The organism is Pantoea agglomerans (genome assembly GCF_021397715.1).
Lineage (GTDB): Bacteria > Pseudomonadota > Gammaproteobacteria > Enterobacterales > Enterobacteriaceae > Pantoea > Pantoea astica.
Map to the genome: position 1 here is coordinate 400,051 of NZ_CP090207.1, position 115,343 is coordinate 515,393.

A 115,343-nucleotide genomic window follows, 5' to 3' on the forward strand; every position below is an offset into this window, starting at 1 on the left:
GTCGCCGGGTGACATCGCGTACGGCCAGCCGATGAACCTTGCCGTGAATACCTGAAATCTCCAGTTGCAATGCGCCCAGCAGGCGGTCGTTGAAACGCGCCGCATAAAGGCGATGACTTTCATTCAGCGTCTGTTCCAGTTTATCAATCTCCAGATCCGGCCAGACTTTACCCAGATCGATCCGGTCCTGCGGCGTCAGCGTGGTTAAACGCTGGATGGTGAGCTTCATGACAAACACCTGTACTTGTAAAAGGGGAAAGTGTAGCGAAAGTATACAACCAGAGCGCTGACACATTTTCATCAATAAAACAGGTCAAAAGATGGCCTGGCTGCCAGGATGATAGTTGTAAACAGGCCCTGGATGCGATCAATCCAGCATAACCCGCTGGCAAAGTGGTGAAAATCCGGCCGTTGCATCCAGTGTATTATGCTGTTGCACTCAGGCAATTCTGAATATGTCAGTTGATTTACAGAAGAAACTTCCTGTTTAATAACCTGAAAAATAAAGCCTTATTACTAATAAATGCCAGAAAAGTACGCTAACTCATTATTGCTTAATCAGTTTTTCGACTTTATCTGGCAGTTTGCACTCACAACAACCACGACATAACAGATGGGGTAGTCCGGATGAAAATGAAAGGTCGCGCATTACTGGCGGGATGTGTAGCACTGGCGATGAGCCATGCCGCACTGGCTGAAGATATTAAAGTGGCGATTGTCGGGGCGATGTCTGGCCCGGTTGCGCAGTATGGCGACATGCAGTTTGCCGGAGCGACCCAGGCGATTGAAGATATCAATGCCAAAGGCGGCGTCAACGGCAACAAACTGGTTGCGGTGAAATATGATGACGCCTGTGACCCGAAACAGGCGGTCGCGGTCGCCAACAAAGTGATCAACGACGGCATCCGCTACGTCATCGGCCATCTCTGCTCCTCATCGACCCAGCCTGCGTCTGACATCTACGAAGATGAAGGCGTGCTGATGATTACCCCCGCCGCCACCGCGCCGGATCTCACCGCCCGTGGCTACAAACTGATTATGCGCACCACCGGTCTCGACTCCGATCAGGGCCCGACCGCGGCCAAATATGCCATGACCGAGCTGAAGCCGCAGCGTATCGCTGTGGTTCACGACAAGCAGCAGTATGGCGAAGGCCTGGCGCGTTCGGTGCAGGAGAGCCTGAAAAAGCAGGGCGCCAACATCGTGATGTTTGAAGGTATCACCGCCGGCGACAAAGATTTCTCTACCCTGGTGGCTCGCTTCAAGAAAGAGAACGTCGATTTCGTCTACTTCGGCGGTTACTACCCGGAGATGGGCCAGATTGTTCGCCAGGCGCGTGCTGCCGGTCTGAAAACCCAGTTCATGGGTCCGGAAGGCGTAGGCAACGCTTCGCTGTCTAACATCGCGGGTGCCGCTTCTGAAGGGATGCTGGTGACCTTACCGAAACGCTACGATCAGGTTGAGACCAACAAACCGATTGTGGATGCGCTGAAAGCGAAGAAACTTGATCCAACCGGTCCGTTCGTCTGGACCACCTATGCCGCGCTGCAATCGCTGGCGGCCGGGATGGAGCGCAGCAAGAGCGCCGAGCCGGAAGAGATTGTGAAGAACCTGAAAGAGGGCGCTGCGGTGCCAACCGTGATGGGCAACCTGAGCTGGGATCAGAAGGGCGATCTGAAAGGCTTTGAGTTCGGCGTCTTCAAATGGCATGCCGACGGTACCTCGACCGCTGTGAAGTAAGTCAGGCGGTTTACTGGCGGGTCAGGTGTCGGGTAACCGCTGCCTGCTCCCCTGCAACACTAACGCCTGGTCTGTGCTGCCAGGCGTTTTTGTACTCCGTTCGGCGACGATCGGATAAGTAAGGGTTAAGGTATGTCCGAGCAGTTCCTCTATTTTATTCAGCAGATGTTCAACGGTGTTACCCTCGGCAGCACCTATGCGCTGATCGCCATCGGTTACACCATGGTTTACGGCATTATCGGCATGATCAACTTCGCTCACGGCGAGGTTTACATGATCGGTAGCTATGTCTCCTTTATCGTGATTGCCGCCCTGATGATGATGGGCATCGACACCACCTGGCTGATGATTGCGGCCGGCTTTGTGATGGCGGTAATTATCTCCAGCGCCTACGGCTGGAGCATCGAGCGCGTCGCCTACCGGCCGGTGCGCTCGTCCAAGCGCCTGATTGCGCTGATCTCCGCCATCGGGATGTCGATATTCCTGCAAAACTACGTCAGCCTGACCCAGGGTTCACGCGACCTGGCGCTGCCGAGTCTGATTACCGGACAGTGGACGGTAGGCGAGAGCAACGGCTTTGCCGCGACCATCTCCACCATGCAAATCGTGATCTGGGTGGTGACGTTCCTGGCGATGCTGGCGCTGACCACCTTTATTCGCTATTCGCGTATGGGCCGCGCCTGCCGCGCCTGTGCTGAAGATCTGAAAATGGCCAGCCTGCTGGGGATTAACACCGATCGCGTTATCTCACTGACCTTTGTCATCGGTGCCGCGATGGCCGCAGTCGCGGGCGTGTTGCTGGGCCAGTTTTACGGATCAATTAACCCGTTTATCGGCTTTATGGCCGGCATGAAGGCGTTCACCGCCGCGGTGCTGGGCGGGATTGGCAGTATTCCGGGCGCGATGATTGGTGGCCTGGTGCTGGGGATTGCGGAAGCGCTGACCTCCGCCTATCTGAGCACCGAGTATAAAGATGTCGTCTCCTTTGCCTTACTGATTGTGGTGCTGCTGGTGATGCCGACCGGGATTCTGGGCCGTCCGGAGGTGGAAAAAGTATGAAGTCTTCCTTTCTCAACGCCCTGATTTCGTCGCTGATGTTGCTGCTGCTCGCCAGCTTCTTTATGGGGCTGCGCCTTAATCTGGATGGCACAAATCTGGTGGTGCAAAACGCCGGCAGCGTGCGCTGGAACTGGATTGCTGTTGCCTGTGTGGTGGTGTTTCTGTTTCAGCTGCTGCGTCCGGTCTGGCAGAGCGGCCTGAAGAAAATCTCCGGTCCGGCGCTGGTGCTGCCGGGCATCGATGGCTCGACGCCAAAGCAGAAGCTGGTGATGGCGGTGATGATCGTGGCGGCGCTCGCCTGGCCGTTCCTGGTGTCGCGCGGCACCGTCGATATCGCCACCATGACGCTGATCTACGTGATGCTCGGTCTTGGACTGAATGTGGTGGTCGGCCTGTCGGGCCTGCTGGTTTTAGGCTACGGCGGTTTCTACGCCATCGGTGCCTATACCTTCGCCCTGCTGAACCACTATTACGGGCTCGGCTTCTGGCAGTGCCTGCCGCTCTCCGGCATGGTGGCCGCGCTGTTTGGCCTGCTGCTGGGCTTCCCGGTGTTGCGGTTACGCGGCGACTATCTGGCGATTGTGACGCTGGGCTTCGGTGAGATCGTGCGTATTCTGCTGCTCAACAATACCGCCCTGACCGGCGGCCCGAACGGCATCAGCCAGATCCCGAAACCGACCTTCTTTGGTCTGGAATTTGGCCGTACGCCGCGTGAAGGCGGCTGGGATACTTTCCACCACTTCTTTGGCCTGAAGTACGATCCCAGCGACCGGATTATCTTCCTGTATCTGGTGGCGTTGCTGCTGGTGGTGCTGACGCTGTTCGTGATCAACCGGCTGCTGCGGATGCCGCTGGGCCGTGCCTGGGAAGCGCTGCGCGAGGATGAGATCGCCTGTCGTTCACTGGGCCTCAGCCCGACCCGAATCAAACTGACGGCCTTTACCATCAGCGCCGCCTTCGCCGGCTTTGCCGGTAGCCTGTTCGCCGCGCGTCAGGGCTTTGTCAGCCCGGAATCCTTTACCTTTGTCGAATCAGCGTTTGTGCTGGCGATTGTGGTGCTGGGCGGCATGGGCTCGCAGTTTGCGGTGATTCTGGCTGCCATTCTGCTGGTGGTTTCCCGTGAACTGATGCGTGATCTCAACGAGTACAGCATGCTGGTGCTGGGAGGATTAATGGTGCTGATGATGATCTGGCGTCCGCAGGGACTGTTGCCGATGAAGCGTCCGCATCTGAAATTAAGACAGGGTAAACAGGGAGAACAGGCATGAGTCAGCCTTTATTAGCCGTTGAAGGCCTGATGATGCGCTTCGGCGGCCTGTTAGCCGTAAACAACGTTTCGATGGCGCTGCATCCTCAGGAGATCGTTTCGCTGATCGGGCCAAACGGTGCCGGGAAAACCACGGTATTCAACTGCCTGACCGGCTTCTACAAGCCAACCGGTGGCAGCATTAAACTGCGTGAGCAGCATCTGGAAGGATTGCCTGGCCAGAAGATTGCGCGGATGGGGATTGTGCGTACTTTCCAGCACGTACGTCTGTTCCGCGAAATGACGGTGATTGAAAACCTGCTGGTGGCACAACATCAGCATCTGAAAAGCGGGTTGTTTGCTGGCCTGCTCAAGACGCCGGCGTTTCGTCGCAGTGAAGGCGAGGCGCTGGATCGTGCGGCCAACTGGCTGGAGCGGGTCGGTCTGCTGGATCTGGCTAACCGCCAGGCCGGAAACCTGGCCTATGGTCAGCAGCGCCGTCTGGAGATTGCGCGCTGCATGGTGACGCGCCCGGAAATTCTGATGCTGGATGAACCGGCGGCGGGTCTTAACCCCAAAGAGACGCACGAACTGGATGAGCTGATCGCCGAACTGCGCGGTGAGCACAAGGTGTCAGTGCTGTTGATTGAACACGATATGAAGCTGGTGATGGGCATTTCTGATCGCATTTACGTGGTTAATCAGGGAACGCCATTGGCTAACGGTACGCCGGAAGAGATTCGTAATAACCCGGACGTGATCCGTGCCTATTTAGGAGAGGCGTAAGATGGCAAATGCGATGTTAACCATTGAGAACGTGAGCGCCCATTACGGCAAAATTCAGGCGCTGCATAATGTCAGCCTCTACATCAATCAGGGCGAAATCGTCACGCTGATTGGGGCCAACGGCGCCGGGAAAACCACGCTGCTCGGCACGCTGTGTGGCGAACCGCGAGCTACCCACGGCAACATCACCTTTGACGGGAAAACCATTACCGACTGGCAGACGGCGCGCATCATGCGTGAAGCGATCGCCATCGTACCGGAAGGTCGTCGGGTGTTTGCGCGCATGACGGTGGAAGAGAATCTGGCGATGGGCGGCTTTTTTGCCAGCCGCCCGCAATATCTGGAACGGATCAAGCGCGTTTATCAGCTATTCCCGCGGCTGGAGGAGCGCAAAATCCAGCGGGCCGGCACCATGTCCGGCGGTGAGCAGCAGATGCTGGCGATTGGTCGGGCGCTGATGAGCCAGCCGCGCCTGCTGCTGCTGGATGAGCCGTCGCTGGGTCTGGCACCGATAATCATTCAGCAGATTTTCGACACCATCGAACAGTTACGCAGCGAAGGGATGACCATCTTCCTGGTGGAGCAGAACGCGAATCAGGCGCTGAAGCTGGCGGATCGGGGTTACGTGCTGGAGAACGGCCATGTGGTGCTGGAAGACACAGGCGCAGCACTCCTTTCCAACGAAGCCGTCCGCAGCGCGTATTTGGGTGCCTGATGGGGCACGGCCTGGCTTACTGGTCAGGTTGTGGTTGGGCAGTGCTCGCCATCCTCACGTACTACGTGTACGCTCCGGTGGCTGCGCGCTGTCCGCCCGCAACCTGCCTGCGCCGCCGACGGCCTTGAGCATGGGTGTGGGATGTGGCGCAGACGGCCTTGAGTGTCGGTGTTAGAGGGGCCGCCATCGCCTTTTGCGTTTGGTGAGGTAGAATCCGCTGCGGGCTTTTTTACTGCCCAATCGCTCTGCAAATTATGTAACCAAAACCTGGCAGCGGTGACGCGTTACCGCTGCGCTGCCAGCCTCCTCTTTTCCGCTATTCAGTCTGTCACCCGGCTGTCATCTTTCTGTTATTAATCCTTCATTTCCCCGTGTCATGTTACTTCGCGAAACAGAAATCCGTGATTTCACGCGTATTTACCTGCACAGGAAAATTCTATGTCCGTCGTTACCTATCGTCGTAGCCTGATCAGCGCGCTGCTTGGCCTGACGCTCAGCGGCCAGGCGCTGGCCGCCACTGAGATCCCGTTCTGGCACTCTATGGAAGGCGAGTTAGGCAAAGAAGTGGATTCGCTGGCACAACGGTTTAACCAGGCCCATCCCGATTACAAAATTGTTCCGACCTACAAAGGTAACTACGAGCAGAGCCTGGCGGCAGGTATCGCGGCAGTGCGCACCGGTAAAGCGCCCGCGGTGTTGCAGGTGTATGAAGTCGGCACCGCTACCATGATGGCCTCACAGGCGATTGTGCCGGTGCATCAGGTGTTTAAAGATGCCGGTATTCCGTTTGATGAAAAGCAGTTTGTACCGACGGTGGCGGGCTACTACAGCGACAGCAAAGGTCAGCTGATCTCTCAACCGTTTAACAGCTCGACCCCGGTGCTTTACTACAACAAAGACGCCTTCAAAAAAGCAGGACTTAACCCGGATCAGCCACCGAAAACCTGGCAGGAGCTGGCGAAGGATGCCGCGGCGCTGCGTAAAGCGGGCATGAGCTGTGGTTACGCCAGCGGCTGGCAGGGCTGGATTCAGATCGAAAACTTCAGCGCCTGGCATGCGCTGCCGGTGGCGACCGAAAACAACGGGTTTGATGGTCGCGATGCGGTGCTGGAGTTCAATAAGCCGGTGCAGGTTCGTCACATCCAGATGCTGGAAGAGATGAATAAAAAGGGCGACTTCACCTACTTTGGTCGTAAAGATGAGTCCACCGCCAAGTTCTACAACGGCGATTGCGGTATCACCACCGCCTCATCCGGTTCGCTGGCGGATATCCGTCATTACGCCAAATTTAACTTCGGCGTGGGCATGATACCGTATGACGACACCGTTCCTGAAGCACCACAAAACGCCATCATCGGCGGGGCCAGCCTGTGGGTGATGAAGGGCAAAGATGCAGCCACCTATAAAGGCGTCGCTGAGTTTATGCAGTTCCTCGCCCAGCCAGAAATCGCTGCGGAATGGCATCAGAAAACCGGCTATCTGCCGATTACCACCGCCGCCTATGAGCTGAGCAAACAGCAGGGCTTCTACGATAAAAATCCGGGAGCCGATATCGCCACCCGTCAGATGCTGAACAAGCCGCCGTTGCCGTTTACCAAAGGGATGCGTCTCGGCAATATGCCGCAGATTCGTACCGTGGTGGATGAAGAGCTGGAGAGCGTCTGGACCGGTAAACAGTCGCCGCAAAGCGCACTGGATAATGCGGTTAAACGCGGCAACGATCTGCTGCGTCGTTTCCAGCAGCAGGTGAAGTAACCCGCTCCACCGGGCCAGCCCAGGCTGGCCCTTCCTCTTTCTGAATCAGAGTGCGCCATGTCCTCATCTCGTCCGGTCTTTCGCACCAGCCTGTTGCCCTATCTTTTGGTGCTGCCGCAACTGTTGATCACCGCCATCTTCTTTCTCTGGCCTGCGGGTGAAGCCTTATGGTATTCGCTGCAAAGCCTCGATCCTTTTGGCATCTCCAGCACCTTCGTCGGGCTGGATAATTTTAAACGGCTGTTTGCCGATCCTTACTATCTGGATTCCTTCTGGACCACCATCAAATTCAGCGGTCTGGTCACGGTGTGCGGCATGGTGCTGTCGCTGCTGCTGGCGGCGCTGGTGGATTACGTGGTGCGGCTGCGCAAACTTTACCAGACGCTGCTGCTGTTGCCTTACGCCGTTGCGCCGGTCGTGGCGGCGGTGCTGTGGATGTTTCTGTTTAATCCCGGTCTGGGCCTGTTCAGCTACCTGCTGAACCACATCGGCTACAACTGGAACTATGCGCAAAACAGCGGTCAGGCGATGTTCCTGATTGTGCTGGCGTCAATCTGGCAGCAGATGAGCTACAACTTCCTGTTCTTCTTCGCCGCGCTGCAGTCGATTCCCAAATCGCTGGTGGAAGCCGCCGCGATTGACGGTGCCGGGCCGGTGCGTCGCTTCTTCAACCTTTCTCTGCCGCTGATTACCCCGGTCAGCTTCTTCCTGCTGGTGGTGAACCTGATTTACGCCTTCTTCGATACCTTCCCGGTGATCGACGCGGCGACCGGCGGCGGGCCGGTGCAGGCCACCACCACGCTGATCTACAAAATCTATCGCGAAGGCTTCACCGGTCTGGATCTCTCCTCATCCGCCGCCCAGTCGGTGGTGCTGATGGTGCTGGTGATCGGCCTGACGGTGATTCAGTTCCGCTTCGTTGAACGTAAGGTGCAATACCAATGATTGAGAACCGACGCGGGCTGGATATCTTCAGCCACATCGTGCTGATACTGGGCGTGCTGACGATCCTGTTCCCGCTCTATGTCGCCTTTGTGGCGGCCACGCTGGATAACGACGCGGTCTATCAGGTGCCGATGACGCTGGTGCCCGGCACCCACCTGTGGGAGAACGTCTCGCGCATCTGGACCCACGGCGTGAACGGTAACGGCCCGGCATTCGGCCTGATGCTGCTGAACAGCACGATCATGGCGCTTGGGATCACCGTCGGCAAAATCACCGTCTCGATGCTGTCAGCCTTTGCGCTGGTCTGGTTTCGCTTTCCGCTACGGACGCTGTTCTTCTGGCTGATTTTCATCACCCTGATGCTGCCGGTCGAAGTGCGTATTTTCCCGACGGTGCAGGTGATCGCCGATCTGAACCTGCTCGACAGTTACAGCGGCCTGACCCTGCCGCTGATGGCGTCAGCGACCGCCACCTTTTTGTTCCGCCAGTTTTTTATGTCGCTACCGGATGAGCTGGTGGAAGCGGCGCGCATCGATGGTGCCAGCGCGATGCGTTTCTTCCGCGATATCGTGCTGCCGCTGTCGAAAACCAACCTGGCGGCGCTGTTCGTGATCACCTTTATCTACGGCTGGAATCAGTATCTCTGGCCGCTGCTGATCATTAATGACGCCAGCCTCGGCACGGCGGTCGCGGGGATCAAAAGTATGATCTCCACCAGCGGTTCACCGACCCAGTGGAACGAAGTGATGGCGGCGATGTTATTAACCCTGATCCCACCGGTTGTGGTGGTGTTAGTCATGCAGCGTGCCTTTGTGCGCGGCCTGGTTGAGAGTGAGAAATAAGATGGCAGGCGTAACCCTTCAGGCAGTGACCAAGTCTTACGATGGTAAAAATCAGATCATTCAGCCGCTGAACGTTACGGTTAATAATGGCGAATTTATGGTGATGGTCGGCCCTTCCGGCTGCGGGAAATCGACCCTGCTGCGGATGGTGGCGGGCCTGGAGCGCGTCAGCTCCGGCGACATCTACATCGACAACAAACGCGTCACCCAGGAAGAGCCAAAAGATCGCGGCATTGCGATGGTGTTCCAGAACTATGCGCTCTATCCCCATATGTCCGTCGAAGAGAACATGGCCTATGGCCTGAAGATCCGCGGCATGGGCAAAGAGCAGATTCGGCTGCGGGTGCTTGACGCGGCGCGCAGCCTTGAGCTGGATCATCTGCTGACCCGCCGGCCGCGTGAGCTCTCCGGCGGCCAGCGTCAGCGCGTTGCTATGGGGCGCGCCATCGTGCGTGAACCGGCGGTGTTTCTGTTCGATGAGCCGCTCTCCAATCTGGATGCACGGCTGCGGGTGCAGATGCGTCTTGAACTGCAACAGTTGCATCGGCGTTTGCAGACCACCAGCCTCTATGTCACGCACGATCAGGTCGAAGCGATGACGCTGGCGCAGCGGGTGATGGTGATGAACAAAGGCGTGGTCGAGCAACTGGGGACGCCGGTTGAGGTTTATGAGCGTCCCGCCAGTCAGTTCGTCGCTTCGTTTATCGGCGCACCGGCGATGAACCTGCTGAAAGGGCAGTTCAACAGTGACGGTACGCGCTTTAATCTGGATGCGTCGCACGCTTTGCCGCTCAGCGAAAGCAAAGCGAAGTGGGCCAACCGTCCGGTGGTGCTGGGTATCCGGCCGGAACATATCCAGCTCAGCAGCCGTGAGCAGGGCGGCGTGCCGCTGCGGGTCGATACGCTGGAGATGCTGGGTGCCGATAATCTTGCACATGGCCGCATCGGTGATACGCCGCTGGTGGTACGCTTAGCCCACAGCGAGCGGCCACAGCCTGGCAGCACGCTGTGGCTGCATCTGCCCGCAGATGCGTTACACTTCTTCGATTCAACCCATGGAAAGCGTCTGGAATGAGCACACAACACTGGCCCTATCCGCACATCGTCGCGCATCGCGGCGGCGGTAAACTGGCACCGGAAAACACCCTGGCGGCAATTGACGTCGGGGCGAGATATGGTCATCAGATGATTGAATTTGATGCCAAACTGTCGGGCGATGCACAGATCTTTCTGCTGCACGACGACACGCTGGATCGCACCAGCAACGGCTGGGGCGTTGCCGGGCAGCTGCCGTGGGAGAAACTGTCACAGCTTGATGCCGGCAGCTGGTTCAGCAAGGCGTTTAATGGCGAAAAGCTGGCGCGGCTGGATCAGGTGGCGGATCGCTGCCGTCAGCATCAGATGATGGCGAATATCGAAATCAAACCGACCACCGGCAGCGAAGCAGAAACCGGGCGCGCCGTGGCGCAGGCGGCAGCCAGCCTGTGGCACGGACAAACCGCACCGTTGCTCTCTTCTTTCTCGTATGAGGCGCTGGAAGCGGCGATGCAGGCGGAACCGCAGCTGCCGCGTGGTTTGCTGTCCCACAGCTGGGATAATGAGTGGCGCGAGAAAACGGCGGCGCTGGCGTGCGTTTCGATCCATCTCAATCACAAAGTGCTGACCGAAGCGCGGGTGGCGGAACTGAAGGCGGCTGGCCTGAAGATTCTGGCCTATACCGTAAACAGCCCGGAGCGGGCGCGGGAACTGCTGAAATGGGGCGTTGATGCCATCTGTACCGACTGCATCGACATCATCGGCCCCGATTTTAGTTAGTTCTGATTCTGATTTTGCTGACCCGGCTGCGTGGTGATCACCCGTTGCTGGGCGCTGTTACGCTGCTCCTGCATTTTACGCTGCATATCCTGAGTCTGACGTTGCTGATCCTGACGCAACTTCAACTGCTGTTGCTGCTGTTGCGTCTGCATCTGGTTCTGCATCCGTTGCTGGCTCGGGTTATAGCCTGGCCGGTTAGGATCGTTGGTACTGTTCAGCGTGTTCGCCAGCGTGGCGAAAGGCAGCAGGGCCGCCAAAGCAATTATCCACTTCTTCATTATTCCTCCTTCCTCAAAGCGACAGGTGCTGGATATTGAATGCCATCGTCTGGCGTTCAGGGTCGCACGCATAAGTTTACGCGATATCACAGACCTTACCTTCAGATGTATTCCTGATTTGACTTAACCCTGATTATTTTGCTGTATTTGTAGCCACTTGCGTAAATGATAAAAAAATGTAAATAACAACACGGGATGGTGGCAGGATGAAAATGCAGCAAACAGTGCGGCAGCTTAGCTGGTCGCTGGTGATGAGTTTTACCGTGGTGGCCGGCGCTAACGCCGCACCAACCCAGGCACCGCCGGTCTCTTACGGCGTCGACAGCGACACTTTCCATCCGGTGAAAGCACAGCACGGCATGGTGGCGTCAGTCGATGCGATGGCAACCCAGGTCGGGGTTGAGATCCTGCGTCAGGGCGGCAACGCCGTCGATGCGGCGGTGGCGGTGGGCTTTGCGCTGGCCGTCACCCATCCGCAGGCCGGTAACCTCGGCGGCGGCGGGTTTATGCTGCTGCGCACCGCTTCTGGCCGCGCCACCGCTATCGATTTCCGTGAAATGGCACCGGGCCACGCCTCGCGCGATATGTTCCTGGATAAGCAGGGCAACGCCGACAGCAAGCTGTCGCTGACCTCACATCTCGCCTCCGGTACGCCGGGCACCGTGGCCGGGCTGGCGCTGGCTGCGCAAAAATATGGCACGCTGCCGCTGAGCACGCTGCTGGCACCCGCGATTAAACTGGCGCGTGACGGTATTCCGGTCAACGACGCGCTGGCGGATGACCTGAAAACCTACGGCAAAGAGGTGCTGATTAACCATCCCAACAGCAAAGCGATCTTCTATAAAGCGGACGGCACGCCGTGGCAAAAGGGCGATCGGCTGGTGCAGAAGAACCTCGCCCACAGTCTGCAACTGATTGCCCGTCAGGGACCGGATGCTTTTTATAAAGGTGAAATCGCGGATGAGATCGCCGGGGAGATGGCGCAGCATGGCGGCCTGATCAACAAAGCTGACCTGGCGGCCTATCGCGCGGTTGAGCGTAAGCCAATCAGCGGCACCTATCGTGGCTATGAAGTCTTCTCGATGCCGCCGCCGTCATCCGGTGGCATCCACATCGTGCAGATCCTCAATATCCTGGAAAACTTCGATCTGGCGAAGATGGGCTTTGGCAGCGCGGATGCGATGCAGGTTATGGCCGAAGCGGAGAAATATGCCTACGCGGACCGCTCTGAATATCTCGGCGACCCCGATTTTGTAAAGGTGCCGTGGCAGGCATTAACCAGCAAAGCCTACGCCAAAACCCTGGCGCAGCAGATTGACGTCGCCAAAGCGCGTCCGTCCAGTGAGATCAAACCCGGCAAGCTCGAACCTTATGAAAGTAACCAGACCACCCATTTCTCGGTGGTGGATAAACAGGGCAATGCGGTCGCGGTGACCTACACACTTAACACCTATTTCGGCAGCGGGATTGTGGCGGGTAACAGCGGCATCCTGATGAATAACGAGATGGATGATTTCTCAGCCAAGCCGGGTACGCCAAACGTCTACGGGCTGGTTGGCGGTGAAGCCAATGCGGTGCAACCGGCGAAACGTCCGCTCTCTTCGATGTCTCCGACCATTGTGGCGAAAGGCGGCAAAACCTGGCTGGTCACCGGCAGTCCGGGCGGCAGCCGTATCATCACCACGGTATTGCAGATGGTGGTTAACAGCATCGATTTCGGGATGAACGTCGCCGAAGCGACCAATGCACCGCGTTTCCATCATCAGTGGCTGCCCGATCAGCTGCGAGTTGAGAAAGGCTTCAGCCCGGATACGCTGCGTCTGCTGGAAAGCAAAGGCCAGCATGTGAAAGTGCTGCCAGCGATGGGCAGTACCCAGAGCATTATGATTGGTCCCGATGGGATGTTGTATGGCGCCTCCGACCCGCGCAGCATCGACGATCTCAGCGCCGGTTATTAAGGCACAAGGGCACCTGAGGGTGTGTAATGCTCGTCAGCGAAGGTTAGATTTGCAAAGGCTGTCACGGTCAGACGTGGCAGCTTTTTTCCTGGCAGGCGTGCCGGAGTGCGGGCCTGAGCACCTCTGGTGCTGCCGGGCCGTCCTCGCGCCGCTTCGCGGTACCTTCGGCTTTGACGTCGTGCCGACGAACCGTTCGGGGATCGGCCCTCCCTGGCCGCCCCGAACTCTCCACGCTTCCCGGCGTGGCGTTCTGGCCCAACATCACGCCTCAGCGCTGCGGATAGCACTTTCAGCAGCAGAGGCGCCCAGGCCTCCACTATCGTGCCCTTTTTAACAACACGCACTGAAGCTTCAGAGCAGGCTGGAGTCGATCAGGGGCAGGCAATCCGCAGCGCTGAACATTAGCCAGGAGAGCCCGCAGGACGCGGGCGAAAGGCGGGGCGGCACAGGATGTGCCATCCCCGGCGGTGCGTCAGGCCGAGGAATGAAGTGAAGGCACCGCGCAGCGGCGCGAGGACCGCCAGCCCCTGTTCGGCACCAGACTGCGTTATCACCTGTCGCTTAACTGACGAGCATCACCCCTCAGGGTGCCCTTTTTTATTCTGAGGCGTCAGGATTTCAGCCGCGCCATGAAATGAACATCGATCAGCTCGCCATAGCGCATCGCATATCGTCTGGCCGTTCCCTCGATCTCAAAACCGAAGCGACGATAAAGGGCGATAGCCGGGGCATTATCAACAAACACCGTCAGTTCCATCCGCGAGACCTGCAGCCAGTTGTCACACAGGCTGACCATCTCCTGCATCAGCGCACGGCCAACACCGCGCTGGCGATAATTTTCATCGACTCCCATGCCCAGCGTGGCGGAGTGACGCCGCCGGGCGCGCTCGGGCACTTCCAGAGCGCATTGCCCGACCACTTCATCATCCATACAGGCCAACAGCAGATGCACTCCTGGCCGGGGCGTGCTGAGCCGGGTTTGCCACATCTGCAACGACGAGTGAGGGAGTTGTAGCGTGTTCGCCTGGGTATCGGGCTGGCTATAAATGCGCTGCAGAGCGACCGCATCTTCCGGCGTAACGTGGCGAACGGTGATCTCACTCATGGTGCCTCCCGATGGATTAGATGGATAAATCCCTTTTAACATCAAGGGAAAGCGCGGATAAATCAACAAAATTTCGCCAAAATCGCTTTACAGATACGAATGATAATGATTATTATTGCGATGCGTTCCCGGGGTGTCGCCCGACAGCCTGAGAAAGCACGACATTGCTCACATTGCTTCCAGTATTATTTAGCCAGCACAGATGCTGGCTTTTTTTTGCTCTCACCGCCGCACCTGCACAAGGTCTCTGTCAGGCCAGTGGCAGCTGATCCTTAACCCGTCCTCAAATGGGCTGGCGGGCGCGATCACGAATAAACCCTCAAACCGCATCGTAATATTCAGTGACTGACAGGATTAACAGATCGGGTTGACGGACGGTCATGGTGTTAAACGGCCTTCAGCCAGCGGAAAAAAGAGATCGGATTTGGTTAAATTTAACCGGATAAAATAAGCGCGATGGGCAAATTATCTGATGCTGACCTTATCTGCGCTATTTATTTTCAGATAATCATTAACATGTATTGATGCTGAAGGGATTATCCTGAAATTATTTTCTTTATTTGCACTCAGGTTTGTTAAATAATTTATCCGATGAATCACGCAATAAGGTATTGATATGAGTTTTAATACCATGTCCGACAGTGAAATTATTTCTGAATTATGTTGCAGAATTAAAGAAACACGTATGCAGCTTGGGCTCTCTCAGATTGAGCTTGCTGAACGCGCCCGCGTGGGTACGGCAACCATTAAGCGGGCAGAATTAGGGGAGTCTGTCACCCTGAGCACCCTTATCGGTATTTTGCGTGGTCTGGAACGTCTGCATCAGCTGGAGTCCGTTCTTTCGGATTCACACCGGCGCACCTTTAATGCACAGTTAACCGCCTCATCACCTGCCCGCATCCGTATCAGAAAAAAGCAGACCGGCCCGGCTCAGGCAGCCGCTACCGGCCAGCCTGCCCAGCAGACGCCGCCCAGCGCCACCATTAATGAATGGTACAGCTCTTCAGAAGTGCGAAGCATGGTCTGGTCAGATCTGACAACGGAGAGCGAAACGAAATAACGCCGTTAAAACCGGCAGAGTGAAAGGAGTAAACCGCCAGCCTGACAGGCTGGCGGTGTTTAACCGTCAGGATTCACAAATCGCCACTTTGATCGCCAGACCGCCGCGCGCCGTTTCACGGTATTTGGCATTCATGTCTTTGCCGGTTTCAAACATGGTTTCAATGATCTTATCCAGCGACACTTTCGGATCGCTGGTGCGATACATCGCCATACTGGTTGAGTTAATGGCTTTCACCGCCGCAATCGCATTTCGCTCAATACAGGGCACCTGAACCTGACCCGCCACAGGATCGCAGGTCAGACCCAGATTATGCTCCATCCCTATTTCAGCCGCGACGCAGACTTTTTCCGCCTCTGCGCCCAGCAACTCAGCCAGGCCAGCCGCTGCCATTGAACAGGCCACGCCGACTTCTCCCTGGCAGCCCACTTCAGCGCCGGAAATGGAGGCATTCATCTTATAAAGAATGCCAATTGCGCCTGCCGTCAGGAAATAACGCATATAAAGCTCAGGCGTGACCGGTTTGATGAAACGATCATAATAGGCCAGCACCGCCGGAATAATTCCGCACGCGCCGTTGGTTGGCGCGGTAACCACACGTCCTCCTGCGGCATTTTCCTCGCTCACCGCCATAGCAAACATGTTCACCCAGTCCATAGCACTTAACGGATTCACCGACTGACTCTGCGGCGCCAGAATGCGATGCAGAGACGATGCCCGACGCGGCACTTTTAACGGGCCGGGTAAAATGCCTTCCGTACTGAGGCCGCGGGTAATCGCATTGCGCATGGTTTGCCATATCTGCGCCATGTTTTCTTCCACCTCTTTGCGGCCATAGCGGGCAATCTCATTCTTCATCATCACCGCTGAAATCGACAGGTTATTATCATGGCAATGCGCCAGCAGGTTGCGGGCGGAGTAGAACGGAAAGGGGAGATCGATTTCGTTATCCAGGTTTTTACCGAAATCATCTTCGGTCACGATAAAACCGCCGCCGATGGAATAGTAGGTCTGGGAATGAACGGTTTTGCCGTCACAAAAGGCGGTAATGCTCATACCATTTTCATGTAATGGCAGAAACTCGCTGTGAAAACGCATGCACTCTGCCACCGGGAAGGCAATTTCCCGCTGACCTTCTTTGATACGCAACTGTTGCAGGCTATTCACGTCACGAATGATGGCTGGGATCTTATCAATATCCACGGTGTCAGGCAGATAGCCACTCAGGCCGAGAATAATCGCAATGTCGGTGTGGTGGCCTTTACCGGTCAGAGAAAGCGAGCCATAAATATCCACCACCAGACGAGTCACCTTATCCAGCAGGCCTTTTTCACTCAGCGTATCCACAAAATGTTTGCCTGCCTTCATCGGCCCGACCGTGTGTGAACTGGATGGCCCGATGCTGATTTTAAAAATATCGAAAACGCTAATCATGATTCACCCATGCGGATTGCAATAGGAAAGTGGCGCTCGCCGGAAGGGCGAGCGACGGTCATCAGCTGTGTAAGGAATAAGCGATGGCGGAAATAGCAATCAGGCCAATGACGATGACAAAAATATTACTCAGATGACCGCTGTACTTGCGCATCGCCGGGACTTTATTGATGGCGTACATCGGCATCAGGAACAGAATCATGGCGATAACCGGCCCGCCCAGTTTTTCAATCATGCCTAAAATGCTGGGATTCAGGGTGGCGACAATCCAGGTGGTGGCCAGCATAAAGCAGGCGGTGATCCGGTTCAGCTTATTAAGCTCAATGGTTTTGCCTTTGCTGCGCAGCGACTTAATCACCATGCCGTTGAAACCTTCACGCGCGCCCAGATAGTGACCGAGAAAGGATTTGGTAATGGCGATGATGGCGATAATCGGCGCCATCCAGGCAATTAACGGAGAGTTAAAATGGTTAGCCAGATAAGAGAGAATAGAAATATTCTGCGCTTTCGCCTCGGCCAGGTTTTCCGGTGAGAGACTCAGTACGCAGCTGAAGACGAAAAACATCACGGTGAGAACCATCATGATATGGGCGCAGGCTAAAATACGTGAGCATTTTGATGCCGCCTGATCACCGTACTCCTGACGCTTGGCCACCGCAAAGGAGGAGATAATCGGGGAGTGATTGAAAGAGAAAACCATGACCGGAATGGCCAGCCACAGCGTGAACCACAGTCCACCTCCGGTGGTCTCTGAATCACTAAATGAGAGCGTATTCAGAATAGCGCCGTTCCATTGGGGGATCAGATAAAGCGCCAGCAGCATCAGCGCGGCAACAAACGGGAAGACCAGCACGCTCATCGCTTTCACGATCGCTTTTTCACCGAAGCGTACAATAGCCATCATGCCGACAATCAAAATCAGTGCCAGTAACGCACGCGGCGGCGATACCAGATGAAGCTGGTGGGTGAGAAAACTTTCGACGGTATTGGTAATCGCCACGCTATAAACCAGCAGAATGGGATAAATAGCAAAAAAGTAGAGCAGGGTAATCAGCTTGCCTGCACCGGTACCAAAATGTTCCTCCACCACTTCAGTAATGTTTTCACCCGGATTCCTGCCGGAAAGTACAAAGCGGGTAAGCCCACGATGGGCAAAAAAGGTCATCGGGAAGGCTAACAGCGCCATCACGATTAACGGCAGCAAACCGCCCGTGCCGGCATTGATCGGCAAAAACAGCACGCCGGCACCAATTGCCGTGCCGTAGAGTCCCAGCATCCAGACGGTATCGCTTTTTCTCCAGCGTAGGGTGTCACCTGATATCAGCGTATTTTGAACGGCATCCATAATAGGGTTCCTAATAATAAGAAGAGATAAAATGAGTCGGACGATATTTAAAAACAGGCTTTTTATTTGCTGGCTATTTTAGTAGGGTTTGTCATGGCGGGTTATTTACGGCGATCACATTATTCGGTTTATAATTTATTTTTTAAGGTATCAAAAGTCATCCCTTGTTAATGATGGTTTTTAAGGTATCACTTTTAATCCCGCTGTTATCTTTGGCGCCTTTAAATTGCGTGGAAATATCACCAGTGTGATATTCAGAAAATAAATTAACAGAGTTTCTGCGTGGCTGTTATCTACCGGCTTTATCAATTTACCTTTATGTCCCTTTTTTCCCCCTCATCCCGCCTTCTAACCGGTTCGTTCTGTCCCGTTCAGTAATCCGCCCGCTTTTGTTCAATGATTTTGAACAGAGGCGTGAACTTTTTCAGCTATCAATCACACCGCCGCAGGGAGAGACTATAAAAAACATTGAGGAGATTTGAACATGATTTATGTACGCAAAGCAGAAGAACGCGGTCACGCTAACCACGGCTGGCTGGACAGCTGGCACACCTTTTCTTTCGCCAGCTATCACGACGCTAACTTTATGGGTTTCTCCGCGTTGCGGGTGATCAATGAAGATGTGGTGGAAGGCGGCCAGGGTTTCGGTACCCATCCGCATAAAGATATGGAGATTCTGACCTACGTGCTCTCCGGAACGGTTGAGCATCAGGACAGCATGGGCAACAAAGAGCAGATCCCGGCCGGGGAGTTTCAGATCATGAGCGCCGGCACCGGTGTACGTCACTCCGAGTACAACGCCAGCGCCACCGAGCCGCTGCATCTGTATCAGATCTGGATCATTCCTGAGCGTACCGGCATTGAGCCACGCTACGATCAGCGCCGTTTCCCGGATGTGCAGGGACGTCAGCTGGTGCTGAGTCCGGATGCGCGTGAAGGCTCGCTGAAGGTCTATCAGGATATGACCTTATCGCGCTGGGTGCTGGCGGCGGGTGAGCAGGATAACGTGGCGATCGATGCCGGTCGTCGCATCTGGATTCAGGTGGTGAAAGGGGAGGTTACCGTCAACGGTCAGGCGGTGACTACCAGCGATGCGCTGGCAATCTGGGATGAAAGCGCACTCACCATCGAGGCCAGCAGCGCCGCCGAAGTCCTGCTGTTTGATCTGCCACCGGTCTGATTCGGTTACGGGCGCGCCTCGTCGCGCCCGGTTGGCAATCTGTTGTCAGAAAAGTGATAGACTCATCGTACTGAAGCTATAAGGGCGATCCCAGGCGCTACGATGAAGAAGAAAAGACCGGTATTACAGGACGTTGCCGATCGCGTCGGCATTACAAAAATGACCGTTAGCCGTTACCTGCGTAACCCTGAGCAGGTCTCCATTGCCCTGCGCGATAAGATTGCGGTGGCGCTGGATGAGCTGGGTTATATCCCCAACCGCGCGCCCGATATGCTCTCAAACGCGACCAGCCGCGCCATTGGCGTGCTGCTGCCGTCGCTCACCAACCAGGTCTTCGCCGACGTGTTGCGCGGCATTGAAGCCGTCACCGATGAGGCGGGCTATCAGACGCTGGTGGCTCACTTTGGCTACAACCCACAAAAAGAAGAGTTACAGCTGCGCTCGCTGCTCGGCTGGAACATTGATGGGGTGATCCTGACCGAACGCACTCACACGCCCGGCACGCTGCGGATGCTGGAAGTAGCCGGCATTCCGGTGATTGAGGTGATGGACAGCGTGACGCCCTGCCTGGATATGGCGGTAGGCTTCGACAACGTGGAAGCGGCGCGACAGATGACCCAGGCGATCCTCAGCAAAGGTCATCGTCACACCGTTTACCTCGGGGCACGTCTCGATGAACGTACGCTGCAAAAGCAGCGCGGCTATGAAGCGGCGATGCGCGAAGCGGGGCTGACTCCGCGCAGCGTCATGATGGAAGATGCTTCATCCTTCAGCGCCGGCTGTGATCTGCTGCGTGAGGCACAGCGGCTCTATCCTGAAACCGACAGCCTGTTTTGCACCAACGATGACCTGGCCGTCGGCGCGATGTTTGAATGCCAGCGACAGGGTTTGCAGGTGCCGAGCCAGATGGCGATTGCCGGTTTCCACGGGCATGACATCAGTCAGGTGGTGACGCCGCAACTGGCAACGGTCCTGACGCCGCGCGACCGGATGGGGCGTGAAGCGGCAGCACTGCTGCTGGCGCGTATCGGCGGAGAGAGCAGCGCAAATCAGTCGCTCGATGTCGGTTTCGAAATCAGTGAAGGTGGCAGCATCTGATTCTGGCGATTTTATGAGTCAGCTCACACTTTCGTGCTTTTCCCGGTAAAAAGGTTGCCAGGCTGTTAAGTGGTCAAGACAATGAGAAACGACATTGTTATCGGTAACATTGGCAAATCCACACCTGCCGGAGCAGAAAAATGACAACGCAATCCCCGTCGCATCACGTTTTTATCCTGATGGGCGTTTCAGGCAGCGGTAAGTCTGCCGTCGCCAACCAGGTTTCGCATCAACTGAATACCGCCTTTCTCGACGGTGATTTTCTCCATCCGCGCGCCAACATCCTGAAAATGGCTGATGGTCATCCGCTGGATGATAACGACCGCCAGCCGTGGTTACAGGCGCTGAACGATGCTGCGTTTGCGATGCAGCGTACCCAGGCGATTTCAGTGATTGTCTGCTCGGCGCTGAAAAAAAGTTATCGCGATATTCTGCGCCAGGGTAATGACAACCTGCGTTTCGTCTATCTGAAAGGCGACTTCGATACCATCGAAGCCCGTCTTAAAGCGCGCAAAGGTCACTTCTTCAAGCCGCAAATGCTGGTCACCCAGTTTGCGACGCTGGAAGAACCGGGCAGTGATGAGCCGGATGTACTGGTGGTGGATATCGATCATTCACTCGACGAGGTTGTGGCGGCTACGGTTGCGACTATCAGGGACGCAATCAGCCAGGGTTAGAGATGAATACCGCAACACTTGTACTGACCGCAGCAGGCTCCGTCCTGCTGCTGCTTTTTCTGGTGATGAAAGCGCGTATGCACGCCTTTGTCGCCCTGATGTTAGTGTCGATTGGTGCCGGGCTGTTCTCCGGTATGCCGCTGAATCAGATCGCCGAAACCATGCAGAAGGGGATGGGCGGCACGCTCGGCTTCCTCGCCATTGTGGTGGCGCTGGGCGCGATGTTCGGCAAAATCCTGCATGAAACCGGGGCGGTCGATCAGATTGCTATCCGGATGCTGAAAACTTTTGGTCAGAGTCGCGCCCATTACGCTATGGGCATTGCTGGCCTGATCTGCGCGCTACCGCTGTTTTTTGAAGTGGCGGTGGTGCTGTTAATCAGCATCGCTTTTGCCGTGGCGCGGCGTACCGGCGGCAATCTGGTTAAGCTGGTGATCCCGCTGTTTGCCGGTGTCGCCGCAGCCGCCGCTTTCCTGCTGCCGGGTCCGGCACCGATGCTGCTGGCCTCGCAGATGCACGCTGACTTTGGCTGGATGATCCTGCTGGGTCTGTGCGCCGCGATCCCCGGCATGCTGATTGCGGGTCCGCTGTTCGGCAACTTCATCGGGAATCATGTCTCGTTCAGCGCACCGCCGGAAGATCATCAGCCGGATGTGGATGAGAGCAAGCTGCCTTCGTTTGGCTTCAGCCTGTCACTGATTCTGTTCCCGCTGGTGCTGGTTGGCCTGAAAACCATCGGCGCGCGCTTCACCACCGAAGGCACTCCGTTGTATGAGTGGCTGGAGTTTATCGGTCATCCGTTTACCGCGATCCTGCTGGCGTTGCTGGTGGCGATTTATGGTCTGGCCTACCGTCAGGGCATGGACAAAGAGCGGGTGATGCAGGTGTGCGGCAGTGCGCTGCAGCCGGCGGGGATAATCCTGCTGGTGATCGGCGCGGGCGGCGTATTCAAACAGGTGCTGGTCGATTCTGGCGTCGGGCCGGTGCTGGGGAATGCGCTGACCGGTGCGGGACTGCCGATTGCGCTGGCCTGCTTTATTCTGTCGGGCGCAGTGCGGGTGATTCAGGGCTCGGCAACGGTCGCCTGTCTCACCACGGTCGGATTGATCATGCCGGTGATTGAACCGCTGCACTACAGCGGCGCTCAGCTGGCGGCGCTGTCGATCTGTATCGGCGGCGGTTCGATTATCATCAGCCACGTCAACGATGCCGGTTTCTGGCTGTTTGGTCGCTTCACCGGGGCCAGCGAAGCGGAAACCCTGAAAACCTGGACCCTGATGGAAACCATTCTCGGCACCGTCGGTGCAGTGGTGGGGATGATCGCCTTTACGCTGTTATCGTAACGGCGCTTTACTCTTTTCGTTCTTCCCTGGGGTGACAGGGAAGAACGGATCAGGCTACAGCTTGAGGTAGGCCCGAATCCCATCGAGGAACATCTGGGTTGCCAGCATAATCAGAATCAATCCCATCAGCCGCTCCAGCGCATTGACTCCTTTATCACCCAGCAGCCGCAGGAAAAGGCCTGACAGCAGCAAAATACCTACCGTCACGCCCCAGGCGATCAACAGCGCGCCAACCAGGTGCGTCATCTGTTGCGGATACTGATGTGACAACAGCATCAGGGTCGCCAGCAGCGAGGGTCCGGCAACCAGCGGGATCGCCAGCGGCACCAGAAACGGCTCTTCACCCGCCGGTAAACCGGTACTGCTGCTCTCTTCCGACGGGAAAATCATTTTGATGGCAATCAGGAACAGAATCACTCCGCCAGAAATCGATACCGTCTCGGTACGCAGGTTGAGAAACGCCAGGATGCGCTCGCCAGTAAACAGAAACAGCAGCATGATGATTAACGCGATCAACATTTCGCGAATCAGCACCACTCGCCGCCGTTTCGGTTCCAGATGCTTTAAAACCGACATAAAAATCGGCAAATTGCCCAATGGGTCCATAATTAACAACAATAATATGGTCGCTGAAATCATTTCAGTCATTCGTTTTACGCCGTCTTGTGTGCCGGAAATGGCTGTTATTAGTTACGCTGCTGAAAAAGTTAGCGTAATCGAATTAATTCACTTGCCAGAAAGCCTGCATTTTGTAGAGTTGGTGGTCACAGGTAAATCTTATTATTACGCAGAGCGACGTGCAAAGAACACGTCGTTCTCTCCTCTGACATAAAAGCAGGTGTAAAACCGCCTGAGACGGACACGACATGAAGAATGTAGGTTTTGTTGGTTGGCGCGGTATGGTCGGCTCAGTGCTGATGTCCCGCATGAGCGAAGAGCGCGATTTTGATCTCATCAATCCGGTCTTCTTCTCGACGTCGCAGCACGGTCAGGCGGCTCCCGCCTTTGCCGGTAAGCAGCAGGGCGTACTGCAGGATGCGTTTGATATTGAGGCACTGCGTGCGCTGGATATCATCATTACCTGTCAGGGCGGCGACTACACCAGTGATGTCTATCCGAAGCTGCGCAGCAGCGGCTGGCAGGGTTACTGGATCGATGCGGCCTCTACGCTGCGGATGAAAGACGATGCGATCATCATCCTCGATCCGGTTAACCATCAGGTGATTCGTGAGGGTATCGATCGCGGCATTAAAACTTTTGTCGGCGGAAACTGCACCGTCAGCCTGATGCTGATGTCGCTTGGCGGACTGTTTGCCCAGGATCTGGTGGAGTGGGCTTCGGTTGCCACCTATCAGGCGGCCTCAGGCGGCGGTGCGCGTCATATGCGTGAACTGCTGACCCAGATGGGGATGCTGCACGATCACGTTGCCCCTGCACTGCAGAACCCGGCTTCGGCAATTCTCGACATCGAGCGTAGCGTGACCGACTTCACCCGTTCCGGCACCCTGCCGACAGATAACTTCGGCGTGCCGCTGGCGGGCAGCCTGATTCCGTGGATCGACAAGCAGCTGGAAAACGGTCAGAGCCGTGAAGAGTGGAAAGGTCAGGCGGAAACCAACAAGATTCTGGCGACCCGTCATGTGATTCCGGTCGATGGGCTGTGCGTGCGCGTCGGTGCGCTGCGCTGCCACAGTCAGGCGTTTACCCTGAAGCTGAAGCGTGACCTGCCGCTGGCTGAAATCGAGCAACTGCTGGCATCCCACAATGAGTGGGTCAAAGTGGTGCCAAACGATCGCGAACTGACGATGCGCGAACTGACGCCTGCCGCGGTGACCGGCACGCTGACTACGCCGGTTGGCCGGTTGCGTAAACTGAATATGGGACCGGAGTATCTCTCCGCCTTCACCGTCGGTGACCAGCTGTTATGGGGCGCGGCTGAACCGCTGCGTCGTATGTTGCGGTTGTTAACCAACTAAACAGCAAACATCGCCAAAGGCCGGATTTATGATCAATGCCGATCAGGTGAGACAAAGATGATCGGTTCACCGCCTGGTTGCTATGTAAAAGCCCGTAATCATTACTGATGGTTACGGGCTTTTTTTAGTTAAAATTAAATGCAATGTGATGAGCTGGTATAAAAAAAAGCCCCAGGGGGCTTTTTTAAGACTCTATTACCATCATTACGCAGAGCGCCAGTGATCAGGGTTGCCTTTGCTGGTATTTCTTACTCGGGCGACAAGCGGGTTATGACCTGCTTTTTGGGCTGCCTTAATTGCGCTGGCTTGAGTTGTATGATCCAACCCGTCAATACTCTGACCTCCAGCATATTCGACGGTATAATGTGTGATCGCTGATCCTTCCGGGCGTCCGGTGGGTTGTGGTTCTACATAAACGTTAGACATGAAATAAACCTCACTTCCTGAACATTATTAAACACTTTCAATATGGTTGTTTGTTTTGGCAATTTCAATCAGGATTGATTATCTGTTAGCCGCTTCATTTACAAAGTGTGATGATGTTCAAAAAGGAACGGCTTGCTGATTTTTAGTATGTTAGCTCTCTGTATTCACTGAGTGAATGAAGTTAAGAAATGGTTGCGCTATTACTGGATTAAATATTTTTCCATGAATGCAATCGCTACGGTATTTTTCCTGAATATGAATGGCTACCTAATTTTACTGGCGCATCAGTTTACGGCTGCACCAGTTAGTAAAAAGTCAGGGCACATATTCAGCTAATCCTTTTCCGCATTAATCTCTTTCAGCTACGCGTTTCTTTCCGATGCTCTATGCCCGTACATTCCAGTCATCGGTATACTGCACATTTCCATCAACATAACGCCATGTGATTTTGTCATACATCATGGATATCGATTCCATATGATTAATTTGCGCGTTACCTGACATTTTAGCGTTTGGCATACCGGGATTCACACCAGTAATCTTTACCCCCTCGATAGTCATGACAAAGTAACACTCTTCCTGTCCTGCATAGTTGATTCTATACCAACGGATTTCCGCACTTTTCAGCGTCTGCCCCGTAGCTACCGCCTTGTAAAGATAAGGACTTGAGCTATCAAACTCCTTTTCGATCATCATCGGTGAGTGTGAACGCTTACCGGTAATCTTGCCGTTGGCGCTGTCTACAGGAATATTCAGCCCATGACTGAAACCAACAATCTCAATGCTGCCCTCGCGATCCCTGACATCAACAGAGCCTTCAATATGAGCACCGCCATCATCTTTGAGCCACATATAAGCAGGAATTGGCATGTCATCATCTCCTTATTTTTCTGATTAACTTCATTGTTATGGAAAAAAGTGCTGTAGTGATAACTATGTTAGTGAGGAAACTAATATAGAAATACGTATCATCTATTGCCTCTGCTCCAATTTCCCCAGGGCCATAAAGCATACTTCCCAGCTTTAAAACGAAATCATAGTGAATCCAGTTATAGGGTTCACCCATAGCCCGGCCCACGAAAATTAAAAGCAGAAGGAAGAAGGCTACCTTCCCTGATTTATGGGCAAGTGTCGCCATAAGTGATGACCTCAATAGTGCCATAGGCTTTTAAGTCTGTGCCCGGAACCGGGATTTTGGACGTTCTTAACAGAGCATTCCTCAACATCTTGAAGTCTGATTGCCAGGCCAGCGTAATGCAGCCCTCTGAGACCTGACCAGGATGAAGTCTGAAACTCCCCCGGACTACACCCCTAAAGAAAGTGCTATCGTCGATCATGCTATCAGCACGAAAAAGGGCAAACCATTCTGAATGATCAACATGATACTTAAATGCACTTTTTATTTCGTCAATAGCCCATGCTCTGACGCTATTGACCCAATTTCCAGAAGGTCTGTCAACTATGTAGTAATATCCGGCAGGTAATGGCCCCTTATTGATTATCATCCCGCAGCCACCTTTATTACGGTAGATACCATTACCAGAAAAAGCTAAAAATGTGCCTAAACCTGGAAAAATGAGTGGGGAATAATCAGCGTTATTGATTACAAACTTTCCTTGTAAAGCCATAGCAATCCTTTGGCCTCTGACAATGTGTATTTGCATGCTAATGCACAGTAAAAAACAGATGTACGGCTATTTCGGGCAAAGTTTAAGATCGTGAAGCAGATTCACTTCTTACCCTTTTTATGGCGTGATTCTATTCATGTCAGAAACATGCTGTTAACCATCGATTTACAGCTCATTATCAGGTAGCTTTTCTTAACCGTCGTCTGCACTCATTGATCCTGGCGTCTGACAGGGGTCGGCATCAGCGACACATTTCCGATCCGATGAAAAATGTTGCTTCATCAGTCGGGATATTGCAGGCAGCATAAATGAAAATAATCATTGTTTTTACCCGGTTTTTTTGTCCCTGTCGTACACGAAACAACCTGCCGTTTCGCTTACAAAGTGATCAGCTTCCCTTTTTTGCCGGTCGATGAATAATTTTTTGGTTTCGACCATGGCAACTGCCGCTACCAAGCTATGATTTAACCATGATGTGCCGCGAGTTGACTGTTTTGCTTTCCGGACTAAATGGTTGTTGTACACGGCAAAGACCTTTTCCCATGGAATGGCCAGATGCCTTTTGTCGTCGTACGTATGGCTCAATAAAGAGCAGCGCATGTGAAGCGTGACAGGCTGCGTCGCGTTCATTTCGCCTGCCAACTATCACAGGAAGAAAGTCATGTCAGAGCTTCCCGATCGCGATGCGATCAACGCCCTGTTTGCAGGTAATTATGCCGATCCGTTTGCGTTACTGGGGATGCACCAGACTCAGCAAGGCCTGGAAGTCCGGGCGTTGTTACCCGAAGCGCTGGAAGTGTGGGTTATTGAAACCTCCACCGGGCGTAAACTTGCCCAGCTGGCGTGCGAAGATGCACGCGGCTTTTTCAGCGGTGTGATCCCACGCCGCAAAAACCGTTTCCGCTATCAGCTGGCGGTGAACTGGCACGGCCAGCAGAACCTGATCGATGATGCTTACCGCTTTGGCCCGTTGCTGCAGGAGATGGATCTGTGGCTGCTGGCTGAAGGGACCCATCTGCGTCCCTACGAAACGCTGGGCGCGCACGGTGACGTGATCGATGGCGTTACCGGTACCCGTTTCTGCGTCTGGGCGCCGAACGCCCGTCGCGTATCGGTAGTGGGTGATTTCAATTTCTGGGATGGCCGCCGTCATCCGATGCGTCTGCGCAAAGAGATGGGCATCTGGGAGCTGTTTGTGCCAGGTGCGGTAAATGGTCAGCTGTACAAGTTTGAGATCATTGATGCCAACGGCGAGCTGCGTATCAAAGCGGACCCGTTCGCTTTTGAAGCGCAGATGCGCCCGCAAACGGCCTCAATGATTTGTGGCCTGCCGGATGCGATCGAGATGAAAGAGGAGCGCAAAGCGGCCAACGCCTTCGATGCGCCAATCTCTATTTATGAAGTACATCTCGGTTCATGGCGACGCCACACCGATAATAACTTCTGGCTGAGCTACAAAGAGCTGGCTGAGCAGCTGGTGCCCTACGTTAAAGAGATGGGCTTTACCCATATTGAACTGCTGCCGATCAACGAACATCCGTTTGATGGCAGCTGGGGTTATCAGCCGCTGGGCATGTATGCGCCAACCCGCCGCTTTGGTACCCGTGATGAGTTCCGCGCCTTTATCGACAGCGCTCACGCCGCCGGCCTGAACGTACTGCTGGACTGGGTGCCGGGCCACTTCCCGAGCGATGACTTCGGTCTGGCGAAATTCGACGGCACTGAGCTGTATGAACACAGCGATCCGCGTGAAGGTTTTCATCAGGACTGGAACACCCTGATCTATAACTTTGGCCGGCGTGAAGTCAGCAACTACCTGTCGGGCAATGCGCTCTACTGGGTCGAACGCTTTGGCATCGATGGTCTGCGCGTCGATGCGGTGGCGTCGATGATCTACCGCGACTACAGCCGCGCTGAAGGCGAATGGGTGCCGAACCAGTATGGCGGACGTGAAAACCTCGAAGCGATTGAGTTCCTGCGCTACACCAACCGCACGCTGGGCACGGTCGCTTCCGGCTCGGTGACGATGGCGGAAGAGTCAACCGACTATCCTGGCGTGACGCGCCCGACCGAGGGCGGCGGGCTGGGCTTCTGGTTCAAATGGAACCTCGGCTGGATGCACGACACGCTCGACTACATGAAGCTCGATCCGATCCATCGCCGTTATCATCACAACCTGATGAGCTTCGGCATGATGTACAACTACACCGAGAATTTTGTCCTGCCGCTGTCACATGACGAAGTGGTGCACGGCAAGCGCTCCATTCTCGACCGTATGCCGGGTGACGCCTGGCAGAAGTTCGCCAACCTGCGCGCCTATTACGGCTGGATGTGGGGCTTCCCCGGCAAGAAACTGCTGTTCATGGGCAACGAGTTTGCTCAGGGCCGCGAGTGGAATCACGACGTCAGCCTTGACTGGCATCTGCTGGAGGGCGGCGACAACTGGCACCACGGCGTGCAGCGTCTGGTACGCGACCTCAACCATACCTATCAGCACTATACGCCGCTGCACCAGCTCGACTTCGATCCGCAGGGCTTTGAGTGGCTGGTGGTCGACGATGCGGAACATTCGGTGTTTGCCTTTGTCCGTCGCGACCGTGAAGGCAATGAAGTGATCGTGGTCAGTAACTTTACGCCGGTGCCGCGTCCGGGTTACCGCTTTGGCGTCAATCAGCCGGGCCGGTGGCGCGAAGTGCTGAACACTGACCAGCATGAGTATCACGGCAGTGACGTGCGCAACCACGGCGTGCATACCGATCAGCAGCCGAGTCATGGGCGACCGCAGTCGCTGAGTCTCAACCTGCCGCCGCTGGCGACCCTGTGGCTGGTGCGGGAGGGCGAATGACCATAACGGCCGGCGATCCGCAGCCGCCTGGCGCCAGTTACGATGGCAAAGGCGTCAATTTCACCCTGTTTTCGCAACATGCCGGGCGCGTCGAGCTCTGCCTGTTTGATGAAAACGGGGTGGAGCAGCGTATGGATCTGCCTGGCCGCAGCGGGGATATCTGGCATGGCTATGTACCCCGACTCAAGCCGGGACAGCGCTACGGCTATCGGGTACACGGTCCCTGGGCTCCGCAGCAGGGCCATCGCTTTAATCCGGCTAAGCTGCTGGTCGATCCCTGCGCCCGCGCCGTTGACGGTGATGTCCCGGACGATCCCCGCTTTCATGGCGGCATTGACGCACCCGATCCCCATGACAGCGCGGCCATCGCGCCAAAGTCGCGGGTGGTCGCCGACGATTTTGACTGGCAGGACGATGTCGCGCCGCGCACGCCGTGGGGCAACACCGTAATTTACGAGGCGCACGTGCGCGGCCTGACCCGCCAGCATCCGGAAATTCCGGAAACGCTGCGCGGCACTTACGCGGCGCTCGGCCATCCTGTTATGGTGGATTACCTGCGTCGGCTCGGCATCACGGCGATTGAGCTGCTGCCGATTGCCCATTTTGCCAGTGAACCGCGGCTGCTTCAGCTGGGGCTGAGCAACTACTGGGGCTACAACCCGTTTGCCTTGTGGGCCGTCGATCCGCGCTATGCCTCGGGTCAGGATGGGCTGACGCCGCTGCAGGAGTTTCAGCAGGCAGTTAAAAACCTGCACGCGGCGGGCATCGAAGTGCTGCTGGATGTGGTGTTTAACCACACCGCTGAGCTGGACGCCATCGGCCCGACAATTTCACTGCGCGGCATCGATAACGCCAGCTACTACTGGCTGGATGAGCAGGGCGATTACCAGAACTGGACCGGCTGCGGCAACACGCTCAATCTGCATCATCCACAGGTGATGGCGTGGGCGCTGGATGCGCTGCGTTACTGGGTGCAGGTCTGTCACGTCGATGGTTTCCGTTTTGACCTGGCTCCGGTGCTGGGCCGTACGCCCGACTACCAGCGCGATGCGCCATTGTTTGAAGCGATACGCGCCTGTCCGGTGCTGTCACAGGTCAAGCTGATTGCCGAACCCTGGGATATCGGCCCCAACGGCTATCAGGTTGGGCATTTTCCTGCGCCGTTTGCCGAGTGGAACGATCGGTTCCGCGATACCGCACGACGCTACTGGCTGCACGGCGCGTTAAGCAACGGCGAGTTTGCCCGCCGCTTTGCCGCCTCCAGCGATCTTTTTCAGCATGAGAACCGGCTGCCACACGCCACTGTCAACCTGATCACTGCGCACGACGGCTTCACGCTGTGGGACGTGGTGAGCTTCGAGCGCAAGCACAACGAAGCCAACGGGGAAGATAACCGTGATGGGCACGGCGACAACTACAGTCACAACCACGGCAAAGAAGGGCTGAGTGTCAGCTTCGATGTGATTGAGCGCCGCCGCCGCAGCGTACGCGGTTTGCTCACCACACTGTTGCTGTCGCAGGGCACGCCGATGTTGCTGGCGGGCGATGAGCGCGGCAATACGCAGCACGGCAACAACAACGCCTACTGTCAGGACAACGCCCTGAGCTGGCTTGACTGGCAGGCGGACGAGAAAGGACTGGTTGGATTCACCGCCGCCCTGATTCAGCTTCGTCAGCGCATTCCGGCGCTGACGGCGGATCGCTGGTGGCAGGACGGTGATGGCAATGTGCAGTGGCTCAATGCCGGTGGTCAGCCACTGCAACACGATGAATGGGCACAGGGAACGCACAGATTGCAGATCCTGCTGTCCGGCCGCTGGTTAATAACAATAAACGCCACGGATTCGGTGAATGACATCGTCTTACCAGACGGAGAATGGCGTGCCCTTCCTCCTTTCGCCGGGGACGACAACCCCATCCTGTTAACTGTCTGGCATGGTCCCGCACACGGTGTGTGCGTGTTCCAAAAGCAATCATAAGGAGTCAGACATGGTTAAATTAGATAGAACAGAACACCTGATGCTGGCGCGCCAGCTCCCTACACAAACGGTTGCTCTGATCCTCGCCGGTGGACGCGGTACACGCCTGGTCGACCTGACGGCAAAACGCGCCAAACCGGCGGTGCACTTCGGCGGCAAGTTCCGCATTATCGACTTTGCCTTATCCAACTGCGTTAACTCCGGTATCCGCCGCATTGGCGTGATTACCCAGTATCAGTCTCATACCCTGACCCAGCACATTCAGCGTGGCTGGTCGATCTTCAATGAAGAGATGAATGAGTTTGTGGATTTGCTGCCAGCGCAGCAGCGCTTTTCCACCGAACAGTGGTATCGCGGCACCGCCGATGCGGTGACGCAGAACCTTGATGTGATTCGCCGTTATCAGGCGCAGTACATCGTGATCCTTGCCGGGGACCACATTTATAAGATGGATTATTCGCGCATGCTGCTGGACCATGTGGTCAACGAGGCGAAATGTACCATCGCCTGTTTGCCGGTGCCGGTGCATGAAGCCACCGCGTTCGGCGTAATGGCGGTGAACGAAGAGAACATGGTGATCGACTTCGTCGAAAAGCCGCCAAAACCGCCGACCATGCCGGGCGATGACACCAAAGCGCTGGCCAGCATGGGGATCTACGTTTTCAACGCCGATTATCTCTATGCGTTGCTGGAAGAGGATCTGCAGACGCCAGGCTCTAATCACGACTTCGGCAAAGATATCCTGCCGAAAATCGTGGCGAGCGGTGAGGGCTATGCGCACTCTTTTGCGCTCTCCTGCGTACAGAACGACGACAACGCGCCGCCGTACTGGCGCGATGTCGGCACGCTGGAAGCCTACTGGCGCGCCAACCTTGATCTGGCTTCGGTGATGCCTGAACTGGATATGTATGACGTCACCTGGCCGATCCGCACCCATATGGAGCCGCTGCCGCCCGCCAAGTTTGTTCAGGATCGTTCCGGCAGTCACGGCATGACCATGAACTCGCTGGTATCGGGCGGTTGCATCATCTCCGGCTCAGTGGTGGTGAACTCGGTGCTGTTTCCCCGGGTGCGCGTTAACTCGTTTTGTAACATTGATTCAACCGTGCTGCTGCCCGATGTGGTGGTTGGCCGATCCTGCCGTCTGCGCCGCTGTGTGATTGATCGCGCCTGCGAGCTGCCAGAAGGAATGGTTATCGGCGAAAACCCTGATGAAGACAGTCGCCGGTTTCACCGTTCGGATGAAGGCATCGTACTGGTTACCCGCGCCATGCTGGCTAAACTGGCCAGGGCCGGGCAGTAAGCGATAGCGGAACACACGCAATCGGCACGCGGATCGTGCCTGATAACTTAATGAGGTCGAGGATGCAGGTTTTACATGTCTGTTCAGAACTTTTCCCGCTGCTTAAAACGGGCGGACTGGCTGATGTAGTCGGGGCATTACCTCAAGCACAAATTGCGGGTGGCACGGATACGCGGGTGTTATTGCCCGCTTTTCCAGCATTGCGCAAGGGCATACCTGATCTTCAGGTGGTTACAGAACTGGATACCTTTGCCGGACATGTGCGATTACTGTTTGGTGAGTTTAACGGGGTAGGCATCTACCTGATTGACGCGCCGGGGCTCTATGACCGTCCGGGCAGTCCGTATCATGATGAGTCGCAGTTTGCCTACGTCGATAACTATCTGCGCTTCGCGCTGCTCGGCTGGATGGGCTGTGAGCTGGCGTGCGGGCTGGATGCGATGTGGCGACCGGATATTGTTCATGCCCATGACTGGCATGCTGGCCTGACCTGCGCCTATCTGGAGGCGCGCGGTCGCCCGGCGAAATCGGTGTTCACCGTGCATAACCTGGCCTATCAGGGGCTGTTCGCGGCGCATCACATGGAAGAGATTGGTCTGCCGTGGTCGTTTTTCAGCATGTATGGCCTGGAGTTTTTCGGCCAGATCTCGTTCCTCAAAGCGGGCCTCTACTACGCCGATCACGTCACGGCGGTCAGCCCGACCTATGCGCATGAAATCACCTCGGCCGAGTTTGGTTATGGTATGGAAACCTTACTGGCACAGCGGATGCTCGAAGGCCGCCTGAGCGGCATTCTCAACGGCGTGGACCCGTCAATCTGGGACCCGGCGCATGACCTGCTGCTCAGCGCGCGCTATAACCGCGACACGCTGGAAGCCAAGGCGGAAAACAAACGTCAGCTGCAGGTGGCGATGGGGCTGAAGGTGGATGATAAGGCGCCGGTGTTCTGCGTCATCAGCCGTCTCACCAAACAGAAAGGGCTGGATCTGGTGCTGGAAGCGCTGCCGGGCCTGCTGGCGCAGGGCGGACAGCTGGTGCTGCTGGGGCAGGGCGACGCCGAGCTGCAACAGGGCTTCCTCGCCGCGGCGGCCGAGCATCCGGGCAGCGTCGGCGTTCAGATTGGCTATCACGAGGCGTTTTCGCACCGCATTGTCGGCGGCGCGGATGTGATTGTGGTGCCGAGCCGATTCGAGCCGTGTGGTCTGACCCAGCTCTATGGCCTGAAGTATGGTACGTTGCCATTGGTGCGTCGCACCGGCGGCCTGGCCGATACGGTCAATGACAGTTCATTAGAGAACCTGGCGGACGGTATCGCCAGCGGTTTCAGTTTTGAAGATGCTAACGCCTGGTCGCTATTGCGGGCTATCCGGCGTGCCTTTGTGTTGTGGTCTCGTCCTTCGCTGTGGCGTTACGTTCAGCGCCAGGCTATGGGGATGGATTTTAGCTGGCAGGTGGCGGCACAAGCCTACCGTGATCTCTACCAACGTTTGATGTAACGGATTGGGAAAACTGGATATGAATGCACCTTTCACTTACGCCTCACCAACGTTGACGGTTGATGCCTTAAAGCATTCGATTGCCTACAAGCTGATGTTTACCATCGGTAAAGATCCTTCTATCGCCAATAAGCATGAGTGGCTTAACGCCTCGCTGCTGGCGGTGCGCGACCGGATGGTTGAGCGCTGGCTGCGTTCCAGCCGTGCTCAGCTGTCGCAGGATGTGCGGCAGGTCTATTACCTGTCGATGGAGTTCCTGATGGGCCGCACGCTGGGCAATGCGCTGCTGGCGATGGGGATTTATGACGATCTGAACCAGGCGCTGGATGAGATGGGGCTGGATCTGGCCGAGCTGATGGAAGAGGAGAACGATCCTGGCCTCGGCAATGGCGGTCTGGGTCGCCTGGCGGCCTGCTTCCTCGACTCGCTGGCGACGCTGGGGATGCCCGGTCGCGGCTACGGCATTCGTTATGATTACGGCATGTTCAAACAGAACATTGTGGAAGGTGAGCAGAAAGAGTCACCGGATTACTGGCTTGAATATGGTAATCCGTGGGAATTTCAGCGCTTCAATACCCGTTACAAAGTGCGGTTCGGTGGCCGGGTGCAGCATGAAGGCGCGAAGGTGCGCTGGCTGGAGACAGAAGAAATTCTGGCAATGGCCTATGACCAGATCATTCCTGGCTTTGACACCGATGCTACCAATACGCTGCGGTTATGGGGCGCGCAGGCGAGTAACGAAATCAACCTCGGTAAATTCAACCAGGGCGACTATTTCGCGGCGGTGGAAGATAAAAACCACTCCGAGAACGTGTCCCGCGTGCTCTATCCCGATGACTCAACCTATTCTGGTCGTGAACTGCGTCTGCGTCAGGAGTATTTCCTGGTCTCGGCCACCGTACAGGACATTCTCAATCGTCACTGGCGGATGCACCAGACCTGGGATAACCTGGCCGATAAAATCGCCATCCACCTGAATGACACGCACCCGGTGCTGGCGATCCCTGAACTGATGCGCCTGCTGATCGACGAACATAAGTTCAGCTGGGACAACGCGTTTGACGTCTGCTGTCAGGTCTTCTCTTACACCAACCATACGCTGATGACTGAAGCGCTGGAGACCTGGCCGGTCGATATGATTGGCAAAATTCTGCCGCGCCATCTCAGCATCATTTTCGAGATTAACGACTTCTTCCTGAAAACCATTCAGGACTACTACCCGGATGACTGGGATCTGCTGTCGCGCATTTCGATTATCGACGAGAACGACGGACGCCGGATTCGCATGGCGTGGCTGGCGGTGGTGGTCAGCCACAAGGTTAATGGCGTCTCTGAATTGCACTCCAACCTGATGGTGCAGTCGCTGTTTGCCGATTTCTCGCGTCTGTTCCCGGGCCGTTTCTGCAACAAGACCAACGGCGTTACACCGCGTCGCTGGCTGGCGCTGGCCAATCCGGCACTCTCTGAGGTGCTGGATGAGGAGATCGGCCGCAACTGGCGTACCGATCTCAGCCAGCTCGGTGAGCTCAAGGCGCAGATCGATTATCCGGCCTTTATTGAAAAAGTGGCGGTCGCCAAGCACCAGAACAAGCGGCGTCTGGCTGACTGGGTGGCGAAAAACCTCGATGTGGTGCTGGACCCGAACGCGCTGTTCGATGTGCAGATTAAGCGTATCCATGAGTACAAGCGGCAGCTGCTCAACGTGCTGCATGTGATCACCCGCTATAACCGCATCAAAGCCGATCCCGATGCAGAGTGGGTACCGCGCGTCAATATCTTCGCCGGTAAAGCCGCCTCGGCCTACTACGTTGCCAAACACATCATTCATCTGATCAATGATGTCGCTAAAGTGATCAACAACGATCCGCAGGTGAAGAACAAGCTGAAGGTGGTTTTCATCCCGAACTACAGCGTCAGTCTGGCGCAGATCATTATCCCGGCCGCCGATCTCTCCGAGCAGATCTCCACTGCCGGTACTGAAGCCTCCGGTACCAGTAATATGAAGTTTGCTCTGAACGGCGCACTGACTATCGGCACGCTGGATGGGGCCAACGTCGAGATGCTGGATCACGTCGGTAAAGAGAATATCTTCATTTTCGGTAATACCACGCCGCAGGTGGAAGCGCTGCGCAAAGGGGGATATAACCCGCGCCAGTATTACGAAGAGGATCAGGAACTGCATCAGGTGCTGACGCAGCTTGCCTCCGGCGTATTTAGTCCGCAGGAGCCAGGCCGTTACCGTAACCTGTTCGATTCACTGGTCAACTTCGGCGACCACTACCAGCTGCTGGCGGATTACCGCAGCTATGTCGATACCCAGGATAAGGTGGATGCGCTTTACCGTCAGCCGGACGAATGGCAGCGGCGTGCCGCGATGAATATTGCCGGCATGGGCTACTTCTCCTCGGACCGTACCATTCAGGAGTACGCCGATGAGATCTGGAATATCTCCCCGATAAGGTTGTAACGCGATTTCACTCTGCGGCTGAAGCCCTGGCCGCAGAGTGAGCGCCGGTCATCTCCGCCACCGCATTCGCTGTGACCTTCCGCTCTCCCGCCTGACCGCGGCGCCTCGCGCACTCTCCTTCCCGGACTGCCCTGATGGCGCAGGATCGCCGGGATCTTTTCGATCGACTCCCCGGCAGAAGTGCCGCGGCTGCCTTGCCAGATCATATCGGCCTGGCTGACGCATACGTTATTATGCAGCCCGGTTTTTTATGCGTTTCACCTTTTGACCAGACAGGCAGAGCAGACAATGAGTGACAATATTAATCACGAGATTACTTTCCGTAAACTCAGTGTCTTCATGATGTTTATGAACAAAGGCAATATTGCCCGCACCGCAGAAGCGCTGGAGCTGAGCAGCGTCAGCGTTCACCGCGCCCTGCATACGCTGGAAGAAGGCATCGATTGCCCGCTGTTTATTCACAAGGGACGCAACCTGGTGCCGCTACCCGCCGCCTGGACGCTGCTGGAATATTGCCGCGATGTGACGGCGCTGATGGGTAAAGGCATTGAGGAGGCGCGGCTGGTGGCGGGTGTCGGGTGTGGCCGTCTGCGCATCGGCACGCTTTACTCGCTGACGCTGGAGACCATTCCGCGGCTGATTATGGGAATGAAGCTGCGTCGGCCGACGCTGGAGCTTGATCTCACTATGGGCTCCACTCAGATGCTGCTTAACATGCTTGAGGATGAGGCTCTTGACGCGGTACTGATCGCCACCCACAACGGCGAGTTCAGCGACTCGAACTTCGATGTGGTCCCGCTGTTTTATGATGACATTTTCCTCGCCGCACCAGCCGGTGAACCGCTGGATATGACGCGCCAGGCGGATCTGCGTGACTATGCCGATCGCGATTTTGTTTCGCTGGCCGAAGGCTTTGCCACCTATGCCGGTTTTCAGGAGGCGTTTCAGGTAGCGGGTTTTGAACCGAGAGTGGTCACCAGGGTCAATGACATCTTTTCGATGGTCAGCCTGGTGCAGGCCGGTGTCGGGCTGGCGCTGATTCCGGGCCGGATGAAAAAAGTCTACGAAAACAATATCCAGCTGGTCAGCCTGGCCGAGCCTTATCAGATGCGCCAGCAGATTTCGATCGTCTATTCACATCGCCGTGAACGCGATCATGACCTGCTGGCACTGGCGGCAGAAGGGCGGATGTATGCCCGTAGCCTTACTGACTCAGCCGTTTAGCCAGATGCCGCGCCACCTCAACGCTGTTGCGCTCCATGCAGATGGCTTCGCCCTGCCAGCCCGCCTGCAGCGTCAGGCCAGTCAGCACATTGCCTGGCGGCATTTCTATCGCCAGCCGGGCATCGCGCTGGTTGGCTGAAATCACCGCATCATTCCACCGCACCGTCCGCGCCATATTAAAGGCGAGATCGTCGGCAATCTTCTCTGGCTCCCAGATAACCCGTCCGGTCGAACCGCTCAGGTAAGCACAGGTGGGACGCGAAAGTTGGACAGACTCAAACGCGGTCGCCAGTTCAGCGGCAGGTTTATCCAGCAGCGCGCAGTGGGAAGGCACACTCACCGCCAGCCTGACGGCTTTACTCGCCCCGGCGTCCAGCGCGGCTTGCGCCACCCGCGCCATATCCTCATCTCGTCCGGCAATCACTATCTGCGTTTCCGCATTAAGGTTGGCGATATAGGTATTGCTGTCGACCAGCAGCTTCTCCAGCCGGCTGAGCGTCAGCCCGGTGATGGCGGTCAGGCCATAACCCTGCGGATAGGCCTGCTCCATCAGATCGCCGCGCAGCGCCACCAGACGCAGCGCATCGCTGAAATCGAGCGCGCCTGAGATGACCGCGGCGGGATAGGCACCAATCGACAGGCCGCTGACGATATCGGGTTTCAGTCCATGTCTGATCAGCTCGCGCGCCCAGCCAACACCGGCAATCAGCAGGCTGAGCTGGACCGCACGGGTATGGCGCAGCGCATCAGCACTGTCCAGCCGATCGGTCTCATCACCCAGTACGGCGCGTACGCTGTTTAACAGCGCCTCGCCGTCAGGAAGATGCTGCAACATGCCGACCCGCTGCGTGCCCTGGCCGGGAAAAGTAAAAAGAATTTTCATGCGGAATCTCTGCTCCAGGGAGAGGGGGTCAGAACCGGTCCGGTGGCGGTTTTCAACAGCACGCGGCCTTCACGCAGCCACTCGTTAAGGGCAAACGCGCCGAGCGGCGTTTCCACCTGGGTATCCACACGGCACGGCAGCGTTTCGGTTTGGGCCTGCCACTGCTGCAGGTCGTCGCGTGCCAGCGGCTGCGGCGCGCGAATCAGCAAGTCGAGATCGCTGGCAGCGTGCAGCGTCGGTATCCGCGTGGCCAGCGCGTAACCGGTACTGCCGGTGACGCCCCAGCTCCAGGGCCAGACGCTGTCGCTGAGCGCCATCGCCGCCTTTACCGGTGGGTAATCCGCAAACGGCGAACCGAACAGATGTTGCCGTTCGGCCAGCATCTCCGGCGTGACGATGCGCGTAATCCCGGCCGGGTCTGCCCAGCCGGCAGCGCGCTGTTCGCGTGTTACACCGCGCACACCCACCGGAATCAGCCCGGAACGATTCACATCGCGCCTGACCACCACCGGCAGCGCGTGATGCCAGTGCTGACTGACCCACGCTTCGCTGATGGCTGACAGGGCGCGATCTGAACTGAGCCAGAGCAGATCGTGGGGACGCGGTGAACAGCTCATATTACATTCCGGATGTCAGGGTAATGAACAGCGGTAACGATAAAATACACAGAATCGAACTTAATAGCAGCACGGCTTCGGCATCGGGCGACTGCACACCAAAACGGTTGCCGAATACCACGCCAAAGAAGCCCGCTGACAGGGCAATCATCAGAATCGCAGTAATCGCCACCGGACCACTCAGACCCAGTGCCAGTACCAGACCCCAGGCGATAAACGGTTGAATTAACAGTTTAGTTATCGTACCGAAGCCAACTACCGCATTCAGTTTCAGTTTACGTGCCGAGAGGATCACACCGGTCAGGAACAGGGCGGCGGCGGTTGCTGCCAGGCCGAGCGGTTTAATCGCCGCCAGCACCAGATCCGGCATTTTAATACCCAGCGCCGACAATACCACGCCGATCAACGGACCCATCACGATCGGTTTTTTCAGCGAGCGCCACATTAACACCGGCAACATCGTCATGGTTGAACCGTGCGCGGTACCGGCAGCAAACGCCTTTTCACGTTCCAGAATCAGCAGGCACAGCGGTGTCAGCAGCACTGAACCACAGGCGATCGATACCGCAACAGAGAGTGAGGTCGCACCATTTTCACCCAGCACGCTGGAAAGAATCGGCAGGCCCAGCGCGGCGTAGTTCGGCAGCGCAACGGTCAGCGTCAGGACAGCAGCATCCTGAGGCGATTTTTTGAAAACTTTGGTCGCGGTAAAATAGACCGCCGCATAGGTGATCCACATAGCACCGGTAATCACCACGATTAATGGCCATTGCGCCACGATGCCCGGCCAGGGCGTCTGAACCGTCGCACTGAACAGGGCGGCGGGCAGCGCAAAATCCATCACAAAAATATTAAGCAGTGAAACGTCTTTATTATTAACCATTCCAGCCTTACCGGCCCAGAAACCCAGCAGCATGATCACAAAGATTGGAGCAAGAGCATGAACAATTGTATAGATCATAAATCACCTGTATTTAAGAAGAATTCTTGACTAACACGATGTTTATAATTCTAAAAAGCGGCCCTGATTGCGGGGCGGTCATCCGCCCCGTCCAGGCCGTTTCCGGCAGGCTTATTTTTTGTTTTGTAGTCGGTTTACCAGCTGGCGCGCATACGTTCGCGGACCAGAGAGGAGCTGTGGCGATTTTCAGCGCCCAGCCGGTTTTTCAGGCTTGGGTCCTGACGTGCATCAGCGATAGCTTTCTGCAGAGAGATCTCAACCATCGCCAGATCGGCATCTGACGGCGCATCAGGATCGGTCACGGTCAGCATGTCAGAGAGCAGGCCCAGCGTGGCGAAGTTGCTGACGTCATACGCCATCGGCGGAATGGTCGCCGCCAGTTTCTCCAGCGCGTCGACGGTACGCAGCGTGATACGCGCAGCGGACTCTTTACCCATCGCATGGACCAGCACGCCCTGATCGTTGAGCGCGATCAGACGGTTCGCCTGGTAGCCGTGCGCCAGGAATGCGCCGGACATCGCCTTACCGACGATCAGACCAATCACCGGGTGACCGGCCAGACGCGCTTTAGCATAGGCTCCGGCGGCACCGGCCAGCGCCTGATGAATGCCAAACGCCTCTTCACGACGACCATATGCCTGACTTGGCACATCGATGACTGCCACAATCGGCCGTTTCACCGCGCTGTTGCTATCGGCTTCCAGGGTTTCGTTCACCACTTTCGCCAGCGTCCAGCCTTCCAGCAGACCGACTTCGCCTCTGGCGGCACGCGGATAGTGGTTTTCAGCATCCGGGACCACGGCGATAAAACGTACGCTTTCGCCATTGAGTTCGCCGTCAGCCACCTGAACAGAAGGGCACAGCCCGCTCAGGCGCTGCGCATTGGGTGCGAGTTTTTCCAGCCATGTTGCACCGCGGCTGCTTGTCTGGCTCATTATTTTTCCTCCCGGGCGAAAAGCTGTTTGATGATGGCGGTATCAGCCTGCTGACGCGTATCAAAGTTGCTCAGACGCGGCAGGAAATCCGCATACTTATCACTGCGGTGCTGCGCCGGTACGCCTTTGGCAATGAAGTCGTTCATCGCGGTTTTCACCGCATTGACGCCATCGCTGACCAGCGCGTCCACCAGGCCACTGGCATAGCGGATTTCGCCGCCGGTCATGCTCCAGATAAACGGGCGATCGCGGGAGTCATACTCTTCAATACCCGCTTCCTGCTCAATAACCTGCGGGCCGTTAAGGCCGAGGCGTGCTTCGCGAGTGACGATCAGGTAGCTGCAGAGCGCAGCCGCGATAGACATCCCGCCGAAGCAGCCGACGGTACCGGCAATGATGCCGATCACCGGGGTGTAGCGACGCAGGTCAACAATTGCGGCATGAATATCGGCAATCGCCGCCAGCCCCAGATTCGCCTCCTGCAAGCGGACGCCACCGGTTTCGAGGCACAGCACCGCCTGAGTCGGGGTGCCGTTGCGGTTATCTTCGGCGGCCAGCTCCAGCGCTGCGGCCATTTTCGCGCCGGAAACTTCGCCCATGCTGCCGCCCTGGAAGGTCCCTTCGATGGCAATCACCACCGCAGGCTGACCGTTCAGCGTACCGCGTGCCACCACCATGCCGTCATCTGACTGCGGAATCACACCCTGCGGTGCCAGCCACGGTGACATGATGCCTTCAAAAGGGTCGAGCAGTTCGCGGTAGCTGCCGTCGTCCAGCAGCGCGCGCGCGCGTTCGCGGGCACGTAATTCAATAAAACTGGCATCGTTACGCATGACTCACCTCCTCAAATACCTGTTCAATACGGATGCGCGCGACGCCAGGCGTGGCGCCAAAGTCGTGAATAACCAGCTGTCCGGCAGGCAGGCCGTTGATCAGATTCAGGCGGTCAAACAGCGCCTTCCAGCGGGCGTCGCTGTTATCCAGTGAGGTGGTGATATCAATATTCAGCGTTTGCCCTTCGGTTGCGGTGTACAGCACTTCCATATCACCGGAACCAACGACCCCTGCCAGGGCTTTACCGCTGAGTGCGCGGTTAGCAGGGAAAGATAATGTGATGTGTTCCATAACGACCTCTAATTAAAAGAGTGGTGGGCGGCCGGAGAGATCCGGTCGACAAACAGCGTCGCGGCCAGCAAATCGGCGGCACCGCCTGGCGAGGCGTTCAGCGCCAGCATGCGGTGATCCAGACGGGCGAGGGCGGCCTGACCTTCAGCGGTGCGGCAACCACCGGCCAGCAGCACCGCGCGGGCGCCGCGCTGCATGGTTTCCAGTCCGGTCATGCCGGCGCGTGACAGCACGCAGGTATCGCTGAGCGAGGTCATAATCGCCATCAGTGCGTCCAGGCGGGCTTCGCTTTCGCGGGCACCGGCGGCCCGGCTGCGCAACAGCTGCGGCAACGCCCGTTTCATCACGTGTGGAAACGCCTGTTGTGCCTCCTCACGCGCGCCGGGCACCTGATAGCGGTGGCTCGCTTTCAGCCCCTTGCTGAACAGTTTCGGTGCCGCCCGGTCGGGCAGACTCGCCAGCGTCGCTGCGGTACGGGTCAGCTGATCGGCACTGGCTTCACCGCCGTGCATCGCCGCCGCGCTGACCAGCAGGCCCAGCGCCCAGATCGCGCCACGGTGAGTATTCACGCCGCCGGTGGCCGCCATCATCTGCTGCTCGCCTTCCCGTCCCAGACGTCCCACCGTTTCGCGCAGGGCGATATCGGCCGGGCGCATCCAGCTCTGCCGGGCCAGCGCCAGGAAGGTCGGTACCAGGCTCTCGGCGGAACGCTCCATCAGGGCAAGCGTTAAATCGAGATGCGCGCCGTTTCCCCGGCTGTCGACCAGACCCGGCTTTGGACTCAGCCGCGCTTCGTCGGTCAGACAATCGCGCGCTGTCATCGCCAGCCGGCTGGCCTGCGCCTCGGGTTGAGTCTGCGACAGGAGTTTCATTACCAGCTCCGGAATTTAGCGGGTGGGTTATAAAGACCGCCCGACCATTCCACCAGGTCAGAGACGCTGCTGGCGGCCAGCAGTGAGCGCGTCGCATCGGAGCGACGGATGCCCATATCTTCCGGATAGACCACTTTGCCGCTTTTACGCAGCGCAGCGACGCGCGCCGCATCGACGCCAAGACCGATATCGGTGATGCCGGCTACCGCAGCGACCATCGCGCGGCGCTCTTCAAGGCTTTCAGCACGATAGAGATAGGCAATCCCCTCTTCGGTCAACACATGGGTAACGTCATCGCCATAAATCATCACCGGGGCCAGCGGCATACCGGTCGATTTCGCCACTTCAACGGCATCCAGGGTTTCAACGAAGGTTGGTTTTGCCCCGGCCTGGAAGGTTTCCACCATCTGCACCACCAGTTTTTTCCCGCGCTGCATTGGGTCCGGCTCGGTGATCATATTGAGCCAGGCAGGCGAGGCATGACGTCGGCCGTGGGGATCGTGTCCCATGTTAGGCGCACCGCCGAAGCCTGACAGGCGACCACGGGTAACGGTCGAAGAGTTTGCCAGCCCATCAACCTGCAGAGTGGCGCCGATAAACATATCGACCGCGTACTGACCGGCCAGCTGACAGAAGGCGCGGTTAGAACGCATCGAGCCGTCGCTGCCGGTGAAGAAGATGTCGGGACGGGCGCGAATGTACTCTTCCATACCCAGCTCGCCGCCGAAGCAGTGCACGCTCTCAACCCAGCCGCTCTCGATGGCCGGGATCAGCGTTGGATGCGGATTCAGCGTCCAGTGTTTACAGATTTTGCCTTTCAGGCCGAGCTGTTCACCGTAGGTCGGCAGCAGTAGCTCAATCGCGGCGGTATTAAAACCGATGCCGTGGTTAAGCGACTGCACCTGATGCTCGGCGTAGATGCCTTTGATCGCCATCATCGCCATCAGGATATGTTCCTGCTTGATCAGGCGCGGATCGCGGGTAAACAGCGGTTCGATAAAGAACGGTTTGTCTGCCACCACGATGTAGTCGATCCAGGAGCCAGGGATATCGACGCGTGGCAGGTCGGTTTCGTCATCGACCAGTTCATTGACCTGGGCAATCACGATACCGTCACGAAACGCGGCGGCTTCCACCAGCGCAGGGGTATCTTCCGTACTTGGACCGGTATAAAGATTACCTTTGCGGTCCGCTTTATAACCGGCAATCAGCGCGACGTTCGGGCTGAGATCGACGTAGAGACGGGAATAGAGTTCGATATAGGTATGGATGGCGCCGATTTCCAGCTGGCCATCTTCTAACAGCTGAGAAATACGCAGGCTTTGCGGACCGGAAAAAGAGAAGTCGATTTTCGGGCAATGCCTTTCTCGAAAATATCCAGATGCTCGCTGCGACCGACGCTTGGCATAATCATGTGCAGGTCGTGGATTTTGGCCGGATTCACCTCAGCCAGCGTGCGTGATAAGAAATCAGCCTGTTTCTGGTTGTTCCCTTCCAGCACCACGCGATCACCCGGTGCAATCAGTTTTTCGAATGCTTCAACGGCTCTTTCAGTAGGAATGACTTTGCCATCAACAGGAAAAGAAGCCAGACGCCGCGCTTTTTCACTGCGGCGTGTGTTCCATTCCCGGGCAGGCGTTTGGCCTGTGTTCATTTCAACCTCCTGATTAAAATAACGGATATGTCGTTTTGCTAAGAGAAGTCTCTACTTTCTTGATCGGTGGTTCAATTAAGCAAAAAGCCTGAACGTTAGATTTACAGTAACAATAAGAGATGACCGTTTTGATAAGCGAAACAGAAAGATTTGAGTTTAGGCGCTCAGGAAATATCTGAATGGAGAACGGGTATTCCGTGTAAAGAATGGTGTGGGAGTCGCATAATAAATAAATAAGTGGCGGTAAAAATAAAAAGTCTGCTAGCGAAGCGTGGGGGCGACGCAGACGCAGTAAAACCATCCTGGCCTGTGCTGCGCGGATAAAAAAAGCAGGCCGGAGCCTGCTTTCTGATGCGGTATCGTCAGATTATGACGCCAGCGACAGGGCGGGTTTCGCTTTCTGCGCCAGCCATTCTGCCACGCGGGCCTGCTGCTCTTTGCTCAGCCACATGCCCTGCTTGGTACGACGCCAGATCGCATCCTCTACTTCACGCACCCATTCATGCTGCACCAGGTAACGTAACTCGGCTTCATAAAACTCATGACCGAAGTTCTCGCCCAGATCGTCCAGGCTCTTCGCACCGGCCAGCAGCGTTTCGGTATTGCTGCCGTAAGTGCGGGCAAAGTGGCGCGCCATGTTTTCGCTGATGAACGGATAGCGGCGGCGCAGGCTGGCGGCGTAATCTTCGCGGGTGCCGGAAATATTGCCGCCCGGCAGCACGCAGTTCTTCGTCCAGGCCGGACCGGCATTCGGGTAGTACTTCGCCAGCTTCTCCAGCGCATGTTCCGCCAGCTTACGGTAAGTGGTCAGCTTGCCGCCGAACACCGACAGCAGCGGTGCCTGACCGTTATCGTCACGCACATCCAGCGTGTAATCACGGGTAATCGCCTGCGGTGAATCTGATTCATCGTCACACAGCGGACGAACACCGGAATAGGACCAGACAATGTCATCAGCGGTCAGCTGCTTTTTAAAGTGACCGTTGAACACTTTCAGCAGATAGTCGGTCTCGCTGTCGTCGATATGCACGTTTTTCGGATCGCCTTTGTACTCCACGTCGGTGGTACCGATGATAGAAAATTCATCCATCCACGGGATAACAAACACGATACGGTTATCTTCGTTCTGCAGAATGTACGCCTGCTTCTCGGTATGCACGCGCGGCACCACGATGTGGCTGCCTTTGATCAGGCGAATACCATACGGCGATTTTAACTTCAGACCGTCGTCAAACAGCTGTTTGACCCACGGACCCGCCGCGTTGACCAGGCCTTTGGCACGCCAGGTATAGGTCTTGCCGCTGTCGACATCTTCCGCTTCAACCATCCACATGCCACCTTCACGCCAGGCGCGGTTAACGCGGGTGCGGGTACGCACTTCACCGCCACGCTTCACCACTTCCTGCGCATTCAGTACCACCATGCGAGCATCGTCGACCCAGCAGTCTGAGTATTCGAATCCGCGCGTGATTTCTGGCTTCAGGGCCGAATCCGCGCCAAAACGCAAACTCTTACTGCCCGGCAGGCTGGTACGCTTACCCAGATGGTCATACATAAACAGGCCGGTGCGGATCATCCACGCCGGACGCAGATGCGGACGATGGGGCAGACGGAAGCGCATCGGGAACGCGATATGCGGTGCCATTCTCAGCAGCACTTCACGTTCGGCCAGCGCTTCGCTCACCAGACGAAATTCGTAATGTTCCAGGTAGCGCAGGCCACCGTGAATCAGTTTTGAACTGGCGGAAGAGGTCGCGCAAGCCAGGTCCCGCGCCTCCAGCATCAGCACCGACAGTCCGCGTCCTGCAGCATCTGCTGCAATGCCGGCACCGTTGATGCCGCCGCCGATCACGATCAGGTCTTTGGTTTCCACGTCATCTCCTCCGATGTTCGGAATAGTTCATTAATGTTCGTTTTCGAGCATAATCATAATCGCAAACCAACATTGATGCCAGCTTTTAACCCGGTAAAAACATTTTTGCGTGATATAGCTAACATTCTGCCCGTGAAAAAAATACAAAGCCGCAATGATTGTCAGGTTATCGGCGCTGATTCTCGGGTTACACTAGGCGCCATTGTGACGATGTATGAGAGAGACCATGGAAACGTTTGAATGTATTAATGTGCAGCAGGCGCAGGACCATCTGACGCAGGGTGCGCTGCTGGTCGATATCCGTGACCCGCAAAGTTTTGCCCTTGGTCACGCCACCGGTGCACTGCATCTGACCAACAGCAACCTCAGCGCGGTGGTTGCCGGTGCAGACCACAGCCTGCCGGTGCTGGTAATGTGTTATCACGGCAACAGCAGTAAAGGTGCTGCCCAGTATCTGCTGGAACAGGGTTTCAGCGCGGCGTACAGCATTGATGGCGGCTTCGACGCCTGGCGTGCCGCGTTTCCTCAGCAGGTTGCTCACGGCAGCGAATAAATTGCCGCTCGTCACATGGAGAGTTACTGATGCGCATTACCCAATTTAGCCAGCCGCGAATGGCGCAGGCGTTTGTTGACTACATGGCAACGCGCGGCGTCACGCTGCGTATTGAACGTGAAAACCATTACGTCATCATGCTGGATGAGGAAAGCCAGCTTTCGATGGTCGAAAACGAACTTCAGCAGTTCGTCAGCGATCCGAACCATCCGCGCTACCAGGCCGCGAGCTGGCACAGCGGCAAGACCGACAGCGGCTTGCGCTATGAGCGCAGCAACATCTGGGCCAATATCCGCGAGCGCGCCGGCCCGCTGACCATGACGGTGATGCTGCTCTGTATCGCGGTGTTTATTCTGATGCAGATTCTGGGCGATCGTACCGTGATGTACTGGCTGGCGTGGCCGGATGCCGATCAGCATCTTGAGGTATGGCGCTGGTTCAGCCATGCGCTGCTGCACTTTTCACTGCTGCACATCCTGTTCAACCTGATGTGGTGGTGGTATCTGGGCGGGGCGGTAGAGAAGCGGCTCGGCAGCGGGAAACTGTTTGTGATTATGCTGATCTCCGCGCTGCTCAGCGGCTGGATGCAGGCAAAGTTCAGCGGTATCTGGTTTGGCGGTCTGTCGGGCGTGGTCTATGCCCTGATGGGCTATTGCTGGCTGCGCGGCGAACGCGATCCCGACAGCGGCATCTATCTGGAACGCGGCCTGATCGGTTTTGCCCTGGTCTGGTTGGTGATTGGCTGGTTTGGCGTGTTTGGCCTGGCGATCGCCAACGCGGCGCACGTCGCCGGTCTGGTGGTCGGCTTAGCCATGGCGCTGGTCGATACGCGAAAAATCACGCGCCGTTAGTTGTGGCATAGCAGGAATAAGCGAGTAAACAGGAGAGGAACGTGAAGCAGACGCAACGTCATGACGCGATTATCGATTTAGTCCGACGTCAGGGATATGTCAGTACTGAGGAGCTGGTGGATCATTTCGAGGTCAGTCCGCAGACCATTCGTCGCGATCTGAACGATCTGGCTGACCAGAATAAAATTCAGCGCCATCACGGCGGCGCGGCGCTTCCCTCCAGTTCTGAAAACACCGCCTGGCACGATCGTAAAATGATGTTGTCAGCGGAAAAGGCGCGCATTGCGCAGCGGGTGGCCAGCCAGATCCCGGATGGCGCCACGCTGTTTATCGATATCGGCACCACGCCGGAAGCGGTGGCCCACGCGCTGCTGAATCATAACGATCTGCGGGTGGTCACCAACAACCTGAACGTGGCGATGCTGCTGATGGGTAAACCCGATTTTCGGGTGATCATTGCCGGTGGCGAAGTGCGGACTCGTGACGGGGCGGTGATGGGCGAAGCCACGCTCGACTTTATCTCTCAGTTCCGCCTGGATTACGGCATTCTCGGCATCAGCGGTATCGATATGGATGGCTCCCTGCTGGAGTTCGACTATCACGAAGTGCGGACCAAGCGCGCCATCATCGAAAACTCACGCTGTGTGATGCTGGTGGCAGACCACTCTAAATTTGGCCGTAACGCGATGGTTAACCTCGGCAATATGAGCCTGCTGGATCATCTCTACACCGATAAAACGCCGCCAGCCAGCGTGATGAAAGTGATTGAGCAGCATGAGGTCCATCTCGAACTCTGCTGATTCTCCCCGCCGCCAGCCATTCCGCTGGCGTTTTTCTTTGATCGCTGTCGCTTTTTTCTTCACTCCCGTCTTTACTTAACACGTCGCTGGCAGCCTGTTGCCAGCCCGTGCGCTTGCTATTTTGTGCTTCACCTCATTGCGTAACAGAAGGGAGTGATATGCCGCAGCAGAAATTCAATAAAGCCCGTTTTAACGCCGCATTAACCCGTCAATGGCAACACTCAGGTCTCACCTCCGCACAACAGATGACAACGCACCAGTGGTGGCAGGCGATTAGCGCGGCGCTGGCAGAATTGCTGGCGGCGCAACCGTCGCCGCGCGTCTCGGAGCGCCAGCGCCACGTCAATTACCTGTCGATGGAGTTTCTGATCGGCCGTCTGACCGGCAACAATCTGATCAATCTGGGCTGGTATGACGAGGTGAAGGCGCTGCTGGCTGAGCAGCAGATCGATTTAACCGAGCTGCTGGAGCAGGAGGTCGATCCGGCGCTTGGCAACGGCGGGCTGGGGCGGCTGGCGGCCTGCTACATGGACTCGATGGCAACGGTGGGTCAGTCTGCCACCGGACACGGACTCAACTATCAGTACGGCCTGTTCCGCCAGTCCTTTCATCAGGGACATCAGATTGAAGCGCCCGACGACTGGCAGCGTGACCGCTATCCGTGGTTCCGCCACAATGCGGCACTGGATGTTGAGGTGGCGATGGGCGGCAGCGTGGTGAAGCTGGAGCAGGGCGGCGTCCGCTGGCAACCCGATTTCTTTCTGCGCGGCGAGGCGTGGGATCTGCCGGTGACCGGTTACCGCAATGGCACTACGCTGCCGCTGCGTTTGTGGCAGGCGACCAGTGCTCATCCTTTCGATCTGACCCGCTTTAACAACGGGGAGTTTTTGCAGGCGGAGCAGCCCGGCATTGACGCGGCCAAACTGACTAAGGTGCTCTATCCCAACGATAATCACCTGGCGGGCAAACGGCTGCGGCTGATGCAGCAATATTTCCAGTGCGCCTGTGCGGTCGCTGACATCCTGCGCCGCCATCATCAGGCGGGGCGCAGCATCCACAGCCTGCCCGATTACGAAGTGATTCAGCTCAACGATACCCATCCCACCATCGCCATTCCGGAGATGCTGCGACGGTTGCTGGACGAGCATCAACTGAGCTGGGATGAGGCCTGGCATATCACCAGCCGGTTGTTCGCTTACACCAACCACACGCTGATGCCCGAAGCGCTGGAGCGCTGGGATGAAAAACTGCTGCGCAGCCTGCTGCCGCGTCACATGCTGATTATTAAAGAGATCAATCAGCGGCTGAAGAAGCAGGTGAAGCAGCGCTGGCCGGATGACAAAGCGCTCTGGCACAAGCTGGCGGTGGTGGCTGACGGCGAAGTGCGTATGGCGAATCTCTGCGTGGTCAGCGGTTTCGCGGTTAACGGCGTAGCAGCGCTGCACTCCCGGCTGGTGATTACCGATCTGTTCCCGGAGTATTACCAGCTATGGCCGCATAAATTTCACAACGTCACCAACGGGATTACTCCGCGCCGCTGGCTGAAGCAGTGTAATCCGGCGCTGGCGTCGCTGATTGATGAGACGCTTGAGGGAGAATGGGCCAGCAACCTCGATGCGCTTAAAGGGCTGGAGGCCTATGCCGACGATCCGGCGTTTTGCCAGCGTTATCACAGCATCAAGCAGCAGAACAAAGCGCGGCTGACCGACTACATTGCGCAGCGCACCGGTATTATTGTCAATCCGACGGCGATGTTCGACGTGCAGATCAAGCGTTTACATGAGTACAAACGCCAGCATCTCAGCCTGCTGCATATCCTGCACTGCTATCAGACCCTGCTGAATAACCCGGAAGATGCGCACTTTATTCCGCGGGTCTTTCTGTTTGGTGCCAAAGCGGCGCCGGGCTATTACCTCGCGAAAAATATTATTTACGCTATCAATAAAGTGGCGGAAGTGGTCAACAACGATCCGCGGGTCGGCGACAGACTCAAAGTGGTGTTTATTCCCGATTACCGTATCACCGTGGCGGAGTTGATCATCCCGGCGGCGGACTTGTCTGAGCAGATTTCCACTGCCGGCTATGAAGCCTCCGGCACCGGCAATATGAAGCTGGCGCTGAACGGCGCGCTGACCATCGGCACGCTGGACGGGGCCAATGTCGAAATCGCCGAACAGGTCGGCGAGGAGAATATTTTCATCTTCGGGCATCACGCTGATGAGGTGAAAGCCCTGAAAGCGGCCGGTTATAACCCGAAAAAAGTGCGCAAGCAGAATAAGGCGCTCGACGCGATACTCAAATCGCTGGAGAAGGGTAAGTTCAGCGACGGGGACAAACAGGCGTTTGACCTGATGCTGGCGAGCCTGACCAAAAACGGCGATCCCTGGCTGGTGCTGGCAGATTATCAGGCCTACATCGAGGCGCAACAACGGGTGGAAGCGCTATGGCGCGACCCGCAGCGCTGGACGCGCGCCGCCATCCTTAACACCGCGCGAACCGGCATGTTCAGCTCGGATCGCGCCATTCGTGATTATCAGCAACGTATCTGGCAGGCAGCACGCTAAGGAGCAGCATGAAACAGAACTCACTTGATCAGGCCGCCCGGGCGGCCGGTATTTCGCTGGATTACATCAACGTTAACGGCGAAAAAGAGGCGATCAGCGACGACACCAAACGCGCGTTGCTGGCGGTGATGGGCGATCCGCATGACGCAATGAAGGCGCCACTGCCGCCGGTCGCGGTGTTCAGCGGCAGCGGTAAACGTCAGCTTACCCCGCAGGGCAGCGGGGTTTATCACTGGCAGTTGCAAACCGAAAACGGCAAACAGCTCAGCGGGGAACTGACCGCTGGCGAACCTTTTACGCTGCCGGGTCCGCTGGCGCAGGGCTATCACCAGCTGACGCTCAGCAAAGGAAAAAAGCAGTGGCAGACCCGCATTATTGTCACTCCGCGCCGCTGCTATCTGCCGCCGGCGCTGGAAGCGGGCGAGAGGCGCTGGGGCGCGCTGGTACAGCTCTACACGGTGCGTTCGGCGCAGAACTGGGGCATCGGTGATTTTGGCGATCTGCAAATCCTGCTGGAGCAGCTGGCGGCGCGCGGCGGCGATTTCGTCGGGCTCAATCCCCTGCATGCGCTCTATCCGGCCAGTGCCGATTTCGCCAGTCCTTACAGTCCGTCATCACGTCGCTGGCTGAACGTTATCTACATCGACGTCGCTCAGGTGGTCGATTTCCAGCAAAGCCCGGCGGCGCAGAAGTGGTGGAAAAGCGCTAAAACGCAGCGGGCGCTGAGTAAAGTGCGTGAGGCGGAGCTGGTTGATTATGAGGCGGTGATGGCGCTCAAACTGGCCGCGTTACGCCTCGCCTGGGAACACTTCCAGGCGCGGGATGCGGAGAGCGACGATAAACAGTCGTGGTCCGCTTTTGTGCGCGAAGGCGGCGACAGCCTGCGTTATCAGGCAGCCTATGACGGCATACAACTTGAGCGGCGAGCAGGCAATGCACAGCACTGGGGCTGGCCCGCCTGGCCGGAAGGCTGGCGCAACAGCCAGTTGCCGGAGGTGCAGCGCTGGTGTGAGCGGCATGAAGAGGAGATCGCCTTCTGGCAGTGGCTGCAATGGCTGGCGCAGCAGCAGTTTTCTCACTGCTGGGCGCGCAGTCAGGCGCTGGGGATGAGCGTCGGGCTTTACCGCGATCTGGCCGTCGGCGTGGCGGAAGGCAGCGCCGAAACCTGGCACGATCCGGAGCTCTATCGTCTGCAGGCGTCGATTGGCGCACCGCCCGATCGCCTGGGTCCGTTAGGCCAGAACTGGGGCTTACCGCCGATGGACCCGCATGTGATGCAGGCGCGCGGCTATCAGCCATTCATCGACATGCTGCGCGCCAACATGCGTGATTGCGGCGCGTTGCGTATCGACCATGTGATGTCACTGCTGCGTCTGTGGTGGGTGCCCGCCGGTGAAACGGCGGATAAAGGGGCCTACGTGGCTTATCCGGTCGATGATCTGCTCGGCATTCTGGCGCTGGAGAGCCATCGGCTGCGCTGCATGGTGATCGGAGAAGATCTCGGCACCGTACCAAAAGAGATCGTCAGCCTGCTGCGCAAAAGCGGGGTGTTTTCGTGGAAGGTGCTGTGGTTCGAGCAGGAAAAAAACGGCAGTTATCGTGCGCCAGCGGACTATCCGCGGCAGTCAATTGCCAGCGCCAGTACCCATGATCTGCCGACGCTGACCGGTTTCTGGCAGCAGGGCGATCTGTCGCTGGGGGAGAAGATTGGCCTCTATCCGGGCGATGCGGTCAACGCGCTGCATCAGCAGCGGGCAGAGCAGAAGCAGGCGCTGCTGGATGCGCTGCATCAGGCAGGCGCGCTACCGGCCCGCAGCCCGAAAAAAGCGGATAAGCTGGCAATGACGCCGACGCTGAATCGGGCGATTCATCGCTTCCTGGCCGATACCGACAGTGCGTTACTCGGCCTGCAGCCAGAGGACTGGCTCGGGATGACCACGCCGGTCAATGTACCGGGCACGGTTGAGCAATACCCCAACTGGCGGCGCAAACTGAGTAAAACGCTGGAAGAGATATTTGCTGACGAGGAAGTGAATAAGCTGCTCAAAGCGGTCAGCCAGCAGCGTAAGCCTGGCTGAGAAGGTTAGCGCGACAGCTGAGCTGTCGCGCTGACGTCATCAGTAGAACGAGTGTTCGCCGCGCTGGTGCTCGGTGATGTCGCGCACGCCTTTCAGTTCCGGGAAGGCGGCCAGCAGCTCTTTCTCGATGCCATCTTTCAGGGTGACGTCAATCATGGAACAGCCGTTACAGCCGCCGCCGAACTGCAGGATGGCGTAACCGTCATCGGTGATCTCCATCAGCGACACGCGGCCACCGTGGCCCGCCAGCTGTGGGTTGATCTGCGCCTGCAGCAGATACTCAACGCGTTCCACCATCGGCGCATCATCAGAGACCTTGCGCATTTTGGCGTTAGGCGCTTTCAGCGTCAGCTGCGAACCGAGGTTATCGGTGACGAAATCGATTTCAGCGTCTTCCAGATAAGGTGCGCTCAGTTCATCCACGTAGGCTGACAGTTTTTCGAACTTCAGCTCGGTATCGGTCGCTTCGACCGCGTCAGGTGGGCAATAAGAGACACCACACTCGGCTGTTGGCGTACCCGGGTTAATCACGAATACGCGAATCTGGGTGCCATCTTCTTGTTTGGATAGCAGTCTGGAAAAATGCTCTTGGGCAGAATCAGTAATTCGGATCATGTCGATTGCTCAATAGTTGACTAATTTAGTTGGTTATAATACGCCCATCAATGACGCTCTACAAGGTACGGCACAGGCACCAGACCTGCACGCTGGCCGCGCCCTGCGCCAGTAACAGGCGACTGATTTCTTCTGTGGTACTGCCGGTGGTGACCACATCGTCCAGCAGGGCGATATGCCGTCCGCGCACCGCCATTTCAAGGCGGAAAGCACCGCGTAAGTTGCTGCGGCGCTGACGGGCGTTCAGCTGATGCTGTAGCGCCCCTTGTCGCAGACGGTGTAATCCGGCTCCCCACTCACAACCCAGCCAGTGCGCCAGCGGCGCGGCGAGCAGATCGGTCTGATTGTAGCCGCGCTGCCAGCGTCGTCGCCGATGCAGCGGGACCGACAGTAGCAGGTCAGGGCGCGGCAGGTTGCCACGCCGGTAGACATCCAGCCAGCTTAGCAAAAGCAGCCGCGCCAGCATCACCCTGAGTGCGGTTACGCGAGAAAATTTGAGCTGGTTCACCCACAGGCTGAACGGCGGGCGATAGCTGTTAACGCAGATCAGTGCCTGCCACGCGGGTGGCTTCTGCAGGCAGCGTCCGCAGGGCTGCCGCACGTTAGCGGCGGGTAGGCCACAGCGTGGGCAGAGCAGCGGCAAAGCGGGCAACTGGCGCATACAGGGAGTACACAGGCCGTGTTGCGCCATCTGCAACGGTAACCGGCATAGCCAACACAGGGCAGGCATTGATAGCATAGCGACCTCCTTATCACTTTCGGGATAGTAACTGATGACGTCGCTTTACTGGCACACCTGTGGAACAGGGAATGTTGATCTTGTGCTGCTGCACGGATGGGGACTGAATGCCGAAGTCTGGCAGAGCATTATTCCGCGACTCAGCCCGCACTATCGTCTGCATCTGGTCGATCTGCCCGGTTATGGTCGCAGCCAGGCCTTTGGCGCGCTGTCGCTGGCAGAGATGGCGCAGCAGTTGCTGCCTGCGCTGCCTCCGCAGGCGGTGGTTGTCGGCTGGTCACTGGGCGGACTGGTCGCAACCGAGCTGGCGCTGACCGCGCCGCAACGGCTGCGGGCGCTGATTACCGTTGCCTCTTCACCCTGTTTTACCGCGACAGAGAACTGGCCAGGCATCAAACCCGATACGCTGCAAAATTTCCAGCAGCTGCTCAGTAACGATTTTCAGCGCACGGTCGAGCGCTTTCTGGCGTTGCAGACGCTGGGAACAGAGACCGCCCGGGCCGATGCGCGCCGCCTGAAAGAGGTGGTGCTGTCGCAGCCGATGCCGTCGGTGGCGGTGCTGGATGGCGGGCTGGAAATTTTACGCCAGGTTGATCTGCGCGACGCGTTACCGCAGCTATCGCTGCCGTTTCTGCGACTGTATGGCGCGCTGGATGGCCTGGTGCCGCGCAGCATCGCTGCCCGCCTTGACCAGACGCTGCCCGCTTCGCCGTCGTGGGTGATCGACAAGGCGGCCCACGCGCCGTTTATCTCTCATCCTGAGGCGTTTTGTCAGCATATTATGAACTTCATCAACGATTTGCCGACTTAATTGCGCCGGTGACTGGCAAATCTGGCCGCAGCGGCAATACTTCTCTTCGTGAGCAAGGCCGCTGCAATTTTATGTGATTAGTCCCGGACGACTATGCTGTTCCATGCTGCCTTACGCGTTTCGCGGTTGCTTACATCTCACAATGGACCATGAATGAGGGTAAACATAATGAAGGTTTTTAAATGGGTTGTGGCTTCAATGATGATGGGCGCGATTTCATTTTCTGCGATGGCAGCGAAAGAAGTCACCAAAGAAGAAGTTAAAACAATGAACCTGCAGAAGATTGGCACCGTTAACACCACGGCGGAAACCACCTCGCCGATGGATGCGAAAAAAGCGCTGTCTCAGCTGGCTGACGAAAAGGGCGGCAAATATTTCCTGGTCATCGCCGGTCGTGAACACGGTAAATTCAGCGCCACGGCTGACGTCTATAAATAATTAGCGTAGCCACATAAACTGCCAGGCATCCAGCCTCACCGGCTGGGTGCCATCAATCTTCCTGCCGCTCACCACATCCTGCAGCCTATGCGCCACCGGCAACCGGGTTTCAACCGGGCGTCCGCTGAGATTAAATACGCACAGTAATCCCTCGCCACTTTCTGGCTGATGCCGGCGCATCACCAGCAGTGCGTTTTCGCTATCATAAAGCGTCATCGGATTGTCAGGATGAAACGCCGGCTGGCGACGCCGCAGCTGTATCAGCTGACCCAGTTGGGTATAGACCTGATGGCGCAGCCAGTCTTCTCCTGCCAGCGCCGCCTCAATCTGTGCAAGATCGTATTTCTGACGGTTAATCGCCCGGTTATGACCCGCTGCCCGCACGCCATCGTAATGGTTGCGTGAGCCAAGAATGCTTTGAATATAGATAGCCGGCACGCCAGGAAAGGCCAGCAGGATGGCGTGTGCCAGCAGAAAGCGCTGCAGGCGGGTCGCGTCATCGTCGGCTTCACGGTTTAACGCATCCAGATAGGTGACGTTGATTTCATACGGGCTGGTCGTGCCGTCCGGGTTATTTTTGTAGGAAACCAGCGCGCCCTCCAGCGCCAGATCGCGCACCAGCGCCACAATCTCTACCTCGCTCAGAATGCCGCGTGCCGGGTTCAGCCCGATACCATCGTGCGACGCCAGAAAGTTGAAGAAGGTGGTGTCGTTACTGCTGAGATCGAGGCTGCTGGCCCATTGACGCAAGGCGCGCGCCGAGCCGGTATGAATGCCGTGCAGCACCAGCGGCGGCAGGGAGAACTGATAGACCATCTGCGCCTCATCGTGGCCGTTGCCCAGATAGCTGATGTTGTCCTGATGCGGCACGTTGGTCTCGGTGACGATCACCGTACCGGGCGCGACAATATCGGCGATTGCGCGGAACAGTTTCACCAGCTGATGTGTCTTTTCCAGATGAATACAGCGGGTACCGGGCGTTTTCCACATGTAACCGACCGCATCCAGCCGCACATAATCAGCACCGCGTTTCAGGTAGTCGAGCAGCACATTGACCATGCGCAGCAGCACCGCCGGATTGGCAAAGTTGAGATCAATCTGATCGGCGCTGAAGGTGGTCCAGATAAAGCGGGTCTCGCCATCGGCCATCTGAAACGGCGTCAGCAGTGGGGAAGTCCGCGGGCGCGTCACCGCGCTGAGATCGGTGGCGGGCGGCATACTGATGAAGAAGTCATCCCAGCCGGGGTCCTGCGCCAGAAAATGCCGGAACCAGGCGCTGTGCGACGACATGTGGTTACAGACGAAATCAAACATCAGGCGGGTTTCCTGATGCAGCCGCGCAACGTCCTGCCAGTCGCCACAGATCGGATCGACCTGATGATAATCAATCACCGAGAAGCCATCGTCAGACGACCAGGGGAAGAACGGCAGCAGGTGCACCAGCGGGAAAATCGATTGCAGGTGCTGCTGATAGAAACGGGAAAAAGTGCTGAGCGTTGGCTTATCGGCTTCGCGAAACTGATCGGCGTAGCTGATCAGCACCACGTCCTGCTCATCCCAGTGTGCTTTGCGCGGCAGCTTGATGGCATCGCGCGCGTCTGCAATATCCGCCAGCAGCTGCGTACGCGTTGCCTCAGGAAAAGTGCCGGCATAAATCTTATCGATTAGATCGGTGATCGTTTCCATCGTGAGTTGGGTGCCACTGCAGGTGTTGTTTTTATGACAGGCGTCTTTCTAGCGTAGCGCTATGGCGGGGATTTTCCACTGAGGGAGCGAGATTGAAAGGGGGACGACAGGCGTCCCCCTGAAAAACTTAGCGTTTCTTACCGAAGGCGGCCGCCAGCGCATCACCCATCGCGCTGTTACCCGCAGGCTGACTGGCCGGACGGGCGCGTCCTTTACTGGCTGCCGGGCGCTTCTCGTCACGCGGCGCAGCGTTCTTCCCGCCACCGCGGGCATTGCCTTCACCGGGCTGCTCATCCAGACGCATCGTCAGGGCAATTCGCTTACGGGGCAGATCGACCTCCATCACCTTCACTTTAACGATATCGCCTGCCTTCACCACCTGATGCGGATCCTCGACGAAGCGGTCGGAGAGCGACGAGATATGCACCAGACCATCCTGATGCACGCCGATGTCGACGAACGCGCCGAAGTTAGTGACGTTGGTCACCGCGCCTTCCAGAATCATGCCAGGCGTCAGATCGTTCAGCGTCTCGACGCCTTCGGCAAACTGCGCGGTTTTAAACTCAGGACGCGGATCGCGGCCCGGCTTCTCCAGCTCTTTCATAATGTCGGTGACGGTCGGTAAACCGAAACGCTCATCGGTGAAATCGTGGGCGCGCAGGTTACGCAAACTGCCGGCGTTCCCCATCAGATCACTCAGCGCCTGTTCGGTGGCAGCCAGAATCCGTTCCACTACCGGATAGGCTTCCGGGTGAACGGTCGAGGCGTCCAGCGGGTTATCGCCGTGGTTGATGCGCAGGAAGCCCGCGCACTGTTCAAAGGCTTTCGGGCCGAGACGGCTGACTTTCAGCAGCTGCTGACGATTCTGGAAACGACCATTTTCATCACGCCAGCCGACAATATTTTGCGCCATCATGCGCGTCAGGCCAGCCACGCGAGTCAGCAATGGCACCGAGGCGGTATTCAGATCGACACCGACGGCGTTCACACAGTCTTCCACCACCGCATCCAGTTTCTTCGCCAACTGGCTCTGACTGACGTCATGCTGATACTGGCCAACTCCGATCGATTTCGGATCGATCTTCACCAGCTCCGCCAGCGGGTCCTGCAGACGACGGGCAATGGAAACTGCGCCACGCAGCGAGACATCGAGATCCGGAAACTCCAGCGCCGCCAGCTCAGACGCTGAGTAGACCGAGGCACCGGCTTCGCTGACAATCACTTTCTGCGCCGTGACCTTCGGGAACTGCTGTTGCAGATCGAGGAAGAAACGCTCGGTTTCGCGTGAGGCCGTGCCGTTACCGATCGCCACCAGCTCAACCTGATGCTTGATACAGAGTGCGGCGACGGCAGCGGCGGCTTTCGCCGTCTGGCCGGTGTGCGGATAGACGGTATCGGTCGCCACCAGTTTGCCGGTGGCATCCACTACCGCCACTTTGACGCCGGTGCGCAGGCCCGGATCGAGACCCATGGTGGCGCGCATCCCAGCCGGTGCCGCCATCAGCAGATCGTGCAGGTTACGGGCGAAGACGTTGATCGCTTCATCTTCAGCACGCTCACGAACCGTGCCCATCAGCTCGGTTTCCAGATGCAGCATCACCTTAATGCGCCAGGTCCAGCTCACCACCGCTTTACGCCAGCTATCGGCCGGGGCATTATTCAGGCGCAGGTTGAGGTGCTCCGCAATCAGCGTTTCGCCATAGCTTTCACGCGGCGCTTCATCAAACTGCGGATCGGCGTTGAGCGACAGTTGCAGTACACCTTCATTGCGGCCACGCAGCATCGCCAGCGCACGGTGTGACGGCACGCTGCTCAGCGCTTCATGGTGATCAAAATAGTCGCGGAACTTGGCCCCGGCTTCCTCTTTGCCTTCCACCACGCGGGAGACCAGATGGGCATTCTTCCACAGGTAGTTACGCACTTTCGCCAGCAGCGTCGCATCTTCGGCGAAACGCTCCATCAGAATGTAGCGGGCACCGTCCAGCGCGGCGCGCACGTCGGCAACGCCTTTATCCGCATCCACGTAGCGTTCAGCCAGCTGCTCCGGCTGGTGGGATGGGTCCTGCCACAGCGTTTCCGCCAGCGGTTCCAGACCGGCTTCAATCGCGATCTGGCCGCGGGTGCGGCGTTTCGGTTTATAGGGCAGGTAGAGATCTTCAAGCTCGGTTTTGCTGAGGGTAGTGTTGATGGCGCGCGCGAGGTCGTCGGTGAGTTTTCCCTGCTCATCAATCGACTTCAGAATCGACTGACGGCGCTCTTCAAGTTCACGCAGATAGCTGAGGCGGGTTTCCAGCTGGCGCAGTTGGGTATCATCCAGCCCACCGGTGACCTCTTTACGATAACGTGCGATAAACGGCACGGTATTCCCTTCATCCAACAGGCGAACGGCGGCGTCAACTTGCTCTGCCCGCGCCTGTAGCTCGCTGGCAATTATCTGGCTCAGAACTTTCATCATCAGGACTGTCTTGCTTTCCGGGTTGAGAAATAGCGGACAGTTATACGGATTGATGGTTGAAATTGCCAGAGATGCGGGCGGCTTTCAGCGATATTCTGAATCGCTATTGCTGATAGCGGATTTCGTTGACGTACCACAGCGCCGGACCGGCTGGCGTCTCAACGGTAGCGGCATCGCCGACCTCTTTTTTCAGCAGGGCGCGCGCCATTGGCGAGTCGATGGAGATGTAATCTTTGCGGCCAAAAATCTCATCATAGCCGACGATGCGGAAGCGCTTGATGTCACCGTCATCGTTTTCAATTTCGACCCAGGCACCAAAGAAGACTTTGCCATCCTGCTGCGGTGAGTAATCCACAATCCGCAACTGCTCCAGGCTTTTGGTCAGATAGCGAACGCGGCGGTCAATTTCACGCAGGCGCTTTTTATTGTACTGATAATCGGCATTTTCACTGCGGTCGCCGAGGCTGGCGGCCCAGGTGACTTTTTTGGTCACTTCCGGTCGCTCTTCACGCCACAGGTAATCGAGTTCTGCTTTCAGCTTATCGAAGCCTTCGCGGGTAATCAGTCGGGTTTTCATGCTGCACTGGCCAGAAAAAATCAAAGAGCGTCAGTGTAAGGCAAAGGAGGCGTGGCAAAAAAGAGTCGGGGAAAGGGTTTTTAAAGTCTAAAAACCCACGTTGACTTCCCCGGCGGCGAAAAGGGTTGCTGCAAAAGTGTGTTCTGAAGCCAATAGCGGCTGAGGCCAATCGAGCAGAGGGTAAAAATTATTTTCCGGCGTGCGTCGCCGTGGTGGTTGAGGTGCTGCCGTGTCCGTCTCCTCCACCGCCCGCAGTAGCCAGCGCTACGCCGAGCAGTGCCGCAACCGCGCCCACGCCGATGGCATTTGAGTTGCCCTGTGCGGTGGTCGTCGCCTGAGCGCCCGCCGCTTCACCGGTAGCGGTAGCGGCATAAACCGGGCTGACGCTCGCTAATGCCAGCGCGCTGAGCAGTAAAATTGTTTTTTTCATTGTGTTATCCCCGTTGAGACGTCAATTGATGCCAGAGCAGTCTGGTTGAAATTATTCGGGGCGAAAAGTTGGCTTTACTGATTGATTTAACGCACTTTAATTTTCACTGGCCTTGCGAATGAGGCGAATCCAATTAATCCGAGAGGAGTCAGGCGGCAATAAGCCGTTTGCTGGAATTTTATGCTGTGAATCTTGCAATGCTGTAGATTATCTGGAGCTAATCAATAATGATGGCTGATGTTTAAGTCAAATTATCTGATAACCTGCTGAAATTGCTGACTGAATAAACGCTGGCGCGCTTCTGACGCCAGCAATGAAGAGAAATTTCGCCAAAATTTCGGAATTGCCGTAACGCTTTGCTAACAGGGTGAAAAGGGTTATATCCCGGTCCTGATGCGCGTAAATTAAATATAAGCTGCTGTTTAATATGCTTTGTAACAATTTTGGCTAGAATATAAACCATTAATGACTGTCACTATAAGGCATCTTTTTTTAACAATGTTGGCTCAGGCAATAGCGCCTTTGGGAGTTGAAAATGCAAGAGAACTACAAAATTCTGGTCGTCGATGATGATATGCGTCTGCGTGCACTGCTTGAACGCTATCTCACCGAGCAGGGCTTTCAGGTGCGCAGTGTTGCTAACGCCGAGCAGATGGACCGTTTGTTAACCCGTGAATCTTTTCATCTGATGGTGCTCGATCTGATGTTGCCAGGCGAAGATGGTCTCTCGATCTGTCGTCGTCTGCGCAGCCAGAGCAACCCGATGCCGATCATTATGGTGACCGCCAAGGGCGAAGAAGTGGATCGTATTGTCGGGCTGGAAATCGGCGCGGATGACTACATTCCAAAACCCTTTAACCCGCGTGAGCTGCTGGCCCGTATCCGGGCGGTGCTGCGTCGTCAGGCTAATGAGCTGCCGGGCGCGCCTTCGCAGGAAGAGGCGGTTATCGCCTTTGGTAAGTTCAAACTTAACCTCGGTACCCGTGAAATGTTCCGCGAAGATGAGCCAATGCCGCTCACCAGCGGTGAGTTCGCGGTGCTGAAAGCGCTGGTCAGCCATCCGCGCGAGCCACTGTCGCGTGACAAGCTGATGAACCTGGCGCGAGGCCGTGAATACAGCGCCATGGAACGTTCGATCGATGTCCAGATCTCCCGCCTGCGCCGCATGGTGGAAGAGGACCCGGCGCATCCACGTTATATCCAGACCGTCTGGGGCCTGGGCTACGTCTTTGTGCCGGACGGCAGTAAAGCATGAGGCGACTGCGCTTCTCGCCACGCAGTTCGTTTGCCCGCACCTTGCTGTTGATCGTGACCCTGCTGTTCGTCAGCCTGGTCACGACCTACCTGGTGGTGCTGAACTTCGCCATTCTTCCCAGTCTGCAACAGTTCAATAAGGTGCTGGCCTACGAAGTGCGTATGCTGATGACCGACCGGCTGCAGCTGGAGGATGGCACGCAGCTGGAAGTGCCACCGGCGTTTCGCCGGGAAATCTACCGCGAACTGGGGATCTCGCTCTATACCAATGCAGCAGCAGAGGAGAGCGGATTGCGATGGGCGCAGCACTATGAATTTCTGAGCGAGCAGATGGGCCAGCAGCTTGGTGGTCCAACCGACGTGCGGGTTGAAGTAAACAAGAATTCGCCGGTGGTGTGGCTGAAAACCTGGCTGTCACCGGACATCTGGGTGCGGGTGCCGCTGACCGAAATTCATCAGGGCGACTTCTCACCGCTGTTCCGCTATACCCTAGCAATTATGCTGCTGGCGATCGGCGGAGCCTGGCTGTTTATCCGTATTCAGAACCGACCGCTGGTGGATCTGGAGCACGCCGCTCTGCAGGTCGGACGCGGGATTATTCCGCCGCCGCTGCGCGAATATGGCGCCTCGGAGGTGCGGTCGGTGACGCGCGCCTTTAACCAGATGGCCGCTGGCGTGAAGCAACTGGCAGACGATCGCACGCTGTTAATGGCGGGCGTCAGCCACGATCTGCGTACGCCACTGACCCGCATTCGTCTCGCCACCGAGATGATGAGCGAGCAGGATGGCTATCTGGCCGAGTCGATCAATAAAGATATCGAAGAGTGCAACGCCATTATCGAGCAGTTCATCGACTACCTGCGTACCGGTCAGGAGATGCAGACCGAGCGGGCCGATCTCAACAGCGTACTGGGTGAGGTGGTCGCCGCCGAGAGCGGCTATGAACGTGAGATAGAAAACGCGGTGATGCCGGAAGAGTTAATGCTGGATATCAACCCGCTGTCGATCAAGCGGGCGCTGGCCAATCTGGTGGTGAATGCGGCACGTTACGGTAATGGCTGGATCAAGGTCAGCAGCGGACGGGAACTGCATCGCGCCTGGTTTCAGGTGGAAGATGACGGGCCGGGCATCAAGCCGGATCAGCTGGCGCATCTGTTCCAGCCGTTTGTACGCGGTGACAGCGCCCGTAGCACCAGCGGTACCGGGCTGGGACTGGCGATTGTTCAACGGATTATCGATGCGCATCAGGGATCGCTGGAGATTGGCGAGAGCGAACGCGGCGGGTTACGGATTCGTGCCTGGCTGCCGTTAGCGGAAACCCTGGCGCTTAGCCACAACACCAGCAGTAACAGCGTCTCAGGCTGATAAAAAAACGGCGCGGCATGAACACCGCGCCGATTTTTTAGCGTTGCGGACCGGCTTTCACCAGTGCGGCACCGGCTTCGTTATCGGTATATTTGGCGAAATTATCAATAAACCGCTGCGCCAGACCTTCGGCGGCCGCGGTCCACTTCTCCTCGCTTTCCCAGCCGCGACGCGGATCGAGCGTCCCGGCATCCAGTTCGCCCAGGCTGACCGGCATCTGCAGATTAAAAATCGGCAGCGTTTCGGTCGGCGCATCATCCAGTTCACCCGCCAGAATCGCGTTGATGATGGCGCGGGTATTCTTCAGGGAGATGCGTTTGCCGCTGCCGTTCCAGCCGGTATTAACCAGATAAGCCTGCGCACCGGCGGCTTCCATTCGCTTCACCAGCACTTCAGCGTATTGCGTCGGATGCAGCGTCAGGAACGCCGCGCCAAAGCAGGCGGAGAAGGTCGGGGTTGGTTCGGTAACGCCGCGCTCGGTGCCTGCCAGTTTTGCGGTAAAGCCCGACAGGAAATGGTACTGGGTCTGTTCAGGCGTCAGGCGTGAAACCGGCGGCAGCACGCCAAAGGCATCGGCGGTCAGGAAGATCACTTTCTTCGCGTGGCCCGCTTTAGAGACCGGCCGCACAATATTGTCGATGTGGTTAATCGGATAGGAGACGCGGGTATTTTCCGTTTTGCTGCCGTCGGCGTAATCGACGCTGCCATCTTCGCGCACCACCACGTTTTCCAGCAGCGCATTGCGGCGAATCGCCCGGTAGATCTCCGGCTCGGCCTGCTCAGAAAGATTGATGGTTTTGGCGTAGCAGCCGCCTTCAAAGTTAAATACGCCGTCGTCGTCCCAGCCGTGCTCATCATCGCCAATCAGCTGACGATCAGGATCGGTAGAGAGCGTGGTTTTGCCGGTGCCGGAGAGGCCAAAGAATACCGCGACATCGCCCGCTTTGCCGACGTTGGCGGAACAGTGCATTGAAGCAATACCTTTCAGCGGCAGCAGGTAGTTCATGACGGCAAACAGCCCTTTCTTCATTTCGCCGCCGTACCAGGTGCCGCCGATCAGTTGCATACGCTCGGTCAGGTTGAAGGCAACGAAGTTCTCTGAATGCAGCCCCTGTGCCTGCCAGTCCGGGTTGGTGCATTTCGCGCCGTTCATCACCACGAAGTCGGGCGTGAAACCAGCCAGCTCCGCCTCATCCGGCTGGATAAACATGTTTTTCACGAAGTGCGCCTGCCAGGCAACCTCAGTGACGAAGCGCACGCTCAGACGGGAATCGGCATTGGCACCGCAGAAGGCATCCACCACAAACAGACGTTTGCCGGAAAGCTGCCGGGTGACGCAGCCTTTCAGCGCGTTCCAGGTCTCCTGCGACAGCGGCTGATTGTCATTTTTGCCGGTGCCCTGATCGTTCCACCACAGGGTATCGCGCGTGGTGTCGTCACGCACAATGTACTTATCCTTTGGCGATCGCCCGGTGAAAATGCCGGTATCCACCGCAATCGCGCCGCTCTGCGTCAGGGTGCCGCGTGCAAAACCGTCGAGGTCCGGGCGTGTCTCTTCCTGAAACAGCGTATCGTAATCAGGGTTGTAGACCACTTCCGTGGTATCCACGATGCCCAAAGCGGCAAGGTCTTGCGAGGTCAGGCCGTTAACGCGCATTTTACTGCTCCTTAAATCGGTGTCTGTTCTGCAAAGCAGAGATAGGTTGGGATCGTGCCGCCAGGCACCCTCGCTGAAGATTCACAGCGCGTCGCCAGCTTGCCGCGTCCGGATAGCTCGCCGGTTCAGGCATCTGCCTCGGGATGATGGGCGGATGCACGATCGCGCGCAGTTTACTCCTCTGCGTTTCGGGAAAAAGTCTGGCGATCTAAAAATGCGACTCAGGGCGCGTTAAGACTATGTTTCGAACGTTTTGAAGATGTTATGAAAGTAAAAAAAGATAATTTTTCAAGAAAATTATGGGGATAGGCGGAGCGGGGAGGGAAAGGGCGGCGAATGCCGCCCGATAAATCAGTGCAGACGGTCGCTGTTTTCCAGCGAATGGCTACGGATGCCCGCAATATCCACCGCGTCAAACACATAGTTCGAGCCGCAGTAATCGCAGTGCATATCGATTTTGCCATCTTCCGCGATGATCTCATCGACCTCTTCCTGCGGCAGCGTTTTCAGCACTTCGCCACAGCGCTCACGCGAACAGGTACATTTGTAGATCACCGGTTGCGGATCGTAGAGCGTCGCTTCTTCCTGATGATAAAGACGCCACAGCACTTCATTGGCTGGCAGATCGATCAGCTCATCGGTTTTGATGGTTTCGGTCAGCGTCGCCAGATGGTCGAACGCCTCTTTCTCAGTCTCCTGCGCTGGCATCACCTGCAACAGAATACCGGCTGCGCCTTTCTCGCTGGTACGGATAAACAGCCGCGTCGGCAGCTGCTCGGAACGCATAAAGTAATCTTCCAGGCATTCGGCCAGCGTTTCGCCTTCCAGCCCGACCACGCCCTGATAGCGTTCGCCTTTCTCCGGAGAGATAGTGATCACCAGATAGCCGTTACCGACCATGCTTTTCAGCGTGCTGTCGGCCGGAATATCGCCTTTGATCCGCGCCACGCCGCGCAGCTCCTGGTTGTTGTTGCCGTTAATCACCGCCAGGGATAACGGGCCGTCACCCTGCAACTGCACGGTGATTTCGCCGTCAAACTTCAGCGTGGCGGTCAGCAGGCTGGTCGCCACCAGCATCTCACCCAGCAGGGTATTCACCGCCGCCGGATAGTCGTGGTTCTTCACGGTTTCGCGCCAGGTGTTGGAGACATTCACCAGCTCGCCACGTACCGCGGCATTTTCAAACAGATAACGGTGCAGTTGATCCTGGACTGACATATTTTTTTCTCTCGTTGGGGCGGGGCGGTGACGCGTCAGCAAAGACGGCGCTACTCATCGCCCGATAATTTAAACTTCATCAAATCGCGACGCTCTTTCTTATCAGGTCGCCGATCGGGATGTGGCATTGTCAGGGCATTCATCTTGCGCGCCTGCGCCACTTTCTCGCGTTTTTCGATGCTGGCATCCGTTTCCCGGTAGAGCTGCTGGGCTTCGCTGGCCGGACGGCGTTGACTACTGATTTCTGCCACCACCACCGTACGTTCATCGTTGCCCTGCCGCAGGGTCAGCTCCGCATTCAGCTCCACCAGCTTGCCGGGTTTGCTGCGCTGACCGTTGTAATGCACTTTGCCGCCTTCAATCATCTCGCGCGCCAGCGCACGGGTTTTATAAAAGCGGGCTGCCCACAGCCACTTATCGAGGCGCACGCCTTCGCTGCTTTTCTCTTTCATTGCTGCTCCTGCTTCAGATCAGCGTCTGGTAATCGCTCACCGCGACGTGACGCTCGAAGATTTGCTCAGGACGGCCCGAATCGGGATTACTCACGCCTAAGCACCAGCCGATGCCCGCTAACTTCGCCGCATCCAGAATCACTTCGTTGTCATCGATAAACAGCGTACGCCGCGCACAATAGCCGGTGTGCTGTTGTACCGCCTGCCATAAACGTTGGTCTTCTTTCGGATACCCAAAGGTATGGGTAGAAAGTAATAAATCAAGGTGTGGCGCTAAACCGGTCTGCGCCAGTTTGACGTCCAGATTGTAAGGATGCGCGTTGGTAAGCAGGATGGTGCGCTTGCCTGCGCCTCGCAACGCCTGCAGAAACGGCAGCGTATCGGGGCGAAGCGCCACGCGGCTGCGCAGTTCCCAGGTCATGGTGCGGATATCCAGCGCCAGCGCTTGCGCCCAGTAATCCAGACAATACCAGTTTAGCGTATGGGCTACGGCCTGATACTTTTCCGCGATGATCTGATCCGCTTCCGCCAGCGTGATGCCGCGCTGCTGGCTGAGTAGTGCAGGCACATGCTCCAGCCAGAAATGACGATCAAACGCCAGATCCAGCAGCGTGCCATCCATATCCAGCAGTACGGTATCAATCTCAGACCAGTCGAACGTCATGGTGTCTCACCCTGTAAAAAACCGGGCGACAGGGTAGCACAGAAGGGCAGGGCTCAGAATAACGAGCGCACGCCCTGCAAAGTGCCGAGGTTATGGTTGAAGCACTTGTCGTAATAGTGCTGGATGTCGGTCATCCGCTGGCGATTACGGTGCATACGACGCAGGGCCAGCAGTCCGTTGATCAGCGCACAGGTCACCAGCACCAGCAGCAGCAGCGCGGTACCGAGATAGCGCCACTGCGCCATCGCATCCGGCTCATTGTGCAGCGCAATGTGCCGCGTGCCGTTGGCATCGGTCGACAGGCTGGTGATGATGCCACTGGCGCTGAACGGCGTATGCAGCAGCATAGCGGACATCCGCTGCAGCTCGCGCCATTGCGACGGCGGATCGAGGTCAAACAGCGAGACCGTTGGCTGAGGCTGATTCACCAGCTGGCGTCCCTCATCGCTGATAATCAGGAAGCCGCCCGGTGGCGGGCTGTTGAGGTTTTCCGCTGCCCGTCGGGTTTCACGAAAGAAGAAGGTCGAGGTGGCGGTATTCACCAGATTTTCCAGCGCTTCGGCACTCACCGGGCGCAGCAACACATTCATCCCGTTCAGCTGGCCGGAGTCGGCACGGCGCACCAGCGCTTCCCAGTCTTTGGCGTTGCCTAAATTCACCAGCGCGTTCTTCAGCCGGACGCAATCCTGCGGCTGATTACACAAGTCCTGGGTTTTCATCACCAGATCGGAGAAGTCATCCAGCAGGATCATGCCGGATTTCTGAATCGCTGAGGCCAGTTGCGGATTCAGCTTAGGATCGGTGTTGGTTTCCGGGTGTAGCTGCCGGGTGGTGGTCTCCAGCAGGGCTGCCGCCTTATCAATGATGTCCGATTGCGGCTGCGGCAGCGGTGTGGCGTTATTCCAGTAGACCGCGGAGCAGTCGAACGGCATAAAGGCGTAGCTGCGGTTACTCTGGTAGTTATCCGGAACCGAACACATGCCATTGCCGGTCACTTTCAGGTTGTCACCGATATTCAGAGCGACGCCGCTGAGCTTGTCTACGCTGCTCACTTCCAGGCTGTCGGTGCCTCTGGCCCAGGCCAGGCTGAGCTTAATCGGCATACTGAGCGGGATCCAGGTTACCAGCAGCGCCAGCACGGTTAACGATCCGCAGGCCAGCACCACGTTTTTACGCCAGCGCTGAATAGGAAAATTTTTCACCTCATCCTGCAGCGACAGGAACCGGCCCTGACGCACCACCTGACGGTTCAGGTAGATCTCCACGTCGGTCACCTGACCGAGATCGTGGGCCACGTAGGGTTGCCAGTGCGGTGGATAAGCGAGATCGATAATCCCCAGCGTGATGTTGCTCTGCTCCTGATTAGACTCACTGAACAGGCCCCAGCGCTTAGGTGCGCCGCGCAGACAGTGAATGTCACGCAGGCCGCGTTCACCAGGAATGCGGTAGAGCAGCCACAGGCTGGCGGCGATCATCGCCGCGCCAGCCAGCACCAGCCAGATCATGAACGTCGCCGGCACCAGCAGGCTGAAGAAGAATAACAACAGGGCGAGCGAGATAATGACCGCTTCACGCGTGCCATCCGGACGCGACAGGCGATACTCTTCTGGCGTCTCTTTACGCACCTTCAGCAGCTCAACGCTTTCGGTTTCTGCTTTACGGATGGAGGCATTGGTCGAGACCGGGCGCATCAGCGTCGGCAGGCTTTGCTGATCAACGGCGTAATCGACCAGCGAATGACCGTTTAATGAGATCACCAGCGGAATCGATTGAGTGCGAATCAGTTCAACGTAGTTTTCATCGGTGATGTACTGCTCCCACAGCGGCGGCAGATGCACTTCGACTTCGTCGAGGTAGTAGCGCCATTTATGGGGATCGTCGGTCGACAGGCCGTAGCGGGTAATCGCACGGGTGACCGGATAGACATTATTACTTTGTGCAGTCAGGGTCAGACGGTCAGGCGCAGCGCGTTTATCCGTCGAGACGGCAGTACGCGGCTGTTTTTCCAGCGCAGCAACATACTTATCTACCGCTTTGCGCTCCTGATCGGAGAGTTTGCGGCAGGGCGGACTGATAAATGGCAGCGGTTTCGCCAACGGCGGACGATGCCGCATAGCGTACCAAAACCCAATGCCTGCCAGGATTGAACAGGTTAGCACTATGGCCAATATCGTAAAGATTGTGCTCATGCTCTGCTCAATTCAGCCAAAATGCTGCCTTCACTTTAAACTCATGCTCCCGGATACGCCCACTATACAAGACAAATTGTGGGGGATTAAACAACTCTGACGAGTCATACAGACAAAAAAATAGCGCTGTAAATCATTTAATTAGCAATTGTTAAACCCTGCCTTGCCCGAATGGTAACCGTCTGAGACTGAATTAAATATCGGTATTATCTGAAACTGATCCCGCGATATTGACTAATGCAAAATTTGTCTTATTGATAAACCCGGCCATTATCCCGTGAGCACGGTGATGAAACGATAACCTTATGGTCTGACTGTCGCACAATTGCCTGCGGTTAGGTATGCTAATTCGTTCCTGAGAGCCGGCGCAGTAAAGTTTGAGGCTGATATGAAAACTCCAAAAAAACCTGACATCCTCAATGTAGCCGCCGTGGCGCGTTCACGGCTGTTTACCATTGAATCGGTCGATCTGGCCTTCAGCAATGGTGCGCGGCGCGTCTATGAGCGGATGAAACCCTCTGAGCGTGAGGCCGTCATGATTGTACCGATCATTGACGATCATCTGATCCTGATTCAGGAGTATGCGGTGGGGCTGGAAACCTACGAGCTTGGGTTTCCCAAAGGTCTGATCGATGCCGGTGAAACGGTGAATCAGGCCGCTGACCGTGAACTTAAAGAAGAAGTGGGCTTTGGCGCAGGTGAGCTGACTCCGCTGGGCAAGCTCACCATGGCCCCATCCTACTTTTCCAGCAAAATGAATATTGTGATCGCGGAAGGGCTGTATGCCGAAAAGCTGGAAGGCGATGAGCCAGAACCGCTGATTGTGCATCGCTGGCCGCTGAGCGATATGTTATCCCTGTTACAGGAGCCCGATTTCCGCGAGGCGCGTAACGTCAGTGCGCTGTTTATGGCGCGCGAATGGCTGGTGAAGCAGGGGCGTCTTCGCTACTGATAAACAACGAACTTCCCGGCGTCCGAAACGCGCCTGCCAGCAGGCGCGTTCGGGCTTATTCGGTCACGGCACTCTTCTGTCGGGCCGACGTCCACTTTAACGCCGGAGCAGTTACCAGATAAACCAGGCAGGCGACGATCAGCGAATTGAGTACCGGTACGCCGCGCTCGATAAGCAGCCCGGTTGCGCCTCCTGCTATGCTGGCGATGAGTGCCGGCCAGCCGATAAGCTGCGAGGTTGCTGGCAGGGTATGGCTGCGACGGCTCAGCGCCAGCGTCTGACGATCGGTTTTCAGCACGTAGTAATCAATAATCATCACGCCCAACACCGGCGGGAAGATGACGCCCAGCAGCTCCAGAAAATCGACAAAACGATCGAGAATCCCAAGAATCGAGCAGAGTGTGCCAATCAGGCCGAGCACCAGCGTAATAATACGGTAATGCGGCTTATAGCCGGTCACGCCTTCAATGGCATTGGTGATCCCCAGCGTGGACGAATAGAGATTCAGGTCGTTAATGCGCAGGGTAGAAAAGACCACCGCGAACAAACCCAGCGTGCTGGTGGTTTGCGTAATGATTGCGATGATGTCCGACGTCTGCAACTCTCTGGCGATCAGAATCGCCAGACCATTGATCCCATACTCTCCCGCCAGAATGGTCAGTAGCGTAATAACGAACACATCTTTGCCGTTGCGGGAGAAACGCGTCAGATCGGGAGTCATCAGGCTGGCAAGGATTGCGCCACCCATCACCATGGTCATCGCCGCGCTGACGGTAATGGTTTCTGTTGCCATCACCGGCGGCGTGATTTGACCTGGCTGCGCATGGAAAGCGTGCCAGAAAATCCAGCCGACCAGCGCAATAAAGAGCGGAACGGCGATGCGTGCGGTAAAGCGCAGCGCCTTAAAGCCAAAAGTAACCAGTAAAGTCAGCACCGTGCCTGATAATGCGGCTGACTCTGTGAAGCTGAGTTTACCGTGCAGGGCATAGCTCAGCGAACGGGCGAAAACCGCATTCTGAATACCGAACCAGCCCAGCAGGCTGACTGCGACCAGCAGACCAACCAATACCGAGCCGTGACGACCAAAGCCACACCAGCGTGCCAGCAGACTGCCCGGCAGGCCTTCACGCATGCCGGCATAGCCGAGTGCGAAAGTCAGCACGCCAAACAGCAGGCTGGCCAGCGTAATGGCGATAAACGCTTCACCGAGCGTCATGCTGTTTCCCAGCACCGCGCCAAGCATAAACTGATCCAGCGCAGTCAACATGCCCATATGCACAATGGCAACGCTGAGCAGCGAAAGCCTTTTGTTTTCAGGCACCGGTTGTAACGGGTAATCATCAAATTTACTCACAACAGGGTATCCTTACCGGTTTATATAAAAATAACGCCTGTGCTGAGAAACTTCTCTGGCAGATAATTATCCAGTGATTCCGCACGGCAATAGTTTTCAAACTGTTGTAGCGAATGCACGCCCGCTTTTTGATAAAGGGTCGTGATACGGTTACTGATAGTTTTAACGCTGAGGTTATAGATACGCGCGATCTCTTTGGCATTAAATCGTCGCAGCAATAGAAAGATTACATCCAGCTCGGCGGGGGTAAAAAGCGGATGCTCCAGCTGCGTTGTCAGTACCGAGGCTTTTTTGGCATCGATAAAGCTGGTTGCCGTCAGGTTGTCTATCGGTCGTGCATTCCAGATGTAGCCAAGCAACTGCTTTTTATTATCGAAAACGGGATATTTTTCGCTGATGAAGGGGGTGAGATAGTTATTGCCATACCAGTAATGGGTTTCAATGACGGTGACGCAGCTTTTCAGGGCTTTTACTTTTTGATCGTGCAGGCAGAATTCCTCCGCACAGTCACTCCAGGGCGTCGGGAATTCACTGTCTTTTTTGCCCTGCAATGAAAAGGTTTTTGGTGTGGCAGTGTATGATATTGCTGCTTCATTCATATAAAGGTGCAGCGATGCTGCATCCTTAAAACCCCACGGCACGGGTAATAAATCCATTGTTGTGGCAAATGCAGCAATAAATTCATCAATATTGCGATATGAGCTGTCCATGGCGCCTCGCTGAAAATATCGGTTAGAGTTTTTTGGCCAGATAATAGCGTGCGAAACGCTGTGCATATCCATGCTGTTCACCATAAACGCGATAACCCAGCTTTTCGTAAAAACCGCGAGCCTGGAAACTCATGGTGTCAACGACCGACATATGACAGTCTCTGTTTCGCGCCTCCTCTTCTGCTGCCTGCATCAGTTGACGTCCGGTCCCCTGCTGACGGCAGGCATCCTCTATCCATAAGAAATGGATATCCAGAGTGCCACACCAGGTATGGGCCAACAGTCCGCCTTGAATATGGTGAAAGTCGTCATAAAGAATGACATTCAACGTTTTCAGATTGATATCGGCAAAGGATTCGTTGTGTTGCCAGAGGCGCTGAGTAATATATCTTTCAGCGTCAGTCTCTTCAGTGTGACCGATTTTAATTTCCATATTAAGGTATCCATTAATGATTCAATTAAAAATATTCATTACCTTGTTCTGCTGGTCCATTTCATTCTTAACACGATGGTAAACGATGCGCAAGAGTTAATATTCCCCCTGTTATCGTGTGCTGTTAATATTATGCTGGCTGCAGTTTTGTTTCATATGACATTCGATTTTTTTGCTGGCATCAGGGAAACACTAACTATAACGTCATAATAATCGCATTATATTTTAGTTCATATGACATGAACGCTTTGTTCACCTATCCTTACTTCTGACGGGAAACGCATGCCGATTACCACAGGTGATCGGCATTCTTCTTAAAAACTCAATGCGTTATTCGGCCCTGATTTTATTTCTGCCATTGTTCGATTGTTATCCCTGTCTGGCTGGATGCTGAAAGCGAGTATGATTCCACTTTAATTAATCCTGTAAAACAGTATTCGGAACAGGTGGGAAAAGGCGAGGGTTAATAGAGATCCGCTGCCAGTTGAAAGGGCATGGGCTGATATGCTCCGCGGCTAATTGTGCCCGCAGTCAACGTTTACGCGAAACGGGTCTGATCATTCAACGCGTGCAGGCCAGCCAGGATGGCAAATTAAAAAGCACCGGATAAAAAAATGGGTGGTCACATCAGGTGACCACCCATAGATATTTCACACTACGCTGAAAGCATCAGAACAGTTCGTGGCTCTCACCATTGTCCATAATGGTGGTGCCGACATCATGCACCGAGTACTCGGTCGGCTGCGTACCTTCAATGAAGTACTCCTGACGGGTATTGCCGCCACCATTCGCCAGCTTACCGGTGCTGCGATCGATGGTCACCGTCACCACGCCTTCCGGTGGGGTTAACGGCTGAACCGGCACGCCCTCCAGCGCACTCTTCATGAAATCATCCCATGCCGGTTGTGCGCTCTTCGCGCCGCCTTCATAGCCGGAGATCTGATCGGGAATCGCCCCTGACAGCGTGCTGCGGCCTAAATTGCGGCGGGCATCGTCAAAGCCGATCCACACTGAGGTCACCACGCCCGGACCGTAACCCGAGAACCAGGCATCTTTCGAGCTGTTGGTGGTACCGGTTTTACCGCCGATATCATTACGCTTGAGGTCACGACCGGCACGCCAGCCGGTGCCCATCCAGCCTGGCTCGCCGAAGATATTCGAGTTCAGCGCGCTCTTGATCAGGAAGGTCAGCGGCGTGTTGATGACGTGCGGCGCGTAGTTGCCCTGCTCAGGCGGGACAGGCACCTGCTCCAGTTCCGGCTGTGGCACCGCCTGATTCTGGTTTTTGTCCGACGCCGCCACGTTTTCCACGCTCTCTTCATTGAGCGCCAGCGCTTTTTTGGTATCACCGTAGATCACCGGCAGATTGCACTGCGGACAGGCAATTTTCGGTTTCTCTTCAAACACCAGGCCGCCCTGTTCATTCTCAATCCGGGTGATGAAATAAGGATCAACCAGGAAGCCGCCGTTGGCCATCACCGAGTAGCCGCGAACCACCTGTAACGGGGTAAATGAGGCTGCACCCAGCGCCAGCGATTCGGTATGTACGATATTTTGCGCCGGGAAGCCGAAACGCTGCAGATACTCGGCGGCATAATCGACGCCCATCGCACGCATCGCACGAACCATCACTACGTTCTTCGACTGACCTAACCCCTGACGCAGCCGAATCGGGCCATCATAGGTTGGCGGGGAGTTTTTCGGACGCCAGTCGGCACCGGCACCCGCATCCCAGCGTGAAATCGGCACGTCGTTAAGGATCGAGGCCAGCGTCAGACCACGGTCCATCGCAGCGGTATAGAGGAAGGGTTTGATGTTCGACCCGACCTGACGCAGCGCCTGCGTAGCGCGGTTAAACATGCTCTGGTTGAAATCAAAGCCGCCGACCAGCGCCCGGACGGCACCGTCATTCGGATCGAGGGAAACCAGCGCCGAGTTAACATCCGGTACCTGGCCCAGCCACCACGCATCATCAACTTTGCGGACCCAAATCTGCTGGCCGGGTTGTAAAACCTGGCTCACGCTTTTCGGTGTCGGGCCCTGAACGGTGTCAGACTTATAAGGACGAGCCCAGCGAACCCCGGCTAAGGTCAGCGAGACATTGCTGCCATCCTTCATCATCACGGTCGCTTCATCGCTCCGTGCTTCAGTCACGACGGCTGGCTGGAGCGGGCCGTAGACCGGCAGCGTCTTCAGCGCTTTCTCGATCTTCGCCTGATCCCACGCCGGTTCGCCAACTTTCCACAACACGCTGGTCGGGCCGCGATAGCCGTGACGCATATCATAGGCCATCACGTTGTTACGTACCGATGTCTGCGCGGCTTGCTGCAGGCGACGGGTCACCGTGGTGTAAACCTTATAACCGTCGGTATAGGCATTTTCACCGTAACGTTTCACCATCTCCTGACGCACCATCTCGCTGAGATAAGGGGCAGAGAAGGCGATTTCCGGACCGTGATACTTCGCCACCAGCGGGGTATTACGCGCCTCGTCATACTGCTGCTGGGTGATGTAATGCTGATCTAACATGCGCGCCAGCACCACGTTGCGACGTGATAACGCGCGGCTGTGCGAGTAGAGCGGGTTGAACGTCGACGGTGCCTTCGGCAGACCGGCAATCATCGCCATTTCACTCAGCGACAGCTGATCGACCGGCTTACCAAAATAGACCTGCGAGGCGGCACCGACGCCATAAGCGCGGTAGCCGAGGTAGATTTTATTCAGGTAAAGCTCAAGAATTTCATCTTTATTCAGCAGTTGCTCAATGCGGATCGCCAGAAACGCTTCCTTTATTTTACGCATCAGCGTGCGTTCCGGACTCAGGAAGAAGTTACGCGCTAGCTGTTGAGTAATGGTACTGGCACCCTGCGAAGCATGGCCCGAAACCAGCGCAATGCTGGCGGCACGGAAGATGCCGACCGGATCGACGCCATGATGCTCATAAAAACGGCTATCTTCAGTCGCAATAAAGGCTTTCACCATCTCAGGTGGGATTTGCTGCAGCTTTAAAGGGATACGGCGCATTTCACCGTATTGCGCCATCAGCTCGCCCTCAGCGCTGTAAACCTGCATCGGCGTTTGCAGACGCACATCTTTCAGCGTGTTCACATCGGGCAACTGGGGCTCTATGTATTTGTACAAACCATAAATCGAGCCTGCTCCCAACAACATGCAACACACTGCAAGGATCAATAAATACTTTACGAACTTCACCTGGAATTTCCCATCTGTTGTCGTTTGAGCAGTTTATAAACAACCGCGCGGTAGTATAAAGGCAAGCCAGACGCTTTGATATGTCCATTTTCCCCGGACGATAAGGAGATCGCGCACATGGCTTTTCATACCTGGCAAATTGGGCTGGATATTCAGAATAGGCAGATTTGTGCCCTGGCCCTCCAGCCTCAACGTGATGGCTGGCAGCTACGCCACTGGTGGCAGCAGCGGCTGCCGCAAGATACGTTAAGAAACGGCGTGCTGCAATCTTCGCCTGAATTACTGGCGGCCTTAACCGCCTGGCGACAGCGCCTGCCACGACGCTACTCCCTGCGTGTCGGGCTGCCAGCCCAACTGGTGTTACAGCGATCGCTGTCGCTTCCGGCGCAGCCACTTAGCGAGCCGGCGCTGGGGCACTATGTGCAGGCGGCGGCCCGACGGCTTTTCCCGCTGGAACCCGATGCGCTGGCGCTGGATTACCGGCCGGATGCGCAGAGTGGTCAGCTCTGTGTCACAGCCGCACGGCTGGAGATGATTGACCAGTGGGCAGCACCGCTGTTGCAGGCTGGATTAACGCCACAGGTATTTGAACTGACCACCGAGGCGCTGAAACGCCTGGCACAGCAGGCCCGGCTGGCTGCCGGAGCGGTGCTGGTTCTGCAGCAGGAAAAGCGCTGGCTGTGGAGCGACGGTCAGACCGCTGCGGATGCAGGCGACGCGATCTCCCTTGAGGCATTACAGCAACAGGCTTTCCCGCAGGCTTCGGCGCTGTTTGTCTGCGCCTCGCAGCCCGTGGCGTGGCCGGCCACTGCGAAGCCTTTCTCACCTTTCGATCTGATCCCGTTTCAGCAGCCACCGTTACCCGCCAATCCCGGAGCGTTCGCGCTGGCGGCGGGCCTGGCGTTGCGGGATAAGGATTGCTGATGGTGGCGGTCAATCTGCTGCCGTGGCGCCAGCGGCAGGCCGCAAAGCAACGGCGACAAAGTCTGATGGTGCTGGCAGGCGTTGCGGTCAGTCTGCTGTTGCTGGTGATGCTTCAGGTCTGGCGGCTGCATCGCGTGCAGCAGCAGGTTAGCGCAGAGACCGCGACGGCGCAGGTGGCGCTGGACGACCTGATATCACGTCTGGCCCGGCAAAAAACGCTGATGGCACAGCTCGCGGCGCAGCAAAAGCAGCGTAAGAAGGCGCAGCATCAGGCAATACAGCGGGCTGCCTGGCAGCAATTCTGGCTGGATTTACCGGGGCTGCTGCCCGACACCGTCTGGCTGAACCAGCTTGAGAAGCGTGAGGGCCAGTTCTCGCTGGAGGGCCAGGCGCAGGATATGCAGGCAATCCGGCAATTTCGTCAGCAGCTGGCGGCCCTGACACTGTTCAGCCAGGTGGAGCAGGGCAGCGTTCAGCGTCAGCCTGGCGGGGGATATCACTTTACCCTGCGTGCGCAGCTTCAGGCGGTGAAGGATGAGTGAGTGGTGGAGAGGCTGGTGGCAGATGAAGACGATCCCACGCTACGGCACGCTGGCGGCAGTCGCATCTGCCTTACTGATGTTGGGCTGGCTGGTGTGGCTGCGGCCGGAGCGGCAGGCGCTGGCAACCCAACAGCAGAAGCTGCAACAGCTGACGAGCCAGCTGCAACTGCGCCAGCGGCAATGGCACCAGAATCCGCCAGACGCGCTGTTGCAGGCACAGCTCTTAACTCAGGCTGCGCCTGTAACAGCGGCGACGTCTGTGCAGGCGGTGGAAACGGTCCTTGCGTCACGGCGCGGCCAGCTTGAACAGTGGCAACCCGATGCCCGGCCACGCTCCCTGACGCTGCATCTGCCATGGCAGGCGTTTCAGCCGCTGTTTACCGAACTTGCTCAGGCTGCTGCACCGTTTCCGGCGCGTTTTCGGGTGCTTGCGCAGCCGCAGCATCTGGTCGTGCAACTCTGGCTGGAGCCTGACGATGCGCCATAGGCTGCTGGTGTTACTGCTGTGCTGCAGCAGCGCGCTGGCGCGCGATCCATTTCATCCGGTTGCGGGTGCAGTCTGTCAGCCGCCGGTGGAGCCGCTAACCGGCTGGCACCTGCAAGGGATCATTGGACGGCCATCCCGCTTCTATGCCGTGCTGGTGACGCCGCAGAAAAAGGCGATGGTGGTGCGGGCCGGGCAACCGCTGGCACTGTCGCCGTGGCAGCTTAGCGATATTGACCGGCGTAGCCTGACTCTGGCGGTCAGGAATAGCTGCAGTGCGCAACGAACCGCATTTTATTTAAAAGGAGCTCCGCATGAAAAGGATTCTGACGTTATGGCTGGTACTCAGCTGCCTGCTGCCGGTCCACGCCGCTGACGATCAGCGTCTCAGCCTGGCATTTGATAACACGCCGGTTGAGCGCATTTTACAGGCCCTGGCCGACTACCAGCAGATCAACCTGATTATCGCGCCGGAGGTGACGGGATCATTGTCGCTGCGGCTGGATGATCTGCCATGGCATCAGGCACTGGATCTGGTCGCTCAGATGGCAAAGCTGACGCTGATTGAGCACGAGAACGTGCTACTGGTCTATCCGGAAAGCTGGCAGCAGGCGCAGCGGCAGGCCCGCGATGAAGAGCAGAAAGATCGGTTGCAACAGGCACCGCTGCAACAGCGTGCAGTGCTGCTGCATTATGCCAGCGCCAGCGAGGTACACCGTAGCCTGCTGAGTGAGCGCCAGTCACTGATGACGCCGCGTGGTAGCGTCACGGTGGATAAACGCACCAACACACTGTTAATACGCGATACGGCTGCAGCGTTACAGGAGACGGAGCGCTGGTTAAGGGCGCTCGATCTGCCGCTGGAGCAAATCGAGCTGGCGGCACATATCGTCACCATCAGCGAGGAGCATTTACACGAACTCGGCGTCAACTGGGGACTACAGGCCGGTGACGCGGCGGTCACCCAGGCGCTTCATCATCCGCGGCTGGCGATTCCGCTGGCGGTGAGTTCGCCCGGCGTGAGTGTTGGCATGACGCTGGCGCGCATCGGCGGCCAGCTGCTGGATCTGGAGTTAAGCGCACTGGAACAGGAAAACCAGATCGAAATTATCGCCAGTCCGCGTCTGTTTACCTCTCATCAGCAAACGGCCTCGATTAAACAGGGCACTGAAATTCCTTATCAGGTCTCAGCCGGTAACAGTGGCGCAACCAGTATCGAATTTAAAGAAGCGGTGCTGGGTATGGAGGTGACGCCCAGCGTTTCCGGTCAGGGGCGTATCCAGCTTAAAATTCATATCAGTCAGAATATGCCGGGCCGCAATATTAAAACCGGTGACAATGAGGTGCTGTCGATTGATAAACAGGAGATTGAAACCCAGGTGACGGTCAGGGACGGGGAGACCCTGGCGCTGGGCGGTATCTTTCAGCAGCAGCGAACCCGGGGAGAAAATCGGGTGCCGATACTGGGAAAAGTGCCGCTGATCGGCGGGCTGTTTCGTCAGCAATCTGAGCAGCGCAAAAAAAAGGAGCTGGTGATCTTCATTACGCCGCGATTGGTCAGGGAAGCAGCGCTTACGGCTGGATAAAACGGAAAATAGGTCCCAGAAGGCCATCCGATTTGACGCAGGACAGGAATTAGCTTACAAGGTTTAGCGATTTTCAATACGGTGTAACCGTCTATGTTGGGTAAATCCCAGCAAACAGATCAGAAAATTCCTCTGTGAGCAGCGTTGTAAAGACGCAGCGCTGGCGCGTTACAGTTTCGCGAACCACAGGCCAATTCAGAAATGGATTTGCTGCAGGCAATATAATCGGTTGCCAAACAGCCTTGAGTGTTGAGATAATTTTTCGTCTGACTCTTGCTAACGCTCATGAGGTCTCAGTTCCTGTCCCGCCAGCAAATGCTGAACGCGGGGTATCATTAACGAATTCTTAGTAATACCGACAAAATGGCAGAGAAACGCAATATCTTTCTGGTTGGGCCGATGGGTGCCGGCAAAAGCACTATTGGTCGTCAGTTGGCTCAGCAACTCAACATGGAGTTCTTCGATTCCGATCAGGAAATTGAGCGACGCACCGGAGCGGATGTGGGCTGGGTTTTTGACGTCGAAGGCGAAGCTGGCTTTCGCGATCGCGAAGAAAAAATCATTAACGAACTGACTGAAAAGCAAGGCATCGTCCTGGCGACAGGCGGTGGCTCCGTCAAATCCCGGGAAACGCGTAATCGTCTCTCCGCCCGCGGCGTTGTGGTTTATCTTGAGACCACCATCGAAAAGCAACTGGCGCGCACGCAACGTGATAAAAAACGTCCGCTGCTGCAGGTGGATTCACCGCCGCGTGAAGTGCTTGAAGCGCTGGCTGGCGAACGTAATCCGCTGTATGAAGAGATCGCCGACGTCACGATTCGCACAGATGATCAGAGTGCGAAAGTGGTGGCGAATCAGATTATCCACATGTTGGAAAAAAGTTGATCCAACGTTCGAAGGCTCTTTAACAGGTATCGAGCATCATGGAGAAGATCACCGTCTCACTGGGGGAACGCAGTTACCCCATCACTATCGCCGCCGGACTGTTTAACGATCCGGCTTCTTTTTGGCCGCTGACCGCGGGCGAAAACGCCATGGTGGTGACCAACCAGACGCTGGCACCGCTTTATCTCGACAAACTGTCGGCGCTGCTGACGGCGGCGGGCGTGAAAGTGGATCAGGTGATTTTACCCGACGGCGAGCAGTACAAAACGCTGGCCGTGATGGATCAGGTCTTTACCGCACTACTGCAAAAACCGCACGGTCGTGATACGACGCTGATCGCCTTAGGCGGCGGCGTTATTGGCGATCTGACCGGTTTTGCTGCGGCCAGTTATCAGCGTGGCGTGCGCTTTATTCAGGTGCCCACCACCTTACTGTCGCAGGTTGACTCTTCGGTTGGCGGCAAAACAGCCGTAAACCATCCGCTCGGCAAAAATATGATCGGCGCCTTCTATCAACCCGCTTCGGTGGTGATTGATACGGCGTGTCTGCAGACGCTACCGGCTCGCGAACTGGCGTCCGGTCTGGCTGAAGTGATCAAGTACGGCATCATCCTGGATGGTGCGTTTTTCCAGTGGCTGGAGCAGAATCTTGATGCACTGCTGGCGCTGGATGAACAGGCACTCGCCTACTGCATCCGCCGCTGCTGTGAATTAAAAGCCGACGTGGTGGCTGCCGATGAGCGGGAAACCGGACAACGCGCACTGCTCAATCTGGGTCACACCTTTGGTCACGCGATTGAAGCGCACATGGGCTACGGCAACTGGCTGCATGGCGAAGCGATTGCAGCGGGCATGGTAATGGCCGCGCGCACCGCCGAGCGTCTGGGGCAGTTCAGCCCGGAACAGACTGAACGTATCATCACGCTATTGCAGCGTGCCGGTTTACCGGTGCAGGGTCCGCAGGAGATGAGCGCAGAGATGTATCTGCCCCATATGATGCGCGACAAGAAAGTGCTGGCGGGTGAATTACGGCTGGTTCTTCCGTTGTCGATTGGCCGCTCTGAAGTGCGTGGCGGCGTGGCTCATGATATGGTGCTGGCTGCAATTAACGATTGCCAGACATCTTGATATTAAGCAGTTAAGTGGTGACGCGGCGCGCAGGGTGCGCAGTGCGGGATGCCGCTTTACGGAGGAGGCAAAATGGATGAGTTCAAACCGGAAGACGAGTTAAAACCTGACGCCAGTGACCGTCGTCCCTCGCGCCCACGTAAGCCGTCTACCGCAGCTAAAATACCGGTTTCGCGCCAGCGCATCATGATGGGCGTCGGGATTCTGGTGCTGCTGTTACTGGTGCTGGGTATTGGTTCGGCGCTGAATGGCCCGGACGATAAGAAACCGGCAACTGGCAGTAACGGCGCTAATACACCTGCCACTGGCGGCGGAACCAACAGCGAGAAAAACATCGATCTGACCGGCTCCTCCTCCATGTCCGGCGGACAGACCACGCCAGCGGCAACAGAGAACGCTGCGGCAAGCCAGGGTGACGCGACCAGCAACCCGCCGCGCGATGTGTCCATGCCGCCGGTGGCCTCTACGCCTACCCAGGCCGCGCCGATTGAAACACCCGCGAACCAGCAACGTGTCACCTTACCGGGCGATCTCAATAGCGCGCTGAGTAATCAGCAGCAGCAGATCGACAGTGCCGCGACCGGCGCGCAAAATGGCAGTTCACTGCCGACTGCGCCTGCGACCGTCAGTGGTAATGCGGGCACGGCAGCGAATCCGGTCAGCGCACCGGCCAGCCGTCAGACGCCAAACAGATCAACAAGTCAGACGCGTCCTGCACATGAACCGGCGCACAAAACGGCCTCTAAGCCAGCGACCAGTGACAGCAGAACGCATACAACGCCGGCGCGTACGCCTGCCAGCAACACGGCGACCAGCAGTAACGCTGCCAGCAGCAGTTCAGCCAGCAAATCACTGCCAGGCGGCAGTTATACGCTGCAGCTGAGCGGTGCCTCTAAAGCGGAAAGCCTGAATGCCTGGGCGAAAAAACAGAATCTGAGTGCGTATCACGTCTACAAAACCACCCGTAACGGTCAGTCGTGGTACGTTCTGGTGAGTGGATCATACGCAACACCGGCAGAGGCCAAACGCGCTGTGGCATCGCTGCCTGCGGAAGTGCGTGCACAGAATCCGTGGGTTAAACCGGTTAGCCAGGTTAAGAAAGAAGCCAGTCAGTAATTGATGTGGGGCCAGGGTTACTGGCCCCGTTTTAAGCGCAGATCTGCTGTCGGTCCAGCCACAGCCTCACAATAAGATGTAATAACCACGACAGCATGAAAAAAAATCGCGCTTTCCTGAAATGGGCAGGGGGAAAATTTCCCTTAGTAGAAGAGATCCATCGCTACCTGCCACAAGGCGACTGTTTGATCGAGCCGTTTGTTGGGGCGGGATCGGTGTTTCTGAACACCGACTTCGATCGCTACCATCTTGCCGATATCAACAGCGATCTGATCAATCTCTATAACATCGTTAAAACGCGCACGGCGGATTTTATTCGTGACGCGCAGTTGCTGTTTACCCCGGAAGGGAACAACGAAGTCTGCTATTACCTGCGTCGTACCGAATTTAATACCAGCACCGATGCCTATCAGCGTGCGCTGCTTTTCCTCTATCTCAACCGTCACTGTTACAACGGCTTATGCCGCTATAACCTGCGCGGCGAATTTAACGTGCCGTTTGGCCGCTATCGCAAACCCTACTTTCCGGAAGCAGAATTGTTATGGTTTGCCGAGCGCGCGCAAAAAGCGACGTTTGTCTGTGAATCGTACGATGTTACCCTGACCAATGCCGGTAAAGGCTCCGTGGTATATTGTGATCCGCCCTATGCGCCGCTGTCGGCGACAGCGAACTTCACGGCTTATCACACCAACAGTTTTAGCCTGCGCGAGCAGCAGCATCTGGCGACGTTAGCGGCACAGCTGGCCTCGTCAGAACACCGGATTCCGGTACTGATTTCTAACCACGACACTGCACTGACGCGTTTGTGGTATCAGGATGCAGTGTTACATGTGGTCAAAGCCCGGCGTTCCATTAGCCGAAGCATAGCCGGTCGCACTAAGGTCGACGAACTGCTGGCGCTCTATAGCTAGTCTGTTTCGTCCGCGACCAACGCATTACGCCAGCCGCAGGGCTGGCGCACAACAGTGGGAGAATCGGATGAAACAATATTTGCTGGCCCCTTCAATCCTTTCGGCGGATTTTGCTCGCCTGGGCGAAGATACCGCGAAAGCGCTGGAGGCCGGAGGCGACGTGGTTCACTTCGACGTGATGGATAACCACTATGTGCCCAACCTGACTATGGGACCGATGGTTCTGAAAGCGTTGCGCGACTATGGCATCACCGCACCCATCGATGTGCATCTGATGGTTAAGCCGGTCGATGCGTTGATCCCCGAGTTCGCCCGCGCCGGCGCGACCTACATTACTTTTCATCCTGAAGCCAGTGAACACGTCGATCGCACGCTGCAGCTGATTAAAGAGCATGGCTGTAAAGCCGGCCTGGTGTTCAATCCGGCGACTCCGCTGAGTTACCTCGATTACGTGATGGATAAGCTGGATATCATTTTGCTGATGTCGGTGAATCCGGGCTTTGGTGGCCAGTCGTTTATTCCCGGCACGCTGGATAAGCTGCGTGAAGCGCGCAAGCGTATCGACCAGAGCGGTTACAATATTCGTCTCGAAGTGGATGGCGGCGTGAAGATTGATAACATCGGTCAGATCGCGGCAGCAGGCGCCGACATGTTTGTCGCTGGTTCAGCCATCTTTGGTCACCCGGATTACAAAAAAGTGATCGACGAGATGCGCAACGAACTGGAGAAAGCCAATGGCTCCTTTCACTGATATCCGGGCGCTGGCGTTTGATCTCGATGGCACGTTGGTGGATAGCGCGCCAGGCCTTGCTGAAGCGATCGATCGGACGCTGAAAGATCTCAGCCTGCCGGTGGCCGGCCTTGAGCGCGTCTCGACCTGGATTGGCAACGGGGCTGATATCATGATGGCGCGCGCCCTGACTTACGCGCTGGGCCGTGAGCCGCAGCCGGACGAGCAGCATGATGCGCGAGCGCTGTTCGACAAACACTATGCCGACACGGTGGATGCGGGCAGCACGCTGTTCCCGCAGGTGAAGCAGACGCTGACTGCGCTGCAGGCCGCCGGTCTGCCGCTGGCGATTGTCACCAATAAGCCCACGCCGTTTGTCGCGCCACTGCTTCAGTCGCTTGGCATTGCGGATGCTTTTTCTCTGATCATCGGCGGTGACGATGTGCCGGTGAAGAAACCGCATCCGGCGGCGATCTTTATGGTGCTGGGCACCTTTGGTGTGCTGCCTGGCCAGCTGTTATTTGTTGGCGATTCGCGCAACGATATCCAGGCGGCTCAGGCGGCGGGCGTGCCAAATATTGGCATGACCTTTGGCTATAACTACGGTGAACCGATTGCCCGTAGCCAGCCCGATTTAACACTCGACTCTTTTGATCAACTTCTGCCCGCTCTCGGGTTGTAATTATCAGGAATTAAGTATGAAACCCATTGTTTTCAGCGGCGCACAGCCGTCCGGCGAACTGACCATTGGCAACTATATGGGTGCGCTGCGTCAGTGGGTGCAGATGCAGGATGATTTTCACTGCATTTATTGCATCGTCGATCTGCACGCCATTACCGTTCGTCAGGATCCCGTTGCGCTGCGTAAGGCAACGCTGGATACGCTGGCGCTCTATCTGGCCTGCGGTATCGATCCCGAAAAAAGCACCATCTTTGTCCAGTCGCACGTGCCAGAGCACACGCAGCTGAGCTGGATCCTTAACTGCTACGCCTATTTCGGTGAACTCAGCCGTATGACGCAGTTTAAGGATAAGTCAGCGCGTTACGAAGAGAACATCAATGCCGGTCTGTTCGACTATCCGGTGCTGATGGCGGCCGATATTCTGCTCTATCAGACCCATCAGGTACCGGTTGGCGAAGATCAGAAACAGCATCTGGAGCTGAGCCGCGATATCGCCCATCGCTTTAATGCGTTGTATGGCGACATTTTCAAAGTGCCAGAGCCGTTTATTCCGAAGTCAGGTGCGCGCGTGATGTCGCTGCTGGAACCGACGAAGAAGATGTCTAAGTCAGATGACAACCGTAACAACGTCATCGGTCTGCTGGAAGATCCGAAATCTGTCGTGAAGAAGATTAAACGCGCGGTAACCGACTCCGAAGAGCCGCCAGTGGTGCGCTATGACGTGAAAGAGAAAGCGGGCGTCTCTAACCTGCTGGATATCCTGTCGGGCGTGACCGGTAAAACCATCGTCGAGCTGGAGCAGGAGTTCGAAGGCAAGATGTATGGTCACCTGAAGGGCGCAGTAGCGGATGCGGTATCCGGTATGCTGACTGAGCTGCAGGAACGCTATCATCGCTTCCGCAACGACGATGCGTTGCTGGAGCAGGTGATGCGTGATGGCGCGGCGAAAGCCCGTGCGCAGGCGCAGGAAACGCTGAAGAAAGTCTACGAAGCCGTGGGTTTTGTTGCTATGCCGTAACGGCATCGCGGAGAGAAAAACGGCGGGCCTGTTGCCCGCCGTTTTTTATTGCTCAATCAAACCACGTTCTATGGATGTAATGCGCGTCAGTTAAGCGGCAGGTGATAACGCAGTCTGGTGCCGCTCAGGGGCTGGCGGTCCTCGCGCCGCTGCGCGGTACCTTCACTTCGTTCCTCTGCCTGACGGACCGCCGGGGATGGCACATCCTGTACCATCCCGTCTTTCGCCCGCGTCCTGCGGGCTCTCCTGGCTAATGTTCAGCGCTGCGGATTGCCTGCCCCTGATCGGCCCCAGCCTGCGCTGAAACTTCAGTACGTGTAGTTTAAAAGGGCATGAGAGCAGAGGCGCTCAGTCCCGCACTTCGGCACGCCTGCCCAGAAAAAAAGCTGCCACGTTTGACCGTGACAGCCTTTGCAAATTTAACCTTAACTGACGAGCATTACCTTCTATGGCCGTGGTTATTTACCGGCCGTATCCGCGTTAAAACCAGCGCAGCCTGTCACGCAGGCTCACCACGCTGCCAATGATCATCAGACCTGGACTGCTGACCTGCTGCGCCAGCGACGCCAGTTCGACCAGCGTGCCGGTGATCACTCGCTGGCGGGTGCTGGTGCCATTTTCCACCAGCGCCACCGGCATATCGCCTCGGATACCGTGCTGCAACAGCTGATGCTGAATTTCTGCGGCCTGTGCCAGACCCATGTAAAACACCAGCGTTTGTTGCTCCGCCGCCAGCGTCTGCCAGCAGAGCGAGCCCTCTTTCTGCACATGACCGGTGACCAGCCTGACGCTCTGAGCATGATCGCGATGGGTCAGGGGAATACCGCTGTAGGCGGCACAGCCCGAGGCCGCCGTGATGCCGGGCACTACGCTGAACGGAATCTGGTGCTGCGCCAGCAACTCCAGCTCTTCGCCACCGCGACCAAAAATAAAGGGATCGCCGCCTTTCAGCCGCACGACCCGTTTACCGCGTTGCGCCTGCTCCAGCAGCAGCTGATTAATCGCCTCCTGCGGGACGCAGTGATGACCGGCGCGCTTGCCGACAAAAATACGCTCGGCATCGCGTCGCACCAGGTTAAGCACTTCGTCAGAGACCAGCCGGTCATAGACCACGATATCCGCCTGCTGAATCTGCTGCAGTCCTTTCAGCGTCAGCAAGCCAGCATCGCCCGGACCGGCACCCACCAGCGTGACTTCGCCCTGGCTGGGCAAATCGGCTGCAAACAGCGCGTCAGTGAGCTGCTGCGCGCGTTCGTCGTCACCGTTGGCCAGGGTTTGTGCCAGCCGTTCACTGTTAAAAAAACGTTCCCAGAAGTGGCGACGCGCGGCAATTGACGCGAACTGCTGCTTCACTCGCACACGTAAACTGCCGGCCCGCTGCGCCAGCTGACCCAGATGTTGCGGCAGCATCGCTTCCAGCTTTTCCCGCAGTAAGCGAGCCAGCACCGGGGCGCGCCCGCCGGAAGAGACCGCCACCATCAGCGGTGAACGGTCAATGATGGACGGCATAATCGCGCTGGCCTGTTGCGGAGCATCGACCAGATTGCAGAAAATCCGCTGACGCTCAGCCACGTCGGCCACCTGTTGATTGACCGCATCGTCGTTGGTGGCGGCCACTACCAGCCAGCAATCGGTCAGCCAGAGTGGATCGAACTCGCCCGGTAACAGGGTGATGGCTTGCTGTTGCGCCCATTGCTGGAAGACAGGCGAGAAATCGCGGGCACCGACAAAAAGGTCGGCACCGGCCTCCAGCAGCAGGCGGGCTTTGCGCTCAGCCACTTCGCCGGCACCAACCAGCAGGCAACGTTTGCCCTGCAGGCGGCAAAACAGCGGAAAATAGTCCATACGCGGTCCTCTAAAAGTCCGCCAGCGGCGGACGGCAGACGGAGATCAGAGGAAAACTTCAACCTGGCCGGCATTCACCCGTACCGGCCAGCTGGCCACCGAGCGCGTTTCATCCTCCATGCAGTAGCCATCACGCAGCCGGAAATGCTGCTTTTTCAGCGGGCTGGCGACCCAGAGTTCCGCCTGATGTTCGGCGATGATGCCGCGTGACAGCACGCTGGCATCGGCAAACGGGTCGATATTACTGATGGCATAGAGTTGCTCGTCGTTGCGCGGACGAAAGATGGCAATCTGTTCGCCTTTCACCAGCGCGCAGACGCCGGTAGCGGGCAGGATTTGTGTCAGCTGACACACCGCATTCCACTGGCTCATTAGTCAGCCTCCTCAATCAGGGTCACGGCGATGCGTTCTTCCGGGCGAGCCGGGCGATGCTGATCGCGTTCGGCCACCACCTGTATCGCCGGATCGCGCTGCGGGGAATTGATAAAATGGGCAAAACGCGCCAGGCTGCTGCTCTCTTCCAGCGTGGTTTTCCATTCACAGCTGACGCTGGCGCGCAGCCGGTTCAGCTCCTGCTCCAGCTGGCTGTTCAGGCCGAGCTTATCGTCAACGATCACCTTACGCAGGTAGTCGATGCCGCCTTCGAGACTTTCCAGCCACAGCGACGTCCGCTGCAGGCGATCGGCAGTGCGGATATAGAACATCATGAAACGATCGAGATAGGCGATCAGGGTTTGCTGATCGAGATCGGCCGCCAGCAAATCACCGTGGCGCGGTTTCATGCCGCCGTTGCCGCAGACGTAGAGGTTCCAGCCTTTCTCGGTGGCGATGATGCCGACATCTTTACCCTGGGCTTCCGAACATTCACGGGTACAGCCGGAGACACCAAACTTCATTTTATGCGGGGTGCGGATGCCTTTATAGCGGTTCTCCAGCATCACGCCAAAACCCAGACTGTCGCCAACCCCGTAGCGACACCAGGCACTGCCGACACAGGTTTTCGCCATGCGTAACGCTTTTGCGTAGGCCTGGCCGGTCTCAAAGCCCGCAGCAATCAGCTGCGACCAGATAGCAGGCAGATCCTCTTTGCGCGCGCCAAACATGCCAATGCGCTGTGAACCGGTAATTTTGGTGTAGAGCTGATAGCGCTCGGCAATCTCGCCAATTACTTTCAATCCCTGTGGAGTGATCTCTCCGCCCGGCGAACGGGGAATCACCGAATAGGTGCCATCTTTCTGGATATTGCCGAGGTAGAGATCGTTACTGTCCTGCAACGGAGCGTGCTGCGGTTTGAGCACATACTCATTCCAGCACGACGCCAGCAGGGAACCAATCGTCGGTTTACACACTTCGCAGCCGTAGCCCTGACCATATTTCGCCAGCAGCTCGTCAAAGGTTTTGATCTCTTCAACCTGAATCAGGTGATACAGCTCCTGACGCGACCAGGCGAAGTGCTCGCAAAGATGGTTATTAACCTCAATTCCCTGGCGGCTGAGTTCACTGTTAAGTACCTGGGTGATCAGCGGGATACAGCCGCCGCAGCCGGTCCCGGCGCGGGTCGCGCTTTTCAGTGCCGCCACGGTATGACAGCCGCCCTGAACCGCGCTGATGATGTCGCCTTTGCTGACGTCAAAACAGGAGCAAATCTGCGCGCTGTCGGGCAGAGAATCGACCCCGATGGCCGGTTTTTCACCGCTGCCGGCCGGTAAAATCAGCGCTTCCGGATTAGCGGGCAGCGGGATGGCATTCAGTACCAGCTGCAGCAAATTGCCATAGTCGCTGGTGTCGCCCACCAGCACCGCGCCGAGTAAGGTTTGCTGGTCTTCACTGAGAATTAAGCGTTTATAGATCGATTTGCTCTCATCCAGCCATACCACACTGCGCGCGCCCGGCGTGGTGCCGCGTGCATCACCGATGCCGCCGACATCAACACCCAGCAATTTCAGTTTGGCGCTCATGTCGGCACCGGTGAAGGCGTTGTCACGGCCCAGCAGGGTATCGCTGGCCACCTGCGCCATTTTGTAGCCTGGCGCCACCAGTCCATAGACCCGATTCTGCCAGGCGGCGCATTCACCGATGGCATAGATGGCGTTATCGCTGGTCTGGCACTGGTCATTAATGGCGATGCCGCCGCGCGGCCCCAGCGCTAATCCACACTGCTTCGCCAGCTTGTCCTGCGGCCGGATACCGGTCGAGAAGACGATAAAATCGACCTCCAGCTCGCTGCCATCGGCAAACTGTAAGGTTTTTCCGCCCTGTTCATGATGGTGGATCTGCTGGGTATTTTTACCGGTATGGACGCGCACGCCCATCTGCTCAATTTTACGGCGAAGCTGCTCACCGCCTTGCTGATCGAGCTGCTCTGCCATCAGTACCGGCGCGAACTCAATCACATGGGTTTCGATGCCGAGATTCTTCAGCGCGCCTGCCGCTTCCAGTCCCAGCAGTCCGCCGCCAATCACCGCGCCGCGTTTGCTGCGACGCGAACAGGCTTCGATAGCATTCAGATCTTCAATGGTGCGGTAGACGAAGCAGTCGCTGCCTTCTGCGCCCTTGATCGGCGGGATCCACGGATAAGATCCGGTGGCGAACACCAGCGTGTCGTAGTGCACCGCGCGGCCAGTATTGGAGTGAATCAGCTTCTCATCGCGATTAATGGTAATGGCGCGTTCACCCAGCAGCAGATTGACCTGATGCCGCTCGTAATACCCTTCGCGAACCAGGGAGAGCTCTTCGGCTGTGTGATGGGAGAAATAGGCGGAAAGGTGGACACGATCGTAGGCGACGCGCGGCTCTTCACAAAAGACGGTTAGCGAAAACTGGTCGGGTCCGGCTTTCTCAATCAGTTCCTCTATGAAGCGGTGACCGACCATGCCGTTACCGATAATGACGACATTGTGCTTGCTCATTTTTGCCTCAAACTTGTGATATCTGCGGCTACAATAGCGCGCCATTACGGACGCTTATTGATATACATCAACCGCCCTGCCATATACCTATTTAGAGGTATGTAGCTGATTTGAATTGAGTTTATTGAATGGGTCCGGCAGCGGAACAATCGGCGCTGATGCTGGCGGGGTGAATCGTGCTAGCTTTAACGTCAGACGTTTAACCGGAAAAGGAGCGGGCAATGATTTCACCTAAGTGGATCAATAACGTGCGTTTACCCTGTCGTGAGGGATTGTGGCAAATCGAGGTGGTGGACGGCAAGATTGCCCGTCTCTCCGCCCAGCCGCAGCAACCTACTCCCGCAGAAGCCTCGCTGGACGGGGAAGGCGGCCTGGCCTGCGCGCCGTTCATCGAGCCGCATATTCACCTCGATACTACCCAGACCGCCGGTGAGCCAGCCTGGAATCAGTCCGGCACGCTGTTTGAGGGCATTGAACGCTGGGCTGAGCGCAAGGCGATGCTTAGCCATCAGGACGTGAAGCAGCGGGCGTTACAGACCCTGAAATGGCAGATCGCCAATGGCATTCAGTTTGTCCGCACCCATGTCGATGTTTCCGACCCGACGCTGACTGCGTTAAAAGCGATGCTGGAGCTCAAAGCGGAGATGGCACCCTGGATAACCCTTCAGATTATCGCCTTTCCGCAAGAGGGGATTCTCTCTTATCCCAATGGTGAAGCGTTGCTGGAAGAGGCGCTGCGGCTCGGCGCAGATGGGGTCGGGGCCATTCCGCATTACGAGTTCACCCGCGAATATGGCGTTGAGTCGCTGCACAAAACGTTCGCGCTGGCCAATCGCTACGACAAGCTGATTGATGTCCACTGCGATGAGATTGACGATGAGCAGTCACGCTTTGTTGAAACCGTGGCGGCGCTGGCGCATCGTGACGGCAACGGGGCGCGGGTCACCGCCAGCCACACCACCGCCATGCACTCTTATAACGGTGCCTACACCTCACGGCTGTTCCGTCTGTTAAAACTGTCAGGTATTAATTTCGTCGCCAATCCGCTGGTCAATATTCACCTGCAGGGCCGGTTCGATCACTATCCTAAGCGGCGCGGTATTACGCGGGTGAAAGAGATGCTGGAGGCGGAGATTAACGTCTGCTTCGGCCATGACGACGTGTTCGATCCCTGGTATCCGCTTGGCACCGCGAACATGCTACAGGTGCTGCATATGGGGTTGCACGTCTGCCAGTTAATGGGTTACGAACAGATTGATGCGGGCCTGGATCTGATTACCCACAACAGTGCCAGAACCCTGCATCTGTCCGGCTATGGCATTGAGAGCGGCCACGAGGCCAGCCTGATCATTCTGCCTGCAGAGAGCGGTTTTGATGCGGTAAGACGGCAGGTTCCGGTGCGCTATTCGCTGCGGCGTGGCGAAGTGATTGCGGCGACCAGACCGGCAGAGAGTGAGATTTACTGGCGGGAGCAGGAGCGCGTCAACTTCCGGCGCTAATAAGAAGAGGGCGGCAAAATTTTGCCGCCCGGAGAGATTAATGAGTGACGTGACCGTGTGAGCGATGTTTCGTGACCAGTCCCAGCAGGACGCACATCACAAACACCACGGCATAGAGACCGTTAGCGGTGACCAGCGCAGTATGGACGCCGCTCTTCTCAACGATCGGCGCGGTAACCACAAAGGTCAGCATGGTGCCGACGGTGCCGCAGGTCAGAATAAAGTTCACCAGTTTTGGCGACGCCACTTTGGTCTGCAGCGAGCCGAGCGTAATGATGGTGGTGTAAATGGCGCTGGAGCTGAAGCCCAGCACCATAATGATCCACTTCAGCATACCGGCATCCTGACTGCTGACGAACCAGTACATCAGCAGCGTTGCCAGACCCGCCAGCACCATCAGGATACGTTGCAGGTCGAAGAAACGCAGCAGGAAGCTGAACGCCCACATCCCGACCATATAGGCGGTCCAGAAGCTGCCGACCAGCTGTCCGGCGTTATCAATGTTCATGCCCATGACTTTGGTAGCGTATTCCGGTACCCAGGAGATAAAGCCAAGCTGACCCAGGATGTAGCACAGCGCGGCAACCGCCAGCAGCAGCACACCAACGCCCCATTTTTCCTTTTCGACGGTCGGGCTGTTTTCCGGCTTGCGCAGCACTGGAAACTCAACAAACAGCGTCATGATGAAAATCGCCACATAGATGAAGCCAATGCAGACGTAAACCCAGTACCATGGCAGCTGACGCGCCAGCAGAATACCCGCCAGCACCGGAAACAGCGTGCCCGCCATGCTGAAGAAGGAGTCGGTAAACAGCAGACGTGAGCCGCGCTGACGACCTTCGTACATGTGGGTAATCAGGAAGGTCCCGATCGACATGGTAATGCCGCTGACCACGCCCAGCACGAACATGCAGAGCGAGAAGATGCTGAGATCGCGGCTGGTCATTAAGCCAATGATCGCCAGTACCATCAGGACGAAACCGAAAATCAGCTGGCGCTTGAGTGGCACAATCACCATCAGCCAGGCATTGAGGAAAACGGCGGCCAGAATCCCGCTGTTAAGGAAGGTGAAGGTATTACTCATGCTGGAGATGGGGATCTGGAAATCTTTCGCGATATCGCCCATTACCATGCCGGTAACGATCACCAGCGCGCCGGTAAGCGCATACGAGAAAAAGCTTATCCAGGTAAGGCCGATACGATTACGGTTTGTCATGTTCTGAACCTGTTGGGAAACCGGTGGCAAAAAGTGTCAGAAAGTGTAAACGGAACTGTGATCTTAATAAACAACCAGTGAAACTGGAGATCTACATTTCATGTGTTGTGTGATTTTAATCACGCAAAAGAGAGGGTTTGAAGCGCGCTGGCGCTTTTTTAGCCGCAGCGTAAATATAGGTAAAACGCTGGTGCTTGCATTACATGCTCTTTACAATCAATCACGTTTTTGAGCTAGCTCTCCAAGGTAAGGAATCTTTCATGTTTAAACGTACTTTAACAGCGGCAATTACCCTGTTAGCGCTCTCATCTGTTTCCGCCTCGGCTCTGGCCGCAAAAGGCGATACCCACGTCCTGCTCACCACCTCTGCCGGCAACATCGAACTCGAACTGAATAACCAGAAAGCGCCGGTTTCGGTGAAAAACTTCGTTGATTACGTCAACAATGGTTTCTACAACAACACCATTTTTCATCGCGTGATCCCGGGCTTTATGGTGCAGGGCGGCGGCTTTACCACCGACATGCAGCAGAAGCAGACCAATGCGCCAATCAAAAATGAGGCGGATAACGGCCTGCGCAACCTGCGTGGCACTATCTCTATGGCACGCACTGCCGATAAAGACAGCGCCACCAGCCAGTTCTTTCTCAACGTGGCCGATAACGCCTTCCTCGATCACGGTCAGCGTGATTTTGGCTATGCGGTCTTTGGTAAGATTGTGAAAGGTCAGGATGTGGCTGACAAAATTTCTCAGGTACCGACCAAAGATGTGGGTCCTTACCAGAATGTCCCGTCTAAACCGGTAGTTATCCTCTCCGCTAAAGTTCTGCCTTAACGGTCCGGTCGCCATCTGCGGATGGCGACACCTTCCCGCATCCGGCAAAGCCAGAATTTGCTCTTATACTTAGGGCAAAACCGGAGCAGGAGGCGGCATGGCCAACAAACTCACCGAAAAACAAAAGGCCACACTGTGGCAGCAGCGGCGTAGCGCCAGCTATCAGGCCAGTTGTCGGCTGGAAGGCTTCAGCCACAATGAACCTGCGCTAAAAGGCGATGAGGCGGCGGCGCGCCTGGCGTCGCTGAGGAGGCAATATGGTCTCTAATATCGCGGTCAGTCAGGATCCCTACCTGTGGCACAACGACAACGTGCTGAAGAATTTGCTCGATATTCATGACGCCGCCCAGCTGCGTAAAGCCGAGCTGAGTTTCAGCGCTGCCCGGCTGGCGACGCTGGAGTTAGGTCCGCGTAATGCCGGCTTTCCCTGGCTGCGGCTGATCCACCGTACGCTGTTCCAGGATGTTTACAGCTGGGCCGGTGAGCTGCGCACCATTGATATCTGGCGTGATGAGACACCCTTCTGTCACTTCGAATATATCGAAAAAGAGGGCAACGCCCTGATGGCGGCGCTGGAAGATGAGAACGGGCTGGCGGATCTGCCACGCGATGCGTTTGTGCAGCGCATTGCGCATTACTATTGCGAAATCAACGTGCTGCATCCTTTCCGTGAAGGGAATGGCCGGGCGCAACGCATCTTTTTCGAGCAGCTGGCGCTGCATGCGGGTTATCTGCTGGCGTGGGAAGCGATTGATGCCGAAAGCTGGCTGGCGGCGAATCAGGCCGGTGTCGCGGGTGACCTGCAGCCGCTGGAGCAGGTTTTTGCGAAAGTGGTGAGCGAGCCGGCGTAACCGCGTAGAATAGCGGCGCTGATAACCACCCTGGATTCGTCATGCTGCTGCTGATCGACAACTACGACTCGTTTACCTGGAATCTCTATCAATATTTCTGTGAGCTGGGCGCGCAGGTGCGGGTGGTGCGCAACGATGCCATCACCCTGCACCAGATGGATGCGCTGCCGCTGACCCATCTGGTGATTTCACCTGGACCCTGCACGCCCAACGAAGCCGGTATTTCACTGGCGGCGATTCGCCATTTCGCCGGGCGGCTGCCGGTGCTGGGTGTCTGTCTCGGACATCAGGCGATGGCTCAGGCCTGGGGCGGCGAAGTGGTGCGCGCCCGCCAGGTGATGCACGGTAAAACCTCGCTGATCCAGCACAGCAACAGTGGCGTGTTCCGCCAGCTCAACAACCCACTCACCGTCACCCGTTATCACTCATTAATCGTCAAACGCGATACGCTACCCGACGCCTTTGAAGTCACCGCCTGGAGCCTGCGTGACGGCCAGCCCGACGAGATCATGGGAATCCGCCATAAAACCCTGGCGCTGGAAGGGGTGCAATTCCATCCTGAAAGCATTCTCAGTGAGCAGGGACACCAGCTGCTGCACAATTTCCTGACGCAATAGTTTGCCTTTGAGTGATTTTTTATGCATATTTTGTGATTATTATTTCACAGCAGCACAACAATCACTCAAAGGGAGTCACTCATGGCAGCCGAAAAAATTGCGGTCACACGGGAAACGTTCGATAACGTTATTTTGCCTGTTTATGCACCAGCGCAGTTCGTGCCGGTGAAAGGCAAGGGCAGCCGAGTCTGGGATCAGCAGGGCAAAGAGTATATCGACTTTTCTGGCGGCATCGCGGTGACTGCGCTCGGCCATTGCCATCCTGCGCTGGTAGAGACGCTGAAAAGCCAGGGCGAAACCCTGTGGCATACCAGCAACGTCTTCACCAACGAACCGGCGCTGCGTCTCGCCAGTAAGCTCATCAGCGCCACCTTTGCCGATCGGGTGTTTTTCGCCAACTCCGGTGCCGAAGCGAATGAAGCGGCGTTTAAACTGGCGCGCTATTACGCCTGCAAACGTCACAGCCCGTTCAAGAGCAAGATCATCGCCTTCCACAACGCCTTTCATGGCCGGACGCTGTTTACCGTGACGGTCGGCGGGCAGCCAAAATATTCTGACGGATTCGGCCCTAAACCGGCCGATATCGTCCATGTTCCCTTTAATGACCTGGATGCGGTGAAAGCGGTTATCGACGATCACACCTGCGCTATCGTGGTTGAGCCGATTCAGGGCGAGGGCGGCGTCGTGCCCGCCACGCAGGAATTTATGCAGGGGCTGCGTGACCTGTGCGATCAGCATCAGGCGCTGCTGGTGCTGGATGAAGTGCAGAGCGGCATGGGACGCAGCGGCAAGCTGTTTGCCTATGAGCATTACGGTGTGCAGCCCGATATTCTGACCTCTGCCAAAGCGCTGGGCGGCGGTTTTCCGGTCAGCGCCATGCTGACCACTAACGAGATCGCCTCGACTATGGCACCCGGCGTGCACGGCACGACCTATGGCGGCAATCCGCTGGCCTGTGCCATTGCGGAAACGGCGCTGGATATTATCAATACCCCTGAGGTGCTGGAAGGCGTTGATCTCCGGCGTCAGCAGTTTGTCAGCGCGCTGCAGGCGATAGATGCAAAATACGATCTGTTCAGCGACATTCGTGGTAAAGGCCTGCTGATTGGCGCGGCGCTGAAGCCGCAACACGCCGGCAAGGCGCGTGACATTCTGAATGCCGCCGCCGCGGAAGGCGTGATGGTGCTGGTGGCTGGCACCGACGTGATGCGTTTCGCGCCTTCACTGATCATCGAGCCCGCCGATATCGAAGAGGGTATGCGCCGCTTTGCGACCGCCGTCGGCAAGGTGATCGCCGGCTGATTTAGTTTTTGCGTAACCGTCTGATCAGCCAGCGGCCATGCTGTGGTCGCTGGCTCCACGCCAGCGATGAAATGGTGTGCATCACGCTCAGATGATCCAGAATGCGGCGCACATGCTGCTCCAGCACCGTCACCGGCCCTTCATTAATATTTTCCAGCTCATCCAGCAGATTGACCTGCGAACTGGCACCATCATATTCCAGCCGCTGCTGGCAACGTTGCAGCGCAATTTCGCACGACTGCAGATAGCGCTCCGCCAGCGTGGCGGTCAGCATGGTATGTTCCCGCGCCAGTATCGTCATCGCATTGATGTGCTCAACAATGAACTGGCTATGGGTGACCCACAGCCGCATATCCTTGAGATACTGGGCGTTAAAAGCCGGTTCCTGCATCGCCTGGTTCAGGGAGTTAAACAGCGCATTGTGCGCCTGATTAACCCGCACCCGCTGATAAGCGAGCTTCTCCGGCGACTGTTCCGCGCCCAGCAGCAGCCGCAGCGCATCCTGGTAAGTTTCCAGCGCGTCATGGGCGTTCTGTCGCAGCAAGCCGCTCTGCCACTGCGGCCAGAGCCACAACATCCCGCCGAAGGCGATCAGGCAGCCCATCAGGGTATCCATCAGGCGCGGCAGCAGGAACTGCGCGCCATTCAGCGACAGCAGTTGCAGCGAGTAGACCGCCGTCACCGTGAAGCCAATCATCGACCAGCCGTAAAACTGGCGGGTAAAGCGGTAGCTGATAAAAGTGATCACCAGCATGATCATCAGCACCAGCGACTCCGGTACTGCGAGACGTAAGGTGGCGGCGGCAATCACCAGTCCGACAAAAGTGCCCAGCGCCCGGTGCTGAATACGAACCCGGGTGGCGCTATAGCCGTTCTGGCTGACGAACATAATGGTCATCAGAATCCAGTAGGGCTTCGGAATATTGAAAAACAGCGCCAGCGCACTGCCCAGCATCAGCATCACGGCAAAACGACCGGCGGTGCGCAGTGCAGACGAACGCCAGGAAAGATAACTGCGCAGCGCCGGCAGCAGCGGCAGACGGCGCTGGCGATCGGCCATCAGGTCACGCTGATAGAGCGGCTTTTGCGTACGCAGCACCCGCGCGATGCGGTTAAAGTGATAAAGACAGAAATTTCCCACCGGATTATCAGGATGCTGGCGGGCAATTTTTTCCAGCGCGCCGAGCTGCTTCTCCATGCCAAACCGATCGGGCAACTGGTGATAGAGAATGTTATCCGCCAGCACTCGTAAGCGGGCCGAGATGGTCTGAGCATTCCAGCGGATCACCGCTTCCGCATGGCTCTGCTCCACCAGTTTCTGCACCTCTTCCGGCTGATGCAGGCTGACCGAGATATGTTCCTGCAGATCCAGCGCCACCTGAAAAGCACGGGTCAGCCGCTTATGGCTGTGATCCCGACTGGCGGACAGCATGTGCATCTGCTGGTAACAGGTGGTGATCAGATCGACCACTTTTTGCTGACGCGCCAGCAGCGGCGGCAGGGCCTTTTCCGGATCGGTCAGCTGGGTCAGCAGGGTATATTTGGCGTCGCAATAGTTGGCCAGTTCACGGTAGATCAGGCTCAGGCTTTCGCGCATCGGCTGCTCTTTCCACAGCCAGAACCAGAACCAGTTAAACAGCCCGTACCACAGCGTGCCGCCGATATAGAGCAGCGGCGGTACGTAGATCGGCATACGGCCAATCAGACTCAGCGTGAAGATGGCGGCGATCAGCGAGCCCGGCAACAGACGGCCGTGCAACGGGCTAATTTCACCGGTGACGCCCAGCAGCAGCGGCATCGCGAACAGAATCAGCGGCAAAGGAATCGCGTGCAGCGTCAGCCACTGAATCAGAAAACTGCCGAGCGCAAACAGGCTGCCGCCAACAATCAGGCGTTTGAAGAAACGTTTATGCGGGGTATCCAGACCGGCGATATTGCAACAGGCGGGGACTAACGAGAACAGCAGACCTTTTTGCAGGTCGCCAGCCAGCCAGCCCAGCGCCACTGGCAGACAGAGCACCAGCGTTTGCCGCAAGGCATAATTGACTTCAGGATGGTAAATAATTCGACGCCACATCGGCCCAACACAAACAATAACGGCGCGATGTTGCCATCACGCCGTGGGTGACAGGAATTAGCGGGTGCCGTAAACGACGATGGTTTTGCCGTGTGCGGAGATCAGGTTCTGATCTTCCAGCATCTTCAAAATACGGCCCACGGTTTCACGTGAGCAACCAACGATTTGGCCAATTTCCTGACGAGTAATTTTAATTTGCATGCCGTCGGGATGCGTCATGGCGTCTGGCTGCTTCGCCAGGTTAAGCAGAGTCTGAGCAATGCGTCCGGTGACGTCGAGGAAAGCGAGGTTACCCACTTTTTCAGACGTAACCTGCAGGCGACGCGCCATCTGCGACGAGAGTCGCATCAGGATATCGGGGTTAACCTGGATCAGCTGACGGAATTTCTTGTAGGAAATCTCCGCCACTTCGCACGCGGTTTTCGCACGTACCCAGGCGCTGCGCTCCTGACCTTCTTCGAACAGGCCAAGCTCGCCAATAAAATCGCCCTGATTCAGGTAAGAAAGAATCATCTCTTTGCCTTCTTCATCTTTAATCAGAACCGCGACGGAACCTTTCACGATGTAGTAAAGCGTTTCTGCTTTTTCACCTTGGTGAATCAGCGTACTTTTGGATGGATACTTGTGAATATGGCAATGGGACAGGAACCATTCGAGTGTAGGGTCTGTTTGCGGTTTGCCGAGAACCATTCGCTATTATCCTCTGTTGTAATCGTGCCCAAAATACAGGGGGCAGTTTTCCCTGTCAGGCGATGAAAGCTTCAAGCGTTTCCCTTACAGGAAATTATTCGGGCTGCATTCGGCGCAGTGCGCATCATTCTTCCCGGCTTCGCCATCGGGTGACGAAAAATATTTTCAGCACTGTTTGTAGCACAGCTTTTGCCGACTGTCTTCTGTTGTCTCGCTTCAGCTAACAGCGGATTTCTCTGGATTGCTGTTTACCAGGCGAAAGCGTACTCTGACGGCAAAACCGCATATTCTGGAGCGAAAATCATGCAGGCAAGAGTGAAATGGGTAGAAGGGCTGACATTCCTCGGTGAGTCGTCGTCCGGCCATCAGGTATTAATGGATGGCAATTCGGGTGATAAAGCGCCCAGCCCAATGGAGATGGTGCTGATGGCGGCGGGCGGATGTAGCGCCATCGACGTGGTTTCAATTCTGCAAAAAGGCCGCAACGATGTGGCTGATTGTGAAGTGAAACTGACCTCAGAACGTCGTGAAGAGGCGCCGCGAATCTTTACGCACATCAACCTGCACTTTATCGTCAGCGGCAAAGCGCTCCAGGATAAAGCGGTCTCACGCGCGGTGGATCTTTCTGCAGAAAAATATTGCTCGGTTGCCATCATGCTGGGCAAAGGCGTCACCATTACCCACAGCTATGAAGTGATCGAACGCTGATCTCTGCGGGGGCCGCTCTGCGGCCTCTTATTCTATTCGCTTGCCTTCCACCAGTCGCTTCACCAGTGGTCCCATGATCAACTCCATCGCCAGCCCCATCTTTCCGCCCGGCACCACCAGCGTATTAATGTGCGAGATAAACGATCCCTGCAGCATCGCCAGCAGGTAAGGGAAGTCGATATCGTCCAGCGCCTGGAAGTGGATCACCACGAAACTCTCATCCAGTGACGGAATAGCACGGGCGGCAAACGGGTTCGAGGTATCCACCGTCGGCACGCGCTGGAAGTTAAGGTGAGTGCGCGAGAACTGTGGCGTAATGAAGTTGATGTAATCTTCCATCGAGCGCACCACCGAGTCCATCACCGCTTCCCGCGAATGGCCGCGTTCGCTGGTGTCACGCACCAGCTTCTGAATCCACTCCAGGTTGACAATTGGTACCACGCCGACCAGTAAATCGACATGCTCCGCCACGTTATGCTGGGCGGTCACCACGCCGCCGTGCAGTCCTTCGTAAAACAGAATATCGGTGTTTTGCGGCAGCGGCTGCCACGGCGTAAAGGTGCCCGGCACCTGATTCCACGGAACGGCTTCGTCATAGGTATGCAGGTATTTACGCGACTGGCCCTCACCGTTGAGCCCATACTGTTTAAAGCTCTGCTCCAGCAGGCCAAAGTCATTGGCTTCCGGACCGAAGTAACTGACATGACGGCCCAGATCGCGCGCTTTGCGAATCGCCATATCCATTTCCGGCCGGGTGAAGCGGTGAAAACTGTCGCCTTCCAGTTCGGCAGCGTGCAGATCGAGCTGCTGAAAGATTTTACGGAACGCGAGGCTGGTGGTGGTGGTTCCCGCGCCGCTGGAACCGGTGACGGCAATTATCGGATGGCGTGCAGACATAAAAAAGCTCCCTGTGAGGTCGGGCCATGGGCATTGTTACCATGAATTGCCGATCGGCGCATCAGCCGCGAAATTCTTTGCGCGGCATAATATTGACCGATTCATGCAGCTCCGACCACACCAGCACCACTTCACCGGTTTCCAGCTGGCGGCGGACGTCAGCCACTTTTTCGTTCAGGCTGCGCTCCTGCTCGCCGTAGTCGGTGCCTTCACGCAGCACGAAGGTTTCAATCAGATTTTCGAGGGTCTCAGGTGAGACCTGTTGCCAGGGAATAATCACAACGTCAGGTATCCAGAAAAGGGGTCATCCATTGGGGTATGCGCTGTTCAAGCCACATTTCGGGCTGGCGCAATGTCCCGCCGACAAAGCCAACGTGACCGCCGTGTGGGGTCAGCTGATAAGTAATAGTGGCAGATAATTGGCTGCTGTGCGGTATCACCTCATCACTCATGAACGGGTCATCTTTGGCATGAATGATCAGCAGCGGCTTAGCGACCTGTTTCAGCCAGGGCAGGGCGCTGGCACGCCGATAGTAATCAGCGGCATCGATAAAACCGTGGGCGCGAGCGGTGATCGCATCATCGAAGTCACGCAGACGCCGCAACGCTTTCAGTTGCGCCAGATTGACCGGCAAGGTTTCTGGCCAGGCGTGCAGTTTGCGCCGCGCATTCTTCTTTAGCTGGGCCAGCAGGTAGTATTGATAAAAGCGCGAGAAACCGCGCTCCAGTCTGATGCTGCACGGTTCCAGCATCAGCGGCGCAGAGACAATGACGCCGGCATCAACCGGCGCATCCGACCCCTGCTGGCCCAGCAGACAACCCAGCATATTGCCGCCCAGTGAAAAGCCCACCGCGACGGTCGGAACCCGGCCCCAGCGGGATTGCAGCCAGTGCAGGAAATAGCGCGCATCTTCGGTTTCGCCGGAGTGATAGATGCGGTTCTGCCGGTTAGGTTCGCCGCTGCAGCCGCGGAAATGCATCACCACCGCCAGCCAGCCACGCGCGCGGCAGATCGCCATCAGCCCGTGGATATAGGGGCTGTGGAAGCTGCCTTCCAGCCCGTGAAACAGCACTACCCGGGGTTTATGCAGCGCCCGCTGCGGATCTTCACTCCAGGCGAGATCGACAAAATCGCCATCGGGCAGATCGAGACGCTGCCAGTGCGGATCGACGTTGATCTGCCGCCGCAACAGACGGGGCAACACCGTTTGCAGATGGGCATTGCGCAGACCCGCTAACGGGATAAATTGATCGGTGTCGGGTCCGGTGAATTTCATTCGGTAAAAGCTTGTCTGATCCATATCACACTGTTAGCTTCGATAGGTTTTTTGCTTGCTGGGGGTGAGGAGCACCCGATTGCTATGGAACTCAGTCTTTTCTTGTCGATGTTAGGATTCCTTTGGGTCGCCGCGATCACGCCAGGCCCTAATAATATGTTACTTACCGCAGGCGGCGCCAATTTTGGCTTTCTGCGTACGCTTCCCCTGATGATTGGCATCATGATCGGCATGCAGGTGATGCTGCTGATGGTGGCGTTTGGCGTCGGCGGGCTGATTCTGCTCTATCCCTCGCTGCATCTGGTGCTGAAAATCGCCGGTAGCCTCTACCTGCTGTGGCTGGCCTGGAAAATTGCCACCGCCAGCTATGAAAAACTGGATACCGATCAGGTGCCGGTTAAACCGATGCCGTTCTGGCAGGGTGGCTTACTGCAGCTGATTAATCCCAAAGCCTGGCTGATGGCACTGGGCGCGGTCGCCAGCTTTAGTCTGGCTGGCGACGCCTATCGTCAATCGGTGATGGCGATCAGTCTCGGCATGTTTATCGTCAATCTGGTGTCCGGGCTGATCTGGATGGGCTTCGGCGCGATGATTGGCCGTATCTTACGCAGCCGCCGCGCCTGGAAAATCTTCAATATTTCAATGGGGCTGCTGACGGCGGCCTGCGTTCTGCTCATCTGGCACTGAGTTAACTGGAGGCGCGTTCGACGCGCCTCCAGGGCAATACCTCGCGGATCACCGGCGCGTGCGGCTGACGAATTTTCTGCAACAGCAGCTGCACGCTTCGCGCCCCGAGCTGATACATCGGTTGTTCGATGGTGGTCAGCGGCGGGTTCAGGCTGCGGGTAAATGGAATGCCGTCAAAACCGACCACCGCCAGATCTTCCGGCACCCGCAGTCCCGCCTCCAGCGCCGCATGAATCACGCCTACCGCCAGCACATCTGACACCGCAAATACCGCATCCGGCGGCTGCGGCAGCGCCAGTAACTGCTGCAAAGCCTGGCTGCCCGCTTCGGTGGAGATATCGCTGGCGTAGGCGACACCAGACCACTCAAGTCCCAGCGCACTTATCGCCTGACGGTAACCCTGTTCACGGTGATGTGAATAGAGATAGCGCATATCCCCGTTAACCAGCCCGATGCGTTTGCGGCCTTTGCCGGCCAGGTAGTGCACGGTATCGCGCGCCGCATCAAGATGATCAATGGTGACGGAGGAAGCCGGAATGGCGGGATCAAACTCCGAGCACTGCACCCAGGGTGCGCCCGCGATGATGTTCTGGAGATCCTGCAATCCTGAGGCCGCATCCATAGTGATGACGCCATCCACCACTTTGCCGGTCAGCAGCGTAAGGTAGGCGGCTTCGCGCTGGAGTTGCGACGCAGAGTGGCAGAGCAGGATGTGATAGCCGTGCAGCTCTGCTTCGGCCTCAATCCCCTGTACCACGCGCGAGCAGAATGGGTTGGTGATATCGGAAATCAACACCAGCAACATGTGACTTTGCGCGGTGCGCAGCTGCCGGGCTAATAAATTGGGCTGGTAGTCACAGGCGGCGATAGCCGACAGCACTTTCTCACGCGTATCGGGTTTGACGCCGGGATGGGCGTTGAGAACCCGCGACACCGTGGCTTTAGAGACGCCAGCCAGCTGAGCGACTTTCTCAATCGACATCGAACACAAAGACCTTTGCAGACAATAAACAGGAACGCATATCAATAACACAGGCCGAATGTGAGCGCCTGACATTTTTTGAGCTTCGGCTGTTTTTCAGCATTTGCGCTTTTTGACTTTGTTATGCAGATAGTGATCTAAGAACTTATTTCTATTAGGGATAATTTTTAATTCCTTGGTGAAACTATTCCCGCCAGAGACACTGCTGCCATCATAAAAAGGGTGGGGTAATAATCATGGCAGTCACAGCACGTTTAACGTTATTAGCCGCAGCGCTGGCGCTGCTGGCCTTCCGGGCAGACGCGGTCAATGTCACCGTGGCGTATCAGACGTCAGCCGAGCCAGCCAAAGTGGCGCAGGCTGACAACCGTTTCGCCAGCGAGAGTGGGGCCAGCGTCGACTGGCGCAAGTTTGACAGCGGCGCTGGCGTACTGCGGGCGCTGGCATCCGGCGACGTGCAGATTGGTAATATTGGCTCCAGCCCGCTGGCCGTAGCCGCGGCGCAGAAGCTGCCGATCGAAGCATTTCTGCTGGCTTCCCAGCTCGGTAACTCTGAGGCGCTGGTGGTGAAAAAGAGCATCGCCACGCCGCAGGATCTGATTGGTAAGCGCATCGCAGTGCCGTTCATTTCAACCACCCATTACAGCCTGCTGGCAGCGCTGAAACACTGGGGTATCAAGCCGTCGCAGGTGCAGCTGGTCAATCTGCAACCGCCCGCCATTATTGCCGCCTGGCAGCGCGGCGACATTGATGGTGCCTATGTCTGGGCGCCTGCCGTCAATGAACTGGAGAAAAACGGCAAGGTGTTAACCGATTCGGCGCAGGTGGGTAGCTGGGGATCGCCAACCCTCGACGTCTGGGTGGTGCGCAAAGACTTTGCTCAGCAGCATCCGGAGATCGTTACTGCGTTTGCCCGCAGCGCGCTGGCGGCTCAGCAAGCCTATCTCGACAATCCTGACAGCTGGCTGAAGCAGCCCGATAACCTCAGCAAACTGTCACGCCTGAGCGGCGTACCGGAAGCACAGGTGCCAGGCCTGGTGAAAGGCAACACCTACCTGACGGCGCAACAGCAGGTTGAGCAACTGGGCAAGCCGGTCAACAAGGCGATTGTCGACACGGCGCAGTTTCTGAAAGCGCAGGGCAGAGTGCCGCAGGCGGATAACGATTACAGCAGTTATGTCACCTCTCGCTTTGTTGAGCCGTTAGCCAAACCTTAAGGAGACGCCCATGCTACGCATCGCTCATCTGAATGCGCGTTATGCCGGGCAACCGGTGTTGCAGGATATCAATCTGCAGCTCGATCGCCGTGAACTGCTGGTGGTGCTGGGGCCGTCAGGCTGCGGCAAGACCACGCTGCTCAACCTGGTGGCCGGTTTTTTGCCGGTGGAGTCGGGCAGCATCACGCTGGATGACCAGCCGGTCACCGGACCGGGTGCTGAACGCGGCGTGGTCTTTCAGCATGAGGGTTTATTGCCGTGGCGTAACGTGCTGGATAACGTCGTCTTTGGATTGCAGCTGGCGGGCATGGCGCGTCAGGAGCGCGAAACTATCGCCCGCCGCCTGATCAGACAGGTCGGGCTGGAAGGGGCAGAAAAGCGGGCGATCTGGCAGCTGTCGGGCGGTCAGCGGCAGCGGGTGGGCATTGCGCGCGCGCTGGCGACCGATCCGCAACTGCTGCTGCTGGATGAACCCTTTGGCGCGCTCGATGCCTTTACCCGGGAGCAGATGCAGACCTTGTTACTGACGCTGTGGCGCGACAGCGGTAAACAGATCCTGCTGATCACCCACGATATTGAAGAAGCCATTTTCCTCGCCAGCGATCTGGTGCTGCTGTCGCCTGGACCTGGGCGGATTGTCGAGCGGCTCAGGCTCGATTTCGGTCAGCGCTTTGCCGATGGGGAGCCGTGCCGCAGTATCAAATCCGATCCGCAGTTTATTGCCCAGCGCGAGTATGTGCTGAGCCGGGTGTTTGAACAGCGGGAGGCGTTTGCATGAGTGCGTTAATCAACGACAAAACCCTGCCGGTGCGACGCCGGTTACGCTGGCCGTTTTCCACCCGATTCTCGTTAAGCGTGCTGAGCGTCATGCTGCTGTTGCTGCTGTGGTGGGGCGTGACCGCGCTGGGATTGATCGCGCCCCTGTTTTTACCGCCGCCGCAGCAGGTGTTCAGCAAACTACTGCTGATTGCCGGCCCGCAGGGCTTTATGGATGCCACGCTGTGGCAGCATCTGGCGGCCAGTCTGACCCGTATGCTGATCGCGCTGTTTGCTGCTGCGGCCATCGGGATTCCGGTCGGGATTCTGATGGGTCTCAGCCCGGTGGCGCGTGGCCTGCTTGATCCACTGATCGAGCTCTATCGTCCCATCCCGCCGCTGGCCTATCTGCCCTTGATGGTGATCTGGTTCGGCATTGGTGAAACCTCGAAAATTCTGCTGATTTACCTGGCCATTTTTGCGCCGGTGGCTCTCTCTACCCTGGCCGGCGTGCGCAATACCCAACAGGTGCGCATCCGGGCGGCGCAGTCGCTGGGCGCGACCCGCTGGCAACTGCTGCGCTGGGTGATCCTGCCTGGCGCGCTACCCGAAATCCTCACCGGGCTGCGCATCGGTCTGGGGGTTGGCTGGTCAACGCTGGTAGCGGCGGAGCTGATTGCGGCAACCCGTGGTCTCGGCTTTATGGTGCAGTCAGCCGGCGAGTTTCTCGCTACCGACGTGGTGCTGGCGGGCATCGCGGTCATCGCCCTGATTGCGTTTAGTTTAGAACTCGGCTTACGTGCCCTGCAGCGCCGTCTGACGCCGTGGAATGGAGAACAATCATGAATGAACGTCTGAATTTTCAACCGCTGGGTCCCTATATTGGTGCTCAGGTTTCTAACCTTGATGTTTCACGGCCGCTCAGCGATGCGCAGTTTGAACAGCTCTATCACGGTCTGCTGCGTCATCAGGTGCTGTTTCTGCGCGATCAGGTGATTACGCCGGAGCAGCACCGGGCGCTGGCAATCCGCTTTGGCGATTTGCACATTCATCCGGTCTATCCGCACGCCGACGGGGTTGAAGAGATCATCGTGCTGGATACGCATCAGGACAATCCGCCGGATAACGATAACTGGCATACCGACGTCACGTTTATCGAAACGCCACCGGCGATCGCGTTGCTGTCGTCAAAGGTGTTGCCGGAAGCGGGCGGTGACACGCTCTGGACCAGCGGCATTGCTGCGTATGAGGCGCTCTCAGCACCGTTTAAAACGCTGCTGGCTGGCCTGACCGCCGAGCACGATTTCAAAAAGTCTTTCCAGGAATATAAGTACCGCAAAACGGCAGAGGAGCATCAGCGCTGGCAGCAGGCGGTGGCGAAGCATCCGCCGGTGCAGCATCCGGTGATCCGCACCCATCCGGTCAGCGGCAAAAAGGCGCTGTTTGTGAATGAAGGCTTTACCACGCGGATTGTTGATCTGAGCGAGAAAGAGAGTGAGACGCTGCTGGGGTTCCTGTTCAGCCACGTCACTAAGCCGGAGTTCCAGGTGCGCTGGCGCTGGCAGCCGAACGATCTGGCTATCTGGGATAACCGGGTGACCCAGCATTACGCTAATGCCGATTATTATCCGGCGCGGCGGATCATGCAGCGGGCAACGGTTCTGGGGGATAAGCCGTTTTAAGACGCGGCGACGGAGGCGTTCTCCCCGATGAAGAGGAGAACGCCAGCCGTTTAACTGGCCAGCATCTGTTCTAGTTTTTCCTGCGCTTCCAGCCAGGCCATTTCGACCTCTTCCAGCGCGGACTTACTTTCCGCCTGGCGCTGCAGGGCGGCGGTCAGATCCGTTTTCCGGCTTTGCTCGTAAATGGCGCTGTCGGCCAGCTGATTTTCGGCTTCGGCCAGCTGTTTTTGCCATTGAGTCATCTGTTTTTCCAGCTTCTCAATCTCTTTGCGCAGCGGCTGCGTCTGGGTACGCAGTTCCGCATCGCGGCGCTTCTGGTCTTTACGCGCCTGGGCGCTGTTGCCGTTATCCAGCTTTGGCGGGGCATCCTGTTGCGCCTGCTGCTTCTGCAGATCGCTCAGCCACTGCTGGTAATCTTCGAGGTCGCCCTCAAACACATCCACTTTGCCATCATGCACCAGATAGAGATCGTCGGTGGTCGCACGTAACAGATGGCGATCGTGCGAGACCACCACCAGCGCACCTTCAAAATCGATCAGCGCTTCGGTCAGCGCCTGACGCATATCGAGATCGAGATGGTTGGTCGGTTCATCGAGCAGCAGCAGGTTAGGGCGCTGCCAGACAATCAGTGCCAGCACCAGGCGCGCTTTCTCACCGCCGGAGAAGCGCTCGGTGATCTCAGTGACTTTATCGCCACGGAAATCGAAGCCGCCGAGATAGTCGCGTAGCTGCTGTTCCAGCACGTTTGGCGCAATGCGCGACAGATGCTGCAGCGGTGACTCATCGGCCCGCAGGTATTCCAGCTGATGCTGCGCGAAATAACCGAGCTTGATCCCTTTCGCCAGCCCCATTTTGCCCTCCATCGCCTCCAGCTCACCCGCCAGCAGCTTAATCAGGGTCGATTTACCGGCACCGTTACGTCCCAGCAGCCCGATGCGCGAGCCTGGGACCAGGTTGAGCTTGATGGCGTCGAGAATAATACGTTCGCCATAACCCGCCGTGACCCTCTCCATCTTTATAAGCGGATTAGGCAGGTTCTCCGGCTTGCGGAAGGTAAATTTGAACGGGTTATCGACATGGGCAGGGGCGATCAGCTCCATGCGCTCCAGCATCTTGATGCGGCTCTGCGCCTGCTTCGCCTTGGTGGCCTGAGCACGGAAGCGATCAATGTAGCTGTGTAAATGCGCCACTTTCTCCTGCTGGCTCTCATACAGCGACTGCTGCTGAGCCAGCTTGGCGACGCGCTGCCGCTCAAAGGAGCTGTAGTTGCCGGTATATTCGAACATCGATTCCTGTTCGATATGGATAATTTTGTCGATGACCGGATCGAGGAAGTCACGGTCATGGGAGATCAGGATCAGCGTGCCTTCGTAGCTTTTCAGCCAGCGCTCCAGCCAGATCACCGCATCGAGATCGAGGTGGTTAGTCGGTTCATCAAGCAGCAGCAGATCGGAGCGGCAGATCAGCGCCTGCGCCAGGTTAAGGCGCATACGCCAGCCACCGGAAAAGTCGCTGACCGGACGCTGCAACTGCTCCTGACTGAAGCCCAGGCCGTGCAGCAGGCTGGCGGCGCGCGCATGGATGCTCCACGCCTGTACCGCATCGAGCTTGCCGTGCAGCAGGGCAATGGCATTGCCGTCGTCACGCTGGTTAGCGTCTGCCAGTTCCGCCTCAAGCTGGCGATACTCACGGTCCCCGTCAATCACATACTCCAGGGCCGGTTTACCCAGCGCTGGCGTCTCCTGATTAACCCAGGCCAGCGCCCAGTTGGACGGAAAAGTGACGGAGCCGGCGTCGCTGGTGATCTCACCTTTTAACAGCGACAGCAGCGTGGATTTACCACAGCCGTTTTTACCCACCAGACCGACCTTCTGGCCAGGATTGATGGTAGCGGTAGCGTTATCGAGCAGAACGCGGATGCCGCGGCGAATTTGTAAGGCAGAGAAGACAATCATGTAAGCGCCGTATCGTCAGAATATGTTAATTTACTGGCAACATAATGAGATTTTGCTGCGTCGTGCATGGTAGCGGAAAACCGCACCAATGACGACGCTTTGGAGGGAAAGGATGTCGCAACCACCCAGGGTTTTGCTGCTTTATGCTCATCCGGAATCGCAGGATTCGATCGCCAATCGAATTTTACTGCAGCCGGCTCAGGCACTGGAACATGTCACGGTGCACGATCTCTACGCGGCCTATCCCGATTTTTTCATCGACATTCATCATGAACAACAGCTGCTGCGCGACCATGAGGTGATCATTTTCCAGCATCCGCTCTACACCTACAGCTGTCCGGCACTGCTGAAAGAGTGGCTGGATCGGGTGCTGTCACGCGGCTTTGCCAACGGTGTCGATGGCAATGCGCTGGAAGGTAAATACTGGCGCAGCGTGGTCACCACCGGCGAACCGGAAAGCGCCTTTAAGCACCACGGTCTGAATCGCTATTCGATGAACGACATTATGCGGCCTTTCGAACTGACGGCGCAGATGTGTCGCATGCACTGGATGCCACCGATGGTGGTCTACTGGGCGCGCCGTCAGAATCCCGATTTAATGAAAAATTATGCCCGCGCTTATGGTGACTGGCTGGCAGCACCGCTGCCGAATGGAGGGGTGTAAATGGAAGGACAAACGCTGCTGACCGCGGGGGTAATCTACCTGGTGGCGGCGGTACTGATCGTCCCGGTGGCGGCTCGCCTCGGTATTGGTGCCGTTCTGGGCTATCTGGTGGCGGGTATTGCCATCGGCCCGTGGGGATTAGGGTTTATCAGCGACGTTGATGAGATCCTGCACTTCTCTGAGCTCGGTGTGGTGTTTCTGATGTTTATCATCGGGCTGGAACTGAATCCGGCCAAGCTGTGGGCGCTGCGTCGTTCAATCTTTGGCGTCGGCGCGGCACAGGTCATCTTCTCGGCGGCGATTCTGGGCGGCTTATTGTGGCTGACCGACTTTAGCTGGCAGGCGGCGGTGATTGGCGGGATAGGCCTGGCGATGTCCTCTACCGCCATGGCGTTACAGCTGATGATGGATAAAGGCATGAACCGCAGCGAATCGGGCCAGCTCGGCTTTTCGGTGCTGCTGTTTCAGGATATCGCGGTGATCCCGGCGCTGGCGTTGATTCCGCTGCTGGCGGGCACCGATAGCGGCCATATCGACTGGATGAAGGTTGGCATGAAGGTGCTGGCCTTTGCCGGCATGCTGGTGGGCGGCCGCTATCTGTTACGGCCGATCTTCCGTTATATCGCGGCTTCCGGCGTGCGCGAAGTGTTTACCGCCGCCTCGCTGTTGCTGGTGCTGGGCTCGGCGCTGTTTATGGACGCGCTCGGCCTGTCGATGGCGCTCGGGACCTTCATCGCCGGGATCCTGCTGGCGGAGAGTGAATATCGGCACGAGCTGGAAGTCGCCATCGATCCATTTAAAGGGCTGCTGCTTGGACTGTTCTTTATTTCGGTGGGGATGGCGCTCAACCTGGGTGTGCTCTATACCCATATTATGACCATCCTGCTCGGCGTGCTGACGCTGGTGGTGGTAAAAACGCTGGTGCTCTATGTGCTGGCGCGGGTCTACGGTCTGCGCAGCTCCGAACGCCAGCAGTTTGCCGGGGTACTGAGCCAGGGTGGCGAATTTGCCTTTGTGCTGTTTTCCGCCGCTGCCTCGGCGAAGCTGTTTTCCGGCGATCAGCTGCCGATGCTGCTGGTGACGGTGACGCTGTCGATGATGACCACGCCGCTGCTGATGCAGGGGATTGATCGCCTGCTGGCGCGCCGTTTCAATGAGCCGGACGACGAGGCGGAAAAACCGTTCGTCGAGGACGATCAGCCGCAGGTGATTGTGGTGGGCTTTGGTCGATTCGGGCAGGTCGTGGGCCGTTTGCTGATGGCGAACCATAGCCGTATCACCGTACTGGAGCGCGATATCAGCGTCGTTAGCCTGATGCGGAAATATGGCTATAAGGTTTATTATGGCGACGCGACTGAACTGGAACTGTTACGCGCCGCCGGGGCCGCCAGCGCGCAGTCGATCGTGATTACCTGTAACGAACCTGAAGATGCGATGACGATCGTGCATTTATGTCAGCAGCATTTTCCCCATCTGCAGATCCTGGCGCGTGCCCGTGGCCGTGTTGAAGCACACGAGTTGTTGCAGGCGGGAGTCACCCAGTTCTCGCGTGAGACTTTCTCCAGCGCGCTGGAACTGGGACGTAAGACGCTGATGTCACTGGGCATGCATCCGCATCAGGCGCATCGCGCCCAGCAGCATTTCCGTCGGCTGGATATGCGTATGCTGCGTGAGCTGATGCCGAATCTCACTGACAGTGCGCAGGTTTCACGCGTCCGTGAAGCGCGGCGTGAACTGGAGGATATCTTCCAGCGGGAAATGCAGCAGGAGAAGCGGCAGCTGGATGGCTGGGATGATGATGAATAACGTGATTAAACAGGCGAAATATCATGCGTAAACGTTTTATTGCCGGTGCGACCTGTCCGCACTGCCAGGAAAAAGACACGCTGGCGATGTGGCGTGAAAACAATGTCGATGTGGTGGAGTGCGTTAAGTGCGGCCACCAGATGCGTGAGGCTGATAAGCAGGCGCGCGATAAGGTTCGCACTAACGAGCAGGTTATCGGAATTTTCCATCCTGAGTAGCGTAATGGCTCAGCTTTTTTTAAGCTTAAACTTACAGCGGGATTGAATTCCGTTACAATTGACGCCATTAACGCTGAGGTCGCAAGAGAAAAGGTTAACCCCTCTTGCACTCAGCCCCGAACCTTTCTGGTTGGTGTTATTGCACGCAAGAATAGACCAATGAGACGGGATCTCAGCTCTCAACGGTTAGGAGATATCATGAAAGTAGCAAAAGACCTGGTGGTAAGCCTGGCCTATCAGGTACGTACAGAAGACGGCGTGTTAGTTGACGAGTCATCGGTGAGTGCACCGTTAGACTATCTGCACGGTCATGGTTCCCTGATTTCTGGTCTGGAAAATGCGCTGGAAAACCACGTAGCAGGCGACAAGTTTGACGTGCATATCCCGGCGAACGACGCGTACGGCCAGTACGATGACAACCTGGTGCAGCGTGTACCGAAAGACGTCTTTATGGGCGTTGACGAACTGCAGGTTGGCATGCGCTTCCTGGCAGAAACCGATCAGGGCCCGGTACCGGTAGAAATTACCGAAGTGGAAGACGATCACGTCGTGGTTGATGGTAACCACATGCTGGCGGGTCAGAACCTGAACTTCAACGTTGAAGTGGTTGCGATTCGTGAAGCCACACCGGAAGAACTGGCCCATGGTCACGTTCACGGTGCAGATGGCCATCATCACGACCACGACCATGATCACGGTCATGACCACGACCACGACCATGGTAAAGGCGGTTGCGGTACGGGCGGTTGTGGCTGCAGCCACTAAGTCTGAGTATCCGCTTCAGGGCCACCTTCGGGTGGCCTTTCTTTTGGCTGCAGCGCACGGGTTTACCTGTCAGGATGCGCCGGCGGCAAATTAATAGTGCGGCGGCGGCGTCTCTTCAGACTGTGACGCGACCATCGACGGTGCGTTAGCTTTGAGCTTGTCAGTCAGAATACGCATCTGCTCACGCATCTTATTCATCTCCAGTTCGTGCTGAACCACTGCGCTGTTTAACTGCTCAATGGTCATCTCCTGAAAGGCCAGTTTGCTCTCTAACGTCTCCAGACGCTGTTCCCACTCAGATTGTTGCATGACCTGTTCCTCTGTTAAGGTGCGACTCGGGCGTGATTCTACGGCCTGGCAGCAAAGAATCACCTGATTTTTAAACTATCTGTGGCGTCTCGCTTGAAAAAGCGCAGCGCGGCATCATCTCTGATGAAACTTCCTGATGCAAAAAAGGTCGGAGGTTAACCGGGTAATTACATTGTGGTAGTGTTCGCCACTGCCACGTAAAGTTATAGTGTGGACTCTGAAGTCCGCAATGATTCCCGAGGTTAGACGCTTCGGTTTTGGAGAATGGATGAAATCACTGTTTAAAGTCACATTGTTAGCTACCACTATGGCCGTTGCGCTGAATGCTCCGCTGACCATGGCGGCAGAAACGGCTGCTGCACCGGCAACGGCTGCTGCGCCACAGTCTGCTCCTCAGGCACCGAAAAATGCTGCCTTCAAAGATGAAGACCAGCAATCTGCCTACGCGCTGGGTGCCTCGCTGGGTCGCTACATGGACAACTCCCTGAAGGAACAGGAAAAACTGGGCATCAAACTGGATAAGCAACAGCTGATTGCCGGTGTTCAGGATGCGTTTGGCGGCAAGAGCAAGCTCTCTGATGAAGAGATCGAGCAGACGCTGCAGGCGTTTGAAGGCCGCGTGAAAGGCGCAGCTTCCGCGAAAATGGAAAAAGATGCGAAAGAGAACGCCGAAAAGGGTGACGCTTACGCAACCAAATTCGCGAAAGAGAGCGGCGTGAAGAAAACCGAAAGCGGCCTGCTGTATAAAGTCGAGAAAGAAGGGACCGGCGACGCCCCTACCGATAGCGATACGGTTGTTGTGAACTACAAAGGTACGCTGATCGACGGTACCGAGTTCGATAACTCCTATACCCGTGGTGAGCCGCTCTCCTT

Annotated in this window: 107 protein-coding genes and 1 pseudogene (2 of these 108 only partly in view); 63 read left to right on the top strand and 45 right to left on the bottom strand. The window is 56.7% G+C overall.

All coding sequences use genetic code 11. The features are described from left to right. A protein-coding gene (gene panM, locus LZU96_RS01910; RefSeq protein ID WP_233986856.1) for an aspartate 1-decarboxylase autocleavage activator PanM crosses the window boundary here: on the bottom strand, window positions 1-229 show its 5' portion. The gene continues 167 nt to the left of window position 1, outside the view; only the first 229 of its 396 coding nucleotides appear in the window; it begins with the start codon at window positions 227-229; its stop codon lies off the left edge, out of view. Between the two features lie 398 nt (window positions 230-627). Between panM and LZU96_RS01915 the strand changes: the two genes are divergently transcribed. The 10 genes from LZU96_RS01915 (at window position 628) to ugpQ (ending at window position 10,903) form a co-directional block, all read left to right on the top strand. Beyond that, on the top strand, window positions 628-1,740 hold the full coding sequence (locus LZU96_RS01915) for a branched-chain amino acid ABC transporter substrate-binding protein (RefSeq protein ID WP_233986858.1): 1,113 nt from the start codon (window positions 628-630) through the stop codon (window positions 1,738-1,740). A gap of 132 nt (window positions 1,741-1,872) precedes the next feature. Then, window positions 1,873-2,799 carry a high-affinity branched-chain amino acid ABC transporter permease LivH gene (gene livH, locus LZU96_RS01920; RefSeq protein WP_009087789.1) on the top strand — a complete coding sequence of 309 codons (927 nt, stop codon included), beginning with the start codon at window positions 1,873-1,875 and terminating at the stop codon, window positions 2,797-2,799. Next, window positions 2,796-4,067, top strand: coding sequence for a high-affinity branched-chain amino acid ABC transporter permease LivM (locus LZU96_RS01925; protein WP_094121473.1), 1,272 nt, complete (start codon window positions 2,796-2,798; stop codon window positions 4,065-4,067). The genes livH and LZU96_RS01925 overlap by 4 nt, the downstream gene beginning before the upstream one ends. After that, window positions 4,064-4,831, top strand: a complete 768-nt coding sequence (gene livG / locus LZU96_RS01930; protein ID WP_233986861.1) for a high-affinity branched-chain amino acid ABC transporter ATP-binding protein LivG — start codon at window positions 4,064-4,066, stop codon at window positions 4,829-4,831. The genes LZU96_RS01925 and livG overlap by 4 nt, the downstream gene beginning before the upstream one ends. A gap of 1 nt (window position 4,832) precedes the next feature. Further along, on the top strand, window positions 4,833-5,546 hold the full coding sequence (gene livF, locus LZU96_RS01935; RefSeq protein WP_233986863.1) for a high-affinity branched-chain amino acid ABC transporter ATP-binding protein LivF: 714 nt from the start codon (window positions 4,833-4,835) through the stop codon (window positions 5,544-5,546). 438 nt (window positions 5,547-5,984) lie between these two features. After that, window positions 5,985-7,301: a sn-glycerol-3-phosphate ABC transporter substrate-binding protein UgpB gene (gene ugpB / locus LZU96_RS01940; RefSeq protein WP_233986865.1), complete on the top strand. Its 1,317-nt coding sequence runs from the start codon at window positions 5,985-5,987 to the stop codon at window positions 7,299-7,301. Between the two features lie 57 nt (window positions 7,302-7,358). Continuing rightward, window positions 7,359-8,246, top strand: coding sequence for a sn-glycerol-3-phosphate ABC transporter permease UgpA (gene ugpA, locus LZU96_RS01945; RefSeq protein ID WP_233986867.1), 888 nt, complete (start codon window positions 7,359-7,361; stop codon window positions 8,244-8,246). Then, window positions 8,243-9,088, top strand: coding sequence for a sn-glycerol-3-phosphate ABC transporter permease UgpE (ugpE, locus tag LZU96_RS01950; protein WP_031375616.1), 846 nt, complete (start codon window positions 8,243-8,245; stop codon window positions 9,086-9,088). The genes ugpA and ugpE overlap by 4 nt, the downstream gene beginning before the upstream one ends. Window position 9,089: 1 nt before the next feature. After that, the gene (locus LZU96_RS01955; protein ID WP_233986868.1) at window positions 9,090-10,163 is read left to right on the top strand and encodes a sn-glycerol-3-phosphate import ATP-binding protein UgpC; all 1,074 of its coding nucleotides are present in this window, start codon (window positions 9,090-9,092) and stop codon (window positions 10,161-10,163) included. After that, window positions 10,160-10,903: a glycerophosphodiester phosphodiesterase gene (gene ugpQ / locus LZU96_RS01960; RefSeq protein WP_233986870.1), complete on the top strand. Its 744-nt coding sequence runs from the start codon at window positions 10,160-10,162 to the stop codon at window positions 10,901-10,903. The genes LZU96_RS01955 and ugpQ overlap by 4 nt, the downstream gene beginning before the upstream one ends. Here the strand turns inward: ugpQ and LZU96_RS01965 are convergent. Beyond that, the gene (locus LZU96_RS01965; RefSeq protein WP_233986871.1) at window positions 10,900-11,181 is read right to left on the bottom strand and encodes a DUF2756 domain-containing protein; all 282 of its coding nucleotides are present in this window, start codon (window positions 11,179-11,181) and stop codon (window positions 10,900-10,902) included. The genes ugpQ and LZU96_RS01965 overlap by 4 nt on opposite strands. A gap of 206 nt (window positions 11,182-11,387) precedes the next feature. Here LZU96_RS01965 and ggt point away from each other — a divergent pair, with 206 nt between their 5' ends. Continuing rightward, window positions 11,388-13,139, top strand: coding sequence for a gamma-glutamyltransferase (ggt, locus tag LZU96_RS01970; RefSeq protein ID WP_233986873.1), 1,752 nt, complete (start codon window positions 11,388-11,390; stop codon window positions 13,137-13,139). Window positions 13,140-13,749: 610 nt separating this feature from the next. Here ggt and LZU96_RS01975 read toward each other — a convergent pair. Further along, entirely contained in the window at window positions 13,750-14,244 is a 495-nt protein-coding gene (locus LZU96_RS01975) for a GNAT family N-acetyltransferase (RefSeq protein ID WP_233986874.1), read from the bottom strand. A gap of 616 nt (window positions 14,245-14,860) precedes the next feature. Here LZU96_RS01975 and LZU96_RS01980 point away from each other — a divergent pair. Next, window positions 14,861-15,304 (top strand): helix-turn-helix domain-containing protein, encoded by a 444-nt coding sequence (locus LZU96_RS01980; protein WP_233986875.1) that lies wholly within the window; start codon window positions 14,861-14,863, stop codon window positions 15,302-15,304. A 66-nt stretch (window positions 15,305-15,370) separates the two neighbouring features. On the opposite strand, the gene LZU96_RS01985 is transcribed toward LZU96_RS01980, so the two are convergent. Both LZU96_RS01985 and LZU96_RS01990 read right to left on the bottom strand, forming a co-directional pair. Then, window positions 15,371-16,738: an L-serine ammonia-lyase gene (locus LZU96_RS01985; protein WP_233986876.1), complete on the bottom strand. Its 1,368-nt coding sequence runs from the start codon at window positions 16,736-16,738 to the stop codon at window positions 15,371-15,373. Between the two features lie 61 nt (window positions 16,739-16,799). Continuing rightward, window positions 16,800-18,083, bottom strand: coding sequence for an HAAAP family serine/threonine permease (locus LZU96_RS01990; RefSeq protein ID WP_233986877.1), 1,284 nt, complete (start codon window positions 18,081-18,083; stop codon window positions 16,800-16,802). Window positions 18,084-18,567: 484 nt separating this feature from the next. Between LZU96_RS01990 and LZU96_RS01995 the strand changes: the two genes are divergently transcribed. The 4 genes from LZU96_RS01995 to gntU all read left to right on the top strand — a co-directional run bounded on the left by LZU96_RS01995 (window position 18,568) and on the right by gntU (window position 22,381). After that, window positions 18,568-19,263 (top strand): pirin family protein, encoded by a 696-nt coding sequence (locus LZU96_RS01995; RefSeq protein WP_233986878.1) that lies wholly within the window; start codon window positions 18,568-18,570, stop codon window positions 19,261-19,263. A gap of 102 nt (window positions 19,264-19,365) precedes the next feature. Further along, window positions 19,366-20,361 carry a gluconate operon transcriptional repressor GntR gene (gntR, locus tag LZU96_RS02000; RefSeq protein ID WP_233986879.1) on the top strand — a complete coding sequence of 332 codons (996 nt, stop codon included), beginning with the start codon at window positions 19,366-19,368 and terminating at the stop codon, window positions 20,359-20,361. Between the two features lie 140 nt (window positions 20,362-20,501). Further along, a complete protein-coding gene (gene gntK, locus LZU96_RS02005) occupies window positions 20,502-21,038 on the top strand; it encodes a gluconokinase (RefSeq protein ID WP_233986880.1) in 537 nt (178 codons plus the stop codon). A 2-nt stretch (window positions 21,039-21,040) separates the two neighbouring features. Further along, entirely contained in the window at window positions 21,041-22,381 is a 1,341-nt protein-coding gene (gene gntU / locus LZU96_RS02010; protein WP_069729847.1) for a gluconate transporter, read from the top strand. A gap of 54 nt (window positions 22,382-22,435) precedes the next feature. Here gntU and LZU96_RS02015 read toward each other — a convergent pair whose 3' ends face one another. Next, complete coding sequence (locus LZU96_RS02015; RefSeq protein ID WP_233988115.1) at window positions 22,436-22,987, bottom strand: YhgN family NAAT transporter; 552 nt, start codon at window positions 22,985-22,987, stop codon at window positions 22,436-22,438. Here LZU96_RS02015 and LZU96_RS02020 point away from each other — a divergent pair. Next, window positions 22,878-23,213 carry a hypothetical protein gene (locus LZU96_RS02020; RefSeq protein ID WP_233988245.1) on the top strand — a complete coding sequence of 112 codons (336 nt, stop codon included), beginning with the start codon at window positions 22,878-22,880 and terminating at the stop codon, window positions 23,211-23,213. The genes LZU96_RS02015 and LZU96_RS02020 overlap by 110 nt on opposite strands. Window positions 23,214-23,247: 34 nt before the next feature. Then, a complete protein-coding gene (gene asd, locus LZU96_RS02025; RefSeq protein WP_233986881.1) occupies window positions 23,248-24,357 on the top strand; it encodes an aspartate-semialdehyde dehydrogenase in 1,110 nt (369 codons plus the stop codon). A gap of 810 nt (window positions 24,358-25,167) precedes the next feature. Here asd and LZU96_RS02030 read toward each other — a convergent pair. The 3 genes from LZU96_RS02030 to LZU96_RS02040 form a co-directional block, all read right to left on the bottom strand. Further along, complete coding sequence (locus LZU96_RS02030; RefSeq protein WP_233986882.1) at window positions 25,168-25,653, bottom strand: Hcp family type VI secretion system effector; 486 nt, start codon at window positions 25,651-25,653, stop codon at window positions 25,168-25,170. Window positions 25,654-25,901: 248 nt separating this feature from the next. After that, entirely contained in the window at window positions 25,902-26,411 is a 510-nt protein-coding gene (locus tag LZU96_RS02035; protein ID WP_233986883.1) for a DUF2778 domain-containing protein, read from the bottom strand. A 327-nt stretch (window positions 26,412-26,738) separates the two neighbouring features. After that, complete coding sequence (locus tag LZU96_RS02040; protein ID WP_233986884.1) at window positions 26,739-27,041, bottom strand: hypothetical protein; 303 nt, start codon at window positions 27,039-27,041, stop codon at window positions 26,739-26,741. Between the two features lie 31 nt (window positions 27,042-27,072). Between LZU96_RS02040 and glgB the strand changes: the two genes are divergently transcribed. From glgB to LZU96_RS02070, 6 genes are all read left to right on the top strand, one after another. After that, window positions 27,073-29,256 (top strand): 1,4-alpha-glucan branching enzyme, encoded by a 2,184-nt coding sequence (glgB, locus tag LZU96_RS02045; RefSeq protein ID WP_233986885.1) that lies wholly within the window; start codon window positions 27,073-27,075, stop codon window positions 29,254-29,256. Further along, complete coding sequence (gene glgX / locus LZU96_RS02050) at window positions 29,253-31,235, top strand: glycogen debranching protein GlgX (RefSeq protein ID WP_233986886.1); 1,983 nt, start codon at window positions 29,253-29,255, stop codon at window positions 31,233-31,235. Before glgB ends, glgX begins: the two co-directional genes overlap by 4 nt. Window positions 31,236-31,245: 10 nt before the next feature. Next, complete coding sequence (gene glgC, locus LZU96_RS02055) at window positions 31,246-32,538, top strand: glucose-1-phosphate adenylyltransferase (RefSeq protein ID WP_233986887.1); 1,293 nt, start codon at window positions 31,246-31,248, stop codon at window positions 32,536-32,538. A 62-nt stretch (window positions 32,539-32,600) separates the two neighbouring features. After that, window positions 32,601-34,034, top strand: coding sequence for a glycogen synthase GlgA (gene glgA, locus LZU96_RS02060; protein ID WP_233986888.1), 1,434 nt, complete (start codon window positions 32,601-32,603; stop codon window positions 34,032-34,034). 19 nt (window positions 34,035-34,053) lie between these two features. Next, window positions 34,054-36,501, top strand: a complete 2,448-nt coding sequence (gene glgP / locus LZU96_RS02065) for a glycogen phosphorylase (RefSeq protein WP_233986889.1) — start codon at window positions 34,054-34,056, stop codon at window positions 36,499-36,501. A 288-nt stretch (window positions 36,502-36,789) separates the two neighbouring features. Further along, complete coding sequence (locus LZU96_RS02070; RefSeq protein ID WP_233986890.1) at window positions 36,790-37,725, top strand: LysR family transcriptional regulator; 936 nt, start codon at window positions 36,790-36,792, stop codon at window positions 37,723-37,725. Here the strand turns inward: LZU96_RS02070 and mdcH are convergent. The 9 genes and pseudogenes from mdcH to glpD all read right to left on the bottom strand — a co-directional run bounded on the left by mdcH (window position 37,706) and on the right by glpD (window position 46,645). Next, on the bottom strand, window positions 37,706-38,608 hold the full coding sequence (mdcH, locus tag LZU96_RS02075) for a malonate decarboxylase subunit epsilon (protein ID WP_233986891.1): 903 nt from the start codon (window positions 38,606-38,608) through the stop codon (window positions 37,706-37,708). The genes LZU96_RS02070 and mdcH overlap by 20 nt on opposite strands. Continuing rightward, complete coding sequence (locus tag LZU96_RS02080) at window positions 38,605-39,225, bottom strand: malonate decarboxylase holo-ACP synthase (RefSeq protein ID WP_233986892.1); 621 nt, start codon at window positions 39,223-39,225, stop codon at window positions 38,605-38,607. The genes mdcH and LZU96_RS02080 overlap by 4 nt, the downstream gene beginning before the upstream one ends. 1 nt (window position 39,226) lies before the next feature. Further along, window positions 39,227-40,186, bottom strand: coding sequence for an AEC family transporter (locus LZU96_RS02085; RefSeq protein WP_233986893.1), 960 nt, complete (start codon window positions 40,184-40,186; stop codon window positions 39,227-39,229). 134 nt (window positions 40,187-40,320) lie between these two features. Beyond that, window positions 40,321-41,121 carry a biotin-independent malonate decarboxylase subunit gamma gene (gene mdcE, locus LZU96_RS02090; protein ID WP_233986894.1) on the bottom strand — a complete coding sequence of 267 codons (801 nt, stop codon included), beginning with the start codon at window positions 41,119-41,121 and terminating at the stop codon, window positions 40,321-40,323. Further along, a complete protein-coding gene (locus tag LZU96_RS02095; RefSeq protein ID WP_233986895.1) occupies window positions 41,121-41,954 on the bottom strand; it encodes a biotin-independent malonate decarboxylase subunit beta in 834 nt (277 codons plus the stop codon). The genes mdcE and LZU96_RS02095 overlap by 1 nt, the downstream gene beginning before the upstream one ends. Continuing rightward, on the bottom strand, window positions 41,947-42,246 hold the full coding sequence (gene mdcC, locus LZU96_RS02100) for a malonate decarboxylase acyl carrier protein (protein ID WP_233986896.1): 300 nt from the start codon (window positions 42,244-42,246) through the stop codon (window positions 41,947-41,949). The genes LZU96_RS02095 and mdcC overlap by 8 nt, the downstream gene beginning before the upstream one ends. An 8-nt stretch (window positions 42,247-42,254) precedes the next feature. After that, on the bottom strand, window positions 42,255-43,118 hold the full coding sequence (locus LZU96_RS02105) for a triphosphoribosyl-dephospho-CoA synthase (protein WP_233986897.1): 864 nt from the start codon (window positions 43,116-43,118) through the stop codon (window positions 42,255-42,257). Further along, window positions 43,118-44,772: pseudogene (gene mdcA, locus LZU96_RS02110) on the bottom strand (malonate decarboxylase subunit alpha). The gene LZU96_RS02105 and the pseudogene mdcA overlap by 1 nt, the downstream one beginning before the upstream one ends. Window positions 44,773-45,139: 367 nt before the next feature. Then, a complete protein-coding gene (glpD, locus tag LZU96_RS02115) occupies window positions 45,140-46,645 on the bottom strand; it encodes a glycerol-3-phosphate dehydrogenase (RefSeq protein WP_233986898.1) in 1,506 nt (501 codons plus the stop codon). A gap of 226 nt (window positions 46,646-46,871) precedes the next feature. Between glpD and glpE the strand changes: the two genes are divergently transcribed. From glpE to malQ, 5 genes are all read left to right on the top strand, one after another. Further along, window positions 46,872-47,198: a thiosulfate sulfurtransferase GlpE gene (glpE, locus tag LZU96_RS02120; RefSeq protein ID WP_233986899.1), complete on the top strand. Its 327-nt coding sequence runs from the start codon at window positions 46,872-46,874 to the stop codon at window positions 47,196-47,198. 29 nt (window positions 47,199-47,227) lie between these two features. After that, on the top strand, window positions 47,228-48,049 hold the full coding sequence (gene glpG / locus LZU96_RS02125) for a rhomboid family intramembrane serine protease GlpG (RefSeq protein ID WP_233986900.1): 822 nt from the start codon (window positions 47,228-47,230) through the stop codon (window positions 48,047-48,049). Between the two features lie 41 nt (window positions 48,050-48,090). Continuing rightward, complete coding sequence (locus LZU96_RS02130) at window positions 48,091-48,849, top strand: DeoR/GlpR family transcriptional regulator (protein WP_094120216.1); 759 nt, start codon at window positions 48,091-48,093, stop codon at window positions 48,847-48,849. A 158-nt stretch (window positions 48,850-49,007) separates the two neighbouring features. Then, window positions 49,008-51,413 carry a maltodextrin phosphorylase gene (gene malP, locus LZU96_RS02135; protein ID WP_233986901.1) on the top strand — a complete coding sequence of 802 codons (2,406 nt, stop codon included), beginning with the start codon at window positions 49,008-49,010 and terminating at the stop codon, window positions 51,411-51,413. A gap of 8 nt (window positions 51,414-51,421) precedes the next feature. Beyond that, window positions 51,422-53,491 carry a 4-alpha-glucanotransferase gene (gene malQ, locus LZU96_RS02140; RefSeq protein ID WP_233986902.1) on the top strand — a complete coding sequence of 690 codons (2,070 nt, stop codon included), beginning with the start codon at window positions 51,422-51,424 and terminating at the stop codon, window positions 53,489-53,491. A gap of 39 nt (window positions 53,492-53,530) precedes the next feature. Here the strand turns inward: malQ and nfuA are convergent, their stop codons facing one another. After that, window positions 53,531-54,106 carry a Fe-S biogenesis protein NfuA gene (nfuA, locus tag LZU96_RS02145; protein WP_094120218.1) on the bottom strand — a complete coding sequence of 192 codons (576 nt, stop codon included), beginning with the start codon at window positions 54,104-54,106 and terminating at the stop codon, window positions 53,531-53,533. Between the two features lie 58 nt (window positions 54,107-54,164). Further along, window positions 54,165-54,845: a DNA utilization protein GntX gene (gene gntX / locus LZU96_RS02150; RefSeq protein WP_233986903.1), complete on the bottom strand. Its 681-nt coding sequence runs from the start codon at window positions 54,843-54,845 to the stop codon at window positions 54,165-54,167. Window positions 54,846-54,879: 34 nt separating this feature from the next. Between gntX and bioH the strand changes: the two genes are divergently transcribed. Together bioH and LZU96_RS02160 are read left to right on the top strand one after the other, a co-directional pair. Further along, the gene (gene bioH / locus LZU96_RS02155) at window positions 54,880-55,656 is read left to right on the top strand and encodes a pimeloyl-ACP methyl ester esterase BioH (RefSeq protein ID WP_233986904.1); all 777 of its coding nucleotides are present in this window, start codon (window positions 54,880-54,882) and stop codon (window positions 55,654-55,656) included. Window positions 55,657-55,824: 168 nt separating this feature from the next. Further along, a complete protein-coding gene (locus LZU96_RS02160; protein WP_233986905.1) occupies window positions 55,825-56,094 on the top strand; it encodes a YdgH/BhsA/McbA-like domain containing protein in 270 nt (89 codons plus the stop codon). Here LZU96_RS02160 and LZU96_RS02165 read toward each other — a convergent pair whose 3' ends face one another. The 4 genes from LZU96_RS02165 to yjbE all read right to left on the bottom strand — a co-directional run bounded on the left by LZU96_RS02165 (window position 56,095) and on the right by yjbE (window position 61,242). Further along, window positions 56,095-57,780, bottom strand: a complete 1,686-nt coding sequence (locus tag LZU96_RS02165; protein WP_233986906.1) for an alpha-amylase family glycosyl hydrolase — start codon at window positions 57,778-57,780, stop codon at window positions 56,095-56,097. It lies immediately after the preceding gene. A gap of 127 nt (window positions 57,781-57,907) precedes the next feature. Continuing rightward, entirely contained in the window at window positions 57,908-60,235 is a 2,328-nt protein-coding gene (locus LZU96_RS02170; protein ID WP_233986907.1) for a Tex family protein, read from the bottom strand. Window positions 60,236-60,338: 103 nt separating this feature from the next. Then, window positions 60,339-60,812 carry a transcription elongation factor GreB gene (gene greB / locus LZU96_RS02175; RefSeq protein WP_233986908.1) on the bottom strand — a complete coding sequence of 158 codons (474 nt, stop codon included), beginning with the start codon at window positions 60,810-60,812 and terminating at the stop codon, window positions 60,339-60,341. Window positions 60,813-60,999: 187 nt separating this feature from the next. Further along, a complete protein-coding gene (yjbE, locus tag LZU96_RS02180; RefSeq protein ID WP_233986909.1) occupies window positions 61,000-61,242 on the bottom strand; it encodes an exopolysaccharide production protein YjbE in 243 nt (80 codons plus the stop codon). A gap of 535 nt (window positions 61,243-61,777) precedes the next feature. Here yjbE and ompR point away from each other — a divergent pair. Both ompR and envZ read left to right on the top strand, forming a co-directional pair. Continuing rightward, window positions 61,778-62,497 (top strand): two-component system response regulator OmpR, encoded by a 720-nt coding sequence (ompR, locus tag LZU96_RS02185; RefSeq protein WP_001157751.1) that lies wholly within the window; start codon window positions 61,778-61,780, stop codon window positions 62,495-62,497. Next, the gene (gene envZ / locus LZU96_RS02190) at window positions 62,494-63,861 is read left to right on the top strand and encodes a two-component system sensor histidine kinase EnvZ (RefSeq protein WP_233986911.1); all 1,368 of its coding nucleotides are present in this window, start codon (window positions 62,494-62,496) and stop codon (window positions 63,859-63,861) included. Before ompR ends, envZ begins: the two co-directional genes overlap by 4 nt. 37 nt (window positions 63,862-63,898) lie before the next feature. On the opposite strand, the gene pckA is transcribed toward envZ, so the two are convergent. From pckA to LZU96_RS02215, 5 genes are all read right to left on the bottom strand, one after another. Next, window positions 63,899-65,518: a phosphoenolpyruvate carboxykinase (ATP) gene (pckA, locus tag LZU96_RS02195; RefSeq protein ID WP_233986912.1), complete on the bottom strand. Its 1,620-nt coding sequence runs from the start codon at window positions 65,516-65,518 to the stop codon at window positions 63,899-63,901. A 351-nt stretch (window positions 65,519-65,869) separates the two neighbouring features. Next, entirely contained in the window at window positions 65,870-66,736 is an 867-nt protein-coding gene (hslO, locus tag LZU96_RS02200; RefSeq protein ID WP_233986913.1) for an Hsp33 family molecular chaperone HslO, read from the bottom strand. 50 nt (window positions 66,737-66,786) lie between these two features. After that, a complete protein-coding gene (gene hslR / locus LZU96_RS02205; RefSeq protein ID WP_233986914.1) occupies window positions 66,787-67,188 on the bottom strand; it encodes a ribosome-associated heat shock protein Hsp15 in 402 nt (133 codons plus the stop codon). Window positions 67,189-67,201: 13 nt separating this feature from the next. After that, window positions 67,202-67,852: a GMP/IMP nucleotidase gene (yrfG, locus tag LZU96_RS02210; protein WP_233986915.1), complete on the bottom strand. Its 651-nt coding sequence runs from the start codon at window positions 67,850-67,852 to the stop codon at window positions 67,202-67,204. A 53-nt stretch (window positions 67,853-67,905) separates the two neighbouring features. Next, window positions 67,906-70,041 carry an intracellular growth attenuator family protein gene (locus LZU96_RS02215; protein ID WP_233986916.1) on the bottom strand — a complete coding sequence of 712 codons (2,136 nt, stop codon included), beginning with the start codon at window positions 70,039-70,041 and terminating at the stop codon, window positions 67,906-67,908. Window positions 70,042-70,429: 388 nt separating this feature from the next. On the opposite strand from LZU96_RS02215, the gene nudE reads away from it, so the two are divergent. Next, window positions 70,430-70,993: an ADP compounds hydrolase NudE gene (gene nudE, locus LZU96_RS02220; protein ID WP_233986917.1), complete on the top strand. Its 564-nt coding sequence runs from the start codon at window positions 70,430-70,432 to the stop codon at window positions 70,991-70,993. A 55-nt stretch (window positions 70,994-71,048) separates the two neighbouring features. Here nudE and LZU96_RS02225 read toward each other — a convergent pair whose 3' ends face one another. The 4 genes from LZU96_RS02225 to mrcA form a co-directional block, all read right to left on the bottom strand. Further along, on the bottom strand, window positions 71,049-72,347 hold the full coding sequence (locus LZU96_RS02225) for a cytosine permease (RefSeq protein WP_233986918.1): 1,299 nt from the start codon (window positions 72,345-72,347) through the stop codon (window positions 71,049-71,051). Between the two features lie 20 nt (window positions 72,348-72,367). Further along, on the bottom strand, window positions 72,368-73,129 hold the full coding sequence (locus tag LZU96_RS02230; protein WP_409520465.1) for a helix-turn-helix transcriptional regulator: 762 nt from the start codon (window positions 73,127-73,129) through the stop codon (window positions 72,368-72,370). Next, complete coding sequence (locus tag LZU96_RS02235) at window positions 73,080-73,490, bottom strand: GNAT family N-acetyltransferase (RefSeq protein WP_233986919.1); 411 nt, start codon at window positions 73,488-73,490, stop codon at window positions 73,080-73,082. The genes LZU96_RS02230 and LZU96_RS02235 overlap by 50 nt, the downstream gene beginning before the upstream one ends. Before the next feature lie 669 nt (window positions 73,491-74,159). Beyond that, entirely contained in the window at window positions 74,160-76,703 is a 2,544-nt protein-coding gene (gene mrcA, locus LZU96_RS02240; protein WP_233986920.1) for a peptidoglycan glycosyltransferase/peptidoglycan DD-transpeptidase MrcA, read from the bottom strand. Window positions 76,704-76,820: 117 nt separating this feature from the next. On the opposite strand from mrcA, the gene pilM reads away from it, so the two are divergent. The 12 genes from pilM (at window position 76,821) to trpS (ending at window position 86,708) form a co-directional block, all read left to right on the top strand. Further along, the gene (pilM, locus tag LZU96_RS02245; protein ID WP_233986921.1) at window positions 76,821-77,627 is read left to right on the top strand and encodes a type IV pilus biogenesis protein PilM; all 807 of its coding nucleotides are present in this window, start codon (window positions 76,821-76,823) and stop codon (window positions 77,625-77,627) included. Then, window positions 77,627-78,169 carry a PilN domain-containing protein gene (locus LZU96_RS02250; protein ID WP_233986922.1) on the top strand — a complete coding sequence of 181 codons (543 nt, stop codon included), beginning with the start codon at window positions 77,627-77,629 and terminating at the stop codon, window positions 78,167-78,169. The genes pilM and LZU96_RS02250 overlap by 1 nt, the downstream gene beginning before the upstream one ends. After that, window positions 78,162-78,656, top strand: coding sequence for a hypothetical protein (locus LZU96_RS02255; protein WP_233986923.1), 495 nt, complete (start codon window positions 78,162-78,164; stop codon window positions 78,654-78,656). Before LZU96_RS02250 ends, LZU96_RS02255 begins: the two co-directional genes overlap by 8 nt. Further along, window positions 78,646-79,029 carry a HofP DNA utilization family protein gene (locus tag LZU96_RS02260; protein ID WP_233986924.1) on the top strand — a complete coding sequence of 128 codons (384 nt, stop codon included), beginning with the start codon at window positions 78,646-78,648 and terminating at the stop codon, window positions 79,027-79,029. Before LZU96_RS02255 ends, LZU96_RS02260 begins: the two co-directional genes overlap by 11 nt. Next, on the top strand, window positions 78,968-80,239 hold the full coding sequence (hofQ, locus tag LZU96_RS02265) for a DNA uptake porin HofQ (protein WP_233986925.1): 1,272 nt from the start codon (window positions 78,968-78,970) through the stop codon (window positions 80,237-80,239). The genes LZU96_RS02260 and hofQ overlap by 62 nt, the downstream gene beginning before the upstream one ends. Window positions 80,240-80,602: 363 nt before the next feature. After that, window positions 80,603-81,124, top strand: coding sequence for a shikimate kinase AroK (gene aroK / locus LZU96_RS02270; RefSeq protein WP_003852989.1), 522 nt, complete (start codon window positions 80,603-80,605; stop codon window positions 81,122-81,124). Between the two features lie 38 nt (window positions 81,125-81,162). Next, window positions 81,163-82,251, top strand: a complete 1,089-nt coding sequence (gene aroB, locus LZU96_RS02275; RefSeq protein ID WP_233986926.1) for a 3-dehydroquinate synthase — start codon at window positions 81,163-81,165, stop codon at window positions 82,249-82,251. Window positions 82,252-82,323: 72 nt separating this feature from the next. Beyond that, window positions 82,324-83,367, top strand: coding sequence for an SPOR domain-containing protein (locus LZU96_RS02280; RefSeq protein ID WP_233986927.1), 1,044 nt, complete (start codon window positions 82,324-82,326; stop codon window positions 83,365-83,367). A gap of 95 nt (window positions 83,368-83,462) precedes the next feature. Beyond that, the gene (gene dam, locus LZU96_RS02285) at window positions 83,463-84,278 is read left to right on the top strand and encodes an adenine-specific DNA-methyltransferase (protein ID WP_233986928.1); all 816 of its coding nucleotides are present in this window, start codon (window positions 83,463-83,465) and stop codon (window positions 84,276-84,278) included. A 67-nt stretch (window positions 84,279-84,345) separates the two neighbouring features. After that, window positions 84,346-85,029 carry a ribulose-phosphate 3-epimerase gene (gene rpe, locus LZU96_RS02290; RefSeq protein ID WP_031376791.1) on the top strand — a complete coding sequence of 228 codons (684 nt, stop codon included), beginning with the start codon at window positions 84,346-84,348 and terminating at the stop codon, window positions 85,027-85,029. Continuing rightward, window positions 85,013-85,690, top strand: a complete 678-nt coding sequence (locus tag LZU96_RS02295) for a phosphoglycolate phosphatase (protein ID WP_233986929.1) — start codon at window positions 85,013-85,015, stop codon at window positions 85,688-85,690. The genes rpe and LZU96_RS02295 overlap by 17 nt, the downstream gene beginning before the upstream one ends. A 16-nt stretch (window positions 85,691-85,706) precedes the next feature. Next, the gene (trpS, locus tag LZU96_RS02300; RefSeq protein WP_094120242.1) at window positions 85,707-86,708 is read left to right on the top strand and encodes a tryptophan--tRNA ligase; all 1,002 of its coding nucleotides are present in this window, start codon (window positions 85,707-85,709) and stop codon (window positions 86,706-86,708) included. 480 nt (window positions 86,709-87,188) lie between these two features. Here trpS and cysG read toward each other — a convergent pair whose 3' ends face one another. From cysG to nirB, 3 genes are read right to left on the bottom strand one after another with little or no spacing between them, the layout of a single operon-like run. After that, complete coding sequence (gene cysG, locus LZU96_RS02305) at window positions 87,189-88,553, bottom strand: siroheme synthase CysG (protein ID WP_233986930.1); 1,365 nt, start codon at window positions 88,551-88,553, stop codon at window positions 87,189-87,191. A 45-nt stretch (window positions 88,554-88,598) separates the two neighbouring features. Then, window positions 88,599-88,925, bottom strand: a complete 327-nt coding sequence (gene nirD / locus LZU96_RS02310) for a nitrite reductase small subunit NirD (RefSeq protein WP_233986931.1) — start codon at window positions 88,923-88,925, stop codon at window positions 88,599-88,601. Continuing rightward, window positions 88,925-91,462 carry a nitrite reductase large subunit NirB gene (gene nirB, locus LZU96_RS02315; RefSeq protein WP_233986932.1) on the bottom strand — a complete coding sequence of 846 codons (2,538 nt, stop codon included), beginning with the start codon at window positions 91,460-91,462 and terminating at the stop codon, window positions 88,925-88,927. The genes nirD and nirB overlap by 1 nt, the downstream gene beginning before the upstream one ends. 221 nt (window positions 91,463-91,683) lie before the next feature. Here nirB and LZU96_RS02320 point away from each other — a divergent pair, with 221 nt between their 5' ends. Then, window positions 91,684-92,961 carry a cytosine deaminase gene (locus tag LZU96_RS02320; RefSeq protein ID WP_233986933.1) on the top strand — a complete coding sequence of 426 codons (1,278 nt, stop codon included), beginning with the start codon at window positions 91,684-91,686 and terminating at the stop codon, window positions 92,959-92,961. 37 nt (window positions 92,962-92,998) lie between these two features. On the opposite strand, the gene tsgA is transcribed toward LZU96_RS02320, so the two are convergent. Further along, window positions 92,999-94,177 (bottom strand): MFS transporter TsgA, encoded by a 1,179-nt coding sequence (tsgA, locus tag LZU96_RS02325; RefSeq protein WP_031376798.1) that lies wholly within the window; start codon window positions 94,175-94,177, stop codon window positions 92,999-93,001. 260 nt (window positions 94,178-94,437) lie between these two features. Between tsgA and ppiA the strand changes: the two genes are divergently transcribed. From ppiA to argD, 5 genes are all read left to right on the top strand, one after another. Beyond that, a complete protein-coding gene (gene ppiA, locus LZU96_RS02330; protein WP_094120247.1) occupies window positions 94,438-95,010 on the top strand; it encodes a peptidylprolyl isomerase A in 573 nt (190 codons plus the stop codon). Window positions 95,011-95,107: 97 nt separating this feature from the next. After that, window positions 95,108-95,278 (top strand): YhfG family protein, encoded by a 171-nt coding sequence (locus LZU96_RS02335; protein ID WP_233986934.1) that lies wholly within the window; start codon window positions 95,108-95,110, stop codon window positions 95,276-95,278. After that, window positions 95,268-95,861, top strand: a complete 594-nt coding sequence (locus tag LZU96_RS02340; protein ID WP_233986935.1) for a putative adenosine monophosphate-protein transferase Fic — start codon at window positions 95,268-95,270, stop codon at window positions 95,859-95,861. Before LZU96_RS02335 ends, LZU96_RS02340 begins: the two co-directional genes overlap by 11 nt. Before the next feature lie 41 nt (window positions 95,862-95,902). After that, window positions 95,903-96,478 (top strand): aminodeoxychorismate synthase component II, encoded by a 576-nt coding sequence (locus LZU96_RS02345; RefSeq protein WP_233986936.1) that lies wholly within the window; start codon window positions 95,903-95,905, stop codon window positions 96,476-96,478. Between the two features lie 81 nt (window positions 96,479-96,559). Continuing rightward, a complete protein-coding gene (gene argD, locus LZU96_RS02350; RefSeq protein WP_233986937.1) occupies window positions 96,560-97,780 on the top strand; it encodes a bifunctional acetylornithine/succinyldiaminopimelate transaminase in 1,221 nt (406 codons plus the stop codon). Window position 97,781: 1 nt separating this feature from the next. Here argD and LZU96_RS02355 read toward each other — a convergent pair whose 3' ends face one another. Then, window positions 97,782-99,857 (bottom strand): YccS/YhfK family putative transporter, encoded by a 2,076-nt coding sequence (locus LZU96_RS02355; protein WP_233986938.1) that lies wholly within the window; start codon window positions 99,855-99,857, stop codon window positions 97,782-97,784. 57 nt (window positions 99,858-99,914) lie between these two features. Continuing rightward, window positions 99,915-100,547, bottom strand: a complete 633-nt coding sequence (crp, locus tag LZU96_RS02360) for a cAMP-activated global transcriptional regulator CRP (protein WP_000242758.1) — start codon at window positions 100,545-100,547, stop codon at window positions 99,915-99,917. A gap of 303 nt (window positions 100,548-100,850) precedes the next feature. On the opposite strand from crp, the gene LZU96_RS02365 reads away from it, so the two are divergent. Next, window positions 100,851-101,255: an OsmC family protein gene (locus LZU96_RS02365; protein WP_094120252.1), complete on the top strand. Its 405-nt coding sequence runs from the start codon at window positions 100,851-100,853 to the stop codon at window positions 101,253-101,255. Window positions 101,256-101,282: 27 nt separating this feature from the next. Here LZU96_RS02365 and LZU96_RS02370 read toward each other — a convergent pair whose 3' ends face one another. The 3 genes from LZU96_RS02370 to LZU96_RS02380 all read right to left on the bottom strand — a co-directional run bounded on the left by LZU96_RS02370 (window position 101,283) and on the right by LZU96_RS02380 (window position 103,453). Further along, window positions 101,283-102,152 (bottom strand): phosphoribulokinase, encoded by an 870-nt coding sequence (locus LZU96_RS02370; protein WP_233986939.1) that lies wholly within the window; start codon window positions 102,150-102,152, stop codon window positions 101,283-101,285. 61 nt (window positions 102,153-102,213) lie between these two features. Beyond that, window positions 102,214-102,432, bottom strand: coding sequence for a YheU family protein (locus LZU96_RS02375; RefSeq protein WP_094120254.1), 219 nt, complete (start codon window positions 102,430-102,432; stop codon window positions 102,214-102,216). A 4-nt stretch (window positions 102,433-102,436) separates the two neighbouring features. Next, a complete protein-coding gene (locus LZU96_RS02380; RefSeq protein WP_233986940.1) occupies window positions 102,437-103,453 on the bottom strand; it encodes a hydrolase in 1,017 nt (338 codons plus the stop codon). A 60-nt stretch (window positions 103,454-103,513) separates the two neighbouring features. Here LZU96_RS02380 and LZU96_RS02385 point away from each other — a divergent pair, with 60 nt between their 5' ends. After that, on the top strand, window positions 103,514-104,116 hold the full coding sequence (locus LZU96_RS02385; protein WP_233986941.1) for a LysE family translocator: 603 nt from the start codon (window positions 103,514-103,516) through the stop codon (window positions 104,114-104,116). Between the two features lies 1 nt (window position 104,117). Here the strand turns inward: LZU96_RS02385 and LZU96_RS02390 are convergent, their stop codons facing one another. After that, window positions 104,118-105,098 (bottom strand): LacI family DNA-binding transcriptional regulator, encoded by a 981-nt coding sequence (locus tag LZU96_RS02390; protein ID WP_233986942.1) that lies wholly within the window; start codon window positions 105,096-105,098, stop codon window positions 104,118-104,120. Window positions 105,099-105,334: 236 nt separating this feature from the next. Between LZU96_RS02390 and tauA the strand changes: the two genes are divergently transcribed. Genes tauA through tauD form a run of 4 tightly spaced genes read left to right on the top strand, consistent with a single transcriptional unit; the run spans window position 105,335 to window position 108,753 of the window. After that, entirely contained in the window at window positions 105,335-106,315 is a 981-nt protein-coding gene (gene tauA / locus LZU96_RS02395; protein ID WP_233986943.1) for a taurine ABC transporter substrate-binding protein, read from the top strand. A gap of 10 nt (window positions 106,316-106,325) precedes the next feature. Further along, window positions 106,326-107,093 carry a taurine ABC transporter ATP-binding subunit gene (gene tauB, locus LZU96_RS02400; protein ID WP_233986944.1) on the top strand — a complete coding sequence of 256 codons (768 nt, stop codon included), beginning with the start codon at window positions 106,326-106,328 and terminating at the stop codon, window positions 107,091-107,093. Continuing rightward, on the top strand, window positions 107,090-107,917 hold the full coding sequence (gene tauC / locus LZU96_RS02405) for a taurine ABC transporter permease TauC (RefSeq protein ID WP_233986945.1): 828 nt from the start codon (window positions 107,090-107,092) through the stop codon (window positions 107,915-107,917). The genes tauB and tauC overlap by 4 nt, the downstream gene beginning before the upstream one ends. Continuing rightward, window positions 107,914-108,753, top strand: coding sequence for a taurine dioxygenase (gene tauD / locus LZU96_RS02410; protein ID WP_233986946.1), 840 nt, complete (start codon window positions 107,914-107,916; stop codon window positions 108,751-108,753). Before tauC ends, tauD begins: the two co-directional genes overlap by 4 nt. A 50-nt stretch (window positions 108,754-108,803) precedes the next feature. Here the strand turns inward: tauD and LZU96_RS02415 are convergent, their stop codons facing one another. Beyond that, window positions 108,804-110,708: an ABC transporter ATP-binding protein gene (locus LZU96_RS02415; RefSeq protein ID WP_233986947.1), complete on the bottom strand. Its 1,905-nt coding sequence runs from the start codon at window positions 110,706-110,708 to the stop codon at window positions 108,804-108,806. Window positions 110,709-110,820: 112 nt separating this feature from the next. Between LZU96_RS02415 and kefG the strand changes: the two genes are divergently transcribed. The 4 genes from kefG to slyD all read left to right on the top strand — a co-directional run bounded on the left by kefG (window position 110,821) and on the right by slyD (window position 114,161). Then, window positions 110,821-111,372, top strand: coding sequence for a glutathione-regulated potassium-efflux system ancillary protein KefG (gene kefG, locus LZU96_RS02420; protein ID WP_233986948.1), 552 nt, complete (start codon window positions 110,821-110,823; stop codon window positions 111,370-111,372). Next, on the top strand, window positions 111,373-113,178 hold the full coding sequence (gene kefB / locus LZU96_RS02425) for a glutathione-regulated potassium-efflux system protein KefB (RefSeq protein WP_233986949.1): 1,806 nt from the start codon (window positions 111,373-111,375) through the stop codon (window positions 113,176-113,178). Between the two features lie 23 nt (window positions 113,179-113,201). Further along, window positions 113,202-113,396: a YheV family putative zinc ribbon protein gene (locus LZU96_RS02430; RefSeq protein WP_233986950.1), complete on the top strand. Its 195-nt coding sequence runs from the start codon at window positions 113,202-113,204 to the stop codon at window positions 113,394-113,396. Window positions 113,397-113,594: 198 nt separating this feature from the next. Then, entirely contained in the window at window positions 113,595-114,161 is a 567-nt protein-coding gene (slyD, locus tag LZU96_RS02435; RefSeq protein ID WP_233986951.1) for a peptidylprolyl isomerase, read from the top strand. Window positions 114,162-114,251: 90 nt separating this feature from the next. Here the strand turns inward: slyD and LZU96_RS02440 are convergent, their stop codons facing one another. Further along, window positions 114,252-114,470 carry a SlyX family protein gene (locus LZU96_RS02440; protein ID WP_013359251.1) on the bottom strand — a complete coding sequence of 73 codons (219 nt, stop codon included), beginning with the start codon at window positions 114,468-114,470 and terminating at the stop codon, window positions 114,252-114,254. Between the two features lie 268 nt (window positions 114,471-114,738). Here LZU96_RS02440 and fkpA point away from each other — a divergent pair, with 268 nt between their 5' ends. After that, window positions 114,739-115,343: the 5' portion of an FKBP-type peptidyl-prolyl cis-trans isomerase gene (gene fkpA, locus LZU96_RS02445; RefSeq protein ID WP_233986952.1), read on the top strand. It continues 232 nt past the right edge of the window; the window shows 605 of its 837 coding nt (coding positions 1-605); it begins with the start codon at window positions 114,739-114,741; its stop codon lies off the right edge, out of view.

Coding starts and splice junctions, on each gene's coding strand:
- LZU96_RS01915 (WP_233986858.1), top strand. CDS start 628: ATGAAAATGAAAGGTCGCGCATTACTGGCGGGATGTGTAGCACTGGCG.
- livH (WP_009087789.1), top strand. CDS start 1,873: ATGTCCGAGCAGTTCCTCTATTTTATTCAGCAGATGTTCAACGGTGTT.
- LZU96_RS01925 (WP_094121473.1), top strand. CDS start 2,796: ATGAAGTCTTCCTTTCTCAACGCCCTGATTTCGTCGCTGATGTTGCTG.
- livG (WP_233986861.1), top strand. CDS start 4,064: ATGAGTCAGCCTTTATTAGCCGTTGAAGGCCTGATGATGCGCTTCGGC.
- livF (WP_233986863.1), top strand. CDS start 4,833: ATGGCAAATGCGATGTTAACCATTGAGAACGTGAGCGCCCATTACGGC.
- ugpB (WP_233986865.1), top strand. CDS start 5,985: ATGTCCGTCGTTACCTATCGTCGTAGCCTGATCAGCGCGCTGCTTGGC.
- ugpA (WP_233986867.1), top strand. CDS start 7,359: ATGTCCTCATCTCGTCCGGTCTTTCGCACCAGCCTGTTGCCCTATCTT.
- ugpE (WP_031375616.1), top strand. CDS start 8,243: ATGATTGAGAACCGACGCGGGCTGGATATCTTCAGCCACATCGTGCTG.
- LZU96_RS01955 (WP_233986868.1), top strand. CDS start 9,090: ATGGCAGGCGTAACCCTTCAGGCAGTGACCAAGTCTTACGATGGTAAA.
- ugpQ (WP_233986870.1), top strand. CDS start 10,160: ATGAGCACACAACACTGGCCCTATCCGCACATCGTCGCGCATCGCGGC.
- LZU96_RS01965 (WP_233986871.1), bottom strand. CDS start 11,181: ATGAAGAAGTGGATAATTGCTTTGGCGGCCCTGCTGCCTTTCGCCACG.
- ggt (WP_233986873.1), top strand. CDS start 11,388: ATGAAAATGCAGCAAACAGTGCGGCAGCTTAGCTGGTCGCTGGTGATG.
- LZU96_RS01975 (WP_233986874.1), bottom strand. CDS start 14,244: ATGAGTGAGATCACCGTTCGCCACGTTACGCCGGAAGATGCGGTCGCT.
- LZU96_RS01980 (WP_233986875.1), top strand. CDS start 14,861: ATGAGTTTTAATACCATGTCCGACAGTGAAATTATTTCTGAATTATGT.
- LZU96_RS01985 (WP_233986876.1), bottom strand. CDS start 16,738: ATGATTAGCGTTTTCGATATTTTTAAAATCAGCATCGGGCCATCCAGT.
- LZU96_RS01990 (WP_233986877.1), bottom strand. CDS start 18,083: ATGGATGCCGTTCAAAATACGCTGATATCAGGTGACACCCTACGCTGG.
- LZU96_RS01995 (WP_233986878.1), top strand. CDS start 18,568: ATGATTTATGTACGCAAAGCAGAAGAACGCGGTCACGCTAACCACGGC.
- gntR (WP_233986879.1), top strand. CDS start 19,366: ATGAAGAAGAAAAGACCGGTATTACAGGACGTTGCCGATCGCGTCGGC.
- gntK (WP_233986880.1), top strand. CDS start 20,502: ATGACAACGCAATCCCCGTCGCATCACGTTTTTATCCTGATGGGCGTT.
- gntU (WP_069729847.1), top strand. CDS start 21,041: ATGAATACCGCAACACTTGTACTGACCGCAGCAGGCTCCGTCCTGCTG.
- LZU96_RS02020 (WP_233988245.1), top strand. CDS start 22,878: ATGATGATTAACGCGATCAACATTTCGCGAATCAGCACCACTCGCCGC.
- LZU96_RS02015 (WP_233988115.1), bottom strand. CDS start 22,987: ATGGACCCATTGGGCAATTTGCCGATTTTTATGTCGGTTTTAAAGCAT.
- asd (WP_233986881.1), top strand. CDS start 23,248: ATGAAGAATGTAGGTTTTGTTGGTTGGCGCGGTATGGTCGGCTCAGTG.
- LZU96_RS02030 (WP_233986882.1), bottom strand. CDS start 25,653: ATGCCAATTCCTGCTTATATGTGGCTCAAAGATGATGGCGGTGCTCAT.
- LZU96_RS02035 (WP_233986883.1), bottom strand. CDS start 26,411: ATGGCTTTACAAGGAAAGTTTGTAATCAATAACGCTGATTATTCCCCA.
- LZU96_RS02040 (WP_233986884.1), bottom strand. CDS start 27,041: ATGAACGCGACGCAGCCTGTCACGCTTCACATGCGCTGCTCTTTATTG.
- glgB (WP_233986885.1), top strand. CDS start 27,073: ATGTCAGAGCTTCCCGATCGCGATGCGATCAACGCCCTGTTTGCAGGT.
- glgX (WP_233986886.1), top strand. CDS start 29,253: ATGACCATAACGGCCGGCGATCCGCAGCCGCCTGGCGCCAGTTACGAT.
- glgC (WP_233986887.1), top strand. CDS start 31,246: ATGGTTAAATTAGATAGAACAGAACACCTGATGCTGGCGCGCCAGCTC.
- glgA (WP_233986888.1), top strand. CDS start 32,601: ATGCAGGTTTTACATGTCTGTTCAGAACTTTTCCCGCTGCTTAAAACG.
- glgP (WP_233986889.1), top strand. CDS start 34,054: ATGAATGCACCTTTCACTTACGCCTCACCAACGTTGACGGTTGATGCC.
- LZU96_RS02070 (WP_233986890.1), top strand. CDS start 36,790: ATGAGTGACAATATTAATCACGAGATTACTTTCCGTAAACTCAGTGTC.
- mdcH (WP_233986891.1), bottom strand. CDS start 38,608: ATGAAAATTCTTTTTACTTTTCCCGGCCAGGGCACGCAGCGGGTCGGC.
- LZU96_RS02080 (WP_233986892.1), bottom strand. CDS start 39,225: ATGAGCTGTTCACCGCGTCCCCACGATCTGCTCTGGCTCAGTTCAGAT.
- LZU96_RS02085 (WP_233986893.1), bottom strand. CDS start 40,186: ATGATCTATACAATTGTTCATGCTCTTGCTCCAATCTTTGTGATCATG.
- mdcE (WP_233986894.1), bottom strand. CDS start 41,121: ATGAGCCAGACAAGCAGCCGCGGTGCAACATGGCTGGAAAAACTCGCA.
- LZU96_RS02095 (WP_233986895.1), bottom strand. CDS start 41,954: ATGCGTAACGATGCCAGTTTTATTGAATTACGTGCCCGCGAACGCGCG.
- mdcC (WP_233986896.1), bottom strand. CDS start 42,246: ATGGAACACATCACATTATCTTTCCCTGCTAACCGCGCACTCAGCGGT.
- LZU96_RS02105 (WP_233986897.1), bottom strand. CDS start 43,118: ATGAAACTCCTGTCGCAGACTCAACCCGAGGCGCAGGCCAGCCGGCTG.
- glpE (WP_233986899.1), top strand. CDS start 46,872: ATGGAAACGTTTGAATGTATTAATGTGCAGCAGGCGCAGGACCATCTG.
- glpG (WP_233986900.1), top strand. CDS start 47,228: ATGCGCATTACCCAATTTAGCCAGCCGCGAATGGCGCAGGCGTTTGTT.
- malP (WP_233986901.1), top strand. CDS start 49,008: ATGCCGCAGCAGAAATTCAATAAAGCCCGTTTTAACGCCGCATTAACC.
- malQ (WP_233986902.1), top strand. CDS start 51,422: ATGAAACAGAACTCACTTGATCAGGCCGCCCGGGCGGCCGGTATTTCG.
- nfuA (WP_094120218.1), bottom strand. CDS start 54,106: ATGATCCGAATTACTGATTCTGCCCAAGAGCATTTTTCCAGACTGCTA.
- gntX (WP_233986903.1), bottom strand. CDS start 54,845: ATGCTATCAATGCCTGCCCTGTGTTGGCTATGCCGGTTACCGTTGCAG.
- bioH (WP_233986904.1), top strand. CDS start 54,880: ATGACGTCGCTTTACTGGCACACCTGTGGAACAGGGAATGTTGATCTT.
- LZU96_RS02160 (WP_233986905.1), top strand. CDS start 55,825: ATGAAGGTTTTTAAATGGGTTGTGGCTTCAATGATGATGGGCGCGATT.
- LZU96_RS02165 (WP_233986906.1), bottom strand. CDS start 57,780: ATGGAAACGATCACCGATCTAATCGATAAGATTTATGCCGGCACTTTT.
- LZU96_RS02170 (WP_233986907.1), bottom strand. CDS start 60,235: ATGATGAAAGTTCTGAGCCAGATAATTGCCAGCGAGCTACAGGCGCGG.
- greB (WP_233986908.1), bottom strand. CDS start 60,812: ATGAAAACCCGACTGATTACCCGCGAAGGCTTCGATAAGCTGAAAGCA.
- yjbE (WP_233986909.1), bottom strand. CDS start 61,242: ATGAAAAAAACAATTTTACTGCTCAGCGCGCTGGCATTAGCGAGCGTC.
- ompR (WP_001157751.1), top strand. CDS start 61,778: ATGCAAGAGAACTACAAAATTCTGGTCGTCGATGATGATATGCGTCTG.
- envZ (WP_233986911.1), top strand. CDS start 62,494: ATGAGGCGACTGCGCTTCTCGCCACGCAGTTCGTTTGCCCGCACCTTG.
- pckA (WP_233986912.1), bottom strand. CDS start 65,518: ATGCGCGTTAACGGCCTGACCTCGCAAGACCTTGCCGCTTTGGGCATC.
- hslO (WP_233986913.1), bottom strand. CDS start 66,736: ATGTCAGTCCAGGATCAACTGCACCGTTATCTGTTTGAAAATGCCGCG.
- hslR (WP_233986914.1), bottom strand. CDS start 67,188: ATGAAAGAGAAAAGCAGCGAAGGCGTGCGCCTCGATAAGTGGCTGTGG.
- yrfG (WP_233986915.1), bottom strand. CDS start 67,852: ATGACGTTCGACTGGTCTGAGATTGATACCGTACTGCTGGATATGGAT.
- LZU96_RS02215 (WP_233986916.1), bottom strand. CDS start 70,041: ATGAGCACAATCTTTACGATATTGGCCATAGTGCTAACCTGTTCAATC.
- nudE (WP_233986917.1), top strand. CDS start 70,430: ATGAAAACTCCAAAAAAACCTGACATCCTCAATGTAGCCGCCGTGGCG.
- LZU96_RS02230 (WP_409520465.1), bottom strand. CDS start 73,129: ATGGATATGCACAGCGTTTCGCACGCTATTATCTGGCCAAAAAACTCT.
- LZU96_RS02235 (WP_233986919.1), bottom strand. CDS start 73,490: ATGGAAATTAAAATCGGTCACACTGAAGAGACTGACGCTGAAAGATAT.
- pilM (WP_233986921.1), top strand. CDS start 76,821: ATGGCTTTTCATACCTGGCAAATTGGGCTGGATATTCAGAATAGGCAG.
- LZU96_RS02250 (WP_233986922.1), top strand. CDS start 77,627: ATGGTGGCGGTCAATCTGCTGCCGTGGCGCCAGCGGCAGGCCGCAAAG.
- LZU96_RS02255 (WP_233986923.1), top strand. CDS start 78,162: ATGAGTGAGTGGTGGAGAGGCTGGTGGCAGATGAAGACGATCCCACGC.
- LZU96_RS02260 (WP_233986924.1), top strand. CDS start 78,646: ATGCGCCATAGGCTGCTGGTGTTACTGCTGTGCTGCAGCAGCGCGCTG.
- hofQ (WP_233986925.1), top strand. CDS start 78,968: ATGAAAAGGATTCTGACGTTATGGCTGGTACTCAGCTGCCTGCTGCCG.
- aroK (WP_003852989.1), top strand. CDS start 80,603: ATGGCAGAGAAACGCAATATCTTTCTGGTTGGGCCGATGGGTGCCGGC.
- aroB (WP_233986926.1), top strand. CDS start 81,163: ATGGAGAAGATCACCGTCTCACTGGGGGAACGCAGTTACCCCATCACT.
- LZU96_RS02280 (WP_233986927.1), top strand. CDS start 82,324: ATGGATGAGTTCAAACCGGAAGACGAGTTAAAACCTGACGCCAGTGAC.
- dam (WP_233986928.1), top strand. CDS start 83,463: ATGAAAAAAAATCGCGCTTTCCTGAAATGGGCAGGGGGAAAATTTCCC.
- rpe (WP_031376791.1), top strand. CDS start 84,346: ATGAAACAATATTTGCTGGCCCCTTCAATCCTTTCGGCGGATTTTGCT.
- LZU96_RS02295 (WP_233986929.1), top strand. CDS start 85,013: ATGGCTCCTTTCACTGATATCCGGGCGCTGGCGTTTGATCTCGATGGC.
- trpS (WP_094120242.1), top strand. CDS start 85,707: ATGAAACCCATTGTTTTCAGCGGCGCACAGCCGTCCGGCGAACTGACC.
- cysG (WP_233986930.1), bottom strand. CDS start 88,553: ATGGACTATTTTCCGCTGTTTTGCCGCCTGCAGGGCAAACGTTGCCTG.
- nirD (WP_233986931.1), bottom strand. CDS start 88,925: ATGAGCCAGTGGAATGCGGTGTGTCAGCTGACACAAATCCTGCCCGCT.
- nirB (WP_233986932.1), bottom strand. CDS start 91,462: ATGAGCAAGCACAATGTCGTCATTATCGGTAACGGCATGGTCGGTCAC.
- LZU96_RS02320 (WP_233986933.1), top strand. CDS start 91,684: ATGATTTCACCTAAGTGGATCAATAACGTGCGTTTACCCTGTCGTGAG.
- tsgA (WP_031376798.1), bottom strand. CDS start 94,177: ATGACAAACCGTAATCGTATCGGCCTTACCTGGATAAGCTTTTTCTCG.
- ppiA (WP_094120247.1), top strand. CDS start 94,438: ATGTTTAAACGTACTTTAACAGCGGCAATTACCCTGTTAGCGCTCTCA.
- LZU96_RS02335 (WP_233986934.1), top strand. CDS start 95,108: ATGGCCAACAAACTCACCGAAAAACAAAAGGCCACACTGTGGCAGCAG.
- LZU96_RS02340 (WP_233986935.1), top strand. CDS start 95,268: ATGGTCTCTAATATCGCGGTCAGTCAGGATCCCTACCTGTGGCACAAC.
- LZU96_RS02345 (WP_233986936.1), top strand. CDS start 95,903: ATGCTGCTGCTGATCGACAACTACGACTCGTTTACCTGGAATCTCTAT.
- argD (WP_233986937.1), top strand. CDS start 96,560: ATGGCAGCCGAAAAAATTGCGGTCACACGGGAAACGTTCGATAACGTT.
- LZU96_RS02355 (WP_233986938.1), bottom strand. CDS start 99,857: ATGTGGCGTCGAATTATTTACCATCCTGAAGTCAATTATGCCTTGCGG.
- crp (WP_000242758.1), bottom strand. CDS start 100,547: ATGGTTCTCGGCAAACCGCAAACAGACCCTACACTCGAATGGTTCCTG.
- LZU96_RS02365 (WP_094120252.1), top strand. CDS start 100,851: ATGCAGGCAAGAGTGAAATGGGTAGAAGGGCTGACATTCCTCGGTGAG.
- LZU96_RS02370 (WP_233986939.1), bottom strand. CDS start 102,152: ATGTCTGCACGCCATCCGATAATTGCCGTCACCGGTTCCAGCGGCGCG.
- LZU96_RS02380 (WP_233986940.1), bottom strand. CDS start 103,453: ATGGATCAGACAAGCTTTTACCGAATGAAATTCACCGGACCCGACACC.
- LZU96_RS02385 (WP_233986941.1), top strand. CDS start 103,514: ATGGAACTCAGTCTTTTCTTGTCGATGTTAGGATTCCTTTGGGTCGCC.
- LZU96_RS02390 (WP_233986942.1), bottom strand. CDS start 105,098: ATGTCGATTGAGAAAGTCGCTCAGCTGGCTGGCGTCTCTAAAGCCACG.
- tauA (WP_233986943.1), top strand. CDS start 105,335: ATGGCAGTCACAGCACGTTTAACGTTATTAGCCGCAGCGCTGGCGCTG.
- tauB (WP_233986944.1), top strand. CDS start 106,326: ATGCTACGCATCGCTCATCTGAATGCGCGTTATGCCGGGCAACCGGTG.
- tauC (WP_233986945.1), top strand. CDS start 107,090: ATGAGTGCGTTAATCAACGACAAAACCCTGCCGGTGCGACGCCGGTTA.
- tauD (WP_233986946.1), top strand. CDS start 107,914: ATGAATGAACGTCTGAATTTTCAACCGCTGGGTCCCTATATTGGTGCT.
- LZU96_RS02415 (WP_233986947.1), bottom strand. CDS start 110,708: ATGATTGTCTTCTCTGCCTTACAAATTCGCCGCGGCATCCGCGTTCTG.
- kefG (WP_233986948.1), top strand. CDS start 110,821: ATGTCGCAACCACCCAGGGTTTTGCTGCTTTATGCTCATCCGGAATCG.
- kefB (WP_233986949.1), top strand. CDS start 111,373: ATGGAAGGACAAACGCTGCTGACCGCGGGGGTAATCTACCTGGTGGCG.
- LZU96_RS02430 (WP_233986950.1), top strand. CDS start 113,202: ATGCGTAAACGTTTTATTGCCGGTGCGACCTGTCCGCACTGCCAGGAA.
- slyD (WP_233986951.1), top strand. CDS start 113,595: ATGAAAGTAGCAAAAGACCTGGTGGTAAGCCTGGCCTATCAGGTACGT.
- LZU96_RS02440 (WP_013359251.1), bottom strand. CDS start 114,470: ATGCAACAATCTGAGTGGGAACAGCGTCTGGAGACGTTAGAGAGCAAA.